The following is an 86264-nucleotide window of genomic DNA, read 5'->3' on the forward strand; positions in this document are numbered from 1 at the left end:
TTTCAGGGCGGCTATGCAATGTCCGCGCACGATTCCGGCATGCTGATCACGCCGCTGCTGCTCGGCACGACCGTCGGCAGCGTGGTGAACAATCGTATCGTCACGCGGATCCGTCGCGCGAACGGCATTATGTATGTCGGTTTCGCGCTCTCCGCGTTGGCATGTCTGGGCGTGATCGTACTCAGAGGTACCGAGCCGCACCTGGTGTGGATGTCGTGCATGGGCATCAGCGGTCTCGGGCTCGGTCTCGTGGCGACCAGTCTGACCGTCTGTTCGCAGCAGATCGTCGCGCGTGATCAGATCGGCGCGGCAACGGCGTTGCTGCAATCGCTGCGTACTTTTGGGGGGATGCTGGGCACGGTCATGACCGGTGCGTTGCTCGGCCATCTCTATACCCAGGGGGTGCATCGCTCGCTTGCCTCGTATCAGGCGACGCAGTGGTTCAAATCGTTTGCGAGTCCCGAACTGCTGGTGGACCGCGCGGAGCAGGCGGCGTTGATCAATCGTCTGGTGAGCGCCGGGCATGCAGGCGATGCGATGATGAATTCTGCGCGGGATGCGCTCGTGCAGTCGATTCATATCGGCATTCTGGTGGCGGGTGCGGCGGCGTTGATCGGGTTGTGCCTGGCGTGGTTTGTGCCGCCGGTGAAGATCAGTTATTCGGAGGCGGAGTTGGTGGTGGGTGGGCCGGCGCAAGCGGATGCGATTCCGCCGCGGGGGAATGCGCTTTAGGTGGTTGTGGGGTTGGGCTCCTGGTCTGGTTTCGCCAGCTTGTCAGCACTCTCCCGACACCCTGATAGTGGTGCGCGCAACAAATGGCCTGACGCTACCGAGCCACCCAGCTTCCAACAGTCCTCTGCTTTTTCTGTCTGCTTCTTGAGGTTTGGAGGCACTAACTTGTGCCGTTTGACATGCATCATGTCGATGCGCTCTTGCGAGCAAAAGCGCCCTTATTGAAGACCCGGAAAGTTACTTCCTGAAGTCCTTCCGCGATCGAAATAGCCCTTAAATAAAGGACAATTCGACGCCCTGCTCGCACGAACGGTCATCAGAAAGCTTGACCGCACGATTGTGATTTCTTACCATAGGCGGCGCCGCTTGCGTACTTTAGACCAACTTGTTTTCAACCAGGCGCGCGCATAGAACAAGGCCAAAACTAAACAACGAGGTCTTCCGGGGTTCTTGCATGACAATGGATGAAGACATCGCGCACGTGGCGCGTGTGATGGCGCCGTCTTTGCGCGCCTTTCGTGGTGAACCTGTGCTGCCACCAGCATATTGGCGAAAGCGACTACAGCGCATACAGGATGAATTCCCCCTGACCGAATTGCAAACGTTTCAGATCGAGCGTTTGCTTGGGGAGTTGGATCGGTTTGAGGCGGAAGCTCAAAGCCGCTCACTTACCTGAGCGCACAAAGAAACCACTAACCTCCTCCATGCTCTTCGCGGCTTGCGTGTTACGCGCAACGGGACGTAACGGAGCCCACGTGTTACGAGTTACGTCGCTGGAATACCACCGGAGAAAATGAGATGTCGCTGCCCACAGGCTCAGGTCGAGCCCGCGGGTAGCAGGCTGCACATCTGGCATAAATCTCGCTTGATCGCAGCGCGTCGTCACACAAGAGCGTGAGTCATAGGCGCGTCAAGAGAAAACAGATGCTGCAAGGTATACCAGCAGCCACACACGCTACGGGATCGTATGACAATCGGGTTGAATCTCATCCCCAAACTTTGTGTTTTGGGCGTCTTTTTCTACTTATATGTAAGCGTGAACACCGCCGCATGGGCTACAAGACGCCACGAGGGGAAGCTGCTGTTCCTGGAATGGCAACCGACGCGCGCACGTGGATCGCAGGAGCTGAAGCGGCTGAACCTGCTTAGGCGACTGCGTCTTTTTGCTTTCCTGACTGCAATCGTTGCAGTCGTTGCGCAAGCATTCATCTTTTTCCGCTAACAAGAACAGCACATGAAAATCGGATATACAAAGGGTAACTACCCCGAACAGCGCTGCGTTCTGGGAAAAGTGCCTGACAGCACATATCAAAAGACCGGCAATCCGATTTTCATCCGACTCCTCGCGAAGATCGAACGAAAGCTCAGCAGAAAACAATTGTCGTTCTTCGATTTTTTCCACGTCGAGAAAGGAACACCTGACGTTGACTGCTTCCATTTTTTCAATGACGTTTCGAACACCCGTAAACCTTGGGTGTCGACGTTCGAGTCGATTATTCCGCGCGAGAACTTCTATCTCGATGCCAAGCAATCTCACAACGCAGACGGCTCGCTTAGACATAGTCGGCTGGTCCGGTACAAACTTGGCCTGATCGCTCGAGACAATTGCAAAAAAATCATTGCACTTTCTCAGTGCAATATGCGAATGCAACTTCGCATGCTGGAGTCTTATCCGAAACTTAGGGACGCCATCGCGCGAAAAATGGTGGTTATTCCACCGCCTCAGGCGTTGATAAGTGGTTTCGCCGAAAAACCGGATGATGGCATTGTCCGTTTCACGTTCGTTGGCCGACAGTTTTTTCAGAAGGGAGGCTACGAGATCCTCGAAGCGTTTGCACGTCTTGAATCGGAGGGAACCACGGGGTTCGAACTGACGCTGGTAGGCGATCTTTCCGAGACCTGGAATCACGCGCACCGCGGAGCTCAGGATAAAAAGGAAACAGCGTCGCGCGCACACGCGTTAATTTCCAGTAGTCAGCGCATCACGCACAAAACGAATTTGCCGTACGCCGAAGTCATCGAACTATTGAGGCGCACGCACGTTGGCCTGTTACCGACATGGGCCGACACTTATGGGTACTCGGTCCTGGAGTTCCAGGCGGCGGGTTGCCCGGTCATTACGACAAATGTTCGCGCGCTGCCAGAGATCAACAACGGTTCGGTGGGATGGCTTGTGGATCTGCCACTCAACGAATCAGGCGAGCTCGACGTGAGTAACGAAACCGTCAAACGGCAGCTTCGTGATGGGATCATCGACGGCATCTACAAAGCAGCCCGCGATGCGATCGAGCATCCTGAAGCATTGCGCGAGCGGGGACAACGATGCATTGAACGCGTGGCCTCCGAGCACAGCCCGGCTACCTATGCGGATCAACTGAATCGGCTCTATGCCGCGTGATTCCCGGTGCCGATGAAAACCACCACCTTCAATTGATCCGCTAGCGCCGCATTTCAGCCTCGGATACGACAATCCGCGCGTTCACCGCATCAAGTGCGGTCATGACTTCTTCTGATCATATCAACGTGCCAGTTGCGGCCCCCGCATCACCTCTACGTGGTAAATACCATTCTGACCTCCGCTCCATCTCGATGGCTCGCAGCGCTTGCGAAGGAACGTTTGCCTGAAACCAAGGTCAGTGATCGTCAGCGAACATACGTATGATTCGTCAGCCTGTACACTCTGGAAACGTCGACAAAAGCCTGTCTGGTAAAACGGCGAGCATTTCAAATACATGGAGTTCGCATGCCCGTACGCTGGATTATCAATATCATGCTAATGCCACTTATACTAATTGCAGTGGTATGCGCTGCTTTAGTTGCAATATCCATAGCCAGCTATGACGAACTGCTCGAACGCACGCGCCGTTTCAGGCAGTCCTAGTGTTCTCGACTGGCAAAGACAGACTTCCGAATACCGAAAAACAACGCTCCGCCGGGTCCGCCACTATCAACAGCCGTGCGTGGATCCCGCCTAAATAATGCCTATCGGCCCAAATCAGAAAAACTCTGACTGCCCGTTATGCCACTCCCCGGCGTACTTCCGCCGAGATCAGATTGTAGTAACTCATCCGACGCGTCCGTATTCTCCGCACTGCCCATACCGCCCATACTGCTGGACACTTTGTTTCGCATAACCCTCATCGCAGTGCCACTTCCCATTCCGACGCCGGCCACTGCCGCCACACTGGTCCCCCTGGCCATGCTCAGACCGCCGGTCGCGCCGATACCGATTCGTGCACTGGCGCCGGCGCCCACGCCCATCCCCCCACTAGCACCCATACCCCGACTCATGCCGGCCATTAAACTGGAAGAGCCTGGTCTTTGCCCCAACCCTCGCTTCTGCCCGATGCCGCCTGCCAACATACCCGAAACTTGCTGGGTCTTTACGTTCGAAACCGCGGAAGGGTCTAGCGTATTCTCTACGAGTGCGCCTTGCTCACTATAGGACGGTGCCTGATATTCGGATTCTTCCTTTTCGGCCGCAATCCGGTTTTTTCGTCCCGCGTATCTAATACGATAGTGCCCCTTCAGGGCATCGGCCTCTGCTTTGCGTGCCGAAAAACTCGATACCGTAAAGGTACCTTCTCCGTAGCCGGCTTGATCGAAAGGCGCCACGGAAAGTGCATCACCTTCAACCTGAGCACACGCGCAGTTAGCCAAAAATAAGTAAGTTATCAAAGAAGCGATTTTTATTTTCATACACCAACCCCGGCAGTCGAAAAACTTCAAGATACTTCACAGTCTGGACGCAGCCGTCCCCAGTCGATCACATCTCATCGCCCTCGGGCATCGCGCCTTCTGCTCTGCCTGCCTGCACGGCGTATTTCGGATACCGCCTGGCGTATTTCTCCAGCAACCTCTCATACTCCGTGAGAATCTTGTTCCATTGAAATTCTTCTTCAAACCGCCTTAAGCTCGCCGAACTTAAACGATCGACAAGCTCGTCGTCGTCCAACAGTTCGGAGATACAGGCGTTGCATTCTTCGACCGTCGAGAAAAATCTGGCGCTATCTCCAGTCACCCAGCGGTTGAACCGATTGTTATGTGCGATCACCGCGCACCCGGCACCCAACGCTTCCACAAGAGATGGATTCGTGCCGCCCACCTGATGCCCGTGAAGGTAGAAGCGCGCATTTGCGCGAAGCGCGCTAACAGCGGCATGGTCATAGATTGCACCTGGAAAAATTACTTCCTCGCTTGCGGCGTCCAGGACCCTCTGGTGATACGCATTCTGCTGTCCGTTATAACTTCCCAACACCATCAGTTTGGCCTGCCGCCGGCGTTGTGAGAATGCGGTGACGATCTCCAGGATCGAGTTCTCGGCTTCCGGTCTCGCTATGAGGATGCCGTACGGCAAGCCTGCAAGATCATATTTGCTTAACACGGAATGCTGGCGATCGCGCGTTGCCCGGTCAGCGCCGTAGACAATCGTTGTGATCTTTTTTCTGGACACCCGTGTTGCCAGGTGATCGGCAATCGACGGATGGTCGGCTATCAGGTGGTTGCCAACGAGGCAACCAATCCGCTCGTTCAGCCATAGCCAAACTTTCGCCGGTGCGCTCCACTTTATTCGCTGCCACTCAAGTCCGTCCATGTTGAAAATATTGTTTATCCCAGACAGACGAAGCCAGCTTGAGAAAACCGCTGTGTTGTAACCGAGCGTCAACACCACATCGGGCCTCGCCTCGATTACATGACGCACAGCCTTAAAGTCGAACGCCATCGTGCCCCACGCGCCAAGCGCATTCGTGGAAATCGTAACGCGCCGCACGCCTTTCCATTCATCTATCTCGCAAAGGTTCTCGGCACTGTCCGCCTGGCAGTAAACGGTCACTCGCCACCCCTGCTTAACCAGATAAAGTGCCAAACGCTCCGCAAAAGTCTCAAAGCCACCATGCCGCGCGGGAATCCCGCGCGTCCCCAGAATAGCAAGGTCTTTTTTCATTATTTGATTAAGCCATTTAATTTTTAAAAAATCTAACGGAATCAATTTCCCCGAGCCCGCCCAAAAAGGCCTCGCAAATCAATTCTGCCCAATACCTAGATGTCTCGAAAAATTCTCCTGTATCCATTCAAAACCCCGCACATGGACAAAACTATTGAACGAAACAAGGAGAATCGCCCCATCAAATAGTTGAAGCCATCTTCGATAGGCTTATTACGGTCTTTAAAATTCTGGCTCATCAGCAAAGTCCTTTCAGCTTCGATGCTGCTGGCGGGATGCTGCGCCGGATGCGAGAGCACATCGCAAAAAAGCACTTCGCCTTTCGAGCATTTCAAGAGAGAGGCCCAATCGTCCGCCTTGTGCAACAGAGCGGATTGCCTAGCAAGCAAGTCAGCAGCCATGCCTCTAGACAATACATAACAGGCCGTTCGCCACATTTGCCGATAGGAATGCCCGTTGACCGTGAACACACCAGGTTCACTCGAATTTCGCTGCTTGCCGAAAAGCCACCTGCGTGAGCGCAGTCCATCCTGCGCGCCGCAGCAAAGCAAGAAGTCGTTATCCAGTTGCTCCGCAACGCGCCCAATTCGGCTGATGTCTTCGTCGCACCCCTCGACATCATCCTCAAGGATTAAAGCCATCTTTTCGCCGGTATTTAAAAACTGTCGATACGCGTCGAGATGGCTCAGCGCACAACCCACCTCCGCCGGACTCAGCAATTCACCTTTCGAACGATAAAGTGGAGCCGCAAGCTGAAAATACTCTCGCGCGCTCATCGAACGCCCGTCGACCGCGCTTACAATTTCAAATGCTTCTGACGCACGCGGAAATCTGCCTTTTAGCAGATTCCTCCGGGCTTCATCCTGTGGCAGTGAAATCAAAAATGTTTTCATCGTAGGTACTATTCGCACTCAATTCGCACGGCACGGGGATCTATTTGTTTTTTAAAGCACTAGTAATTGTGTTCATTCTGACGGTTCTCCCATTCGAGGCCATGCGTAAAGTCGCTTGCTGGGGATTCCAGACAGGATTTTCCTTAAATGCGTGGAAGGCCCAGCCAAACGAAAGCTGATCCATGACATCAAGCAGGTCGGCGAGATAACGATCGCCGTCATCACCCGATATGACGCTTGCACTAAACTCCCCAATGAAAATCGGAACATGATTTGCGTCACCGTATTGCCTCGCGACCACTAGGGTAGTCTGGATCTTCTTCGCGTCCCACTGCTCTCCCGAGATTTTCCCAGGGTAGTGAACCGCTGCAGAGAACTGCGGCAGTACGCCTTCATGTGTCAATTCCATTGGCGTGTACATATGAGGACTTACAACCATCCGATCCGTACGCGGAAGCTTGAGACGGCTCAATGCGGAAAAAAAACTGTCGTAGCCCCCCAGCGCGTTAAGCTGCCTCGCCGGCTCGATAACGATGTATGCCGTTTTATTGCTGACTCGGATTACCTTGACTAACGATTCGACAAACTTGTTCCAATCAAAATAGTTATTATCGGCTGAGGGTACCGCTGTTACAGGTTCGTTCAACAGGTCAAATCCCAACACTGCCTGGTCGTCGCTTCGATAGCGCTGCGCAATCTCAACCCAAAGCGACTTCAATCTGTTCTGAAGCAAATCGGATGACCAGAAAAGGTCATGCGGCGACGTCGTGTATCGATTCTTGAACCCCGGTAGCGCATGGGGATCAATAACAACGACTAGATGATTCTTCTTCGCAACCTCGATTATGTGGTCAAGTTTCTTAAAAGTCGCCTCATTGCTCTCATACGCGCCGGTCAGACTTAACAGCGGCGAGTCACCGAATGAAACGCGAATCACGCTACAGCCAACGCTCGCGATATATTCAAGATCCGCGTCGGACACATTTGGCGTCACATTAAAACCTCGAGCTGTTGCCCAATCGAATGCGACAGCCGGCATCGAGGTGAACGCCAGCAAGCAAAAGAAAATACCCGAAATTGATTTTTTCGAAATCATTTCACCAGCACTCCTCTCACACCGCAAAAAGCCGTCTTACATGAATTTATGACCTTTCTCCCAATGACAATTCTGGCGAAATCGACGACGAATTTCCTGACACTTACCGCACGAAGCAAAAGTGCGGCGATCAATATTCCAGCCGCCTTGACGCGCTCAGGAAACGGACCATTCGCCAATTCCGGAGCGATTATGATTGCCATGAATCCAAAAATCGCACCTTTCGACAAATGATTCCCATACCGCCTAATCCACTCTTTCGAACCGTCATTATCTACGAGCGAAGAAACACGATTCGTTTTAGTATCCTGATACCAGATCGTCTCAGCACTTTCAATAAACACAAATTCAGCGCCAATCAACTGCAACCGAATCGCCAGATCCCAATCCTGATGCTTTAGCAGTCTCGAGTCGAATAGACAGCTTTCGAAAAGCTCTTTCGACATGAATAGCGAGCTTGTCTGAATGTGCCCCGAATTTTTGAACAGGTAGTCGCCGACCTGTTCTCCACGCCCAATTCCACGGGCTGGTTCCATAAATTCTTTGCCGTTTCGCCTCACCAGCAGCCTTGTATAACAAACAACAGCCTTTGGATTCCCGCGTTCCAAAACGGCTTCCATTTGAGTTGCCAATTTCCCTGCCAACCACTCGTCATCTGAATCAAGAAATGCTATGTATTCGCCACGCGCCAACCTACCGCCTTTATTCCGCGAGGCGCCTCCCCTGAGATTCCTGTCATTTCTTAAGTATCGGACGCGAGGATCGTTTATCGCTCCGACGACTTCCTGCGTGCCGTCAGTTGAGCCGTCGTCTATTACTATTACTTCAATATCCGTCCAGGTTTGCTTAAGCGCACTTTCCACTGCGCGAGCGATAGTAGCCTCCCGGTTGTAGGTAGGAATGACGACACTGATAAGCGTATTGCTGTTCATCATTCCGCCTAGGCACGTTTCTCGGCAAATGTAGAAACTGTCTTTTTTATCCACCCAAAACCCATCAGCCCATAAACTGCCGCCCCTACGGCAGATACCAATATCGCGAGCGGCAACGCGCTCATTCCGATATCGATTAATTTCATCCGCAACATAGTCATGCAAACCATCATCATGGCGCAAATTGCGAGCGGCTTCGAAATTCTCGCAAGCAAATACGAGATGCCTGAATCCAGATGTTTCATGGTTGCGGTCATAGCCACGAAGAAATTAATCACATTTGCAATGGCATACATTGCAGCGACATGATTAACGTCCCTGAAGGAGCCAATAATGAACCCACCAACCTGAAGAACCGTCGCAATCAACCCGAGCTTCATCAATAATTTCGTGTTCCCGGTTGCCATAAAAACAGTGCCGGTGGTACTAACTACTGACTGTATAAATCCAACCGGCGCAAGCCAGGCAAGAACGGGAACTACCGCACTCCACTTCGCGCCGAATACGATGTGCACGAACTCGGACCTCAGGATCCAGATTCCGCACATCAGTGGGCCCGTGATCGTTACGACCATCATGACGGTCTTCAGGTACAGGTTCCGCAGGACAAGTGGCTCATTCTGATGCCGGCTTAATAACGGGAAGAGCGCCCGGGTGGCTACGAACGTCATGTTTTGCAAGGGAAATAACATGACACGATAGGCCTGGGAATAAACACCCAATTGCACCGCACCAAGCAGCTTGCCGACTACGATGCTATCGGCATTTCTGGCGAAATAATTGATCAGATTGAACGCCGTTAAATTTCCGCTATATGAAAATAAGGATTTGAAGGAATCGACGTTGAATTTCCTTACTGGGCACCACCGGCTCAATATCCAGAGTTGAGTCGATGACAGCGCAGCCGCAGAGAGTATCTGCGCCGGCAGGCAAAACACCCCAAACCCAAAATGGGCCAGGAGAATGGCCACAGAGAGGCCTGTTCCCGAAGATAGAATTTCAACCCTTGCAAGCAACTTGAACTGCGATTGACGCTCAAGCAAAGCTTGATGGACAGCGGAGCTCGCGGTGATAGGGAAGCCGAGGGCGAGCAGCCACAACACCTTCGGAAGATTCGGCGACACAAAAATGTATCCGATCAGTGTAGCCAAACCCGCGACCAGTGCTGAAAGTGTCAGCCCGACTCCGAAATTCAGCCAGAAGACCGTGGCTTTTGCATTCTCATCCAACTCATCTCTCTGAACAACAGCAGCCGACGTTCCCAGGTCTCGCAGAAGATTCGCGAGATTGACGACTATCATCGCCATCGCCATTACGCCGTAATCCGCGGGCCCAAGAAGCCTCGCCAGAAATAGCATGCCTAATAGCTGCAATCCCACGCGAGAAAATTGGGAAACGGCAACCCATTTTGTGTTGTTAATAAGTGTCATGGGCCGCCCATAAATCCATATTCTTTAATCATCGCCGCAATCTGCACGTCGTTCTCGTCGCTTCCGAGATTTGACTTCCACAGTGCGACCTCCTGGGAGCCGAGCCAGAATTTGACGGTTCCGCTTGATGGGACCTTTCTGACCAGAATGCCTCTGGCTCTCGCCATCCAGTAAAACCAGACGTCGTCAGCTTGCGGGCACAGGCTTTTCATCCTGTCCACGTTTGTTGCTTCGCCGTCGAAGACGTTAGGTGGATAAAGAACGCCGCCAACTCCAGTAGCAAAATTCAGTGGGTTCTTCTGCAAAGACTCCGAGCACCAATGCCAACTTCTGTATGTATCGGGCAGGCCGTCCGAGTTGGTTTTTACGACATGCATCCGGTGACAAAGGATTTCCGGCGAGCTCTCGTTGTATTGCACAAGCAAGTCAGTCAGCCATGTCCGCCAATAGACAACGTCGTCATCGGCCGTAACCACTGCCATGCCTTTATAGGCGGACAGAGCTGGCACCAGTTTCTTATATGACCTCAAGTTTTCGCAGAAATGAATCTCCAGCCCCCAGCTCTGTAGCGCCAGTACGTTGGCTGGCAAATTCTCCGAATCCTCCTCAGCTATCCAGAGGACCACCGCGGCCGGTCGCACGCTTTGTAAGAGAATCGTCTTGAGCGTTAGATGCAGGGTCCGGAACCTCGGCGGATACGAGGTAAGGCTGACGATAACTCGCCGGTCGAGTTGCCCAGTTCGGCGCATTGCACGGCAAAGAATCCATGTTATTTCTGTCGTTAAATGATCGACCAAGGCTCTCACGACGGAGAAAACCAACTTGACGTCTTGCTTTGCGGTTCGCAATCTGTCTTTCATGACATTACCGAGCGATACAGTGCAGACAACTTCTCGTAATGCGCGGGTCTGCTAAATTTCCTTTCCACATTCTTCCTGCCCGCACGCCCCATTTTTTCCAGATCGAGTTTTCCATATGCCATTTCTTCGACTGCCGTAATGAGCTCGTCGACGTTGCCGGCTTCGACAAGCGTCGAGTCATCTCCGGCACTCAATACTTCAGGTAGTCCGCCGATATCGGCAGCAATCACGGGTTTCCCGTACGCCAGCGACTCAGCAGCCGACAATCCAAAGGTTTCGTACCAAACAGATGGAACAATGCTTGCCGTCGCCCCTCTGACTAAACCGCCCATTTGGTCTCGAGTGGCAAATCCGAAGAATGTCACATTCGGCATAGCGTTCTTCCGGCAATATTCCTTTGCATCCTCATAGGCGCTGCCGACACCCACAATCAGCAGATTGATGTTTTTAATTTTTTTAAAGGCCGCCAGGAGCACCCAGATTCCCTTCTCTTTCTCCACGCGTCCGAAATATATGAAATAGCGGCCCACGCGGTAATCAGGAACTATTTCACCGATATCCACAAAATTATGTATGGTGGAGACCTTGTGCTCCGGAACACCCATACTGATGACCTTGTTTCGTTGAAAATCGCTAACGGCTATAAATCTGTCTATTTTCTCAACCGCCCCGAACATATAACTAACGTAACTTTCGACCATAGACGCGGCCGATCGCATTACGGACCCTCTGTTGCATCGATGTGTGAGAACATTGTGGAACTTAAAATTCGCACACTTTTCGCAAACAGAACCATTAGAGCTGAGTTGATACGTTGGACATACAACTTTGTATTCGTGAATTGTCTGCACCAGCGGTATGGCGTGACTTTTCACTTCAGCCAAAATAGAAGACGAAAGCTTTCCATAGTAAATGTGGCAATGAAATACATCAGGACTAAATTCCTGGATGAACCTCCGAACGGCTTTCTTCGCATCGAAGTTGTAGACGTATCGGAAAACATCGTTCAACCGCGGGGACGAGATTGATACTTCCTTTTTCGGGAAAAATTCCAGCCATTCGCTTGCCTGGTTATCCTTATCCGCACCACAAAACGGTGCAACTTCATGGCCGTAGGCACGAAGCATTTTCTCTGTTTCTATAAGAACCTTGTCAGATCCACCTCGTACGAAGTAGTTCTGGCCAGCCATGGCGATTTTCATGATGCTCCCAGGTAAACCGGTGCATTTGTTTTAGTTAGCGATCGCCGAACAACCTCCCCATTCATCGCCGCAGATATTTCAAACAAATATAGAAATACAATGAAATGGGAATTGAAGCTGACCATTCTCGACTCAAATGTATTTTCAAGAATGAAAATAAACATGTACCCAAAAAACAGGGTGAATGTCTTGTTATTTTTTAGATTCTTAACAAATACAGTGATCAACAGGAAAACAATCACCTCTCCGCACAACCCCAAAGAGTAAAGCGTCTCGATGAATCCGTTATGCGCCGAGGCCACCAGAAACCCGACCTGCGACGTAAAATCCGAACCATCAAGGCTATTCGCCACGCTCAACTGATCAAGTCCGTAGCCCCAGATCGGAGACGCGGCAACTTTCGCGAAGATATAAAGCCAGATTACATTCCGGTTTGAAAATGTTGCGTATTTTTCATCGGGAGAATCCATCCCCAGAGCGATGGCGGCATAGACCGCGAAAGCACTGAGCAACAACAAACCCAGCAGGATCAAAAGACGATAACGATAAATGAATTTTCTTATAAATTTGAAGGTGCATGCCGAATTGAATAGAAACAGCACGGCCACAATGCCGATTGCGGTCGTCGATTGACTTCCAATAGTCAATATAGCGGCAAGAATTGCACTCAAGGCAGCAAACTTGTTCTTCGAGATCAACCAGTACCAGAATGAAATCGAGAATGCGAGCGCCGAGAACGATCCGAGAGAATTTTTATGAGTAAAAATACCTTGCCACTTTCCCAGGTGCTCGCCAACCGCCACTCCATAGTGAGGAATCAGGAATATGTATATAAAACTCGACAACTCGAATATAAGAAATCCATTTATGGCAGCGCGGATCGTCCCGTCCCAGCCGGCCAATTTAATCTGTGTCGCAGCCAACAGATATGCTGCAATCAACAGCAAAGCCGCACCCAAAGATGCCTTGGGCACCTCTGCCCACAATGCGGAGCAGATCGATAGCGCGCCGAGACCCAGCAAGGCCCAATGCGGTCTGATTTTTAACCTACAGAAAATCCACACAAAAAATACAACGGCCAGTGTCACGCCTCCCCAAACAATGGGCAACGCATTCAGAGGGCCGTTATAGGGGATAGCATTGTCCAGGCCCTGATCGCGCGCCCCGCCATCTTTGATCAAACCGATGTATGCGCCGAACGACAGTATCGTCATTGCAAATGCCAAGAATCCAACTATTTTCTTAAGCATGTTTTATCTCAAGGGCCACGCTACCGTTTGCCGGCAGCATTCGATCTGACTTCGAAAGTCCACGCATTCGTGGCCTTCGCCATTTACACTCGTCCCGCTCGCCGCCACTATTTTTTGATGCGGCCGTATTGGTACGTGTAGTAACCGCCGTAATATCTGCCGTAGCCAATAACCCTGCGCGGAATGCCGTTGAAAATGGCCCCCTTCAGCACAGCGCCCCCTTGCCGCAGCCGTCTTACCGCTTCGGCAATTTCAGGCAACGGGTGCTGTCCGTGACGTAGCGCCATGAGCGTCGTGCCCGCCAGTTTCGCCACAATCGCCGCGTCCGTCACCGCAAGCACGGGTGGCGTGTCGACGAGGACAATGTCATACGAAGCAGCCAGTTGATGAAGCAGCTTGGCAAAACGGTCAGCAAGAAGCAATTCGGCTGGATTCGGCGGAACAGTTCCCGTTGTTATCAAGTCGAGGTTTTCCAGTACCTGCCGCCGGGTCGCCTGTTCCACCGTATGGGTACCCAGGATCAACTCCGACAATCCATTCTCCCGGGGCGTGCCGAAGAATTGGTGCAAGTGACCTCGCCGCATGTCCGCGTCGATCAACAGAACGCGCTTTCCTGTTGTAGCCAATACTGCCGCCAGGTTAGAGCCAATGAATGACTTTCCCACGCCCGGGCTTGGGCCGGTGACAACCACAATATTGTTCGTGCTATTGAGCATGGCGAATTGCAACGATGTCCGAAGGCTGCGGACGCTCTCTATTGTTGGATCGTCCGGCCGAACATTGGCAAGAGCAAATATCCCCTCTTCGCCTCTTCGCATTGCGTCTTCCAACGCTGACTGCTGTTCGCTTTGCGGAATTGCTGCGAAGATGCTCACGCCCGTTGCACGCTCAATGACGTCGCCGTCCTCTACACCGCGGACAATCGCCCGGTTGATAAAGGCCGCAACGGTACCAAGAATCAGACCCAGGACGACGCCAAGCACGACAACCAAAGGCCTCTTCGGCTTGACAGGTTTCTCCGGTTGGACGGCGCGGTCCACGATCCGAACGTTGCCGACTTTTCCTGCCTTAAGAACCTTGAGTTGCTGCGCGCTATTCAGTAAGCCGGTGTACAAGTCGGTATTGACAGTAACATCCCGCATGAGTCGCAAGGCGGATTGTTCAAGATCTGGCAGTGCCGTGATGCGGTGCGAGAGCACTCCGACTTGATCTTGCGCTGCGCTAATCTGGCTGTCGATAGTCGCGACGTTATGACTGGCGGGATTGAATCGCTGCAGGAGTTCCATGCGTTTCTGCTTCAACTCAAGCAGCGTAGCATTGGCATCCACCGATTGTTGCAGAACTAGCTTAGCCTCTTCGCTCAAACTAACCGTCCCGCTGCGGTTTCTAAAATTGTTATATCGCTCCTCTGACGACTCCAACTCCTTCTTCAGCGCAGGAAGTTGCTGGTCCAGAAAGACCAGTGTTTTCTCAGTCTCAGCGGTATTCAGTTGAACGTTTTGATACACGTACTCGTCGGCAATCGCGTTTAACGTGTCGGTGGTCTCTTCAGCATCGGTCCCGTCCAGGGTGGTCTCAAGAATGCCAGACTGCTTACCCTGCTCTGCGACAACCAGCTTGTCCTGGAGATCTTCAATGCGTTCCGATTCCGAATAGCGCAGGAGGTTAAATTTCGTGTTCTGGCGGGCATTGAGTGCGCTCACTAGAAACGTAACGGGACCATCATCCACTCGGCCATGAGCCTCATGGCCAACCACGCCATTGAGCACAACGTCGTTATCGTTGTCCAGCAGATGATATTTGTCTCCCCCGTCTGAAACCAACGTGAATTTGCTTTCCACATAGGTTTTCGGAACGTCGAAGCGTTCGACCTTTATTTTCTCGCCACCCCACGCGAAGCTTTCAAGATCAAGGAAGGGTTTGCCTAGAGAACCCACCGGCAAATTTGCCAGATCGTGATCTTCAGCGCGGCGTGCAAGCCAGCGACCGATGACTGGAAAGTATTTCGGCTTTGCATCGATGTACAACTTCAGCTTTGAGACAGTCTGCCCAAGTACCAGCCGCGACTTGAGGATCTCAATTTCCGCCGTCGTTTCAGACTTGGCACCAAGCAGAGGCGCCAAGTCTCCTAATAGCGCCGCGGAGGTATTCGAGTCCTCAACCTGAACAACCATGTTTGCACGGTAAACAGGCTTCGCAATGATCGCGTACGCCACGCTCAGGACCGTTACAACAAGTGTGACAATTAATATCAGTTTCCTGTTGTTCTGAAGCACAGCGATATACTCGCCGATGCTCAGATCATCGTCTGTTTTTTCCTCGATGAGCCGAATGTCTTTTAAATTTGTCATTTTCACATTACCGTTGCGTTCATTTCGCGCAGCGCCACATACCAGTCGTCGAGCGCAGTGTCGATCGTAGACAAGACGTGTTCGAAAACTGAACGGTCTTTACGATGCGGGTCGATCACGTCAATCCCGCGATGATGTCCAAGCCGAAAAACCCGTCCAGTAGAGAAGGGGTAACGAGACTCAAAGAATCGCTTCTGGACTTCGGTCATTACAAATATCACCGTTGCATCCGTGACCATGCTTAGGGTTACCTGACGAGCAATATGTCCATCAATGTCTATGCCTCGTTCCATTAGAAGCTCTCGCGCAAAAGGGTCGGCGCGGTGGCCCACTACCGCGCCAATGCCTGCTGACCTGACACTCAACCCAGGCAGATGATGTAAAAGGATTCCAGCGGCCATGGGGCTACGGCATAGGTTTCCATCGCAAAGGACAAGTACTGATGTGCTCATTTTTGCCTGAGGCATTTCGTTAGGTTTCGTAAACGTCCCATTGGCGCGACTATTTAGTCGCGATCGCAGCCGTCAGCCCCGCATTGATGGCCGGAATGAGCAAGCTCAGAACACGGCTAAATCTCACCAATCCATTGCCATCGACGTAGACAACGTCATTGATTTGCAGATTGAATTGATTAGCGAGAAGCATGGAAACCGGCGATTTTGCGTCAAGATGAAACACCTTAAAGTTTTTGTCGGCGGATCCCCGGATGACGTACACCTGCGACGGGTCGGAACTCGATGTGTTCAAACTACCCGCTTGCGCCAGGGCGTCGCTTAATGTTAGTTTTCCGTCGCGCAAGGGCACAGCAACAGTAGGCTTATTAACCTCACCCATTACGAAAACGCCGCTATCCTCGCGCGAGAGAACTCGCAGGAGGTCTCCTTGACGAAGGACGAGCTTGGCCGGGTTGTATCCTTCCTGAAGGATCCTCGGCAAGTTAATACGGAAGGACTCGCCGTTTCGAATGAGCATCAATCGGCTCTGGTCTGCGGTAGGGCTAAATCCGCCTGCGCGGTTAATCGCTTCGTACAAGTTCATTGGTACGTCATTCAGAACCTGAACACCGGGCGCCCGGACCTCGCCGTCTATGTACACCTGTTTCGAGCGGTACGACGACACACGCACCGTCACCTGCGGATCGTTGAAGGTCTTAGCCAATTCCGCAGTCAGCTTTGACTGAATCTCCTGCGGCGGTAACCCCTCAACGTGCAGACGACCCGCAAACGGAAATTGCAGATTGCCCGACTGATCCACTACGAAGCCGGCCCCGGGATCCGCCGCCTTTTGCGTCGTAGCTGGCGGCTGCGCGCCCTGCGCAAGAGCTAGCTCGGGGTGGTCCCATACAGTGATTTGAAGCACGTCCCCACGGCCGACTGTATAGAGATCGGCCGCGCCACTCGAGTTTTCCAACCGCAAGAACGCCGGGTTCTCTTCTGCTTCGCGCGCCGCCAGGATCGTCGAAAGATCGATGTCAGTGATCGGAATCTTGAGATCGGTAGTGGGTGTTTGAGCGTCACTGCCGTCTTTGAGTGCGACCACGGCCGGGGTGGACATCTTCATCCCCGGGGCAACACTACACGCGGACAACATAGCGAAGGCCGGCAGTACTATCAGGCCGAGACGCACGAATAGTCGTTGGAATCCTCTTTGGCTTTGCGTAAAGCATATGGAACGCATGGACATACGATGTTTCCCCGTGTATCCCGCACTCGCGGGACAATTTATTTTTCGAATGAGGCTTAAACTGTGCTCCATGGCTGCGATCGGGACAAACGGGTCCCACAGGTCAACCAGCCGTCACCTCAATGAACTGCCGTTTCCGAACTAGTCGGCTCACTCGGAAAGCGCCGTCTATCAATTCTGTTGTGCCCACAACAACTACCGATCACGATATAACCTGTTGAGTCATCTCTCGCGGAAGACGACCTGCCGGCGCCGTTACGGTGCTGAAGCTTCGCGTACAGTTCATCGTCACATTGCGCTGAGGCCGCATTTCGCCGCCCCTGCGACACTTCACGATGACTGACTTTATTGAGCATTAACCGTGCCAAAAAATTCATCCGCTTTCCCCATCGCTTCCGAGAACGTTTACGTGGGTAAGTGCTGCTATAAGCGGGTCCCCTTCCTATACCGTGTCCAATTTGATTTGACAGGAAGGAGGACCCCGACCGGCGTTACGTAACGTCTTACCGTAACGTGTGGATACGATCGAATGCCTTGCATCTCAACCACTGACGCGCTGCGCTCATTTGGTCGTAGTGCCCGTACCGCCAGTGCCGCCCGTGCCCCCAGTTGATCCGTTGCTACCGCTTCCGCTGGAAATCGGTGCTGCTGCACCCGCTGCCGTTGCGGCGCTCGAGAGCGACGCCGCCGGTTGACCATTACTGGTAATCGCCCCAGCCGCCAACAACGTATCGAGATCTGCATCCGCGCCTGGAGCGCCCGGCGTAAACGAAACCGTCAAGAACGATGAGGAAGAAAGCGTGATCCCATAGGTGTTCTTGATCAGCGTCACAACTGCCGCCTGAGCATTCGCAATCACCGTGCTATTCGACAGGGCGCTCTGATACGACGGATTAGAAGTAATCCCCGCGAGCAACCCACTAACCGTCGTGCCCAACTGCCCCGCGAGGTAGTCCAGCAGCAACTCTGTCAACGGCGTCACGTTGTACGTACCCGCGCCGGCCGCAAACGAATGAATCGTGATCGCGCCGCCGGTCGCCGTAATCGCACACGGTCCGTCAAACTTAAAGGTTGCAGAATACGCGCCGCTTGCGTTAGCCGTCGCACTACCCGTGCCGTTCTTGCAAGTCAGGACAATGCTTGCGTTTGCCATTGCTACACCCACCGCGGCCGTACCACTCACCGTCGCGCCCGGCGAGTCGCCGCTGCCACCGCATGCGACCAGCACACTGGTCGCAAGCACTATCGATCCGAACTGCAGCGTGCGCAGCGTGGCGCCGTTTAGAAGCTTCATCGCCTATCTCCAAAGAAAGTCATTCACAATTGACCGGCACCAATGCCCGTCCGTCGCTTACACCCTGCAAACCGTTTCCGCAGACGCCATGTGAAAGCGCAGCGCCCGTCGATACAGCCGGTACACCCGCTTGCGGCTTCGGCTTCGTTTCGCCACTACCGGGGCGCCCATAACGCAGGTACGCATCACGCATCCGGTAAAGCTGGGTCGAGAAGTACTCGCCGCTAAAGCGGCCCTGATTCAGCAGGAACTGCTGCGTGCTATACGGGAAGGTCATGTTCTCGGCCGCATTGGCCGACAGATAATTCGTCGACCCGACTCGCGTGCGGAAGTCGAGCTGGAACTGTTCCGAGCCATAAACCTGACTGATCCCCGGCTTCATCCCCTGACGCAACGTCAGCGGGAAGCTGATTGCGGCGCCCACGAACGTGCCCTGCCCGCTATGTTCGCCGTGCACGCTCACCGAAACGTCGTCGAACCAGCGCGTCAGTGTCGCAACCGGCCCCTTGTCTCCACCCACAAAACGCGCCACGCCCGCTTCGATCCACAGCTTCCAGGACGGCTGCACCCAGCGGTAAGTCAGCTCGGCATTCTTCTCACTCGGCAACGCGTCATGACCCGGCTCATGGTGCAAATAGGCAAGCCGCAAGCGGATCAGGTCGGGGCGGCCCGGCACGAACACCGTTGTTTCGTTTTGCACGCCCACATACGAGTAGTCGAACTTGCCGACCGATGCCACGTTGAACACTTGCGGAATGATCCAGAAGCTTTGTGCCAGCGCGACCGCATTCAGTCCACCGCGCAGACGGTAATTGCTGAACACGCGGCCCTCATCCATGTTCTTCGTGTTGTAGATCGGTGCGATGTAACTCGCGTACAGCTCCGCGCCGCGCCACAACGGCACGAACCCTTCAATGTTGGCGCCGAGCGAAATGTCGAAGTTGCCGTACTCGGTGCCGTACAGGTAACTGACGATCGGTTCGATCTGAATGCGCGTCAGCCCATGCGTGTGCTCGTTGCCATGCCATGCGATCGAATCCGCGTCGTAAGTCGGACGCGCGCGCATCGTCATTGATGCGCTTGCGGCCGTTGGCGCACCGCCCGCAACGAACTGCGCAAACGCATCGCGATCGACAATGACCTCGCCTAACGGCTCATTGGCCTTCTTGATCACCACATGAATCTTGTCCGTCCCGTGCGGCGCATTCACGCTTGCCACACCAAGCACAATGCCGAGCGCGTCCGCTTCGTTCTGGTTGTAGCGATGGTTCTCGTACTCGACCACCAGATCGCGACCGCTCATCCCGACACGCACACGCTCGAGGCCGGCGGCAAAGAGTTGCGCGGCGATTTCGTCGAGCGCGGAGGTGTCCAGCGCTTCCGGAATGGCGGGAGACTGCTCATCCGACGATTTGGCCGTCACATCACTCAGCATCACAGACGCATACGACTGCAGCGGTGGCACATACGTAATCGGTGCCGCAGCCAGCGCATTGTTGTTGGCTGTGGCTGCACGCATGTCCACTGGTTGCAGGCTGGCGAGACGGATCGGACCGTCATCGTCGGCGTCCGCAGTCTGGGCGACCGGCACCTGCGGGCCCTCGCACAAACCGTCTGCACACCGCGCACTGCTAAAGCGTTTGCCCAGCGGAATCTGAATGCCCACCGAGAACGACGTCCGCGGCGACACACCATCCGTCGAGCGGATCGAACGCATGAACGTGCCGATCACGTTCGCATCGGCGAGCCAGCTAATCCGCGGAGACTGATAGCGCACGCCGGCGTAAGGTGTCTTCGAATCGTCTTCCGCGAGCAGCGACAAGCCGGTGTTCCACAGCGAGACCTGCACGCCGCCGAACAGACCATCGAGGCGATCGCCCTGGCCATAGCCAGCGGTCAACGTCACCGGTCCAAATGCCTGCGACACCACGCCGTACTTCGAACGGAAGAAATGCGTCTGGCCACCAATATCAGTTACACCGAATGCGATGCTCGGCTGGTACTTGAAGAACTTCGGTACTTCGACCTTGACATTGGCCATCAAATGGCGGAACAGGAAATGTTCCTCGCCGGAAAATTGGACTGCCTTCACCGTCGGATAATTGGCCAGCCCTCCCGAAACTTCAACGTAAGGCAGCAGTCCGACAGCGCCCCAATAAACTTCAGAACCGGTCGCCTGCTTTCCGTATCGTGGGTCGATATAGTTGTTGTACTGTGCCTCTCCAGTCCCCTCCGGCAAAGCAAATGCATACGGAACAACCAAGCCGCCGGCTTGACCTAGCGCGTTCAACGCTGGCTCCGTCGCTTGCACTGAAACTGAAAACGCCAGAGCAGAAGCGAATGCAGTGGCCGTTGGCGCCGAGGCGAATTGCCGTACCCGTAATTTCATGGCCATGTGTTTTTTATTGTGTGCAGGTGTCAGTACGCGTTGCTATGAACCAGACCCTTCGCTATCGTCGCCGCGACAATCCGCATGTCGAGCCCGAACGACCAATTGCGCAGGTAGTACAGATCGTGTTCGACGCGTCCTTGCATCTTCTCGATCTGGTTTGTCTCCCCTCTGAATCCGTTGATCTGTGCCCATCCTGTGATCCCCGGCTTTATCCGGTACCGATGGATGTAGCCGTTCACCACTTTCTGATAAAGCTCGTCGTGCTCAATCGCATGAGGCCGCGGCCCCACTACCGACATATCGCCGCGCAGTACATTGAAGAACTGCGGCAACTCATCCAGGCTAGTACGTCTGAGAAACGCACCCACTCGTGTAATACGCGGGTCCCCTCGCGTGGCCTGTTTCACCACGCCCGTTTCTACGGCGTGAGGACGCATCGAGCGAAACTTATAGATCTTGAAGATGCGTCCATCCGCACCCTTGCGCTTCTGCGTGAAGAACACGGGTCCACGCGAAGACAGCTTGACGGCAATCGCAATCGCGATCAGCACCGGGGCAAGCGCAACCAGCGCGCAAGCGGCGAACGCGCGATCGAAAATCTCTTTCTTCACCAAGGCGCGAGCCGGCACCGGCGACGCAACCAGGTTGATCGCGGGCATACCGATCAGATCGATCATGCCGCTATCGAACAGCGCAACGCTGCGCATATCAGGTACAAAGCGCACGTTCACGAGGTCGTCGCGAAACTCAGCCACAAAGCGCGACAGCGTGCGTTCCTCGGAAAGCGGTAACGCAAGCCACAACTCCTGCACATCGTTAGATCTCACGTAGGCGGCGAACTTGGTGATGTCGTCGTACACCGGCACACCTGAACCTATCGTTCCCATCACCGGCCGCACATCAAAGGCCGCCACTGCACGAAATCCACTAGTCGTCGAGCCCTCGATATTGCGCACGACCTGGTGGCAATGCGACCCACATCCCACCACCGCAACCCGGCGGAGATTCATCCCTGCGTGCCGGACGCGTGCGAGCACGGCGCGCACAGCCAGACGCGACCCAATCAGCGCACCGCCCGTCATTGCCATCCAATAGGCAAACCAGAGGCGCGAGATGAAATCCGTACGATGCAGCGAGAACATCAGTGCGAGACCACAGCCTTGAACCACGAACCACGCTAGCGATACCTGACCGGCCATGCGCAGCATTGCCCGTCCACGCCATGAGCCGTACACGCCGAATGCGGGGAACAGAACCAACGTAAACGCCGCAGCAAACGCAACGAAGGCGGTATCGATACGGCTTTGCATGAGATCTTCAAATCGCACTTGCGAAGCGGCCACCGCCCCGGCGACGACGAGCATCACGTCGAGCAAGCGCGCGATCAGGCTTTGCAACCCCGGTATCGTTCTTCTTTGCTGCGCAAAATTCGCCGTATCCATTTTTATCCCCCACGCTGGTCTCTCGCGCCAAACGTTCTTGTCGAGCTGCTCAACTTGTGTTCGCTTCAACAGCTCATGTCGCTCGTACTTCCACCACCACGCTCTTCGCAACAACACCACCCCGGCACGCGAAGAAGCGCGCAATGCAAAACAACCTGGATGTCACTCATCCAGCGCGAAACCAAGCGACTGGACGTTCCTGAACAACGATGGGGGATTGACTACCAGCCATTCGCACCCGTCCAACCTGGGTACTCAGGCAAAACGCCGCCACGATGAATCCAAACAAAAAAAGGTCACATCGCTTGTGCGTTGAGGAAACCGACCTGATAACCCCCGACCAGGCCAGTCGTTGATTCGAACTTCACCAACACGTACTGCTTGTCTTGTCAGTCTTGTGCGCCGCACACCCTATAAAGCAGCAAGCATGCCAATCTTTAAATTTCTTTCACAATTGGTCCGGGCACATTGGGCAAGCGCTTGTTAGATATAAGTTTTCGTCCGAGCCCGTCGTTCGGAAAACAAGTGAAAAAAGACGCGGAATCGTGTGCGGTAACGCGCCCGTTACGTAACACCGCCCGTAACGGTCTCGATCGATTGGGGGACGTCAGTGGGAAGTTGCGAAGCGCGGTAAATGTCTGAGGAAAGGAGAGCAGAGAGGGGTTCTTGTGCAGCGCGAGCAGCGCTCCAGATGTAAGTCGAATCGTCTCGACGGTCGATTCATCAGAGCACCACGCGTCGATACGGTCGCGAGCAGTCACCGGTCGTTTTAAACAATTCGCGTCAAGATTTCTACTTTGGGCACATGGTTTGCTCACCCCAAGGCATCGATACTGCCTTTTCGCAAGCTCGCCTAAACCGCGTGCTCCATGGCTGTCGCGACAGGCGGATCCTGTGAACCTAAGCGGAGGTTATTAATATGTTGGGAACCATTCTTCTGATTGTGCTGATCCTTATCCTCATCGGTGCGTTTCCGACGTGGCCGCATAGCCGTTCATGGGGTTACGCACCGACCGGTGGTATTGGCATCGTGTTGATCATTGTGATCGTGTTGCTCGTCGCCGGCGTGATATAGCCGAATTGAAGTAGTCAGGTCAGCAGTAAAACTGAACGGGCACGCCGGATGCTGAGTCACCATCGTATTCAACCGTTGATACGAAAGGAGATCACATCATGCCGTACCTACTTGGCTGGCTTCTCGGCGTTCCGTTGATCGTACTGGTCATCCTGTACCTCATTTTCCACTAATCCTTTGCAACATAAGCAGTTCACCTGAAGATCAATCCGCGCGGCCCTGCCTGTCCCGGCGGCCGCGCGCCTCCCGAGACGTTCGCACCCTGCGTGTCACCCTCCTCCCGTCAGCGCAAAAATCACGCGTCGACATACCTGCCTTTTCACTTGCGCTGTATAAAACGGTGCGTAAAACTAGGCCTGTTAGCCCGCGCAAAATGCCATATCTGCATACGCACGCACACGCTGCGTACGAGCAAGGAGGGACCGATGGCAAACAACGAATACACGCTGTCACACCAGGACGTGGTGAAGGCAGTGATCATTCATCAGAACATTCATGAGGGCTTCTGGACGCTGAACATCAATTTCAACGTCGCTGCCACTCATGGTCCGCTCGTGCCGGACCCCTGCCTCGCCGTAACGATCAAGGGCATCGGTATCATGCGGGCCTCGCCTGCCGATCCACTTGCCGTCGACGCCACCCTCGTCAATCCGACGGCGCCTGAACCTGTTGTGAGCGCTGTGCATATAGCGGCCGCCGTCAATGGCGCACACGAAGGCGGCATGCAGTTCTGTCGCGACGTGTATCGCAATGTCGCCGTACAAAGTGCGACCAGAGCGCCGACCAAGACAAGCTGAAGAGCGGGAGAAGTTGTTGATTTGCCGGCGTTGCGCGTCGCCGCCGCGGCACTCGAAGATCGTTCAAGGAACGCGTACGGACGGTTGGTGTCGGCAAGAATTCAGTTAAGAAAATGCACCATGCCCGGCGAGCGCGTCTTCCGGCGCGGGTAACACCGGAATCCGCCCGCGTGCTGCTTTTCCTGTGAAGGCAGCGAGACACCGGATGGCAGCTTGTGGCCGCGCAAGACCGCGGGCCCGAGGCCGGCGGCCCGGACGGTTGTCCCGGGCATGAATGCACCCTGAAAATATACCCGGACGCAGGCTGGATATGCTTCCTAAAGCGATACGCCCACCCGCCGACTGCAGGACGTTCTTCCGCTAAAATGGCATTTATCTGAACACAATTCCGAGAATGAATCGCGGTAGGAATGTCCATTACTGAACACCCCCCGCACAGATCCCGGCGTGCCCAATTCGGGCACCGGGCTCCTACCTTGGGTGCTTGACGGCAAAGCGCCGGTCCGGCCATGGATGAAGAATGCGAGGTTGAGGAAGCCAGGCATCCGCGATCCTCTCGACCCGCGTCCACGTCATATGGTCCTTCTGGCTGCGGCGCCGGAGCGCGCGCCGCCAGAGATCAACGATGTGATAGCGGAACGCGCCAAGTGCGCGCGAGTTCGTGGGTACTGCGTGGTACGCGAAGTAGCCGCGCACCACCTGCCCAAGCCATTTCCCTTGCACAGGAATCGGTTCGTGCATGCGTCGCCGAAGCTCCTCCTTGATCTGCCTGAGCTTCGCCCGCATGCGATCGCCCCGGGTCTTCCGCTGAAGCTGGAAGGCGCCACGGCGCGATTTGCCGCAGATAAAGATGAAGCCCAGAAAGGTAAAGGTCTCCGGCCGGCCAAGGCCGCGACGCCGGCGGTTGGCCGCCGCATAGCGACCAAACTCCAGCAGCCTCGTCTTATCCGGGTGAAGCGCAAGCGCGAACTCCTCCAACCGCGAACGCATCGCATCCCAGAAACGCCGCGCGTCGGCTTCATGCTCAAAGCCGACCACGACATCATCTGCGTATCGCAGAATGATGACGTTGCCTTTGGCTTCCCGCCGTCGCCACCGATTGGCCCAGAGGTCAAAAACGTAGTGCAGATACACGTTCGCGAACAGCGGTGAAGCCACTGATCCCTGCGGCGTACCTAGCTCACTCACGCTCAACACTCCATCTTCCAGCACGCCCGCCTTGAGCCATTTGTGCACAAGACGAATGATGCGTTGATCGCCGATCCGGTGTTCAATGAAACGGACTAGCCATTCCTGGCTGACCGAGTCGAAGAAGCTCCTGAGATCGGCGTCCAGAATCCAGTTCACCGGGGTACTGGTGATCGCTGTTGCCAATGCGTCCAGCGCATCGTGCTGACTGCGCCCGGGCCGGAACCCGTACGAGAAACCGAGGAAATCCCCCTCGTAGATCGCATTTAGCACGTCAACCACCGCACGCTGGACGATCTTGTCCTCCAGCGCGGCAATCCCCAACGGGCGCTGCTTACCGTCCGGCTTGGGTATGTACTGCCGTCGAACGGGCAATGCCCGATACGCTCCGCTGTGTACCTGCGCGTGCAAACGCTGGAGATGCTCGTCCAGTCCTGCCTCGTAGTACCGCCATGCCATGCCATCCACTCCCGGCGACGCATTGCGTTTGAGCGCAAAGAACGACTCCCGGAGCCGGTCGACAGTGACATGGTGCAGAAGCGCGGTGAACCGCTCCTTCTTCCTCTGCCTTGCAGCTTGCCGTACACGTTCCAGCCCCTGTGACACGCTTGCCCGGTTCTGCGCCCGGCGCGTGCTGGACTGACCCGTGTTCCCCTTGGTCCCCGCCCTTCGCTCCGCCTGCTCCGCATCCGGTCTCCCGGCGTTGTTCGCAGGCTTCCTCGCTAATACGGCGGAGTCTGACTTCTCCCGTCCGTTCATCATCGGCTACGGCTCCTCGCCTTCCCGACGCGGACCAGCCCGTGCTGCGACTGGCCAGACGAGAGATCTCCCGGTTCCCGCACAAGGAGCGTCCGTGCGTGCCAGGGTCTCTGACCACGCCGGGTCGTCGGGGCGCTCGCGCTTGCGCGCCCCTTCATGTTGCCTTCCGCGTTCTGAACCGCGTCGGCACCCGGAATAACACAACTATCGCGGCTCAATGGCTGGCCCGCACGCTCCCCTACCGACGCTTCGCCGACCGCCTCGCGGCGGCCTGCGCACGGCTCGGGGCCGATGTGGCTCGCTATTCCTTCATCGCAGTGGACTTGCACCACTTACTCCTTGCCGGTCTCCCGGCGCACTCAGAACTTGTGACGGATGCCCGTGACGGCAATAAATTGCGTGTGGCTACTCGACGGGCCGGATGCCCCCTCGATCTGCGCAACTGCGTTCGTGGCGCGCTGATACAGCAAATCGATGTAGACGTCAGTCGATTTGGACAGGAAGTATTGAAGCCCTGCCGTCGTCTGCCAGTAGTGCCACGAGTCCACCTTTCCGTTCGTCGATACATTCGTATAGGTTTCGCCGACCGCCGCATGCAAGGTGGGTGTGATGCGGTAGCGCAGGCTCGCTTCAGCGTTCTGGTAGGTCTGGTACTGGCTCGCGGGCGTCAGCTCGAAGCGCGTGTTCGTGTACATCAACCCGACACTTGCATTGCCGATGTCGTACAGTCCGCCCGCGCCGTAAATGCGCTGCTTGCTGATGCCCTTGAGAAACGTGAAGTAGTTATCGGATGGAATCGCGCCGGTTGTGTCGGTGGCCGGACGATCCAGCATCACGTAGGCCGCACCCAGATGCCACGGACCATTCGCGTAGGTCGCGCCAACGCTGTATGAACGGTTCGTAGCGAAATTGCCTGCATTGCCCGACAGCGCATACATCGTGTTGATCTGCAGGCCGTAGAAGGTCGGCGTCACGTATTTGATCGAGTTGTCGGTGCGAAACGTGTTGTTGATATCGTCGACATCGAACGGATGCGTGCCGTACTGCACGGTATCGGCGGCGAGTTGCAGCGGCTCCAGCGAATCCTGCGACGCGTTGTACTGACGGCCGAACGTCAACGTGCCATAGCGATCGCTCGACAAACCGACCCATGCCTGTCGTCCAAAGATGCGTCCATTCGCGCTGGCCGTGCCATTCATCACATTGAAGCCGTTCTCGAGCCGGAATACTGCATGATTACCGCCGCCGAGGTCTTCGCTGCCGAGCAGACCCCAGCGCGAGCCCTGTTCGTTGCCGGACGTCGCCTGATAATTCGACTTGCCGCCCTGATTGCTGGTGTAGGCGAAACCACCGTCGACGATGCCGTACAGCGTGACGCTCGACTGTGCGTGTGCCACGCCGGCCGATAGGCCGATTCCGCCCATGACGAGCAGCGTCGCCGGAAGTGTCTGTTTGCGCATGGTGCTTTTTCCTCTTGGAGTGGGACTTGCTGTTGAAAATCGGCGTGCAACGAACGGAAAGCAGTCGTGCTGTTTCGGGTCGCTTCGGGGCGTTCGCAAAAAATTCGGGCAAAAAGGGGCCTCGGACGTCGCGCTGAACGCGACGCCTCAATGACCGGCAACGGAGTGATGCGGAGGTGCCGCTAGCTTCTTCTAGCTAGCGTTGCGGCTATCCGCCGGAGTTCGGCGGCATTGCTTCGAGCGACGCCGCCGGGACAAGCGGCAGCACGACATGCGACGCCTGACCGGCGCCGAAATGCACATGGTTCACGGCGACGCGTGGCGTGCGCGCCAGCGCGGGCGCCTCGCCGCTATTCGGGTTGACGTCGAAGTGTGGAAAATTGCTGCTTGAAACATCGAGACGGATGCGATGGCCGCGTCTGAACAGATTCGCCGTGGCGAACGGTTCGATTTCGATCGCGTAGACCCGGCCCTTTTCGAGCATGCGCGGCTCGGTCCACGATTCGTGAAAGCGACAACGAAAAATGCCGTCGGTCAGATTCATCGCGTAGCCATGCGGGTAATCTGCATTGGGCGGATAGACGTCGATCAGCTTCGCGGTGAAATCGGTATCGGGCGCGTCGGACGAAATCCAGAGCTTCACGACAATCGGTCCGACCACGGCGACCTCTTCTTCGAGCGCCTCCGTCTGGAACACGAGAACGTCGGAGCGTGCCGAGAGCGGCATGCCCGCGTACCGCGTGCCGAAGAAGCGCGCGTCTTCGCGCTGGTCGAACGCGCCGCCCTCGAAAACCGGCGCGCCCGAGGTCAGCGCGCCGCCGATCGTCGGCACCGGATTCGACGGATCGAACGCATACGCGGTTGCAGCGGGCTCGCTATGCAATGCGTCGTCCGAGGCTAAGAGCGAGCCGTTCGCGCTCAGGTAAAACGGCGTGAAGCGCGTGCCGGGCAGCGGCCATTGCGATGAACTAACCCAGCGTCCGCCGTGCTCCATGCGGCCCTGTGAATTGCGCGCCCCGCTACCGCCACCCATCACGAAGATGCGCGCGACGGCATCGGCGGATTCACGCGACGCCTCGTGCGGTTTCAGCCAGCGGTCGAACCAGTCGGTGCGGAACGCCAGCCAGTCTTTTGCAATCTGGCCTTCGATCACCGCCTCCGGTCCGAATTCAACGTCGCCGCTGTATGACAGATTGCGGTCACCATGCAGCCATGGGCCCATGATCAGATAGACAGGAGCACCCGAGGTGCCGGAGAGCGCGGCGAAGTTATCCAGCGTGCTGCGCACATACGCGTCGTACCAGCTCGACATCAGCACCGTGGGCACACGCGTCATGGTGTCGTAGTAGCCCTCGGCATAGATGCCAGGCTGTTTCCAGTAGTCGTCGAATACGTCACGCGTCCATTGCTCGAACAGATAGCGCTCGTATTCCGGCACTGTCGCGAGCGGCGAGTGACCGGGCCGCCACGGCATCCGTGCAAACCATTGGCGCAGATCGCTTGCGTCCAGCGCCGCCGCGACTAGCGGATTCTCAGCGGCTGCGGCACTGTTTTTCGCGCGATTGAACGCCCACGTTGCCTGCTTCAGTTCGAAGGCGCCACCCTGGCGGATGCCGCAGCGATACCCGTTGGCGAAGCCGCCCGAGTCGAGCACCATGCACGCGAGCCCCGCCGGATTCAGGCAGGCTGCCGCGAGCTGCGTGTGGGCCGCGTACGACAGTCCCATGGTGCCGACCTTGCCGTTCGACCACGGCTGTTGCGTGATCCATTCGATCGTGTCGAAGCCGTCCGGCCCTTCGGCGACATATTTTGTGAACGTGCCCTCGGAGTTGTAGCGCCCGCGGCAGTCCTGCAGCACGACAGCATAGCCGCGCGCGGCGAAATGACGTGCCACGTCGGCGCGATTCGCGGGCGGCTGGCCGTGATGGATTTCCGAACGCGAGATATCGGATTTTCCATACGGTGTGCGTTCGAGTATCGCGGGCAGCGGCGCATCGATGCCGGCGCGGTAACCAGCGGGGAAATACACGTCGGTGGCGAGGCGCACGCCATCACGCATTGGCACCATCGCGTCAGAAAGCGGGTTGGACGTCGAATCAGCGGCAAGCGCTCCGCTACGGGAAAAAGCATCGTTCATGGTTGAGTCTCGATGAAGAGCAGCGAGGTGCGTTCAGATTTGTTCGGATGGAAGATCACGCCCTTGCGTGTCGCCCAGTAGTCCACCGGGAAATAGAGCGGCACGATGCCGTAGTCGCCGAATCCCGCGCGCGCCGCCTTTTGCAGCAACTGGTTGCGGCGCGCCGGATCGAAGCTTGTCGCGGCTTCGCGCAACAGCCGGTCGAGCGTCGGGTTCGAATAGCGCGTGCGGTTGAAGGCGCCCGTGCCGCCCTCGCGTGAATAGCTTTCGAGCACGTTGGTCAGTGCAATCGCGGAATCGCTCGTCGTATTGCCGAAACTGAAGACGAATGCGCTGTAGCTGCGCCGTGCAGCCGCGCCTGCATACACGTTGTAGGGCTGCGTGACGACGTCGTTCACGGCGATGCCGCCGCGCGCCAGCATCTGGCCGAGCGCCTGACCGAGATCGCCGTCGCTCGCGAAGCGGTCGTTCGACGAATGGATCGTCAGCCGGAAACCGTCCGGATAGCCGGCGGCAACAAGCAGGCGTCGCGCGCCAACGGGGTCGTACCGGTCCGGTTGGAGCTGCGGGTCGTAGCCGCCCATGCCCGGCGGCACGATTTGCGCAGCCGGTAGTCCGGCGCCGTTCAGGAGATGCTGGGTAATCGCATCGCGGTCGATCATCTTCGAGATGGCTTCGCGCACGCGCACGTCGCGCAGCGGATTGCGCGCGATCGTCGAGCCGTCGGCGGCCGCGACAAACGGCGAAGCGTCGCGCGACGAATCGAGCGCGAGATAGATGAGGCGTGCGGACGGACCGGAAAACAGCGTCACGTTGGGTTCGCGGCGCAGGCGGCCGATCGTGATAGGCGGTACGTTGTCGATCAGATCAACTGAGCCGGAGAGCAACGCCGACAGCCGTGCGGCGTCGTTCGACACGAAGCGGATGGTGCACGTGTCGAAAATAGGCCGCTTGCCCCAGTAATGCTCGTTGCGCACGAGTTCAAGACGGTCACCCGGAATCCAGCGCGCAAGGCGATACGGACCGGTGCCGACCGCGACGGCGGGCAGACGGAAGTCGTTGCTCGCGTGACCCACCGTCGTATGCTGCGACACGATATAAACGAGCCCGATCTGTTCGACGAAAGCAGGTGACGGCGTCTTCGTCACAATGCGCAGCGTGAGCGGGTCGACGACCTCGATGCGCTCGATGTTCGCGACCGCGCCCGAATACGGCGCGGGGCTGTTCGGCACGGACCGCGCGCGGCGCAACGAATACGCGACGTCGTCGGCACTCATCGGCGAGTTGTCCGAGAAGCGCACGTTCGCGCGCAAATGGAATTCCCACGTCAGCGGATCGACCGCCCGCCACGACACCGCAAGGCCTGGCCGGACCTGCAGGTTGTCGTCCTGTTCGATCAGCCGCTCGAACATGTTTTCGGCGGTCTGCATATTGTTCTGCGTACGCGAGAACAGCGGATCGAGTGATTGCGGCTCGGAGGCGAGCGCCATCGTTAGCGAGCGCGCCTGCGCGCTGGTGGCTGCGCCGGCGAAGCTCAGCCCGCACGCGAGCGCGATTGCCGCCGTGCGTTTGAGGCCGCGTCGGCGCATGGATGAAATCACCGCCGTCATTGCACCTCCACCAGATGACACGCGACCTGATGAGCGGGGCCGCTTGAGCGCAACAGAGGGCGCTCGGTGCGGCAACGCTGCGTTGCGTGGGGGCAGCGTGGATGGAAATGACAGCCGTCAGGAGGCGCGAGCGGCGACGGAATTTCGCCTTGAATCGATTCGAACTGCCGTTTGCGGTTCGACAGGCGCGGCACCTGCGCAAGGAGCGCGATCGTGTAGGGATGCTGCGGATTGGCAAACAGCACGGCGGTCGGCGCGGTTTCGACGATACGGCCCAGATACATGATGGCGACGCGATCGCTGATGTGCTCGACAACACCGAGATCGTGGCTGATGAACAGATAGGTGAGACCGAGATCACGGCGCAGTTGCATGAAGAGATTGATGATCTGCGCCTGGATCGACACGTCGAGTGCCGCGATCGATTCGTCGCAGATCAGAAAATCCGGCTTGACCGCCAGCGCGCGTCCGATGCCGACGCGCTGACGCTGGCCGCCGGAAAACTGATGCGGAAAGCGTGTGCGGAAATCGGGATTCAGGCCAACGCGTTCCATCACGTCGACGACATAAGCATCCAGTTGTTTGCGCTCCACAATTCCGTGCACGAGCGGTGCCTCGCCAATGATGTCGCGCACCCGTTTGCGGGGATTCAGCGACGACAGCGGGTCCTGGAAGATCATCTGGGTGGCGAGCCGGTGGCGCGGTGCACGATGTCCAGCGCGAATGCCGGCATGCTCACTGCCCGGCGCCGATGGCTCGGCGGTCTTCTCAATGGTACGGATCGAGCCGCTCGACGGCGCCACGATCCCGGCCAGCATCCGGCCGAGCGTCGATTTCCCACAGCCGGACTCGCCGACGAGGCCGACCACTTCACCGCGATGAACCGTCAGGCTGACATCGTCCACTGCATGCACGATCTGTTCTTCTGCGCGCGCGCCGAGCCAGCCGGCGATCCGCTCCGCGTAGTTCAGGCGACGAACGAAGCGGCGCGACACGTGATCGACTTCGACCAGCGGCGCCATGACATGGGGTGCGTTCATACGGGCGCTCCGGAACGTGGGTGGAAGCAACGGTACAGATGCGTGCCGTCGCCGGTGACGGGAGGTTCGGCACTCCGGCACAACGAGGTGGCGTACGCGCAGCGTGGTGCGAACGCGCAGCCCACCGGCAGCTTGAGTGCGCTCGGCGCAATACCCGGAATCTGTTTGAGCGGTTCGCCGCGCCGGGCCTTTTCGGGCACGGAGTCGATCAGCCCGATCGTGTAGGGATGGCGCGGTCGTTCGAGAATCTCGTCGACACTGCCCGTTTCGACGACCCGGCCGGCGTACATCACGCAAATGCGGTCCGCCAGCCCCGCCACCACCGCGAGATCGTGGCTGACCCACACCATCGCTGTATGCGAGCGGGCACACAGCTTCTGCATTTCCGCGAGGATCTGCGCCTGGATCGTGACGTCGAGCGCGGTGGTCGGTTCGTCGGCGATGATCAGTTCCGGGTCGTGCAGCAGCGCGATCGCGATCGCCACACGCTGCCGCATGCCGCCCGACAACTGGTGCGGATAGGCGCGCAAGCGTTCGTCCGGTGAAGGAATGCCGACCAACGCGAGGGCATCGCGCGCCCGTTGCCGCGCCGCGTGCTTCGATACGCGCGTGTGGGCCTGGACCGCCTCGATCATCTGTGTGTCGATACGCAGTACCGGGTTCAGCGTCATCATCGGATCCTGGAAGATCATCGCGATGCGGTTGCCACGCAGCCGGCGCAGCGCTTCAGGCGTGAGCGTCGTCAAGTCTTCGCCTTTGAACAGCACGCGCCCGCCGACGATGCGTCCCGGCGCGTCGATCAAGCCGAGCACGGAGAAGCCCGTAATCGATTTGCCGGAACCGGATTCGCCGACGAGGCCGACGATCTCGCCAGGCGCCACGTCGAAGCTCGCGTCGTCGACGGCTTTCGCGACGCCCGCGCCGGTGAAGAAATGCGTGCGCAAATTCTGCACGGACAAGGTAGGGGTGGACATGCGGAATCCTATTTCTGCAGACGCGGGTTCAATGCTTCGCGCAGACTGTCGCCGACGATATTCATGCTGAACACGAGCACGAGCAGCAACAGGCCTGGGAAAACACTGATCCAGTAGAAACCCGCGATCAGTTGCTGATAGCCGTTCGCGATCAGCAGACCCAGCGAGGGCTGCGTAACCGGCAGGCCGATGCCGAGAAAGCTCAAGGTCGCTTCGGCTGAAATGGCGGCGGCGATCTGTACGAGGGCAATCACGATGACGGGCGGAAGGCAGTTCGGCAGCAACTGGCTGAACAACGCGCGCCGGTGGCTCAAGCCGAGGCACAGCGCGGCCTCCATATACTCCTTGCGGCGTTCGACGGCGGCGACTGCTCGCACGGTGCGGGCAAAATAGGCCCACTGCACGACCACCAGCGCGAGGATCACCTTGTCGACACCCTGGCCGAGAATCGCGAGCATCATCAGCGCGACGAGAATCGTCGGAAAGCCGAGCATCAGATCGACGGCACGCATGACGAGCGTATCGACGTGACGGCCGAAGTACGCGGCGACGAGGCCGAGCGTCGTGCCGAGCGTCATCGCGAAGACGCCGCTCAGCAGACCCACCCCAAGGCTGATGCGCAGCCCGTACATCATCGCGGCGAACATGTCGCGCCCAAGCGCATCGCTACCGAGCAGGTACAGATGACCATTCACGCCACGCGCGCCGGGTGCCAGGCGGCCATCGACGATATTGAGCGCGGCGAGATCATACGGATTCTGCGGCGCGATCCACGGCGCAAGCAGCGCGATCGCGACGAGCGCCAGACATACGCAGGTCGCGGCAGCGACGGCCGGCTTGCCGAACAGGCTGCGCAGTACGATGCCCAACGTCGTATTGCGATCAACCTGCCACGAAGAAAAGCTTGCGCTGCTTCTCATGCCGCCTCCAGCCGCACGCGCGGATCGAGCAGCGAATAGATGATGTCGACGGCGAGGTTGAGTAGCGTAAACATCGCGACCACGATCAGCAGATAGGCTACGATCACCGGACGGTCGAGCTTCGTGATGCTGTCGATGATCAGCTTGCCGACACCTGGCCACGCGAAGATTGTCTCCGTCACGGTGGCGAATGCGATCAACGAGCCGAATTCCATGCCGACAACCGTGACGATGGGAATCAGGATGTTCTTCAGGACATGCACGAAGATCACGCGCCGCTCCCGCAAGCCTTTGGCTCGGGCGAATTTCACGTAGTCGAGCGGCAGCGTTTCGCGCACACCAGCGCGCGTGAGGCGCGTGACGAGCGACATCTTGAAGAGCGACAGATTGAGTGCCGGCAGCAGCAGGTGCCGCAGGCCATCCCACGTCGCGAGGCTGGTGTGGATGCCGAACAGCATGCCGGGTTGGCCACGGCCGGCCGACGGCAGCCAGCCCAGCGTCACCGAAAAGATCAGCACGAGCATGATGCCTTGCCAGAAGTTCGGCAGGCTGAAGCCGAGGATCGAGCCCGTCATCACCGTGCGGTCGAGCACCGATCCCGCCTTCAGCCCGGCGATCAAGCCGAGCGGCAGACCGACTATCAGCGCAAGCACGAGCGCCACGAGCGCGAGTTCCAGCGTTGCTGGCAGGCGTTCAAGAATCAACTGGATCGACGGCTGGTTGAACACGAAGGAGCGCCCGAGATCGCCGTGCAGTGCTCGCCCGATGAAATGCAGATACTGTTGCCAGAGCGGCTGGTCGAGTCCGAGCGATTGCACGGCCTGTGCGATTTCGGCCGGGCTCGCGTCGGCCGGAACGAGGATCGCGATCGGGTCGCCGATGGCGAACACGCCGCAGAAGACGAGCACTGAAGTGAGCAGCAACACGCCGATGCTCTGGATGAGCCGCCGGATGATGAAGGCGATCATTGCGTGTGAAACCTCAAATGATGAAAATGCGGGGGGTCCGGAGGCGCAAACGGCACCGGGCTCATGGAACGCCCCGATCATTCGACGGCAAAAAACTGTCCGCAACCTTATGTCGAATCAACATAACCCTATGCAGAACCTGAAATGAACCTTAAGCAACTCGAAGCTTTTGTGGCGATTTCAACGCTGCATACGACGACGGCAGCCGCACAGCGGCTGGGATGCTCGCAGTCGGCGGTGAGTCGTCTGCTGAGCCAGTTGGAGGAGGATCTCGGCCTGAGCCTGTTTGTGCGCGAACAAGGCCGCCTGACGCCAACGCGTGAGGGCGACGCGCTGGTGCAGGAAGTGGAGACGATCGTCGAAGCGGCGCGGTGCCTCGAACGGCATGCCCAGCAACTGCGACTGGCCGGCACGCAGCGCAAGCTCGTGCGCATCATGGTTCCGAATACCTTTGCCCAGTTCCTGCTGCCCGCTGTGATGCAGCATTTCTACGAAACGCATCGCGACGCGGTATTGGAGGTGTTTTCGGGCACCTACGACGCTTCAGAACGCGCATTGCTGAGCCGGGAGGTTGATCTGGCGTTCGTTCGACTACCGACGCGCCTGTCCGGCTTTTCAGTCAAATGGCGGTTCAACAGTGAATCGGTGTGCGTGATACCACGCGCGCATCCGCTCACCCGGAACGCGACCGTCTCCCCGCGCGATCTGGACGGCGTACCGCTCGTGCTGCTATGGCGCCAGAGCGCGCTTCGTCACGAAGTGGACGCGGCGTTCCGCAGCGCGCGCGTGACGCCTAATGTGGTGGCTGAGGTGCATTCGGTGAGCGTCGCGTGCGCGATGGCGGCACGTGGGGTCGGCGCGGCGATCGTCAACCGGTTGATCGCGCAATGCTGCGACACCGAACAGTTCGTGATGAGGCCATTCGTGCCAACGATCAGCTTCGAGACCGGGATAGCATCCCTCGAATCCGATCCGATCAGCGGAACTTGCCATGCATTTGCCGCGTGCCTCGCCGAAGCGTTGGACAATCTCCATGCCCTGCGCGAGGCTGATTAGTGTTACTACGCGTCGCGATCACCTAAGGCTCCAATCCCTTGGTGAGACCCGGTTTTTCCATTGCCTCACGCGCATCGCACCCACACGGCATGTTCGACACAGTCGTAGAACTGGCCGGACGCAGGATGATCTTCCTTTAGAATGGCATTTATCTGAATAAACTTCCGAGAATGCCGTGACCACCCGAAATCGCCCACTGGACAACCAGGATCGGAAGATCATGCGCGAGTTGCAGAAGAACGCGCGCCTGAGCAACGCCGAACTCGCCGAACTGGTCGGCATGTCGACCACGGCGTGCTGGAATCGCACGCGTCAGTTGGAGACGGAGGGGTACATCCGCGGCTACGTCGCGTTGCTCGATCAGCAGAAGCTCGGCTTCGCCGACGTGGTGCTGCTCGAAGTCACGCTCGACCGTCACGACGACGACGCCCTTGCCCGCTTCGGCGCCGAACTGGCGACGTTGACTGAGGTGCTGGAGGCGTATCTGGTGTCAGGCGATTACGACTACCTGGTCAAAGTGGCAGTCGACGGGACGGCCGGCTACGAGCGGTTTCTGCGCGAGAAGCTCTATAAAATCGCGGGCATTCGCCATAGCCGCTCGATGTTTGCCCTCCGCTGCATGAAGAGCATTCCGTCGATTGCGATCTAGTTCGGTTTGCGGAAGAAACAGCATAGAAGCGCCGCGCAGTCCGATGTGGACCGCCACGCGATCGCTGCCTCCACAGCATTCGCGCGGCCCGGCGCTTCCAGACATCACGTTGCGCCATTCAGTGCTTATGGTGCAGCCAGTCCTTGATCGGATGCGTGTGCAGCCAGCGGGCGACCGGTCGGTCGTTGTGTTCCCGCCTGTAACGTATCGCGGTAAATATCACGATGCATAGCACCACCGCGATTCCCACTACAAAACTGGTCATCGACTCGGTCATGGCAACCTCCTTTGAGGTCAGAACCATGCCTGTATTTTAGGTGACCAGAGAAATAGCGACTGCCGTTCTCATTCGTCTGCGGAGACCGCGACTCGTCGCAGCACGGTCATCGGACCGAGCCTGTTGATGACTTCCATCTGTGCTGTGTCTCGCACGAAGAGCGATCCCGCGAACCCCAGCGCATTCACTGAAATTCCCTCGACACATTCCGAAGACCTTGGCACGAGCAGCATCCATCGAGGGGCGACAAGCAGGTTGTACGGTGCCGACTGATGAAGTTCTCCGTTCGCCTCAACCGCTTGCAGGCCAACCGCTTCGAGCAACGCGTGGTAGCAATCGAACGCGGCGTGTGCGGCGTGCCTTGAGGCGGCAGGCGCCTGCTCCAGATGGGCGACCGCGTGCCTGAAATCCAGACCGGGTACCTTGCCAATCGGACCGTCCATGCACGCGGATGCAAGAACGGACTCGATAGGGAGCGGCGGGCCTGATTCTCCAAGCGGCAGCGGCACGATCTGCAGATGCTTGTGGAGTTGACTCGCGCCGGCCTCCACGCCGCCGTTATAGAAACCCAGACCATCGAACTCAGCCATGCACTCGACCAATGCAGCAAAGTCCGTCAGATCGAGCAGCGTGTCCTGCGACTTGAAGCTGCGGGTGACGATCAGGAGATGATGGTCGATGACGTTGAACTTGTTGAGCAAGGCGACGTGAGTGTCCGAGATATCGGCCACAAAGAGGTCCGGGTCATAAGGCAGGAACGGATTGAACGCACTGCGCGCCCCGGCGTTGGGCTTAGGCGCTTGTCGGGCTTCCTCCTTGCGAGTGAGGCTTGAGACCTCGCGGACCAGGAAGCGTACGCCACCTTCTTTGATCAGCGTCTGGGTTGTCTCGATCGGTCGCAGCGCACCACGACGCAGCGCATGCTCAGTCTGGCGCAGGATGGCCGGCCACAGGGTGCCGGGCTGGAGATGTAGGTGCTCCATGGATCACATCAACCGGCGTGCATCTCGCGAACGCGCACGTCGCAAACGCGCACGCCGCGGAATAAGCGTAACCACACCTACGCTTTGTAACCAATCGCGCGTAACAGGTCCTTGCGCCATTGAACGTCCTCCTCGTTTTCCACGCCGAGCGGCGGGAACCCGTCGACCACACCCAGGATACCGCGCCCCTGATCTGTCTCGGCAACCAGAATCTGCGTGGGATTCGCCGTCGCACAGAAGATCCGGCATACCTCCGGCACAGCCTTTATCGTGTTCAGCACATTGACCGGGAAAAAGCCATCGCCCAAAAAGATCAGGAAGCTATGGCCTGCTGCGATGGTCATGGCATTCCGGCACGCCATCTCGATCAGTTTGGCGTCGGTGCCGGACCGGCGCACGAGGCGCTTGCCCGATGCTTCACAAAAGGCCAAACCAAACTTGATGCCCGGAACGGTACCCACCAGCGCCTCGTGCAGATCCTCGACAGACTTGATGAAGTGGCTTTGCCCCAGGATGAAGTTCGTCGCTTCGGGTTTGTCGATTGTTACCGTAAGCATTTGCATATCGGACCTCGTTGTGTGGCGCCAGGAACACCGGGGGAAGGTTGCCTTCGTCAGCGAATGTCAACTCGTCCAATTTCGCCAGACAGCGGATGCCTTCCACAATCAAGCCTAGTACGAACCAGCCGCCAGCGGAAGCGCGGGTCGCGCCGTAGTACCAGCGCGCACTGGCTGCGATGAGGCGTATGTCTGCGCATTTGCTGCACTAGAATTAATTTTCAGACTACCGGAAAGCGTCGGCGAGCTGTAGCTGGCCAGCGCAGGTGGGATTCGAGTTGGAGAAGCGCAATGCCGACGTACCAATATCGTTGCGAGAAATGTGGCGAGTTGTTCGAACACGCTGAACATCTCGCGGAACATGAGATCGCCCGTCCGGTTTGCCCGAAATGCGGAAGCGAGGCGTGTCAGCACGTACCGACACCATTTGTCGCCAAGACGTCGAGAAAGAGCTGAGATCTGCTCCTTGAGCCCCCGCCAACGCTGGATGATTTTCGTCGCAAGCACAGGCGGCGCGCTCGAGGTATTCGATTTCGCCGTCTATGGTTTTTTCGCACAAAGCATTGGCCGCGAATTCTTCCCGGCACGAATGGGCGTGCCCGCAGAGACACTGTCGTTCGCGGTCCTGGCGGCCGGTTCCATGTCGAGGCTCGTGGGCGGCATCTTTCTCGGCCGGCTGGGCGACAGGTACGGCCGGCGCATTGTTTTCGCCTCGTCGGCGATGGTCGCTGCTGTGTCGACCTTGCTCATCGCAATACTTCCTTCATACGAATCACTGGGCGTTGCCGCGCCAATGCTCCTGGTTCTGCTACGAATCACACAGGGTCTGTGCCTGGGCGGTGAATTGCCGGGAGCAGTTATCTATGCCGTTGAAACAGCGCACGCGAAACCCGGGATCTTATGCGGCATGGTGTTTCTCGCTGTCAATATTGCGCTCATGCTTGCCATCAGCATCAATCTCGGCGTGCAGATGATTTTCACTTCGGATCAGGTCAGCGCTTTCGGATGGCGGATCGGCTTTCTGGTTGGCGGTCTTCTAGGTCTGCTGAGTTTCGTTGTGCGGCGCACGTTGGCGGAAACCGATGAATATGCGCGGAGAGTGAGCGCCCGGCACCGGGAGCCGCTTGCTGTTCTGTTCCGCAAGCATGCCGCGTCCGTGCTGACGGGCGTCGCTGCGGCATCACTGGTGGGGGCGTCCAGTGGTCTCTTCGTGGCGCACATGCCAGCCTATCTTCAGACGCTGCACTATGACCCGCGGAAGATTGCGAGCGCCCAGACCCTGTATGTAACCGCCATCTCGGGCTGCATCCTAGTCACAGCGTACTTAGGCGATCTGCTGTCGCGACGTTACGTCTTCATGTCGGGGGCCGTACTGTCAGCGCTGTTCGCCCCTTTCTTTTACGTTGCGGTGACGCGTCATCAGGCCAGCTTGCCCCTGCTGTTTCTGATGGCCGGTGTCGTCGCCTCGTTTGCAAATGGAACCTACGCGTGTGCGATTGCGGAGATGTTTCCCGTCGACGTGCGATTCAGCGGCCTCGCCACCACCATGAATGTCGGTCTGGCCGCGCCGATGGCAATAGCGCCGCTCGCCGCAAGCATTCTTGCATCCACAACGAACTGGGCATTCTCACCCGCGCTTGTCATGGTGCTTTGCGCGACATTCGCATTCGTTGCGTCGTTCCGAATGAAGCGTCACCGCCAGGAGGCCATAGGCGTCAAAATGGGCAATGAGTCGCTGTTGCAGGAGCGCAAATGAATCCTCAGGAGTTCGTCAGGATTGGCGACACCGAACTCGATATCCAGCGCTACGAATTGCGTCGGGCTGGACAGCAGATCCCTCTCGAGCGCCTGCCGATGGAGTTGCTGATCCTGATGGCGTCCCGCGACGGACAACTCGTGACGCGCGCAGACATCGTCAGGGCGCTATGGGGAGGTAACGCTTTTCGCGAAACGGACAACAGCATTAATACAGCAATTAGAAAAATCCGGATTGCGCTAGACGAAAATCCCGATCACCCATTGCATCTGACAACAGTCAAGGGGAAGGGGTATCGCCTGAACGGCACGCGGACGTTCTCCGAAGAGCCTTTGCATAGTCCCGCGGAAGCGGTCCGCGTGCTGGTGCTGCCCTTCGAAAACAAGACCGGCGATTCAAGCGAAGACAGTCTCTGCGACGCGCTCGCGGACGAGACCTCCGCCAACATCGGGGTGCTCAATCCCGAGCAGATTCTCGTCATTGCCAGGACAACGGCCGCCCGCTACCGGCGGGTAAATAAGAGCATCGCGGAAATCGCGCACGAGCTGTCAGTCGACTATGTGCTCGAAGGTTCGCTGACACGGGACGGAGGAAGGGTTCGCATCCTGGCGCACCTGATCCGCTGCGTCGATCAGGTGCAGATCTGGAGCCGTGCGCATGAACCAATGACACGGGGCGCACTGGATATCCAGAAAGAGGTCGGCACCGCCCTCGCTCAGGAAGTCTCGCCGGCGCTCGCGCAACAGCAGCAACACATGCTCGCAAGGCGTCTGCCGGTCGATCCGGTGGCGCACGACGCCTACCTGCGTGGCCGATATTACTGGACCCGGCGCGTTCATTTCGATGCGGGGTTCGCCGCACATCATGCGTTAAACGACGAGGACTTCATTCGCGCGCGGAACTACTTCGAAAGTGCTGTCGATCGGGACCCGACCTACGCGCTCGGCTACGTCGGCTTGTCGAATATCTTCGGCTCGACCGCCACGCATGGGTTCTACGCGCCGTCGCAGGGTTACCCCAAAGCGCGCGAATCGGCACTTCGCGCTCTGGAACTCGACGCAAATCTTCCGGAGGCTCACCAGGCGCTTGCCGGTGTGCACTACTTCTACGACTGGGACTGGCTCCGTGCGGAAGCCGAGTTTCTGAAGGCATTGCGGCTCAACCCGAGCCATGCGGAAACCAGCCGCCTGTACGGACGGCTTCTACTGGTGCTCGGGCGAGAAGCGGAGGGAAGAGCGCAGTTCGAGCTCGCCGAAAGTGTGGACCCACTGGGGTTCGAAGGTTCGCGCGTGTTCGGTCTTATACAGTCGGGCAGATACGAGGAGGTCATCCGCGAATATCTCGACACCGGGCACGGGAATAGATCGCCGTTGATCTACCAGTTGCTGGCTACTGCATTCGAAGTCCAGGGGCGGCACGAAGAGGCGATCGAAGCGACCGTCGATGCGTTGACACGGTGCAGCGAGTTCGCCCGGGCGGCGTCCATTCGGGCGATCTGGGACTCTGGTGGCTATCAGAAGGTTCTGCAGTGGTATCTGCAGGATTTACAGGCAAGGAGCCGAAAGCGCTATACATCGCCGCTCCTGTTTGCGGAATTGTACGCACGCCTCGCACAACCGGACGAGATGTTTCACTGGCTCGAGGCCGCGGTTGCCGAACGCTCGCCGCGATTGTGTGAACTGCGCACTAACCCATGGTTCCAGCACTATCGGTCGACGGGACGATTCCGGAAAGTCGAAAAGCATGTTGGTTACTGATCGGGCGGTCGTGGCAAAGCCCGGAAGAAGCCTATGCATGCGGCTTGTCGACTTGGTACCGTTGGGCCTCCACTTGCACCGTCATACGTTGCGCGTATTACGCCCTTCGACGTGAAGGCCGGCGGGCGGCGCACGGCGCCGGTTCTTCATTGGCCGTGGTAGAGGTCGCCCCACAGGCGGCTTTGTTCTCCGCTTTGCCGTGAACGAATAAGGTCCTGGTAAACCTGTTGTCGCGTGAGCTTCGCTGCGGATCCTGATTCGCCTGCCGACGAGCTGGTTGTGCCGCCGACGTCCTGAGCGGCAGGTGGTGTTGCAGACTGCACCGGGTTGTCTTGCGCCCACGCTTGTCCAAAAAAGAGGGCGACGGCGCACGTCGCCACGAGTCGAAGTGTTTTCATGTTGACTGACTCCAGCAAGGTAATGCGGACACGGTCAACAGACGAACAAACGGTTGGCCGCAATGGCGTTTCGAACGACTTCGCACGCGGCGTCTCGTTCGTAGCGCTTGTCTCATGTTGCGGTCGGACTACCGAAATCACTATCGAGGCAATCTGAAGAAATCGTTAACTTGCACGGGCCCGCGCACACCCGAGGCGGTAGGAGCGAAGCGTACGGGCGAAGCGCAGTCGTAAGCATGTGCTGACGACATAGTAAACTGCGTCAATCAGGAAGTGATCCTTGTCCGGCACGGCTGGCCGCGCCGGATATCGCATGTGAACGCAACAGCACAAGGACCTCATGAGTCGTCTCGTCGTCGTTTCAAATCGCACTGCCGACCCTCGCAAGCCTGCAGCCGGCGGACTCGCCGTAGCAGTACGAGAAAGCCTGCAACAAACTGGCGGGCTCTGGTTCGGCTGGAGCGGCAAGATCCGGGAAGCCGCGGATGGCGCGCAATCCAGCCACGGGGAAGTTCATGTCCAAACGGCCGGCAACGTCACGCTTGCGACGCTTGATCTGAGCCGCGAGGATCACGACACGTATTACCTGGGCTACTCCAACGATGTCCTGTGGCCGGTATTCCACTACCGGCTGGACCTGGCAAATTTCGACACGCGATTCGCAGCGGGCTATCGCAGGGTCAACCAGTTATTCGCGCAAAAACTGCTGCCGCTCCTGAAACCGGACGATCTCATCTGGGTTCACGATTACCAGTTGATCCCGCTCGCAGCCGAATTGCGCGCCATGGGATGCACCAACCGCATTGGCTTCTTCCTGCATATTCCGATGCCGCCGCCGCTGATCATGGCAGCGATTCCGGAACACGAATGGCTGATGCGCTCGCTCTTTGCATACGATCTGGTGGGCTTCCAGAGCGAAGCCGACCTGACGCATTTTTCTCACTACGTCGAATCGGAAGCGCACGCGCAACGCTTGAGTCCGGATCGCCTTCGGGCATTCAATCGAACGCTGCGGGTCGGCGCCTATCCCATCGGCATCGACGTCGACGATTTCAAGCGTCTTGCCGACTCGAAGGAAGGCCGCGACATGTTCGTCCGGATGCGTGACGAGTATTCGCGGCGGCGTTTGCTGGTAGGCGTCGACCGGCTGGACTACTCGAAGGGGCTGCCGCAACGCGTCCATGCTTTCCGCGAGCTGCTGACCTACTACCCGGAAAACCGCGATAGCGCGACGCTGATCCAGATCGCTTCCCCGAGCCGCGAGGACGTCGGTGCCTACGACGATCTGCGGCGTCAGATGGATAGCCTGTGCGGCGCGATCAACGGCGACTTTGGTGAACTGGACTGGATGCCGGTACGCTACATTCATCGGAACGTGGCCCGTAAGCGCCTGCCGGGTCTTTTTCGCGCGAGTCGCGTGGCGCTCGTCACGCCCTTGCGGGACGGCATGAATCTGGTCGCAAAGGAATTCGTCGCGGCGCAGGACGCTGCCGACCCGGGCATGCTGGTGCTTTCGCGTTTTGCCGGGGCCGCCGAGCAATTGAAGGAAGCGCTGCTGGTCAATCCCTACGATACGCAAGGCACGGCGCAGGCCATTCAGCGGGCGCTAACCATGTCGCTTGACGAGCGGATCAACCGGCATGAAGCACTTCTTAACCGCATCCGCAAGTTCGATGTGCACTGGTGGAGTTCGACGTTTCTGCAAGCTTTGGAAGACTGCGAGCCGAATGAAGTGGCGGCGAACGGCATAGGCCGGACATCCGGCTGAACACCGGCGACTACCAGACGCCAGATGTCGCGCCTGGCGGCCGCCTTCAACGCCTGTCGGGCAGCAGGATCCGCTCGTCCACCTGACGGATATCCGTGTGCCCGCAAAAGGCCATGGTGATGTCCAGCTCCTTCTGGATGATCTGCAGGCACCGGGTAACACCCTCCTCTCCCATTGCACCCAGCCCGTAGAGAAAGCTGCGGCCGATCAGCGTGCCTTTCGCGCCGAGCGCAACGGCTTTCAGCACGTCCTGTCCGCTGCGGATGCCGCCATCCATCCACACTTCGATACGCGAGCCGACCTCGCGTGCGATCTCGGGGAGCACCGAGATCGAAGAAGGCGCGCCGTCGAGTTGACGGCCGCCGTGGTTGGAGACGATCAACGCATCAGCGCCGCTATCGGCGGCAAGGCGCGCATCTTCGACATCCATGATGCCTTTCAGAATGAGTTTGCCGCCCCACATCTTCTTGACCCACTCGACATCTGCCCAGCTCAGCGCCGGATCGAACTGCTCGGCGGTCCACGAACTCAGGGACGACAGATCGCCCACGCCCTTCGCATGACCGACGATGTTGCCGAAGGTGCGCCGCCGGGTGCCGAGCATGCCGAGGCACCAGCGCGGTTTGGTCGCGAGGTTGATGAGGTTCGCAGGGGTCAATTTGGGCGGCGCCGACAACCCGTTCTTGATGTCCTTGTGGCGTTGGCCGAGGATCTGCAGGTCCAGTGTCAGCATCAAGGCGCTGCACCGTGCCGCGCGAGCACGCTCGATCAGCCGCATGATGAAATCGCGGTCGCGCATCATGTAAAGCTGGAACCAGAACGGTTGGGTGGTCTGGGCGGCCACGTCCTCGATCGAGCAGATGCTCATCGTGGACAAGGTGAACGGCACGCCGAACTTCTCCGCCGCGCGCGCAGCGAGGATTTCACCGTCGGCATGCTGCATGCCGGTCAACCCCGTCGGCGCGAGCGCCACGGGCATGGCGGCCGCCTGACCGATCATTTCCGTACGCGTGCTGCGGCCCGCCATGTTGACCGCCACGCGCTGGCGCAACTTCAGGCGTTGGAAGTCGCTTTCATTGGCGCGGTAGGTACTTTCGGTCCACGAGCCACTGTCGGCGTAGTCGTAGAACATGCGCGGCACACGCCGCTCGGCAAGCACGCGTAAATCTTCGATGCAGGTGATGACAGGCACGGTTTCTCTCAGCGCAGGGAACAAGCGATGAGTGTACGTGCTTAAGACACTCGCCTGGAACTCCGGGAATACCTGGGGATCGTTCAGTCAGGCTCCGCGTAACGGCTTCTGGCAAGCCGCCAGCACCGCGCCGGCCGCGAGCAGCAACGCGGAATAGACCAGCCCACGTGCGAGACCCGCGCCATCCGAGACCCAGCCGATCACCATCGGCCCGACGATCTGTCCGAACGCGAACACGATCGTGAATGCGCTTATGCCCTTGCCCCAGTGGCTCGCCGGCAGATTGTGGCGCACGAAAGCCGTGGTCGACGCCACGGCCGAGAGGAACGTCGCGCCGAACAGCACGCCGGAGACAAACGCCACCCACGGTTGCGTGAACAACGCGGGCAACAGCGTCGCCACCGCGAGCAACGCGTTGAGTATGGCGAGCGCGTGGCCGCCGCGCATGCGGTCGAGCAGACTGGACCACAAGCGTGCCGAAACGACCGTCGCCACGCCTAGCAACAGGTAGAAGCCTGTCACCACCACCGCGCTCATGCCCGCATTGCGCAGCAGCGCGACGATGAACGTCATGTAGCCGATATAGCCGACGCCGAACAGTCCATAGCCCGCCAGTGCGGGGCTGAAACGCGGCCAGCGTGGCGCCGCGGCGGTATCCGCAGCATGCGCGGTCGAGGAACCCATCGCGTGCACGCTTTCGATTTTTCTAGCGGCGCCGATGGCGATCGCGGAGAACACCGCGCACGCAACGGCCAGCGCGAACCACGCAAACTGCCAGCCATGCACGGCGTTGAAAATCGTCAACGGCACGAGTACCGACGAAGCGACGATGCCCCAACCGGTCCCGCCGTAATACAAGCCGAGGACAAGCCCCGCATCGTGCGGTCTCGCCGACGCAAGCCTCGCCGCCAGCACGCCGCCGCTGACGAAAACCGCCGCACTGCTCACGCCGGTGATCATGCGCAGCGCGAGTAGCGAATGCGTGTCGTCCAGCAAACCGCTGATGGCCATCAGAAGCGCAGTGGCCACGCAGCCCGCGCCGAACAATGCACCGGCCGACCAGCGGCGTGCGAGCCGCGGAAAAGCCAGCGCGCCCAGTAAATAGCCCAGCGCATTGGCGGTATTCATCGCGCCGGCTTGAGCAAAGCTCCAGCCGAGGTCGAATTTCATCGACGGCAACAGCAACGCGTAAGCGAAGCGCGCGAGGCCCAATGCGATCGCGCTGCCTAAGGACAGGCCGGCGGCCAGCATCAAGGTGGGGAGACGCTGCGCCGCTTCGGTGGGCGTGGCGGTCGATGCGGCGTCGAGAGATTTTGTCGGCATTGGCTAGCGTGGGTAGACAAGGATGCGGCAGGCTTGCTGCGGCATCTCGCCATCATATCTGGGGGCGCCCCGTTCGGCTGACGGTTAGTTGCGGATCAAACGCCCGACGCTTGGCTGCAAGGCCTTCTGGCCGCGCGCAGCCAGTACCAAGCCGCAGTTCAACGCTCTGTCAAATTCATTTTCTAAATGCGAATGATTTGCATTTACTAGAAAATTAGCTCATCATGGCACCCATGACACCCGCCGATTCCGAAATCATGATCACGCTAGATATCAGCCGCCCAGAAACCGAAAGCCAACGCACAGCCGCCACCGCGACGCCTGACACCGCCGCCGGATCCAAGACGACGGCCGCACTTGAAGTGCTGCTGTCGCGCCAGTCCCAATGGCCGCTCACCGAACCGGGCCCGGCCGACGCCGAGCTCGATCTGATCTTCGATGCCGCCTTGCGCGCGCCCGATCACGGCAATCTGCGGCCGTGGCGCTTCGTCACGATCCGCGGCGACGCACGCGGCCAGCTCGGCGACGTGCTGGTCGACCTCGCCTGCGCCCGTTCGCCGGGCGAGCCGCGCTCCGCGCATGCGCATCGGCGGCAGAAGGCTTACGCGGCGCCACTTGTGATCGCGCTCGGCGCGGCGCTGTCGGCCCATCCGAAGATACCCGAGGTCGAGCAATTGCTGGCGGTCGGCGCAGCCACGATGAACATGCTGAATGCGATCCACGCGCTCGGCTACGGCGGCTTCTGGTCCACGGGACCGGACAGCTATGAAGCGCAATTGCACGACGCGTTGGGCTTCGCACCGAATGAGCGGCTGCTCGGCTTCCTGTTTGTCGGCACGCCGAAAGACCCCGGGCAAGAAACGGCACGTCCGGCACGCAGCGAACATGTGCGCGAATGGGTGCCGCCGCAGCCGGCTAAAAATTGAAGCAAGCATCTGACGCAAGCACTGCGTCACCGCCTATCCGTCGCGAGCGACAAGCGCTGGCCTGCGACGTGGCCTCCTCCGATCAGGCCGGCGCGACTCATTGGACCGTGTCCATTCAGGAGCCTCGATGAACTTCCGCTCTCAATACAGCAGCCGTCCTGAACTGGTCGACGATCACGTCACGGATTCCACCGACGCGCCCGATCGCACGGTCCTCAGCGCCGTGCGCACCTGGCTGCGGCCGGCATGTGAAACCGTGCACGGCGGGGTGCACTGGCGCGACATCCTGATCGGCGTGGGCTTGCGGCAGGACGGCATCGAACATTTCGATCTGCTGATGCGCTCGCTGATGCACGTGTCCTATCGCCCACTCGACATGCGATGCCGCTGCGCCAGCGATCTCGGCAAGGACGAAGCCGTGATCCTGCAAACCATCGCGCTGCTGCAAAAGACGCATAGCGGCGCTGCATTGCGTATGCTGAGCGAATGGCTGCCGGCGCCGGCCGTCAGTGGCGTGTTGAAGCTGATCCGCTGGTTCGCTATCGATCTGCTCGACGCCGGTGTCGAACTCGACGTGCAAGCGCGCCGCGTCACCTATATGCATTGAGGACCCGAGCGTATGCCGTCGGAACTCGCTTATCTCGCGCCGTCGCGTGTGCGTGACAGCATCGACTCGCAGGCGACGAATAGCGCTAACGCCTTGCAGGCCGATCAACCTGCTCGACCGGTTCAACCTGCTCGGACCGCACACGCGATCGTCAGCGCGACCGCGCCGCAATTCGTGTCCCATCCGCTAACGCGCCACTATCCGCACAGCGTTGCCGCGCCACGCGCGGGTGAGTTGCATCTGTGGCGGTTCCGCTGCGAATGGTTGCCGGTGCCGGTGCAGGAAGGCGAGACGTGGCTGTCGAAGGGAGAGCGCGAACGCGCACGGCTTCACCCGAACGCGGCGTTACGCAAACGCTTTATCAGCGCACGCGTGGTGACTCGCTGGATAGTCGCGAATCTGTTCGACTGCGAGCCGCATGCGGTCGATCTGCAGGACGACGGCAACGAGAAGCTGCGCGCGCGACATCTGCACGACGGCCGCGGCATCACGATTGATATCGCGTACGCCGGCATCTGGATCGTGATCGGCATTGCGTCGACGACGCTTGGTCTGAGCGTCGCCGTACCCTCGCCGGGCGCCGCGCTTGACGACACGCGGGAAACCTCACGCCAACGCGTGCGTTATGGCAGCTTGTGCAATGCGTTGCGCTATGCGCCGGTCGGTATCGATCTGGATCTGCTCTCGAGCGATGCCGCATCCTGTGCGTTCGATCTTGCCGAACATGGCCGCTGGCATGTGCTCGATCTGCCGATGTCGGGCAAGATTCGTGCGGCGGTTGCACTCGCCCAGCCCGTCACGCAAGTGCATGCGGTTGGATGGCCGAAGGCGTTGGTGTTTGGCGAACGAAACGTTTAGCGGGTGAACGTTTTCGTCGACCACGCCACACATGCCGCATAGGCTTCAGGCGCCGCGATCCAGCGCGCGGCAATCGCGCGCATGTCCTCCGGAATCACATTGCGTAGCGTCACCTCGGCGCTGTCACGCGGCAGCACCGTCAGATGCTGCAAGCCGCGCGCGATGCCCACGCCCGTCGTTTTGACGAGCGCTTCTTTGGCGACCCATGCGTCGTAAAACGCGGCGCACTGCTCTTCAACATCGAGGTGGTCGATCCATGCCGCCTCGCTTGCGTCGAGCGTCAATGTCGCGATGGAATGCCAATCGAAGCTGTCGCTGCGATGTTCGATATCGACGCCGACACGCCGCTTAGGCGACATCGTGATGAGCCCATGCGAGCCTGCATGCGATACGTTGAAGTCGAGCGCGTTGGAATCGGCTAGATGCGGGCGATGGTTTTCGTCGAGTTCGAAGCGGACGGTGTGTGCCGCGATGCCGAGACACTGCGCGAGTTGCTCGCGCAGCGCCACGCGCACGGACGCGAAACGCAGCGCGTCTTCGTGGCGGAGAAATTTGCCGGCTCGCGCGCGTTCGTCGTCGCTGAGCGCGGCGAAGGCGGCATCCTCCAACGACGCGTCGAAAGCGAAATCGACTCGCCACAATGAAACGTCGGGCGGGCCGTCATGCGGCAAGGGAACAGGTTCGACGGAATGCATTGCAGGTTCGGGCCTCACTCGTAAGAGTCGCAAGGAATATGCGCGACTCTACCCGATATGACGTCCGAACCTCTTCGATCTTTAGATTCGCTTCGCTTCCTTCGGCACGCCAATCAGCAACGCCACGCCGCTGACGAACAATAGCGCGGTCAGTACATACAACGCATTGTCCATGCTGCCCGTGTGCGTCTTGATCAGACCGATCACCCACGGGCTGACAATCCCGCTCGTAATGCCGATGCTGCTGATCAACGCAATGCCGGCCGCCGCTGCAGTGCCGGACAGATAGCCCGATGGCACGGTCCAGAAAATCGGCAACGCGGCGAAGATCAGCACGGCCGCCAGCGAGAGAATCGCGAGCATCGCCGGGAAGCTGCTCAAATGCAGCGTTAGCAGAGACAACGCGATGCCGCCACCGATCGTGCACATCGCAAAGTGCCGGCGTCGTTCGCCATGACGATCCGAGTGCCGCGCAATCAGAATCAGCCCCATTGCGCCGACCGCATTCGGAATCACGGTGTACAGGCTGATCGCCAGCACATCGTGAACACCGAAGTCGCGAATCATCAACGGCATCTAGAAGTTCAGCGTCAGCGACGCGCAGGTCAGCGAAAAATAGATGAACGCGAAGAGATAAACCCGCGGATTGCGCAGCGCTTGCATGACGGCGCGCGATGAATGCGCGTCCGATGAAACGCGGCGGTCTTCATCGCGCTGCACGATCAGTTTCGCCTTCTCAGCGTCGTTGAGCCACGTTGCATGCTGCGGACCGTCAACCAGATAAAACGCGGCAAGCAGGCCGAGTACGATGGCCGGCGCACCTTCGATCACGAACATCCACTGCCAGCCGAACAGCCCCATCACGCCGCCCATATCGCGCATTATCCAGCCGGACACCAGGCCGCCGAGCACACCCGCCACTGCGACGCCCGCGAAGAAAATAGACAGCACGGCTGCGCGCCGCCGCGCCGGATACCAGTAGGTCAGATACAGCACGATGCCGGGGAAGAACCCCGCTTCGAACACGCCGAGCATAAAACGCAGCACGTAGAAGTGCGTGGGCTTCGACACCAGCATCATGCCGACCGATGCGATGCCCCACAGCAGCATGATCCGCGTGAAGGTGCGGCGCGCGCCGAAGCGCGCGAGCAGCATATTGCTTGGCACTTCACACAACACGTAACCGATATAGAAGACCGCTGCGCCCAAACCATACATGGCGTCACTGAAACCGAGGTCATGCTTCATCTGCAATTGCGCGAAGCCGATATTAATGCGGTCGAGAAACGACACCACGTAACACAGGAACAGAAACGGAATGATCCGCATCGAGACCTTGCGATATAACAGGTCGTCGTGCACAGCAGCGGATGCGCCCGGCGCGAGCGTGGGGGCGAGGGATTGGCTCATGGGTCATCTCCAAACGTGAGGGTCCAACGGACCCGCTGGGTCCGGCGTCTTGATGCGCCGCGTTTCGGTTTTCTACTGGAACGGCATGCGGCGGTATCGATACGCCGCGCGCCGTGGTGGATTGCGCGTGGCTCGAACGGCCACGCGCGTGCAGCGTTTTATCGTTACCGCTTGTCGTGATTCGTGTTCAGGCAGCCAGCGAATGCGTCTGCGCACCTCGCCCCGAAGCATCAGTCACGCCTTCACGTGCGTGACGCATCGCTTCGAGCAGCGTCGTGTGATCGCCGATATGGTTGGCGAGCAACAGGATCAGTTGCGCGTTGGCTGACTGACTCTGTGCCTCGTCCAGATCGCGGTGCATGTCGATCAGCGCCTCGTAGAAATCGTCGGGGCGGGCGAGATTGGGTTGCGTGTTCAATGCCATGACTGTCTCCTGCTATTTTCTTTTGCCGATGTGCTGCGTTTGCCCTGCCTTCAGGCCGTACCCTCAACGCACAACGCTCGCTTCAACGCACCTTCCACAAAGCTCGCGTCGAGTTGCCGACGACGCGCACACACATGCTGGTCCGGCCGGATCAAATAGAACGTGCCGGGTTTGCCGTCGTAACGAGCGGCTGCAAGACCGTCCACGTCGTGCACCACCTTCGCATCCGAAGCCGCAGCGACCTGCGCATCGCCACTTGCGACCACAACGAGCTTCAGCGGAATCGGCCCGCTTCGCAATGCATCCAACGCAGCTTGCGTCGCCTGATCGATACCTTCCGAGCCGCAGAACAACACGCCCGTGAACTGCTGACCGAGTTGCTGTAACAGCCATGCCGGTTGCCCGACGGCATGAACCGGCGCATCGACGCACGATGCCCCAGGCACCATCAGACCTTCAAAGCTGTCACTGTCCGCTGTGTTCAGCGGGGAATCACGCAACACCGCCGGCACCGACAGGCGGCCGCTGTTCGTCAACTGCCGCGCAAATGGGTGATGCCGCGCGAGCTTCAGCACAGCATCGCGAAACACGCGGCTAACCGGGCTCTTCGGCGTGATGAAATCGGTCGAGCGGGTGGAGTTGCGGATGTTTTCGTCGGCGGCGAATTCGCGCTCGCTTGCATACGTGTCGAGCAACGCGTCGGAGGCCTTGCCTTCGAGCACCATCGCCAGTTTCCATGCGAGGTTTTCCGCGTCCTGTACGCCGCTATTCGCGCCACGTGCGCCGAACGGCGACACGCCATGCGCGGAATCGCCCGCGAACAACACGTTGCCGTGCCGGAAACGATCCATCCGCAAACACGAAAACGTATAGACGCTGACCCATTCCAGCTCAAACTTCGCGTCCGGTCCGAGCAACGCACGCACGCGCGGGATCACGCGTTCCGGCGTTTTTTCCAGCACCGGATCGGCATCCCAGCCCAACTGGAAATCGATCCGCCACACGTTATCCGGCTGACGATGCAACAGCACGGATTGATTCGGATGGAACGGCGGATCGAACCAGAACCAACGCTCAGTCGGAAACTCCGCTTCCATCTTCACGTCCGCGATCAGGAAGCGATCTTTGAACGTGACGCCGTGGCTGTCGAGTCCCATCAGATTGCGCATCGGACTGCGCGAGCCGTCGGCGGCCACCACATAGCGGCCGCGTAACGGGTACTGGCCGTTCGGTGTATCGACGGTCAGCGTCACGCTGGCTTGCGCAGTGCCAGTCTTGCCGTTCTGCTGCACGCCGACCACTTTGCTCTTCCAGCGGATCTCGAGATTCGGCATCTCCTGCGCGCGTTCGAGCAGGAAGCCTTCGACGTAGTACTGCTGCAGGTTGATGAATGCGGGCCGGTTGTGGCCCGCTTCCGGTTGCAGATTGAACGTGTACACCAGTTCATCTTTCAGGAACACCTTGCCGACATTCCAACTGATGCCCTTGTCCACCATGCGCTGCCCGCAGCCGAGCCGGTCGAAAATATCGAGCGAGCGCTTCGAGAAGCAGATCGCTCGCGAACCGGTGGACAACGAACAATCGTCGTCGACCAGCACAACCGGCACGCCCTGTTGCGCGATATCGATCGCGGTAGCGAGGCCCACCGGCCCCGCGCCGACCACGATCACGGGATAGGCCACCTGTTCCGCATCGCCCTGCCCGGCCTGCTCCCGGCACGGCTTATAGTCGAACGACAGCGTCTGGTAGTTGATGCTCATCTTGTGTCTCCGTCCTTCTCCGCTCTGCCCTGCTTGACGCTTTCCGGCGTTTCGATGCTGTTATCAGGCTTGCAGCGCGTCCCACATTTCTTTGTCGCGTTGCGCGGTCCAGATGCGCGGATGCGTGATGCCGCTCGCTTCATCGAAAGCCCGCGAGACGTCGAACGGCAGGCAGTGTTCGTAGATGAACACATGGCCGAACTTCGGGTCCATTGCCTTGCGCGTGTGCGCCATCGCGGCCTTCAGATCGAGCTTCTGTTCGACGGCTTCGCGGCCCTGCTGCAACAGCGTAGTGACGAAGTCCTTCGTGTAGTCGAGGCCTTTGTTGACGTCTTCCGGCGTGGTCAATGCAGGACCGCGACCCGGCACCAGCTTTTCCGCCTTCAGCGCGCGCAGCGCTTCGAGCGTGGCCGGCCATTGTTCGAGTTGAGCATCGCCGCAATAGCAGGCTGCGTCGTATTCGACCAGGTCGCCGGAGAACAGCACCTTCTGCGACGGCAACCACACCACCGTATCGCCCTTCGTGTGGCCCGCGCCCAGATGCGCGATGCGCACTTCGAGCTTGCCGAGGAACAGCGTCATTTCTTTTTCGAACACGAGCGTCGGCCACGTCAGGCCCGGCACCGTTTCGACACCGGCGAAGAGACGCGGGAAGCGCTCGATTTCCGACTTCATGTCCTGCTCGCCGCGCTCGACGATCATCTCGTACGTGCCGCGGCTCGCGATCACCTGTTGGGCGCCTTCTTCGAAATACGCCGACGCGCCGAGCACGCGCACCGCGTGGTAGTGCGACAGCACGACGTATTTGATCGGCTTGTCGGTGACGCTGCGAATCTTCGCGATGAGGTCTTGCGCCATGGCCGGCGTGGCGGTGGTGTCGACGATCAGCACGCCGTCGTCGCCGATGATCACACCCGAGTTCGGATCGCCTTCAGCGGTGTACGCGTAGGCGTTCTCGGATAGCTTGGTCCACGTGACTTTCTTGACTTCCAGGTCGGCCTGGGATGCGAATGCCTTTGCCATGCTTGTCTCCCTCAAAAGTTGGACGTGAGGCGAGACGGCCGGCTGCGCGTTCAGATTTCAGAGGCGCGGGCTGACGGTATTGGAGGATTGTCTCGCCCCGTTTTGACTCTGTGACTGCACCGGTATGTCGGGGTGAATGCATCTTATGGCCGGGCCGGTTTATTTGTCAATAGCGAAATGTATCGCTATACGCAAATCTCAGGGCGCCTAAGATAAGGACAGGAAGGCGCGGTTTTCGCGCAGGGCTTCGGCTAACATGGACCCTTTTTACGGACGAGCGCGGGTGTGAGCAAAGCAGCGAAATCGGCCACCGGCAAAGGTGCGGGCGGCAGCGAGACGGCGGATGGCGGCAAGACCCAGCGCGGGATTCAAAGCGTCGAGGTGGGCGGCCGCGTGTTGCTGGCGCTCGCTCAGGCGCGCAGCCCGCTGGCTTTGTCCGATCTCGCCACCGCCGCGCAGATCGCGCCGGGGCAAGCGCACGCTTATCTGGTGAGCTTGAGCCGCTTAGGTCTGATCAAACGTGACGAATTGTCCGGCCGTTATGAACCGGGTCCGCTGTCGTTGCGGCTGGGTTTGATGCATCTGGAGAACCAGCCGGCGTTTCGCGCCGCCGTGCCGCGCGTCGCGGCTTTGGCCGAAGCGATCGGGTTCAGCGTCGCAATCTGTATTGCCGGGCCGCAAGGGCCGACTATCGTCCGCTATGAGCATGCCGGATTTCCGTTGCATGTGAATCTGCATGTGGGCACGGTGATGTCGCTGCCGGCGACGTCGACGGGTCGCGTGTTTTGCGCTTATCTGCCACGGGAGGCGTTGGCGGGGATGTGGGCGAATCAGTCGGGTGCTGCGAGTAGCGCGATGACGCCGCCTGATGAACGTGCCACGTTCGAAGCGGCTTTAGATGCTATCCGCGCACGCAGATTGGAATGCAGCGTCGATGCGCCGAGTCCGGGCATCAGCAGTTTGAGCACGCCGGTGCTCGATGCGGACGGCCGCTTGTGCCTCGCGCTGACCGTGATCGGCTCGACGGGCGCGATCGACGTCGCCGCCGATGGCCCGACGGCTCGCGCGCTGCTTGCCGCGGCTCATGACATTAGCGCTGAACTTGCGGCAGCGCCCTCCTTGTTAGCTTCTTCCGCATCGTGACCGACTCTCTCGACCCCTCTTACGCTGCCTCCGGCGCTTCCGCCGCTTCTGCCGCTTCTGCCGATGCGAAACCGCAGCGGGGCATCCAGTCGCTCGATAGCACCGGCGAATTGCTCGGCGCGCTGGTTGCGGCTGCGCGGCCGTTGAGCTTGCGCGATCTTGCGGCCGCTGCGGGCATGCCGCCGGCCAAAGCGTTTCCGCATCTGGTGAGTCTGCTCAAGATCGGTTTGCTGAACCGCGATGCTGCGGGTTGTTTCGAAGCCGGGCCTTTAGCGCTTGAGCTTGGGCTGATCGGCTTGCAGCGCTTGTCACCGACGCGGGAAGCCGAGCCGGAAGTGGTCGAACTGGCTGTATCGACGGGAATGAGTGTCGCGATGGCGGTGCTTGGGCCGCTCGGGCCGACCGTCGTGCGTCTGGAAGAGTCCGCGCGGCCGCTGCATGTGAGCTTGCGGGTCGGCACGGTGATGTCGCTGGTGAATACGGCGATCGGGCGGGTGTTTGCTGCTTATGTCGCGGATGATGTGCGCAATGGGCTGCTGGCGCAGGATCATTTGCGGTTGGCGGGGGCTGAGGCGGGGGAGACAAAGGCCTATGCGCAGCGGCTCGCGCAAATCCGCGCGGATGGCATCGATACCGCGTTAAGCCGGCCTGTGCCGGGTATCAACACCTTGGCTGCGCCGGTGTTGGACCATACCGGCAGCATCTGTCTGGTGCTCGCGCTGATGGGGCCGAGCGGCAGCTTCGATAGCGAGCTCACAGGCGGCCCCGCGCAGACTTTGCGCGCGGCGACCCTGAGGTTGTCCCGGCGGTTTGGGTGGATGGCGATGGCGGACGAGACCTGAAAAAGCGGCCTCAACAAGGGATAAGTAATCGTTTTTCCAGAAAACTGGCACTTTGTAATCGTTTTACCCGCCCAGTAATCGAAATACCGCGCAGACGCCGTATAATCGTTTTTCCAGAAAACACGCGTTTTGTAATCGTTTTGCGAGCCGAGTAATCGAAACTACGCAAAACTCAGCGAAACAACGTGTCCTCGCGCGCGTCCCCGCCACCCCGGATCGAAAAATCATGCCGCAGATCGGTTATCAATGGCTATCCAACACGTACGGCGTCGTACCGGTCCACCCGTTCGCCATTCAAAGTGAAATCGGCCGGATTCGCTCAACGTCCACCGACGGTGACATCCGCCGCGAGGTTTACCCCGAACGCTATCGTCCGGCCGCCAGCCTGACCGACAACCTGACTTTCGCCTTCCGGCACGAAGGCATTCACCTGGAATTCCTCGCGCGACTCTATGCGCTGCAACCGGTGCGCCACGAACTGGAGGCATGGATCGCCCGCGAACCCACAGGCGCGTATGCCCGCCGCGCCTGCTTCTTTTATGAGTGGTTGATGCCGGAGCCGTTAAACGCACTGGGCGTCTCCCGGGGAAACTACGTCGATGCACTGAATCCCGAGGACTTCATCGTAGGTACCCCGGTCAACAACGCGCGTTGGCGTGTGCGCGACAACCTGCCGGGCAATCGGGACTTCTGCCCGGTGATTCGACGTGTCGAAGCGGTTCAGTGCGCCGAAGCTTATAACCTTGCCGCACCGCTTGCCGAACTGGAAGCGGACTATGGCATCGATCTGATCATGCGCAGCGCCGTCTGGCTGACGGTCAAAGAGAGCCGTGCGAGCTTTCTGATCGAACACGAGCAGGACAAAGAGGATCGAATCCGCCGCTTTGCCGCAGTCATGGAAAGCGAATGCGGACAGCATGCGAATCCGTTCGACGCTGAAACGCTCGACGTCTTGCAACGCGGCATCCTGGGGCAGTCGGCCCTGCGTTACGGCATCCGCCGCTCCCCGGTGTACGTGGGACACATCGCACGTTATCAACCGGTGGTCGACTACATCGCGCCGCATTGGGAACACATCGAAGCGATGCTGGCAGGATTCAGCCGCTTTCTGGAACGGACCGAAGGGGGCGCGTCTATCGTGCGTGCTGCCGCGGCATCGTTCGGCTTCGTCTATGTGCACCCTATGGCCGACGGTAACGGCCGCATTTCACGCTTCCTGATCAACGACATTCTGCGTCGCGACGGCGCGGTGCCTGCGCCAATTATCTTGCCGGTATCCGCCACGATCACCCACAGCACGCGCGATCGCGCCGCTTACGACAAAGTGCTCGAACGCTTTTCGCGCCCGTTGATGAATCACTATGCCGACCAGTACACGTTCGGCAAGACCGAGATCGCGGACGACGGTGTCGAATACAACCTGCACTTCCGCGCCTATGACGACGCACTGCCCGCGTGGCGCTATCCGGATCTGACCGCGCACGTCACCTATCTTGCTGACGTGATCGACATGACGCTAACGCATGAAATGCGCACCGAAGCGCGCTTTCTGCACGCCAACGACTCAGCACGGCGCGCCATCAAGGAATTTCTCGAAGCGCCAGACAACGATCTGGACGGCATCATTCGAAGCGTCCGGCAGAACGGCAACAGCGTGTCGAACACCCTGCGCAAGCGCTATCCGCTGTTTGACGAGCGGCCAGAGTTGAGTGCGCAAATCGTGCAGGCGATTGCCGAAGCATTTTCAGACGAGAACAACCGTTAGCCGACGCCGAAGCAAGATCACTTGCCATCGGCGTCAGTCCGCTGCGCCTTCGCCGAACCTCAGCGTCGCGTAGCCTGTGCCGTTCGCCGGACCAACACTAAGAATCCGTTCAGAATCTGGCTGATTTGAGAAAGGCACAGTTTCAAGTAGCGAGAGATCGAGGCGTGCCAACAAGCTGGAGAATTCTGCTTCGAATCGCGGCTTCATTAGTTCGACGTGCGAATTGCATATCTCTTTATTCGACCTTTTCAAATCTTCACATTGTCCTCTTTCCGGTCACCCTCATATCTTCAATAATTAAGCGCGGGCTCAGGGAGTCTGATATTTCCCGCAGCGAGGCGCTGTTCCCGATCCTACAGTCGGGCGAGATATCAAGAGACAAGGTGTAAGCGTTCAGAAAAAACGGCCGGCCGATAATTCGCCCGGGAGAGAAAACAGTATGACGCGACGCCTATGCGCGTCTGTTCTAAACCCATCCGTCATGTTCAACCCCGTCCAGTCCCACACGCTGGCAGTGTCCGGCGCAGCGCTTCCCACTTATGGCTTTGACTGTCTTCCAGTCCTCACTCCTGTTCGTCTGAGCGGCACCGAGACGCTTGGCGAACTGTTCGAATACACGCTGGAACTCACGACACCTGACTCGCTGGCGTTTTCTCCCAGCGAAGCCGCAAATATCGAACTCGACAGGTTGCCTGGCACCGGAAATCGCACAGAAAATGGCGAGATTTGAAACCGGCTACAGGAGCCAGCTCCATGAAGAAGATGCCTACGCTTGCGCGGAAGTGGTTCAAGCATACTGGCAGAACCCTGATGATCCTCTGGTGCGCAATCCCGGTACATGCACAGCCGATTATGAAGCAGCCCTCCGGACAATCGGTACAAGGAGCTGACATGAGGCCGGCGATTACCGACGAGCAGCGCGCAATGGCGCTCAGGATGCTAACGACAGCGATGGCAATCCTGCGGGACGACCAGCCGTTCGATCCCGCCCAACTTGCCTTTGGCGGTAACTTTGCCACAGAGCCTATCAAGGGTTCCGTGGGTAAGGAATATTCCTTCGAGAATTCAGTTCTTCCTCGTACGCAAATCGTGTTGATGACGGAAGGCGATCCAGCCGACTACACGGCCAACCGCATGATGGTCAAGCCAGTTCCCACAATCATCACAATCCGGTTCAGTCCACTCATGGAGGGAATCAACCGATCAAGCCTAGAAGACATGCTTCATCTCGGTATCGGATACTGGATCGATGGAAATGGTAACCGGCGGCCCGGCAACGATATGGGAACAACGCCGCCGCCGATCTATCTGCACCACTATCGCTATCGCGCGCTGGACCGGCCAACGAGCCGATTCCCGGTAGACGTGGAACTGACTTTCGGCGATCCCGGTGCAAACCCAATGGAGGACGGCGGATCAACAACGCCAGTCCTGATGGATGTCATATTAAGCCGGGCCTATCCTGCACTGACTCGGGAGAAACGCGAGCAGCGTCGTCTCGACCAGCAAGCTGAGAAGCGTCAGAAATATGGAATGATGAACCTCTGCACCGGCATGCTCTGCCCGGAGACGGGGCTATGGGAAGGCTGGTCGGAAAACGGCGCGACGGACAAGTTATTCATACGAGCGGGCGCCAGATTTGACGAGGTGCGTCTGCATGCGTGGGAACCGGGCGTGTGCGAGCAATGGGTCAACGGGAAGTGGTTTTGGTTGGGCCCTTAAGCCCAGCCCTTTCAAGGTCTTTGCGCGGCAAACCTGGTAACCTGGCGACCTGTTCAAGGACGACGGGTACGAAGGGATGTTTGACGAGGTGATGAAGCGTTTCGAGCAGCAGGCACCGGTATGCGTGATGGCACGCCTGGCACTGCAGAGAGCCATCGCGCCGCAATGGGTCGACGAGGTGTTTGCCGGGCACCGGCAACGGCAATATGCACGTGAATTACTGTTCTCGACGGTGGTGGAACTGATGACGCTGGTGTCGCTGGGACTGAGTCCGTCGCTGCACGCTGCGGCGACGCAGACGAAGCATCTGCCAGTGTCGCTGGCCGCGCTGTACGAGAAGGTCAACCGCACCGAACCCGCGATCCTGCGTGCCCTGGTACAGGGTAGCGCACAGCGTCTGGAGCCGGTGCTGGCAGCATGGCCATGCCAGGCCAGCCTGCCTGGCTGGCGTGTGCGTGTGCTTGATGGCAATCACCTGCCGGCCAGTGAGAAACGGCTGGCGGCGCTGCGTGAACAGCGGGGCGCCGCCTTGCCCGGGCAGGCCCTGGTCGTCTACGAGCCGGATCTGGGACTGGTTACTGATCTGATCGCCGTTGAGGACGCGCACGCGCAGGAGCGTTCCGCGGTGGCCCCGCTGCTCGAATGTGCCGGCCCGGGAGAGCTGTGACTGGCCGACCGGAATTTCTGCACCAGCACGATCCTGCTGGGCTGGCATCAGGCGCAGGCCAGCTTCATCGTGCGCGAACATGGCCGCAGCAGCCCGCCGCTTGCCAGTAGCGGGCCATGGGTGGACGCTGCGCGCATCGAGACCGGACAGGTACGTGAGCAACGCATTGACCTGAAGTCCGGGCTGCAGGGCTGGCGGCGCATCGAACTGCAGTTGGACCAGCCCACCGAGGCGGGCGACACGGTGATCCGGCTGTGGAGCAATCTGCCTGCCGCGGTGGGCGCACACGAGATCGCCCGACTATATCGCAAGCGCTGGCGTATCGAAGGCATGTTCCAGCGACTCGAGTCGGTGCTGCAAAGCGAGATCCGCACCCTGGGTCATCCGCGGGCCGCGCTGCTGGGTTTTACCGTCGCGGTGCTGGCGTACAACGTGCTGGCCACGCTCAGGCGCAGTATTGAAACTGCCCATGCTGCAGCCGATGAAACCGGTGCAGCGCCACCCGAGGTCTCGACGTATTACCTTGCCTTGCAGATTCGCAGCCAGTATGAGGGCATGCTCATCGCGCTGCCGCCGAACGAATGGTCGCACTGGAGCGATGCTACGCCCGATGTGATTGCCGGCAAACTGCTCGAGCTGGCCCACTGCGTCGATCCGGCCCAGGTACGCACGCGCAGGCGTGGCCCCAAGACCCGCAAACCCGCACCCTATGTCGAAGGCGCGGTAGCCCGAGCCCATCACAGTACCGCCCGCCTGCTTAAACGCGCCAAAGGCGGGACATCTTGATCAAGACCTTGAAAGGGCTGGCCCTTAAGCCGCTGATTGCTGAGCTCCACTGCTACTTCTCGACTCCTGGTCGTCCTTGGCCTTCCAGGACTGCAAGAAACCTGTTGACTCGGCCCCAAGGGCCAACTCCATGATGCGAGTGGTCAGCAAACGAAGAGGTGACTCATGCGTTGTTCCACTCCATTTTTAAGTGCTTCCGAAGCGGCGAGACAGCTTGGCGTCTCGACCAAGGCCCTGCGACTCTACGAACAGCGAGGCTTGGTGACGCCGGCACGCACGGTCGCCGGATATCGCACCTACGGTCCCAACGAGATGAATCGTGCTGCGGAGATCGTGGCCCTGCGTGCGCTTGGCCTCAGCCTCGCTCAAGTGGCACAGGTGTTGAAAGGCGACCCTCAGAGTCTGGAACCCGCGTTGGCTGCCCACGAGGCGACGCTTGAAGCGGAAATTCGCCAGCTCGTGGACACGATAGCCAAAGTCCGAGGGCTTCGCTCCGATCTTGCCCGAGGTCAGGCACCTGCCGATGGAGAGCTGGCACGCCTGCTCAATCCTTCCTCGGAATTCACCACAGCTTTTGATCTCCCGTGGCCGTGGGGTGGCGAACGGTTCAAACTTCGCGACATCCGACCGCTGAACTACATCATCGGTCCGTTGGGAAGCGGCAAGACGCGGCTGGCGAAATGCCTGGCTGAGAACATACCGAATGCCGCTTTCCTGGGCCTCGAGCGGCTAAACGATGGAAATGCCGCGACCGTAGCCCGCCTTGAAGCGGATGCAGCGCTCAAATCGCGAGTGGATCAGACTCTGGCGTGGCTTATCGGAGAAGGCGCGGGAGAATCGGAAGCGTTAATCGCTCTACTCGTCGAACTGGAATCCGAAGGTCCGGCTGCCCTCGTCGTCGACATGGTGGAGCAAGGGTTAGATCAGGCGACGCAGGAAGCATTAATCATCCATCTTCGCCAACGCACCAAAGTGGGTGGACGTCCGTTGTTTCTGATGACGCGCTCTTCAGCGATTCTGGATCTGGATGCAATCGGCCCTGACGAGTCAATCATTCTGTGCCCGGCGAATCACAGCCCGCCTACTGTCGTCGCCCCCTATCCAGGAACACCGGGCTACGAGGCCGTTGCGACCTGTTTAGCCTCGCCGGAGGTTCGTGCGCGGACGGCGGGCATGATCGCCTGGCGTCCTCAAGCAGCGTGACTGTTCACGCGTTCGTCGCAGGGCTCTTGAAGCGGACGCTCTTTCCCGCTCAATCCCCCGCCGCTTCCGGTTCATGCGACGCCAACCGCGCCTTCGCGTGCCGCATCTTTTCAAGCGTCTTGGGCCGCGCCTTCAACGCGACGCCGATCGCCAGCGCATCCATGATGCAAAGATGCACAAGCCGGGACACGCCTGGCGTATTTGGATCGATCGGACTCGGCACGCGCAGCAGCAGCGGAATATCGACCAACCACGCTAACCGCGAACCGACATTCGTCAGCGCAATCGTAGTAGCACCACGCTCCTTAGCGATCTGAATGCTTTCATTCACTTCGACGCTGCGCCCCGAATGCGAAATCGCAAACGCCACATCACCGGGTTCCATGAGCCCCGCATAAAGCCGCTGCAAATGACCATCAGTAAACGCAGTAGCCGCAATATCCAGCCGCAAAAACCTTAAAGCCGCATCTTGCGCAACGAGCCCCGAACCCGACCCAACGCCAAAGAAGAAAACCCTTCCCGCGCTCGACAACGCCGCAATCGCACTCTCAACCACCGCCGGATCCAACGCACTACACGCATGCGTGATCCCATCGACAGCAGCCTCACCCACCTTGTCCATCAACGTCTGCACGTCATCGTCACGCGCAACCGCCGTCGACGCATACGGCACCCCGCCCGCCACGCTCTGCGCCAATTGCATCTTGAAGTCGCGCAGACCATGCGCGCCGATCGCGCGGCAAAAGCGCGTGACGGAAGGCTCGGACACGTCCGCGCGCTGGGCGAGCTCGGTGATGCTCGCGCGCATCGCAAAGTCGACGTCGCTCAGCACCATCTCGGCGACCTTGCGCTCGGCGGGCCGCAGATTGGCCAGCGCGCCGCGGATGTGGGGAATCAAGTTCGGTGCGGACACCCGGTGTTCCTTAAGGGTTAAATGAATCCGCGTCGCATCGCAGCTTCAATCAGCTTGAATCAGCCTCAAGCGGCAACACGCGGTTCAGACCAGCCTGCGTCCACTCTCCGTATCGAACAGATGAATATGCTCGGCCGGCAGACGCAGCGTGACGCGCTGACCGGGCTCGACTTTCGAGCGCTGGCGAGTCGTCACGCACCACGTGTTGCCGCCTATTTTCCCGTACAAATGGGTCTCGGCGCCAGTCGGCTCGACCACTTCGACTTCCATCGTGGTGTCCGGCTTGTCAGCCATCGTTTCAATGTGTTCGGGACGCACACCAAGCGTGATTTTTGCGCCGACCACCGCCGAGGCCGGCGTGCCTTCCAGCACGATCTCGCCACCGTCCGTGAGTTTTAACGCGAAACCCTGTCCATCCGTGCGATTGACCAACACGCCTTCAGCGAAATTCATCGACGGCGAGCCGAGGAAACTCGCGACGAACAGATTCGCCGGACGGTCATACAGGTCGAGCGGACGGCCGACCTGCTCGATCCGCCCCGCGTTCATCACGACGATGCGGTCGGCCATCGTCATCGCTTCGATCTGATCGTGCGTGACGTAGATCACCGTATTCTTCAGACGCTGATGCAGCGCCTTGATTTCCGTGCGCATCTGCACGCGCAGTTTGGCGTCGAGATTGGACAGCGGTTCGTCGAAGAGGAACAGCGACGGCTCGCGCACCACCGCGCGGCCCATCGCCACCCGCTGACGTTGACCACCTGACAGCGCACGCGGCAAGCGATCCAGATACCCGCCGAGGTTCAACATCTTCGCCGCAGCTTCGATCCGCGGCTTGAAACTCGCCGACGATTCCTTGCGAATCCGCGGCCCGAACGCTATGTTTTCGTAGACCGACAGATGCGGATAAAGCGCGTAGCTCTGAAACACCATCGAAATATTGCGCTGCTGCGGTGCGAGCGTATTCGCGCGCGTGCCGCCAATCATCAGATCGCCGCCGCTGATTTCTTCGAGCCCCGCCACCATGCGCATCAGCGTGCTCTTGCCGCAGCCCGACGGGCCGACCAGCACGACGAACTCGCCGTCGTCGATGTGGAGATCGATGCCGTGCACCACTTGCGTGTCGCCATAGCGTTTGAAGATGCCGCTTAGTTGCACTGCTGCCATGCTGTCCTCATCGTCGTACTGTCATGCGAACGTGCTGCCTTGCTTCATCGAGCAAAAAACACGCCGCGCTATCGGGTCAAAGCAGTTCAAAGCGAATCCAATCCATTCAAAGCGATTCGAGCGTCAACTCTTCCGCCATCAAACGGTTGCCGGCCATCAGTCCACCGTCGACCGGCAACGCGACGCCGGTAATCACACGCGCCATCGGCGATGAGAGGAACAGCACCGCATCGGCGATGTCGTCCGGTGTCGCAAAGTCGCGCAACGGGTACCACTTCTTCAGATCCTCGAAGACCTGCGGATTCTTGTCGACACGCGCCTGCCACGCCTGCGTCTTCACCGTGCCCGGACAGACGATGTTCGCGCGGATGCCATAGCGGCCGAGTTCGATCGCCAGCGCTTTCGTGTAGCTGATGAGACCCGCTTTCGCCGCGCTATACGCCGGATGTCCGAGCGCGGCCATGCCGTTCACCGAGCCAATCAGCACCAGCACGCCCGTCTGCCGTTCGATCATCGACGCGCGCACCGCTTCCACCGAGTGATACGTGCCATTCAGATTCAGATGGATGTCGCGCTGCCAACTGGCGGCATCCGTCGTGGCGAGCGTCAAACCTTTGGCGGCACCCGCGTTGGCGACCAGCACGTCCACCGGACCGCGCGTTTTCACCGCCTCGGCAACCGCTTGCTGCACTGCGGCAGCATCACCCAGATCGACCGTGATCGGCGTGACATGCGCGACGCCGAGTTGTGCAACCAATCCGTGAAGCGCGACCGCGTCGACATCGAGCGCCAGCACCGTGTCGCCCTGCTCCACGAAACGCTTGCACAACACGCTGCCGATCCCACCGCAAGCGCCTGTCACCAACACCACACGATTCATGTCTACCCTCGCCTTTCAACCTCGTTGCAGCGCCGGTTTAGCGTGTAAATTTCCTACAAAACCGACATCGAACAGTTGTCTAGTCATCCCGAAGATTGGGTATCCGTGACTTCGCGTTATGCAGAATACCCCTGCTTTACAGCATCTTATGCACAAAACTGGCTGAGAAAAAATATGGCAGACCCTACGTGACAAGCTATTTTGCGTCATGTAGGATTTTTTCAAACAATTTAACCCAAAGCGGCCGGCGACGGCAGCAGACCACCCCCCACCATCGTTGGATGGGACCGGAGTAAGCGTAAAGCGCTAACTCCGATCGACACAGGAGAGAGAAATGTCGTTGCATGCCCGTGCTTCCCTCGCGCTAGGCAAAGTTGCCGTGGCGCTCGCGTTTGCAGGTATCGCCGTCGCGGCTCACGCCGACACGGTCCGCGTGACGGTCGCGCATTACAGCGATGCGACCGCGCCGTACTTCGAAAAGATGGCCCGTAACTTCGAGAAGGCCAATCCCGGCACCACGATCAAGATCGAAGACGTGAACTGGGACACGCTGCAACAGAAACTGCAAACGGACATCTCCGGCGGCGCCAACGCCGACCTGGCGATCGTCGGTACGCGCTGGCTGCTCGACTTCGTGAAGGACGACGTCGCCGAGCCGCTCGACGGCTACATGGACGCCAGCTTCAAGGGCCGCTTCATCGGCCCGTTCCTCGCACCGGGCGAAATCAACGGCAAGGTGTACGGCCTGCCGATCGCCGCTTCCGCACGCGCGCTCTACTACAACAAGGATCTGCTCGCGAAGGTTGGCTATCCCGACGGCCCGAAAACGTGGAATGACGTGATCGATGCGTCGAAGAAACTGAAGGCACAGGGCGTTGCCGGCTTCGGCCTGCAAGGCAAGGAAATCGAAACCGACGTCTACTATTACTACGCGCTGTGGACCAACGGCGGCGACGTCGTCGGCAAGGACGGCAAGGCCGCGTTCAATTCGCCGGCCGGCATCAAGGCGGCCACGCTGTACAAGACGCTGATCGACGACGGCCTGACGCAGCCTGGCGTGACCGGCTACAGTCGCGAAGATGTGCAGAACCTGTTCAAGCAGGGCCGCGTCGCGATGATGATCTCCGCGCCGTTCCTCGCCAAGCAGATCAAGAAGGAAGCGCCGAACCTGAAGTACGGCATCGATCCGATCCCGATGGGCACGACGCACGCCACGTATGCCGTGACCGACTCGATCGTGATGTTCAAGAACTCGAAGGTGAAGAAGTCGGCCTGGAAGTTCCTGGACTATCTGTTCACGAAGGAACCGCGCGTCGAGTTCACGACGACCGAAGGCTTCCTGCCGACCACCAAGGCTGAGGCGACCGATCCGGCGTTCAACGATCCGGATACCAAAGCTTTCGTCGCGCTGCTGCCGACCGCTCACTTCGCGCCGACCGTGACCGGTTGGGAAGACACCGCGAAGGCTGTGACCGATTCAATGCAATCGATCTACCTGGGCAAGGCGAAGCCGGCGGACGCGTTGACTGCCGCAGCGACGCAAGCGAATAAGTCGCTTGGCAAGTGATCGCGTAGTCTCGTAGTGATTTGCTGAACACGAAACGCGCGCCGCCGGTGCGAAGGCGGCGCGCGTTTCGGTTGTCATGTCCGTAATGCACTATCCGGCCCATCCCGTCGCGTCCGCTTCTTGAATGGGGACGCGTCTTACGATCGAGCACGCATGAGCCGTTCCGCTTCTTCGCGCCTCCAGGCGCCCTGGTTGCTGATTGCGCCGAGTCTGGTGTTGGCGCTCTTCATCATCAGCTATCCAATTTTCAACATCGTGTGGCAATCGCTGCACGAGGTCTCGCGCTTCGGCGCAATCCGCGATTTCACCGGTCTGCAGAACTTCTATACGATATTCACGGACCCCTCGTTCCTCGCTGCTGCTAAGCGGACGATTGTCTGGACCGTGTTCGTGGTGGGCGGCACGGTACTAATTTCGGTGCCGGTTGCACTGGTGCTGAATCAGGATTTCTATGGACGCGGCGTCGCGCGCACGATTGTGATGCTGCCGTGGTCCGTCTCGCTGACGATGACCGCCGTGGTGTGGCGCTGGGCCTTCAACGATGACTACGGCATGGTCAACGTCACGTTGCAGCGGCTTGGTTTGATCAACGGTCCGATACATTGGCTCGCGACGCCGGAGCTCGCGTTTCCGGTGGAGATCGCGGTTGGCATTCTGGTGTCGATTCCATTTACGGTGACGATTCTGCTGGGCGGGTTGTCGTCCGTGCCGGGTGACATTTATGAAGCGGCGCGGATGGATGGCGCCAGTGCGTGGCAACAGTTTCGCAAGCTGACGATGCCGCTCTTGCGGCCGTTTATCAACATGACGATTCTGTTGAACGTGATCTATGTGTTCAATTCTTTTCCGATCATCTGGGTGATGACGCAAGGCGGGCCGGATAACGGCACGCATATTCTCGTCACGTATCTCTATGAGCTTGGGTTCCGGCTGGGACGTCCCGGCGAAGCCGCGGCGGTGTCGCTGATCATGCTCGTCATGCTGTTCGTTTTCTCGATTGCCTATCTGCGCCTGCAGCCCGCGAAAGAAGGAGAGACGTCATGAGTCTCAGCGTCAAGATGAAGCGCTCGCTGTGGTGCTGGTTGGCACTTTCGCCACTGATTGTGGCCGTGCTGTTTCCGTTTGCTGTGATGTTGTTTACTGCGTTGAAACCGGCTACGGAGATTTTTGTTTATCCGGCAAGGTGGTTGCCGGTGCATTGGCAGTGGAGCAATTTTTCGGATATGTGGGTTGCGGCTAACTTTGGCGTGGCGCTGAGGAATAGTTGTGTGATCAGCTTTTTGTCGACTGCGTTGGCGCTGGCGGTGAGCTTGCCGGCGGCTTATGCGTTGGCGAGGTTTCCGTTTCGTGGGAAAGGGTTGTATTCGCAGTTTCTGCTGGTGACGCAGATGTTGTCGCCGATCTTGCTGGTTGTTGGGTTGTTCCGGCTCGCGGCGATGATTCCTTATGGGGATGGGAATCTGGTTGACTCCAAGATTGGCGTCATCGTTTCTTATGCTGCGTTCAATATCGCGTTCGCGGTTTGGATGTTGTCTTCTTACTTTCAGACGGTGCCGAGGGATCTTGAGGAGTCGGCCTGGTTGGAGGGGTGTGGGAGGACTCGGGCCGTTTTTAAGGTGTTTTTGCCGTTGGCTGTGCCGGCGATTGTTGTTACGGCGATCTTTACCTTCATTAATGCTTGGAATGAGTTTGCGGTTGTATATACGTTGATTCGGTCGCCGGAGAATAAGACTTTGACCGTGCAGGTGACGGATATGGTGGCTGGGAAGTATGTTGTGGAATGGCATTTGGTGATGGCCGCTACTCTTTGTGCGACGTTGCCGGTTTCGATTGTGTTTGCTTGGTTGCAGAGGTTCTTGGTTAAGGGGTTGGCGCTGGGGGCGGTGAAGTGAGGATTGGGAGTCAGGGAGGGAAGTTGGCCCGCCGCCGCGCAACCATTCTGAAGAACTAGCTCCGCCTCCCGCCGCCGCTATCTGTGGCACGAATCGTCAAGTCCATTCGAAGTTTGCGGACGGCTGATTCTCGGCCTTATGGAAAGCTTCACATAAGGCCGATGAACCGTCATCGACCGCTAAGTCCGAACATTGGCGAAGCCCAGATACGCCTGCGCACTGAGTGTGAACGTAGAGACGACTAACCGCGCGCCCTCTGCGACCTCTGAAGTCGCAGCTATGCAACCGGCAGTTGAGCCAACTCAACACATTGATCACACTTGCGTCCTCAATGTGTAGGAATCCTGCCATCACGAGCGACGAAAGACGACGTCAACAGACCATGCTTGAATTGCTTGTCGACACAGCAGAGCAATATCAGCGGGAGCTTGAGTGTGACCGTGAGCTATACCAGGTGATCGCGCTCGATGCGAAAGGCATCCCTCAAAGCCGCATCACCGCGAGCCGTGCAGCGCGCCTTCTTGCAGAGGCATCACAAATAGCGACGGCGGAAACACCAGCAGCCACGAAGCCGAGCCCGAGCAAACAAACGTCAGCCAATTCCGCGACAAACGAAGAAGCAGACGCTGCCCAACGGCCGGTTCCCGCGCAGCACTAACCATTGAGAACGTGAGCGACTTCAGTCGTTCAGATTTGTAGGATGCCTGCCCACAGTCACGAGCATGGGCGAGCGCCACAAGCAGATGTGGGCAGGCGTCGAATAAACCTAAACACTTTCAGACGTTCGACATCGGTGCGCACGTCGCCGACAATCGATAGCAGGTCTCGACGCCGTTGGCACGAACTGCGTCCGGGAAAAACCGTCAATCCTTCCCTTACGGCATGGCGCACGAATATCTCGTCATTTTCCAATACCACGAGCCTGAACGGCGTGAGCTATTTGAGCGCGGACTGATCGAAAATTACGAATCGTCATCGGGTGTATTTATCGAGACAAGGTCGGCGGAAGATGCCTTGATCTGGTGCGAGGTAATCGCACAGGAGCTTCTTCGACGCGTCAACGATGACAGACCGTTGGATTGGAAACGCTTGGGATATTCGTGCTGGATTGAATCCACACCAGAAAAATCCCCTTGGGGCCAGTGCTTGGGTTTTTTCAGCACGTTCGCGTCGGCGAGCTGCCGAACATCGACGCGATGAGTACTGCCGCGTACATTCGCTGGCAGGGTGGCGACGGCGCAAGTTAGCTAAAGCGAATGCGTTTGCTCGGCGCCCTCATCCAAACCGAACACAATATACCGGCGGCAAATGCGCTGAAATCAAATGCCAGCTTTCGCCGCCATCGTCGGATGTCCATAGCGCGCCAGTGGTCGACCCCATCGCGAGGCGCGTGCCGAAGTCGTCTACGGCGAGCCCGTGCCGATACACGAGGTCATAGGCCGGTGTAGGCGGCAACCCGTTCGAGAAGCGCTCGAACGTGCGGCCTCCGTCGCGTGTGCGCGTGACGACGAACTGGCCGTCTACCGGGATCCGGTACTGGTCTTTCACGGCGGGCACGAACCACGCGGTGTCCGGCTCGCGCGGGTGCACGGCAACCGCGAAGCCGAAACTCGATGGCTGCGCTTCGATCCGCTGCCAGTGGGCAGCGCCGTCGGTCGAGCGGAAGATCGCGCAGTGATGCTGCGTCCACAGCACATCGGGGTTTGCCGTGCATTGCACGACGCGGTGCGGGTCTTGCACGTTGGCATCGCCGCGCCGCTCTGGCGGCATATAGTCGGCCTCCATGCCCTCGGCACTCAGGCGCCAGGTCGCACCACCATCGGCCGTTTGCCAGACGCCGCCGCACGACACGCCGACCGTCACGTGCCGGCTGTTGCGCGGATCGACCATCACGGAATGGATGCCCGGCGCGTCGTAGCCGCCTCCGAGCCATTCGCGGCGCTCCGGGCGATCCCACAGCGCACGGTTGAGCACCCATGTGTCGCCACCATCGTCAGAACGGAAGAGCCCACCGGGGATCGTGCCGGCCCACAAGACGCCCGGCTCGTCCGGGCCGCCGGTTTCGAGCGACCAGATTTGCTGAAGCGTCCAAGGCGGCGACGGGCTGGGCGCGGCCGCGCTCGCATTGTCCGCGCCGTCACCGGTACGCGTCTCGTCAGCAGGCTGCGGCGGGTAGACGGGAACCGCGCACTCTTCCCAATCCGCCATGCCAGCGCGCCGGCGATGCAGCTTCACGCCGAAGTGGCCGAGATTGAGCGCGACATACAGCGATCCGTCGCGCGGATCAGGCAGCACCATGCTCACCGGCTCGCCGACGAAATACGGCTCACCGAGGGTCCAGCCACCCTCGTCGTCGGCTTGCAGAACGAACAGTCCCTTGCGGGTTGCAACAAGCAATCGATCGCTCATGTCGAGTGTCTCCAGGAGTACGAGTGGAACCTTCTTATCCGCCCGACAGCGCCTGTATGACGTAAACCCGGCTTTCCTCACCGAGCGCATCGGACAGATGTTGTCGGTCGCGCACCGGCCGGCCGTCGACAAACACGGCGAGATGCCTTCGCAGTGAGCCCTGATCGTCAACGATGTAGCCGCGCAGTCGAGGTTGCGCGGCAAAGACGGCCTCGAGTGCTTCGCCGAGCGTGCGCGCATCGATCTCGCGCTCGGGCGTTGCGATATGCCGTTGAATCGAAGCAGCGAAGAAGATGTGCGCCATGGCGAGGTAGCCGAACGGGAATGGCCTTGTTCGTCGATTCTGAAGTTTAGACGATCCGCCGTGTGCTTCGGAGCATCGCCATACACCAGACGAAAGGCTGCGCCCCCGAAGCGGCCGTTGCAGTGTCGCGAGTCCGAAAGGCGGCTCAGGGTCGGGCATCGCGTTCGCTCCAAAGCAGCCGTTCGCGAAGCATATGAAGTAATCCGGCCCGAAGGGCAGCCACACCGGCCGCCTACAACCGTGCAAAACTTCATTGTATCTGCGGTCCTGATGTCCTAGTGTCTTGTGACGCCGTGATTCAAGGCTGCACAAGGGCTTTCGCAGTGCGCGGCGCATCGAAATCCAACAGCACACAAGGAGACATCGATGAGAGACATGCGGATGGCAACCCGGAAAAAGGCAATGCTGCTCAGCGCCGCGATAGTGAGCGCAGTACTCGTCCCTGTTGCACGGGCCGACGATCACGAAGACCGCCGCCCAGGCCCGAATGGCCTGCCGTGGTTCGTCGTGGCGGACAGTCTCAGGACGACCACCTATGACGGCATCAGCGATGACCTGCTAACCGCCGGTCTCGGCAAAACCGGACTCGCAGGCCCAGCGCCCGCTATCGCGAACCCGGCGAGCCCGACGGCAGCCGAGTTGCGGCGGCTCGCGATCTGGGCAAATTACCGCGCGCTCGTCGACATGACGGCGAATGGCGGCTACGGTCGTTTCTGGGGATCCAATGTCGATCTGTATGGCAACGACACCCTTGGCGAAGGAAAAGTCCCCGGCACCGAATACCTCGCGTATGCCGACGACGGCAGGGGCCGGCAGAACGTCAGCCTTCTCGTCCAGGTGCCGGCGAGCTTCGATCCAGCGAACCCGTGCATCGTCACGGCCACGTCATCGGGCTCGCGCGGGGTTTACGGCGCAATTTCGGCGGCTGGCGAGTGGGGGCTCAAGCGCGGTTGCGCGGTAGCCTATACGGACAAAGACACCGGCAACGGGGCACACGAGCTGATGACCGGTGTCGTCACACTGATCGACGGCCGCCTCGCGGACGCCGCCACCGCCGGGCGCAACAGTCTTTTCACCGCCAACGTGCCTGGCAGCACGCTGTCGACCTACAACCAGAAGTTCCCGAACCGCTATGCGTTCAAGCACGCACATTCCCAGCAGAACCCTGAAGAGGACTGGGGCAAGGACACGCTCGAGGCTGTGCAGTTTGCATATTGGGCCTTGAACCGGCAGTTCGCATTGCCCGCCGGCTCATCGAAACACGGAGTGCGCTACAGCCCTGGTGGTATCACGACGATCGCGGCGTCCGTGAGCAACGGCGGCGGTGCGTCGCTCGCGGCCGCCGAGCAGGATACGAAGGGGTGGATTACGGCGGTGGTGGTTGGCGAACCGCAGGTCAACGTCCGCATGCCAGATAGTGCGCGAGTGATCGAGGGTGGCCAGCGCATCACGGCGGCCGGCAAACCGCTGGCGGATTACACAACGCTTGCCAACCTGCTCCAGCCGTGCGCTGCCCTCGCGGAGGCGGCCGCCGGCGCGCCGTATCTCACCGCGCTGCCCGTCGCGACGACGACGGCGATCCGCCAGGCTCGCTGCACGTCGCTCGCCGCGGCCGGATACGTGCACGGTAGCGACACGCAAACGCAGGCGAACGACGCGCTCGCGCAGCTGCACGAGGCTGGCTATGAAGCCGATTCCGACCTCCTGCACGCACCGATGTGGGACTCGCAGGCCGTGCCGGCCGTCGCGGTGACGTACGCCAACGCGTATACAAAGTCGAGCGTAATCGACAACCTGTGCGGTTTCAGTTTCGGCACGACGAATCCGGCAACGGGCGCTGCTGGTTTTACACCTGCCGTCTCGCCGATGGGGACCGTGTTCGGGCTGGGCAATGGTGTGCCGCCGACCAACGGTGTCAGCCTCGTCTATAACGTCACGCCACAAGGGGGAGCCGATCATCGGCTCGCGACACCCGATGCAAGCTTCGTGGGTGCGGCATGCGTGCGCGCGTTGTGGACGGATAGAGACCCGCGCATGCGAGCGAGTGTCGAGGCAATCCGTGTGAATGCGAACCTGCATGGAAAGCCCGCAATCATCGTTCAGGGCCGCAGCGATGCACTCGTACCAATCAATCATGCTTCACGCGCTTATCTTGCGGCAAACAGCGTGAGAGAAGGCTCGCGCAGCCAGTTGTCGTTCTACGAGGTGACGAACGGACAGCATTTCGACGCGTTCCTCGGCGTGCCGGGCTTCGACACCCGCTTCGTGCCGGTCCACTACTACAACATCCAGGCGCTCAACCTGATGTGGAGCCATCTGAAGAACGGCACACCGCTACCGCCGTCGCAGGTGATTCGCACGGTGCCGCGCGGCGGCAGCCCGGGCGCTGCACCGGCGTTAAGCGTGGCAAACCTCCCGGCCTTTGTGGCGAACCCCGGTAGCAATGCGATCGGGGTGAGCCATGGGGTGGTGAACGTGCCGCACTGAAGGCGCATGGTTTGATTCGGTCGGAGCTCGCTGCGCTCCACCGCTCTGAAGGAGCGCTCCGGCCGAACGCTGCCTGTGGAAAGAAACAAGGTCAATAAGTCGACATGACGTGAGGTGCTCGCCGGGGCGTAGCCGCGACGAGCACTGTCGATCAGTGTGTCCAGCGATAGATGATGACGCTGGCCCCGTTGTAGTTGTCCTTCGTGATCACGTACTCCCCGGTCGACCGACGGTACGATCGAAGGCCGTACATCGAATCCACGTCATTGCCGACGTACACGGTGTTGGGGTTGCTGTTGATCAACGTGGTGTCCAGGCTGCCTGTGGTGAGATTGAAGGCATCGATGTTGGGCACGGTGTGTACGTATCCGACGAAGAGATAGTTGCCGGCCGCCGTGATCGACTTGGGATTGGCGCTGGTGAGGTTGATCACCGGATTGGGAGCGGTCGTGTTGCCTGCGAGCCAGCCGTGATACACCTCGATCCGCGTTCCGATCGACGTCCAGTCTGCGCTCCCGACAACTCCCTGGGCCAGGATCATCGTGTCGCTTTCCGGCAGGTAGATGATCCGCGTCAATGGCGTGATCGTGCCCGGAATGGGCGTTGCAATTCCTGCTCCCCAACTCGGCTTCCCGTTGGCATCGAAGCCGGTCAGCGGATAGTGCCAGATGGCATTCGTCTTGTCCAAACCGGCCCAGACGTCCCCTTTGCTGTCGAGGCAGAATCCGTCCCTGACCGGTGCGGTCGTATTGAACGCCGCACCGGGAAGCGTGGCGTCCGGTATGGCGATGTAGCCATTCGCAGCATTGAAGTGGAAGAAGTAGAAGGTATCGGGATTCTGGCCGGACGCCACGAGGATCCGGTTGGCGCCGACGGTGGCAAGTTGGCCGAAGTGCTCATCCCGTGAGCGATCGTTGATGTTGATGCGTGGATCGGATGGATAGTCGATCGGATCGACCGTGTTCGCTACGAAGGTTCCCCCAGCGGTGCCGGTGTAGATGTTGGTCCCTCCATAGAAGTACGCGCCGTCGGTAGCCGGGTCCGGAGCGGCGACCCCCTCGAAGTTCAGAGACTGAAGCTTCCATTGCAGGTGGCCAGAACTGTCGTAGGAGTGAATGTCGGTGCCGCCGTCGCGGCCGAGGTCCCAGCTTCCGCCCCACGGGTTGTTGAGCACGTACAGGTTGCCGGCGGCGTCTTTGCCGATGCCGGTGACGCGGGTAAAACGCCTGTCGCCAACCTGGCCTTTGATTCCCGTTGTTGTATCGAGATATCCCCCCTGAATGCCAAATGTACTGATCAGAAATGGAATGACCAAAGTGTTATAGATCTTGATGTTCATGTCGGGGCCCGCGTCGCCGATCATGAGAAACCCGGTCGACGAATCGAGATACAGCGAGGACGGTCGAGAGGCGACGGACATCTGGATGGTGTTCACGAGCACGCCGGCCGGATTGAATTCGAGGATCGCGCCCGCGCTCTTCTGCGCCACCCAGATGTTTCCTGCGCTGTCCACCGCCAGCGCGCCAGGGCTTGAGACGGCGATATCCTGCCGCCAGACGCCGTCGGTGGTGTAGACGCGGATGCGATTTCCAGGCGAGTCGCTCGCATAAAGGAGCGAGCCCGACGTCGCGAGTCCCGTGATTACATCAGCCCGCTGCTCAGTCGTTGTCGCACTGACCGGGATGAGAAAGTCGCGAGTTTGAGTGGTTCGGTTGTACCGCCCGACCGTGCCGCTGCCGTAAGTGGCATTAAATTGCAGAGCGGCGAAGATCGAAGTTGCGTTACCCGTAATGGCGCTGCCCTGAAACTCGCCATGACCTCCTATGGATCCCAGGCTCTGGCCGTTCTGGTATATCGAGACGCCACCTTCGTTTTCGTCCCACATGGAAGCCGTGTAGATGACGCCCTCGGGCGCTATCCACATGGAGCGCGCGACGCTACCCACGTGGGTAGCGTTGGTCCCAGATGTGTTCGCCACCCAGTCGGTGGTGTACTGTCCGTAACACTCCGGCGCGAGCGTAGCGATCAGAAGGGCGGTGAGGAACGTGGCATAGATTCGTTTCATGATAGTGAAGCGTGCCCTCCTGAGGCACCTGAATCGGGGGATTGCGGTTTGGCCCATGCTCGCAGCGTTGACAACCTGACGGGCTTCACATGGGGAGCGACTGATGGTTCCTGTGGCTGCCTTCCTTGTCGTGCTGGCATGCGCGCTATGGGCCGGAAGATTCTTCGATCGGGAAGGGTCTTCTTCGAAGCGTGCCAGGCGCCGCTCGCCCGTTCGGCGAACGGCGTTTCGCAGGAAACTGTCCTTGTCCACTGGCCGCTCCAGCAAGCGTCGCGTCTGTCCAACTCGACGCTGCGTTAGAGCGGTATATCGGCGAGGCGCGGAAAAGGTTGAGCTGTTCGCATTCCCAGCACGGGCAAACGCGTTGGAGCCCAGCCCGAGCAGCGCTTTCAGCTGGTCCGCGAGGTGGATGAGCGTTCAGATGCCAACTGGCGGTTCGGGGTGGCAAGCGTGGCCCGCGAGCGGGTGATTTCTCGCGAGGCGAAGGTGCGGTGAGGGCCGACTAGCGAAGTTCGCGGCCGAGGGGCGTCTGACCGGACTCGGCCGGCTTCCGAAGTTCCGGGCTCGGCCAGGAACGGACGGTCATCGGCGAATACTGAATCGTCGACAATTTCGACGCTGCGGGCAGCTAGTAGAATGTGGCGGATTGCCCCGATACCCTTTCCCGCGTTTGCCTAGTTGGAAAAAACAATGGCTCATGTGATCCGCATCGTCCGATGGGAGGAGTTAAGTCCGACCCAGAAAATCGACGTTGAGAATTTGAAAATTTCCGATCAACAGATTGAATATGCCGGGCCGACTCACCGAGCAGTCGACGCTTGCGCATCCGATCTGACTGGCGACATTCAGGGTGCGGCTATCTTCGACGGAGACGTCACTGTAGGCTTCCTCGTTTTGAAGAGGCGAAGCGCCGCACCCAGTTGGGCTTTAACGGGAGCGGCCGTCATTTCGGCCCTACGTATCGACTTGCGCTTCCAAGGTTTGGGACTCGGAACGGCTGCGCTCCGGTATCTGCCGGAATGGCTCTTGATCCACTGGGTCGACACCTCGTCCATTATGCTTTCCGTCGACGAAGAGAATGAGGCTGGCCGCCGTTCGTATGCAAAAGCCGGCTGGTTGGATCTGGGAACTCGGGACAAAGGAAGAATCGGATGGGTTCGCTATATGAAGCGCGACCTCCAGGCAGTGTTTTCTGTTCCTGATTGAGAACGGCAAGGACGTGCTTCGGCCAATTTCGGACGTTGATCCGTCTCCACCAGATCGGCGACAATCCAGACCCCGCACACGCTGGAGGCAAACATTCAACCTGGGAACTCTGCATCGATCGCACTTGTGCGTCGGTTAGGTTTTAAACAGGAAGGTTTATCGCCACGCTATCTCCGCATAAATGGCGAATGGCGAGACCATGAGCGATGGGCGTTGCTTGCCGACATGCCTAGCTAAGCACGAGCCGGAGTCGTTCACGTCTCACATCCGAATCTCAGCGGTTAAATTTCGATATCAACTTCGCGTGATACTCACGTTGGATCGCTTGCCGCTGATAACCCATCGGTAAGGTCCGGCCAATTTGAGCCGCTCGTGGTGACTGCCTGAATCGGCGACAATTTCCAGATCGCTATTGACAGCTACGCTCTAGAACGGCAACCTCCGGTCATGAACTACGACACGCGCAATTTCATGATGTGCACCATGACCGCCACTGGCGAGTCGTGGGAATCGTGACGTTCATACATCGCACATAGATTTCCTCAACGGCCCCGCCAGTCATGACGGGGCCGTATCTTTTCAATCGCTCCGTTTTGTATTGGCACAAATAGGAGTGATTGCATGCACGACAAAGTATGTGTTTCCGATCTTCTGAGTCTTATCGACGCCTGGACCTGGCAGATCGTGCCGAGGAGCGCGGCATGCTGACGATACGGAAAGCTAGCAGTGGCGATGTGCTCGATGCGTGGGATATCCGCAAGGCTTCGGTACTTGCGGCGTGCGCTAAATATTATCCGGAAGCATCCTTGTCAGCGTGGGTTGATGGCTCGCCGACCGACAAATGGGCCAACGTTGTCGAACGCGACTTTTACGTAGCCGTCGATGAAGGATTTGTCGTTGGCACAGGGATGCTTACCGTCGCAAGTGGGCAAGTGGACGCCATCTTCGTCCGGCCGTCTCACATGGGGCGCGGTATTGGACGCAAGATGCTGCAGTCACTCGAAGCGTTGGCTCGCGATCACGGACTTGCCTCGATGCGGCTCGATGCCACGCTGAACGCGGCACCGTTTTATCGTTACTGTGGTTGGTCGGGGGATTCGATTTCGACGTACCGAACGTCGCGCGGACTGGAATTGCCTTGCGTACCGATGACTAAGTGCGTTGCCCTAGTGTAGCTTGATCCCGTGCTGACTGCTGCCGCCCGCAGTCGGCAAAACGCTAGGCTGAATGGCCGCAATCGGGAACCCTGTCAGTCCGCTGTGGGTCGGCTACGGCCGGTTGCACCAAATGGCGGTGCGGTGGCGGTCCCTTTGACAGCCTCCTTCCGATTATTCCGCCGCAGGTTTCGACCCGGCGCCTCCCGTTGCGCGCTCGTCGGCAAGCGGACAGTTCTCAACTTCGAGCGCCGACGGCAGCAGGTGATCGCAGAACTGCTCGCGCAGCTTCAGTTTGTGCAGCTTGCCAACGGCCGTATGCGGCAATTCGTTGACGAAGACAACGTCATCTGGCATCCACCACTTCGCGACCTTGCCCTCGTAGAACGCGAGCAGTTCGTCGCGCGTGATCTCCGCGTCCATGCGTTTGACGACGACGAGCAGCGGCCGCTGCAGCCACTTCGGATGGGCGCAGGCGATGCAGGCCGCCTCTGCGACGGCCGGATGCGCGATCGCGATGTTCTCGATTTCGATCGAACTGATCCACTCGCCTCCCGACTTGATCACATCCTTGCTGCGGTCGGTGATGCGCATGAAACCGTCCCGGTCGATCGTGGCCACGTCGCCGGTCGGAAACCAGCCGTCGACGAGCGGCGAGTCGTCCTGCTGGAAATACCGCTTGATCACCCACGGACCGCGCGTGTGCAGTTCGCCGAACGCGATGCCGTCCCACGGCAGATCGCGCCCATCGTCGCCGACGATCTTCATGTCCACGCCGTAGATCACGTGTCCCTGCTTTTCGCGCAGCCTGCGCTGCTCTTCCGGCGACCGCTGTGATTGTTCCCAGTTGAGTTTTGCGAGCGTGCCGAGCGGTGACATCTCTGTCATGCCCCATCCGTGAATGGCTTCGACGCCGTATTCCTCGAAGGTGCGCAGCATCGCCGGCGGGCACGCGGACCCGCCGATCACCGCGCGTTGCAGTGACGACAACCGCACGCCCGCTTCCTTCATGTAGTTGAGCAGGCCAAGCCAGACGGTTGGCACGCCGGCGGAATACGTAACGCGCTCCGCCTGCATCAGTTCGAACAGGGATTTTCCGTCGAGATCCTTGCCCGGAAGGACGAGTTTCGCGCCCGTGAGCGGCGCGGCATGCGGCATGCCCCATGCATTCGCATGAAACATCGGCACGACGGGCAACACCGAGTCGCGCGCCGATAGACACATCGCATCCGGCAGCGAACCGGCGTACGCGTGCAGCACCGTAGAGCGATGCGAATACAGCGCGCCCTTTGGATTGCCTGTCGTGCCCGAGGTGTAACAGAGGTACGATGCCTGGCGCTCGTCGAGGAGCGGCCAGTCGAATGCGCCGTCGTGCGGTTTGAGCAACGTCTCGTAGCTGATGAGCGGTATGGGCGTCTGCATCGCAGGCAGATGCGCGTCGTCGGCAAGCGCGATCCACCCACGCACCTTCGGGCAGAGGGGCGCAAGGCAATCGATCAGCTGCGCGAACGTCGTATCGAACAGCACGTAGCTGTCATCGGCGTCGTTGATGATCCATGCGATCTGCTCGGGGAAGAGCCGGGGGTTGATGGTATGGCAGACGGCCCCGAAGCCCGTCGTGCCGTAATAGGCTTCCAGATGGCGGTAACCGTTCCATGCCAGCGTGCCGATCCGTTCGCCCGGCTGCACATCCAGCGCGATAAGCGCCTGTGCCAGTTGCTTCGCGCGTTTTTCGCAGTCGCGATACGTGTAGCGATGCACGTCGCCTTCGATGCGCTTTGACACGATCTCGGTCGTGCCGAAGTGACGTGACGCATGGGCCAGCAGTGAGGAAACCGTCAGCGGCACGTCCATCATCTGTCCGAGCAGCGGTGTCGTCATAGCCGAGTCTCCCTGCTATTGTCGCGAACTCGGAATCGCGTAAGAGTGCTAGGAATATCGGACATGGCACCCGCCCGGCAGCCGAGCCTTCAGGCTATTCAACATAGTTGAGGCCTGCGAGTGTTGCAAATAGATAAGATGCATATTGCTCATGTCCCGCGTCTGTAGCACCCGCAATCCGCGCACGGAGACTAGCCACGCGCATGTCAGACCGTAGTCGGCCGATTGCGGACGTTGGCTGAAGGCACCTGGATTTTGCACCGCTTCTCATGTTTACTACGGCGGTACAGTTACTACACTTGGTATGGGTCGCGGAAGTCAGGTGCGCGGCCTTCTCAATTACTTCCACGCACTACACGCTGTCGGAAAGAGCAGTTACACGCTGCACACATTGTTCGTGCGGCATGCTCGTTTCGCTGGTCAAACAGGAGGATGCAATCATGCAAACTGTTATAAGGAGATTTTCCGGAAAGGGTGCAAAGGAGTTGTTCGATCTGCTGGAGAAGCGCACGGCTGACGTCGAAGAACTGATGCGTTCGGTCAAAGGCTTTGTCAGCTACACCCTCGCACGCAGCGGCGATGGCGGATTCTCGGTGACTGTTTGCCAGGACAAGACAGGCACTGACGAAAGCGTGCAGAAGGCGAAGGACTGGATCGCGAAAAACGCCGGAAACACGGGCGTGGGCGCGCCGGAGATATCGGAGGGATCAGTCCTCATTCACCTGAAGTAACTTTGCCTTGCGACTGGCAGCGCGTGAGTTCAGCGGGCGGATTGGGACGTGCGCCGCCGGTCTCACCGTCCACTCCTCACGCTCACGCTATTGCCAGTGGTTGCCGGGCCGATAAGTTGCGGTCCCGTCCAGTCGTACTGCCTTTGAAACGGACTGCTCGAGCAAACGTATTTCCACCGACTGGGTTATCAGTTCAAAACACAAGAGAAACGCCAACGTATAACCGCCCCCGGGAAATCTCTGAATCCATCCCAGTATCGGCACCGCAAAACGCGTTCTGACGGAGTCCCGTGTCATTACGTATGTGATGATAATCCCGATCGCCGCACCCGCGAGTATGTCGGTCGGATAGTGCAAGCCGAGATAAACGCGCGGCATGCATATGAAGATCGCGGTGTACAAAAGCGCAAGCACGCCCACGCGGCGCCAGACGAGAAAAATTCCTGTCGCGACTGACATCCACAGCATCGCGTGGTCGCTCGGAAAGGAACTCCAGGTTCGCACGTCTCGCAGACTGGCGGATGGAAAGTGCAGGTGCAGCTCGGGGTTATAGATTGGCCGCACCCGAAATGGCAAATAATCGGCGAGAAGCCTGCCGATTGCGAGCGCCAGAAGGCCGCCCACAATCGTTGCAATGACCATTTCACGCTCCCATTCGCCACGCTGACTGGGTTTGAACCACATCCACCACAAAATGGGTATGAGCACGAGGCCCTTGAATGTATACAGGTCCGCGATTACCCTTATCGCGTGGTTAATCAGGTCGGAGCTAAAAGCGTTGTGCGTCAGGAAAGCTAGGATTGCTGTATCGAAACTGTTCATTCGGCATGTCCTCTTGGATTCATGACTATAAAAATGCCTGGTTATCGGAAGCTGACGCGCGCTTTTCTCTCAACCGCGAATGAGCCAAGTATGCCACCCGGGACGTAAGGCACAAGACGAATGCAAAATAAGGGGTCCGGGGAGCAACGGCAGTGCCCCGACCTAAGGATCGGTTGAATCGCGCAGTGGGCGCAATTCACCGCGTGCGACGGCCACCGGCGCCGTGAACGAGTAGCGTACGAGCATGTTGACTTCGCGAGCGCGAAGTTAGAATGGCGCATGCAAGACATTGGGGCAAGCATCAATCGTTATCAGAAGTACGCGCGCTACTCGCCCATGATTGCGCTGATACGCCTCGCGGTAGACAGCATGCACCCGTTCGCAAGGGAGGCCGAGGCGCTCATGGCAGGGTACAGTGCAGCGGGTAGCGGATGACACGCTCGTCCCGCGAATGTACTAAAGGACGATGATTTCAAGCGATCCGTGGGTAGCTTCAGAAGCGGGTCAGGTTACCTTGAATCAATGTCCGCTTCGTAGAACGGTGAACGTCGGCTCAGGGTCGACTTGAGCCGGATGCAGCGCGATCAAAACCCGGCCCGCCACTGCGGTTCAGCATCGGACCGCGCTCGGCCAACTTCAGACGTTCGACATCTCCGCCAAGATCGTCGACTATCAACGGGACCGCACGCTACAGCCTATGCACTGTCCCTACTGTTCCGCACCGCTCGTTAATACCACTGGGGGAGAGCTCCGGTGCTCGTTTTCGGGCTCACTATTTAGCACCTCTGTTCGAGAGCAATTAGATACGCTCACGTTGAAAGGCCCTCCTTTGTCCTACAAGTTGGCGCAGTTCAATCTGGGACGGTGGTTTTGCCCTTGCTGCGGCAAGGAAACCGACAACGGAGTTTGCGCCAAATACGGCCTGGTGATCACCAGTCAGTTAGCACGCCAACTGCTGGAATTGAATCCACACGAGCGCAACTGAAATTCTCGCCAAAATGACAATATCGAAGGGCCGCAAGGGGTCGATACAAGGCCGAGCGCGCAGCAAACCGCTACCCATGTGCGTGAATGCATGTAAAGCGGCGGTACGTCGGGATCCTGGAGAGGGTCTTCCGTTAGGTGATTGATACTGGAGCAGCCAATGAACGCAATCAGAACACTCAAGCTCGCTGGTGCTGCATTGATTGTTGTCGCTTCCGTCAATGCGTGGGCACAGGAAAGCGAATCGTCTGCCATATCGGCGACAACGCAAGGGGCGTCGAAATCCGCCGTCAGAAAGGCGAATCGGGCATTAAGCAGAAAAGTGGTTCAGGCGCTTTCGAAGGGCGGTGTCGATACCACGGGCATCAATGTACTCGTAAAAGGTGGTGCAGTAACGCTAGCTGGAAGCGTCACCGATCCGGCACTGATCGACAAGGCGGTCTCGATAGCGAAAGGCGTTTCTGGCGTTACGTCCGTGAAGAATGCTCTGACGATTCGCGAAGGTGGGCCGTAATACCGCCCACGCGTCCATAGCTGCGACTCAGCACACCGGCAACAGACTGATCGTCAGTGTCATTCCTGCTTCGATTTCGGTTGTTGGGGTTGCTGTCGAGGCTCAGATCCGCGTTGTGTCGGCGCCCTCGTACATGCGTCCGGGGGCATTACGTAGGGCACGTCGTCGCAGCAGCACTTATACACCGGAAACCCGTGCGCGTTCGTGCGGATGATGGTCGTTGGCCCGTGCAGCGGGCACACCGCTTTCATGGTGTCTCCTGAGACTCATAAGTCAACTGGTCCTATCGTACACGCAGCTCGCCGGTCCGGTATGGCCCGATGCTGGCGAGCGCTATTGCAACAGTTTTGACCGACCGACAGGGTGCGTTAAGGGTTATTCGATGCCGTGTGCTACAGACCGAAGGCACGCAGTATGTGGTCGAGGCCCGCCACGAAAAGCTGCCCGTTCACGACCGTGGGCGACGTGAGGACGCCGCCCGCGGGCCGCTCCGCGACTGGAAGGTTATCGGTGCTCCAGAGTATCTGTCCGCTTTTTGCGTTCACCGCATACACCTGGCTGGCGATGCCGTCGGCGTAGTACACCACCCCGTTGGCGACGATGGGAGGGATGGACGGATTGTCGGAGATCGTGTTTTTGCCGACCGGTTGCTGCCAGGCCAGGCTGACGGTACACGTGCTATTGAAGGCCAGCGCGAGAAGCCCGTGCTTGTTGAAGCCGGTCGGCGAATCGGAGGGCGACCCGATGTATAGCTGTTTCAGTACCGGATCAAATGCAGGCAGACCGATGTTGGTTCCGGCATCCCTGGGCTGACTGATATCCAGTGTCTGAACGGGGCCGGACGGGATGGTGGCCTGGTTATAGAGGAACAGTTCGCCGGTCTTCTGGAACGCTGCCAGCATCGTTGGGCAACTACGCGGCTGGAACAGCGGTGCCGTCGCACCGAAGTCGGCGTCTTTGGTAGCCGGCGGCATCGGTGCGTTTGACGCAGTCACAGCGAGGCTGCTGGTGAGCTTGACGACGTGTTCTGCAAACGCGGTATTTTGCGGACTGGCGAACGCGTTGCCCGTCAGGGCGTACACCGCTGACCCGCCACGCACGACCGAGACGCCCCCAAACCCCCAGATACCACCGCCATTCGGTCCGGTTGCACCGTCCGGGTACCATTGCTGCAGGATCGCCCCGCTGGTAACCGAGACTTGCACGGCTTTTCCATGGTACGGCGTGAAATCGCAGGCACTGGCCGTCGTGACGTATAGCGACGTGCCGCTAAGCGTCGGGCCGCCGAAGACAAAGGTCCTTGACACATCGGCCTTATCCGGGATCAAGACGTGCAATGCCGGAAGGTCGGCGCCGGTTGCCAGGTCATACGCATGTAGAAACCCGTCCCCGCTCACGATGTACAGCCGGTTCCGGGTACGGTCGATGGCGGGCGTCCCGATGTACCCGATGTTGCCACCTGACATGTTGAAGTCGGCGCAGGTGGTATGCGCGGGCGTGACCTTTTGTTGCCAGATGACGGCACCGGTGGAAGCGTTAAGCGCGAACATGCTCCCCTGGAGGGTCGCGGCATAGACGACATCAGTCAGCGTGCCGTTGATGTTCACGCCCGCCGCCAGCGTCGGCTGGGTCAGGATGGGGCCGCCCAGATCCTTCGTCCAGTGAGTGTGCAAACTCGCCACGGTGGACGTCGTCAACACCGTCTCCACCGGGTTATTTCCGGTCCGCTGCGCGTTCATGCCGAACGTGGGCCAGTCGGTCGCGGTGAAGGATGGGGCGAGGGCGGCGCCAGGTGTCAGTGCGCGTGTCGCGGCACTAACAACCGCAGATGAGAGGTCCGGAGGATCCTCCGCTGGCTCCGACCCGTCTGCAACGTTGTCCGGATCGACGCCACTTAGCGGCTGCTGCTGGCTCACGGGCGAAGCACCGGGGGGCGCAGTCGCTTGCAACGTTTGCGCCTGCGCACTCGAGCCGCCGGCAACAGCGAGCATCACAGCGGCGACCAGTGTAAGGGGTTTGAGGGCGGGGCGGGCGTTCGTCATTACGACACCTCCTGCACGTCGACTAAAAATGAATGGCTGGTAGGGAAACGTAATAGGTCGAAAATGTGACTGTATGGTGATTGTTCATAGCGCAAAGCATAGTACTTCCGGAAGGACTCCATTAAGAATGCATCCGCTGCCGACGCTGTCCACTCTCATCAGGCACCAGCCGGCCACGAAGCCTCATTCGCCCGTCTTGCGGCTCGGGCGCTCACGGCGGTTGTCAACGTACTTGTCGCGTCACTTCATGCGGACTGCTTTAGTTCTTC

71 protein-coding genes and 4 pseudogenes (1 of these 75 cut by a window edge) are annotated in these 86264 nt (G+C 59.1%); 32 read left to right on the forward strand and 43 right to left on the reverse strand.

Features of this window, described 5'->3' with window-relative positions; genetic code table 11:
* The 4 genes from M0D67_RS15340 to M0D67_RS15355 form a co-directional block, all read left to right on the forward strand.
* A protein-coding gene (locus M0D67_RS15340) for an MFS transporter (protein ID WP_266239074.1) crosses the window boundary here: on the forward strand, window positions 1-732 show its 3' portion. Its footprint begins 906 nt before the window's first position; 732 of the gene's 1638 nt are visible here — the last part of the coding sequence; its start codon lies off the left edge, out of view; the stop codon is at window positions 730-732.
* A 454-nt stretch (window positions 733-1186) separates the two neighbouring features.
* A complete protein-coding gene (locus M0D67_RS15345) occupies window positions 1187-1408 on the forward strand; it encodes a hypothetical protein (RefSeq protein ID WP_266239075.1) in 222 nt (73 codons plus the stop codon).
* Window positions 1409-1711: 303 nt separating this feature from the next.
* Window positions 1712-1954 (forward strand): hypothetical protein, encoded by a 243-nt coding sequence (locus tag M0D67_RS15350; protein WP_266239076.1) that lies wholly within the window; start codon window positions 1712-1714, stop codon window positions 1952-1954.
* Between the two features lie 12 nt (window positions 1955-1966).
* A complete protein-coding gene (locus M0D67_RS15355; protein ID WP_266239077.1) occupies window positions 1967-3130 on the forward strand; it encodes a glycosyltransferase family 4 protein in 1164 nt (387 codons plus the stop codon).
* Window positions 3131-3714: 584 nt separating this feature from the next.
* On the opposite strand, the gene M0D67_RS15360 is transcribed toward M0D67_RS15355, so the two are convergent.
* The 15 genes from M0D67_RS15360 to M0D67_RS15430 all read right to left on the reverse strand — a co-directional run bounded on the left by M0D67_RS15360 (window position 3715) and on the right by M0D67_RS15430 (window position 22466).
* Window positions 3715-4431 (reverse strand): hypothetical protein, encoded by a 717-nt coding sequence (locus tag M0D67_RS15360; RefSeq protein ID WP_266239079.1) that lies wholly within the window; start codon window positions 4429-4431, stop codon window positions 3715-3717.
* Between the two features lie 67 nt (window positions 4432-4498).
* Complete coding sequence (locus tag M0D67_RS15365; protein ID WP_266239080.1) at window positions 4499-5677, reverse strand: DUF1972 domain-containing protein; 1179 nt, start codon at window positions 5675-5677, stop codon at window positions 4499-4501.
* A 95-nt stretch (window positions 5678-5772) separates the two neighbouring features.
* Window positions 5773-6570, reverse strand: a complete 798-nt coding sequence (locus tag M0D67_RS15370; protein WP_266239082.1) for a glycosyltransferase family 25 protein — start codon at window positions 6568-6570, stop codon at window positions 5773-5775.
* 40 nt (window positions 6571-6610) lie between these two features.
* Window positions 6611-7666 carry a glycoside hydrolase family 5 protein gene (locus M0D67_RS15375; RefSeq protein WP_266239083.1) on the reverse strand — a complete coding sequence of 352 codons (1056 nt, stop codon included), beginning with the start codon at window positions 7664-7666 and terminating at the stop codon, window positions 6611-6613.
* Window positions 7663-8598 (reverse strand): glycosyltransferase family 2 protein, encoded by a 936-nt coding sequence (locus M0D67_RS15380; RefSeq protein WP_266239084.1) that lies wholly within the window; start codon window positions 8596-8598, stop codon window positions 7663-7665. Before M0D67_RS15380 ends, M0D67_RS15375 begins: the two co-directional genes overlap by 4 nt.
* A gap of 8 nt (window positions 8599-8606) precedes the next feature.
* On the reverse strand, window positions 8607-10028 hold the full coding sequence (locus M0D67_RS15385; protein ID WP_266239085.1) for a lipopolysaccharide biosynthesis protein: 1422 nt from the start codon (window positions 10026-10028) through the stop codon (window positions 8607-8609).
* Window positions 10025-10888, reverse strand: coding sequence for a hypothetical protein (locus tag M0D67_RS15390; protein WP_266239086.1), 864 nt, complete (start codon window positions 10886-10888; stop codon window positions 10025-10027). Before M0D67_RS15390 ends, M0D67_RS15385 begins: the two co-directional genes overlap by 4 nt.
* Complete coding sequence (locus tag M0D67_RS15395; protein WP_266239087.1) at window positions 10885-12090, reverse strand: glycosyltransferase family 4 protein; 1206 nt, start codon at window positions 12088-12090, stop codon at window positions 10885-10887. The genes M0D67_RS15390 and M0D67_RS15395 overlap by 4 nt, the downstream gene beginning before the upstream one ends.
* Complete coding sequence (locus M0D67_RS15400; protein WP_266239088.1) at window positions 12087-13340, reverse strand: O-antigen ligase; 1254 nt, start codon at window positions 13338-13340, stop codon at window positions 12087-12089. The genes M0D67_RS15395 and M0D67_RS15400 overlap by 4 nt, the downstream gene beginning before the upstream one ends.
* Window positions 13341-13447: 107 nt before the next feature.
* Entirely contained in the window at window positions 13448-15691 is a 2244-nt protein-coding gene (locus tag M0D67_RS15405; RefSeq protein ID WP_266239143.1) for a polysaccharide biosynthesis tyrosine autokinase, read from the reverse strand.
* Between the two features lie 2 nt (window positions 15692-15693).
* Window positions 15694-16158 (reverse strand): low molecular weight protein-tyrosine-phosphatase, encoded by a 465-nt coding sequence (locus tag M0D67_RS15410; protein WP_308112578.1) that lies wholly within the window; start codon window positions 16156-16158, stop codon window positions 15694-15696.
* Between the two features lie 34 nt (window positions 16159-16192).
* On the reverse strand, window positions 16193-17245 hold the full coding sequence (locus M0D67_RS15415; RefSeq protein ID WP_308112579.1) for a polysaccharide biosynthesis/export family protein: 1053 nt from the start codon (window positions 17243-17245) through the stop codon (window positions 16193-16195).
* Between the two features lie 691 nt (window positions 17246-17936).
* Entirely contained in the window at window positions 17937-18668 is a 732-nt protein-coding gene (locus M0D67_RS15420; protein ID WP_266239090.1) for a carboxypeptidase regulatory-like domain-containing protein, read from the reverse strand.
* 19 nt (window positions 18669-18687) lie between these two features.
* Window positions 18688-21063 (reverse strand): YjbH domain-containing protein, encoded by a 2376-nt coding sequence (locus M0D67_RS15425; RefSeq protein ID WP_266239091.1) that lies wholly within the window; start codon window positions 21061-21063, stop codon window positions 18688-18690.
* A gap of 23 nt (window positions 21064-21086) precedes the next feature.
* Window positions 21087-22466 (reverse strand): undecaprenyl-phosphate glucose phosphotransferase, encoded by a 1380-nt coding sequence (locus tag M0D67_RS15430; RefSeq protein WP_266239145.1) that lies wholly within the window; start codon window positions 22464-22466, stop codon window positions 21087-21089.
* Between the two features lie 955 nt (window positions 22467-23421).
* Here M0D67_RS15430 and M0D67_RS15435 point away from each other — a divergent pair.
* Both M0D67_RS15435 and M0D67_RS15440 read left to right on the forward strand, forming a co-directional pair.
* Window positions 23422-23577, forward strand: a complete 156-nt coding sequence (locus M0D67_RS15435; RefSeq protein WP_154562399.1) for a DUF3309 family protein — start codon at window positions 23422-23424, stop codon at window positions 23575-23577.
* A 425-nt stretch (window positions 23578-24002) separates the two neighbouring features.
* Complete coding sequence (locus M0D67_RS15440; protein ID WP_154562397.1) at window positions 24003-24374, forward strand: hypothetical protein; 372 nt, start codon at window positions 24003-24005, stop codon at window positions 24372-24374.
* Between the two features lie 471 nt (window positions 24375-24845).
* On the opposite strand, the gene ltrA is transcribed toward M0D67_RS15440, so the two are convergent.
* From ltrA to M0D67_RS15480, 8 genes are all read right to left on the reverse strand, one after another.
* A complete protein-coding gene (gene ltrA, locus M0D67_RS15445) occupies window positions 24846-26321 on the reverse strand; it encodes a group II intron reverse transcriptase/maturase (RefSeq protein ID WP_367892348.1) in 1476 nt (491 codons plus the stop codon).
* Window positions 26322-26680: 359 nt separating this feature from the next.
* On the reverse strand, window positions 26681-27781 hold the full coding sequence (locus M0D67_RS15450; RefSeq protein ID WP_266239093.1) for a porin: 1101 nt from the start codon (window positions 27779-27781) through the stop codon (window positions 26681-26683).
* A 208-nt stretch (window positions 27782-27989) separates the two neighbouring features.
* Entirely contained in the window at window positions 27990-29918 is a 1929-nt protein-coding gene (locus tag M0D67_RS15455) for a CocE/NonD family hydrolase (RefSeq protein ID WP_266239094.1), read from the reverse strand.
* On the reverse strand, window positions 29915-31528 hold the full coding sequence (locus tag M0D67_RS15460; RefSeq protein ID WP_266239095.1) for an ABC transporter substrate-binding protein: 1614 nt from the start codon (window positions 31526-31528) through the stop codon (window positions 29915-29917). Before M0D67_RS15460 ends, M0D67_RS15455 begins: the two co-directional genes overlap by 4 nt.
* Entirely contained in the window at window positions 31525-32568 is a 1044-nt protein-coding gene (locus M0D67_RS15465) for an ABC transporter ATP-binding protein (RefSeq protein ID WP_266239096.1), read from the reverse strand. Before M0D67_RS15465 ends, M0D67_RS15460 begins: the two co-directional genes overlap by 4 nt.
* Complete coding sequence (locus M0D67_RS15470) at window positions 32565-33542, reverse strand: ABC transporter ATP-binding protein (RefSeq protein WP_266239097.1); 978 nt, start codon at window positions 33540-33542, stop codon at window positions 32565-32567. The genes M0D67_RS15465 and M0D67_RS15470 overlap by 4 nt, the downstream gene beginning before the upstream one ends.
* A gap of 8 nt (window positions 33543-33550) precedes the next feature.
* A complete protein-coding gene (locus M0D67_RS15475; protein WP_266239098.1) occupies window positions 33551-34462 on the reverse strand; it encodes an ABC transporter permease in 912 nt (303 codons plus the stop codon).
* Window positions 34459-35430, reverse strand: coding sequence for an ABC transporter permease (locus tag M0D67_RS15480; RefSeq protein WP_266239099.1), 972 nt, complete (start codon window positions 35428-35430; stop codon window positions 34459-34461). The genes M0D67_RS15475 and M0D67_RS15480 overlap by 4 nt, the downstream gene beginning before the upstream one ends.
* 144 nt (window positions 35431-35574) lie before the next feature.
* On the opposite strand from M0D67_RS15480, the gene M0D67_RS15485 reads away from it, so the two are divergent.
* Window positions 35575-36486 (forward strand): LysR family transcriptional regulator, encoded by a 912-nt coding sequence (locus M0D67_RS15485; RefSeq protein ID WP_266239100.1) that lies wholly within the window; start codon window positions 35575-35577, stop codon window positions 36484-36486.
* 175 nt (window positions 36487-36661) lie between these two features.
* A complete protein-coding gene (locus M0D67_RS15490) occupies window positions 36662-37135 on the forward strand; it encodes an Lrp/AsnC family transcriptional regulator (RefSeq protein ID WP_154562395.1) in 474 nt (157 codons plus the stop codon).
* A 118-nt stretch (window positions 37136-37253) separates the two neighbouring features.
* Here the strand turns inward: M0D67_RS15490 and M0D67_RS15495 are convergent, their stop codons facing one another.
* The 3 genes from M0D67_RS15495 to M0D67_RS15505 all read right to left on the reverse strand — a co-directional run bounded on the left by M0D67_RS15495 (window position 37254) and on the right by M0D67_RS15505 (window position 38958).
* The gene (locus tag M0D67_RS15495) at window positions 37254-37412 is read right to left on the reverse strand and encodes a hypothetical protein (protein ID WP_166618229.1); all 159 of its coding nucleotides are present in this window, start codon (window positions 37410-37412) and stop codon (window positions 37254-37256) included.
* Window positions 37413-37480: 68 nt separating this feature from the next.
* Entirely contained in the window at window positions 37481-38395 is a 915-nt protein-coding gene (locus M0D67_RS15500; RefSeq protein ID WP_266239101.1) for a phosphorylase, read from the reverse strand.
* A 77-nt stretch (window positions 38396-38472) separates the two neighbouring features.
* On the reverse strand, window positions 38473-38958 hold the full coding sequence (locus M0D67_RS15505) for an adenosine-specific kinase (RefSeq protein WP_266239102.1): 486 nt from the start codon (window positions 38956-38958) through the stop codon (window positions 38473-38475).
* A 285-nt stretch (window positions 38959-39243) separates the two neighbouring features.
* On the opposite strand from M0D67_RS15505, the gene M0D67_RS15510 reads away from it, so the two are divergent.
* The 3 genes from M0D67_RS15510 to M0D67_RS15520 are packed head-to-tail and all read left to right on the forward strand — an operon-like array spanning window position 39244 to window position 42465.
* Window positions 39244-39408, forward strand: coding sequence for a zinc ribbon domain-containing protein (locus M0D67_RS15510; protein WP_266239103.1), 165 nt, complete (start codon window positions 39244-39246; stop codon window positions 39406-39408).
* Between the two features lie 10 nt (window positions 39409-39418).
* On the forward strand, window positions 39419-40708 hold the full coding sequence (locus M0D67_RS15515; protein ID WP_266239104.1) for an MFS transporter: 1290 nt from the start codon (window positions 39419-39421) through the stop codon (window positions 40706-40708).
* Window positions 40705-42465, forward strand: coding sequence for a winged helix-turn-helix domain-containing protein (locus M0D67_RS15520; protein WP_266239105.1), 1761 nt, complete (start codon window positions 40705-40707; stop codon window positions 42463-42465). The genes M0D67_RS15515 and M0D67_RS15520 overlap by 4 nt, the downstream gene beginning before the upstream one ends.
* A gap of 146 nt (window positions 42466-42611) precedes the next feature.
* On the opposite strand, the gene M0D67_RS15525 is transcribed toward M0D67_RS15520, so the two are convergent.
* A complete protein-coding gene (locus M0D67_RS15525) occupies window positions 42612-42863 on the reverse strand; it encodes a hypothetical protein (protein ID WP_266239106.1) in 252 nt (83 codons plus the stop codon).
* Between the two features lie 340 nt (window positions 42864-43203).
* Here M0D67_RS15525 and otsA point away from each other — a divergent pair, with 340 nt between their 5' ends.
* Window positions 43204-44631, forward strand: a complete 1428-nt coding sequence (otsA, locus tag M0D67_RS15530) for an alpha,alpha-trehalose-phosphate synthase (UDP-forming) (RefSeq protein ID WP_266239107.1) — start codon at window positions 43204-43206, stop codon at window positions 44629-44631.
* A gap of 46 nt (window positions 44632-44677) precedes the next feature.
* Here otsA and M0D67_RS15535 read toward each other — a convergent pair whose 3' ends face one another.
* Window positions 44678-45823: an alpha-hydroxy acid oxidase gene (locus M0D67_RS15535; protein WP_266239108.1), complete on the reverse strand. Its 1146-nt coding sequence runs from the start codon at window positions 45821-45823 to the stop codon at window positions 44678-44680.
* An 87-nt stretch (window positions 45824-45910) separates the two neighbouring features.
* Window positions 45911-47146, reverse strand: coding sequence for a YbfB/YjiJ family MFS transporter (locus M0D67_RS15540; protein WP_266239109.1), 1236 nt, complete (start codon window positions 47144-47146; stop codon window positions 45911-45913).
* 224 nt (window positions 47147-47370) lie between these two features.
* On the opposite strand from M0D67_RS15540, the gene M0D67_RS15545 reads away from it, so the two are divergent.
* From M0D67_RS15545 to M0D67_RS15555, 3 genes are all read left to right on the forward strand, one after another.
* Entirely contained in the window at window positions 47371-48072 is a 702-nt protein-coding gene (locus M0D67_RS15545; protein WP_266239110.1) for a nitroreductase, read from the forward strand.
* 127 nt (window positions 48073-48199) lie between these two features.
* Window positions 48200-48679: a hypothetical protein gene (locus M0D67_RS15550; protein WP_266239111.1), complete on the forward strand. Its 480-nt coding sequence runs from the start codon at window positions 48200-48202 to the stop codon at window positions 48677-48679.
* A gap of 12 nt (window positions 48680-48691) precedes the next feature.
* Entirely contained in the window at window positions 48692-49537 is an 846-nt protein-coding gene (locus M0D67_RS15555; RefSeq protein ID WP_266239112.1) for a hypothetical protein, read from the forward strand.
* Here the strand turns inward: M0D67_RS15555 and M0D67_RS15560 are convergent.
* The 5 genes and pseudogenes from M0D67_RS15560 to M0D67_RS15580 form a co-directional block, all read right to left on the reverse strand.
* Window positions 49534-50232: a 4'-phosphopantetheinyl transferase superfamily protein gene (locus M0D67_RS15560; RefSeq protein ID WP_266239113.1), complete on the reverse strand. Its 699-nt coding sequence runs from the start codon at window positions 50230-50232 to the stop codon at window positions 49534-49536. The two genes, M0D67_RS15555 and M0D67_RS15560, sit on opposite strands and share 4 nt — an antisense overlap.
* An 81-nt stretch (window positions 50233-50313) precedes the next feature.
* A pseudogene (locus M0D67_RS15565) lies at window positions 50314-51642 on the reverse strand (MFS transporter).
* 187 nt (window positions 51643-51829) lie between these two features.
* Window positions 51830-52066, reverse strand: a complete 237-nt coding sequence (locus M0D67_RS15570) for a DUF2783 domain-containing protein (protein WP_266239114.1) — start codon at window positions 52064-52066, stop codon at window positions 51830-51832.
* A 50-nt stretch (window positions 52067-52116) separates the two neighbouring features.
* Window positions 52117-53826 carry an FAD-dependent oxidoreductase gene (locus tag M0D67_RS15575; protein WP_266239115.1) on the reverse strand — a complete coding sequence of 570 codons (1710 nt, stop codon included), beginning with the start codon at window positions 53824-53826 and terminating at the stop codon, window positions 52117-52119.
* A 63-nt stretch (window positions 53827-53889) separates the two neighbouring features.
* Window positions 53890-54849 carry an MBL fold metallo-hydrolase gene (locus tag M0D67_RS15580; protein WP_054035596.1) on the reverse strand — a complete coding sequence of 320 codons (960 nt, stop codon included), beginning with the start codon at window positions 54847-54849 and terminating at the stop codon, window positions 53890-53892.
* Between the two features lie 285 nt (window positions 54850-55134).
* Here M0D67_RS15580 and M0D67_RS15585 point away from each other — a divergent pair, with 285 nt between their 5' ends.
* The 7 genes and pseudogenes from M0D67_RS15585 (at window position 55135) to M0D67_RS15615 (ending at window position 62977) form a co-directional block, all read left to right on the forward strand.
* Window positions 55135-55992: an IclR family transcriptional regulator gene (locus M0D67_RS15585; protein WP_266239116.1), complete on the forward strand. Its 858-nt coding sequence runs from the start codon at window positions 55135-55137 to the stop codon at window positions 55990-55992.
* The gene (locus M0D67_RS15590) at window positions 55989-56834 is read left to right on the forward strand and encodes an IclR family transcriptional regulator (protein WP_266239117.1); all 846 of its coding nucleotides are present in this window, start codon (window positions 55989-55991) and stop codon (window positions 56832-56834) included. The genes M0D67_RS15585 and M0D67_RS15590 overlap by 4 nt, the downstream gene beginning before the upstream one ends.
* A gap of 226 nt (window positions 56835-57060) precedes the next feature.
* Window positions 57061-58599: a Fic family protein gene (locus M0D67_RS15595; RefSeq protein WP_266239118.1), complete on the forward strand. Its 1539-nt coding sequence runs from the start codon at window positions 57061-57063 to the stop codon at window positions 58597-58599.
* Window positions 58600-59080: 481 nt separating this feature from the next.
* Window positions 59081-59329, forward strand: a complete 249-nt coding sequence (locus M0D67_RS15600; RefSeq protein ID WP_266239119.1) for a hypothetical protein — start codon at window positions 59081-59083, stop codon at window positions 59327-59329.
* Between the two features lie 23 nt (window positions 59330-59352).
* A complete protein-coding gene (locus M0D67_RS15605) occupies window positions 59353-60321 on the forward strand; it encodes a hypothetical protein (protein WP_266239120.1) in 969 nt (322 codons plus the stop codon).
* 127 nt (window positions 60322-60448) lie between these two features.
* A pseudogene (locus tag M0D67_RS15610) lies at window positions 60449-61774 on the forward strand (IS4 family transposase).
* Between the two features lie 165 nt (window positions 61775-61939).
* Window positions 61940-62977, forward strand: coding sequence for a MerR family transcriptional regulator (locus M0D67_RS15615; RefSeq protein WP_266239121.1), 1038 nt, complete (start codon window positions 61940-61942; stop codon window positions 62975-62977).
* A gap of 49 nt (window positions 62978-63026) precedes the next feature.
* Here M0D67_RS15615 and M0D67_RS15620 read toward each other — a convergent pair whose 3' ends face one another.
* From M0D67_RS15620 to M0D67_RS15630, 3 genes are all read right to left on the reverse strand, one after another.
* Window positions 63027-63890: a MurR/RpiR family transcriptional regulator gene (locus tag M0D67_RS15620; protein ID WP_266239122.1), complete on the reverse strand. Its 864-nt coding sequence runs from the start codon at window positions 63888-63890 to the stop codon at window positions 63027-63029.
* Between the two features lie 84 nt (window positions 63891-63974).
* Window positions 63975-65057, reverse strand: a complete 1083-nt coding sequence (locus M0D67_RS15625; protein ID WP_266239123.1) for an ABC transporter ATP-binding protein — start codon at window positions 65055-65057, stop codon at window positions 63975-63977.
* Between the two features lie 106 nt (window positions 65058-65163).
* Entirely contained in the window at window positions 65164-65937 is a 774-nt protein-coding gene (locus M0D67_RS15630) for an SDR family oxidoreductase (protein ID WP_266239124.1), read from the reverse strand.
* A gap of 334 nt (window positions 65938-66271) precedes the next feature.
* Here M0D67_RS15630 and M0D67_RS15635 point away from each other — a divergent pair, with 334 nt between their 5' ends.
* The 4 genes and pseudogenes from M0D67_RS15635 to M0D67_RS15650 form a co-directional block, all read left to right on the forward strand.
* Complete coding sequence (locus M0D67_RS15635; protein ID WP_266239125.1) at window positions 66272-67504, forward strand: sugar ABC transporter substrate-binding protein; 1233 nt, start codon at window positions 66272-66274, stop codon at window positions 67502-67504.
* A gap of 153 nt (window positions 67505-67657) precedes the next feature.
* Window positions 67658-68548, forward strand: a complete 891-nt coding sequence (locus M0D67_RS15640; RefSeq protein WP_266239126.1) for a carbohydrate ABC transporter permease — start codon at window positions 67658-67660, stop codon at window positions 68546-68548.
* A complete protein-coding gene (locus M0D67_RS15645) occupies window positions 68545-69396 on the forward strand; it encodes a carbohydrate ABC transporter permease (RefSeq protein WP_097395558.1) in 852 nt (283 codons plus the stop codon). Before M0D67_RS15640 ends, M0D67_RS15645 begins: the two co-directional genes overlap by 4 nt.
* A 277-nt stretch (window positions 69397-69673) precedes the next feature.
* Window positions 69674-70054: pseudogene (locus M0D67_RS15650) on the forward strand (hypothetical protein); the annotation flags it as partial.
* 617 nt (window positions 70055-70671) lie between these two features.
* Here M0D67_RS15650 and M0D67_RS15655 read toward each other — a convergent pair.
* Together M0D67_RS15655 and M0D67_RS15660 are read right to left on the reverse strand one after the other, a co-directional pair.
* The gene (locus M0D67_RS15655) at window positions 70672-71805 is read right to left on the reverse strand and encodes an exo-alpha-sialidase (protein ID WP_266239127.1); all 1134 of its coding nucleotides are present in this window, start codon (window positions 71803-71805) and stop codon (window positions 70672-70674) included.
* Between the two features lie 34 nt (window positions 71806-71839).
* The gene (locus M0D67_RS15660) at window positions 71840-72109 is read right to left on the reverse strand and encodes a MoaD/ThiS family protein (RefSeq protein WP_154562331.1); all 270 of its coding nucleotides are present in this window, start codon (window positions 72107-72109) and stop codon (window positions 71840-71842) included.
* 366 nt (window positions 72110-72475) lie between these two features.
* Here M0D67_RS15660 and M0D67_RS15665 point away from each other — a divergent pair, with 366 nt between their 5' ends.
* A complete protein-coding gene (locus tag M0D67_RS15665; protein ID WP_266239128.1) occupies window positions 72476-74596 on the forward strand; it encodes a D-(-)-3-hydroxybutyrate oligomer hydrolase in 2121 nt (706 codons plus the stop codon).
* A gap of 151 nt (window positions 74597-74747) precedes the next feature.
* Here the strand turns inward: M0D67_RS15665 and M0D67_RS15670 are convergent, their stop codons facing one another.
* The gene (locus tag M0D67_RS15670) at window positions 74748-76661 is read right to left on the reverse strand and encodes an SMP-30/gluconolactonase/LRE family protein (RefSeq protein WP_266239129.1); all 1914 of its coding nucleotides are present in this window, start codon (window positions 76659-76661) and stop codon (window positions 74748-74750) included.
* A 690-nt stretch (window positions 76662-77351) separates the two neighbouring features.
* Between M0D67_RS15670 and M0D67_RS15675 the strand changes: the two genes are divergently transcribed.
* The 3 genes and pseudogenes from M0D67_RS15675 to M0D67_RS15685 all read left to right on the forward strand — a co-directional run bounded on the left by M0D67_RS15675 (window position 77352) and on the right by M0D67_RS15685 (window position 79042).
* Window positions 77352-77867, forward strand: coding sequence for an N-acetyltransferase (locus M0D67_RS15675; RefSeq protein WP_266239130.1), 516 nt, complete (start codon window positions 77352-77354; stop codon window positions 77865-77867).
* A 75-nt stretch (window positions 77868-77942) separates the two neighbouring features.
* Window positions 77943-78104, forward strand: a pseudogene (locus tag M0D67_RS15680) (GNAT family N-acetyltransferase); the annotation flags it as partial.
* A gap of 464 nt (window positions 78105-78568) precedes the next feature.
* Window positions 78569-79042, forward strand: a complete 474-nt coding sequence (locus M0D67_RS15685) for a GNAT family N-acetyltransferase (protein ID WP_266239131.1) — start codon at window positions 78569-78571, stop codon at window positions 79040-79042.
* Between the two features lie 153 nt (window positions 79043-79195).
* On the opposite strand, the gene M0D67_RS15690 is transcribed toward M0D67_RS15685, so the two are convergent.
* A complete protein-coding gene (locus M0D67_RS15690) occupies window positions 79196-80902 on the reverse strand; it encodes a 3-(methylthio)propionyl-CoA ligase (RefSeq protein WP_266239132.1) in 1707 nt (568 codons plus the stop codon).
* Window positions 80903-81342: 440 nt separating this feature from the next.
* Between M0D67_RS15690 and M0D67_RS15695 the strand changes: the two genes are divergently transcribed.
* On the forward strand, window positions 81343-81633 hold the full coding sequence (locus M0D67_RS15695) for a hypothetical protein (RefSeq protein ID WP_154562303.1): 291 nt from the start codon (window positions 81343-81345) through the stop codon (window positions 81631-81633).
* A gap of 87 nt (window positions 81634-81720) precedes the next feature.
* On the opposite strand, the gene M0D67_RS15700 is transcribed toward M0D67_RS15695, so the two are convergent.
* On the reverse strand, window positions 81721-82455 hold the full coding sequence (locus M0D67_RS15700; protein WP_266239133.1) for a phosphatase PAP2 family protein: 735 nt from the start codon (window positions 82453-82455) through the stop codon (window positions 81721-81723).
* Between the two features lie 1144 nt (window positions 82456-83599).
* Here M0D67_RS15700 and M0D67_RS15705 point away from each other — a divergent pair.
* Entirely contained in the window at window positions 83600-83953 is a 354-nt protein-coding gene (locus M0D67_RS15705) for a BON domain-containing protein (protein ID WP_266239134.1), read from the forward strand.
* Window positions 83954-84345: 392 nt separating this feature from the next.
* Here M0D67_RS15705 and M0D67_RS15710 read toward each other — a convergent pair whose 3' ends face one another.
* The gene (locus tag M0D67_RS15710) at window positions 84346-85869 is read right to left on the reverse strand and encodes a PQQ-binding-like beta-propeller repeat protein (protein WP_266239135.1); all 1524 of its coding nucleotides are present in this window, start codon (window positions 85867-85869) and stop codon (window positions 84346-84348) included.
* Between the last annotated feature and the right edge of the window lie 395 nt (window positions 85870-86264).

Origin of the sequence: Paraburkholderia sp. SECH4, assembly GCF_030511745.1 — a bacterium.
Lineage (GTDB): Bacteria > Pseudomonadota > Gammaproteobacteria > Burkholderiales > Burkholderiaceae > Paraburkholderia > Paraburkholderia madseniana.

Coding starts and splice junctions, on each gene's coding strand:
- otsA (WP_266239107.1), top strand. CDS start 43,204: ATGAGTCGTCTCGTCGTCGTTTCAAATCGCACTGCCGACCCTCGCAAG.
- M0D67_RS15420 (WP_266239090.1), bottom strand. CDS start 18,668: ATGAAGCTTCTAAACGGCGCCACGCTGCGCACGCTGCAGTTCGGATCG.
- M0D67_RS15520 (WP_266239105.1), top strand. CDS start 40,705: ATGAATCCTCAGGAGTTCGTCAGGATTGGCGACACCGAACTCGATATC.
- M0D67_RS15570 (WP_266239114.1), bottom strand. CDS start 52,066: ATGGCATTGAACACGCAACCCAATCTCGCCCGCCCCGACGATTTCTAC.
- M0D67_RS15655 (WP_266239127.1), bottom strand. CDS start 71,805: ATGAGCGATCGATTGCTTGTTGCAACCCGCAAGGGACTGTTCGTTCTG.
- M0D67_RS15645 (WP_097395558.1), top strand. CDS start 68,545: ATGAGTCTCAGCGTCAAGATGAAGCGCTCGCTGTGGTGCTGGTTGGCA.
- M0D67_RS15545 (WP_266239110.1), top strand. CDS start 47,371: ATGGCACCCATGACACCCGCCGATTCCGAAATCATGATCACGCTAGAT.
- M0D67_RS15555 (WP_266239112.1), top strand. CDS start 48,692: ATGCCGTCGGAACTCGCTTATCTCGCGCCGTCGCGTGTGCGTGACAGC.
- M0D67_RS15550 (WP_266239111.1), top strand. CDS start 48,200: ATGAACTTCCGCTCTCAATACAGCAGCCGTCCTGAACTGGTCGACGAT.
- M0D67_RS15465 (WP_266239096.1), bottom strand. CDS start 32,568: ATGAACGCACCCCATGTCATGGCGCCGCTGGTCGAAGTCGATCACGTG.
- M0D67_RS15435 (WP_154562399.1), top strand. CDS start 23,422: ATGTTGGGAACCATTCTTCTGATTGTGCTGATCCTTATCCTCATCGGT.
- M0D67_RS15360 (WP_266239079.1), bottom strand. CDS start 4,431: ATGAAAATAAAAATCGCTTCTTTGATAACTTACTTATTTTTGGCTAAC.
- M0D67_RS15575 (WP_266239115.1), bottom strand. CDS start 53,826: ATGAGCATCAACTACCAGACGCTGTCGTTCGACTATAAGCCGTGCCGG.
- M0D67_RS15670 (WP_266239129.1), bottom strand. CDS start 76,661: ATGAAACGAATCTATGCCACGTTCCTCACCGCCCTTCTGATCGCTACG.
- M0D67_RS15675 (WP_266239130.1), top strand. CDS start 77,352: ATGGCTCATGTGATCCGCATCGTCCGATGGGAGGAGTTAAGTCCGACC.
- M0D67_RS15495 (WP_166618229.1), bottom strand. CDS start 37,412: ATGACCGAGTCGATGACCAGTTTTGTAGTGGGAATCGCGGTGGTGCTA.
- M0D67_RS15665 (WP_266239128.1), top strand. CDS start 72,476: ATGAGAGACATGCGGATGGCAACCCGGAAAAAGGCAATGCTGCTCAGC.
- M0D67_RS15525 (WP_266239106.1), bottom strand. CDS start 42,863: ATGAAAACACTTCGACTCGTGGCGACGTGCGCCGTCGCCCTCTTTTTT.
- M0D67_RS15510 (WP_266239103.1), top strand. CDS start 39,244: ATGCCGACGTACCAATATCGTTGCGAGAAATGTGGCGAGTTGTTCGAA.
- M0D67_RS15480 (WP_266239099.1), bottom strand. CDS start 35,430: ATGATCGCCTTCATCATCCGGCGGCTCATCCAGAGCATCGGCGTGTTG.
- M0D67_RS15625 (WP_266239123.1), bottom strand. CDS start 65,057: ATGGCAGCAGTGCAACTAAGCGGCATCTTCAAACGCTATGGCGACACG.
- M0D67_RS15440 (WP_154562397.1), top strand. CDS start 24,003: ATGGCAAACAACGAATACACGCTGTCACACCAGGACGTGGTGAAGGCA.
- M0D67_RS15640 (WP_266239126.1), top strand. CDS start 67,658: ATGAGCCGTTCCGCTTCTTCGCGCCTCCAGGCGCCCTGGTTGCTGATT.
- M0D67_RS15390 (WP_266239086.1), bottom strand. CDS start 10,888: ATGAAAGACAGATTGCGAACCGCAAAGCAAGACGTCAAGTTGGTTTTC.
- M0D67_RS15635 (WP_266239125.1), top strand. CDS start 66,272: ATGTCGTTGCATGCCCGTGCTTCCCTCGCGCTAGGCAAAGTTGCCGTG.
- M0D67_RS15700 (WP_266239133.1), bottom strand. CDS start 82,455: ATGAACAGTTTCGATACAGCAATCCTAGCTTTCCTGACGCACAACGCT.
- M0D67_RS15695 (WP_154562303.1), top strand. CDS start 81,343: ATGCAAACTGTTATAAGGAGATTTTCCGGAAAGGGTGCAAAGGAGTTG.
- M0D67_RS15425 (WP_266239091.1), bottom strand. CDS start 21,063: ATGGCCATGAAATTACGGGTACGGCAATTCGCCTCGGCGCCAACGGCC.
- M0D67_RS15580 (WP_054035596.1), bottom strand. CDS start 54,849: ATGGCAAAGGCATTCGCATCCCAGGCCGACCTGGAAGTCAAGAAAGTC.
- M0D67_RS15630 (WP_266239124.1), bottom strand. CDS start 65,937: ATGAATCGTGTGGTGTTGGTGACAGGCGCTTGCGGTGGGATCGGCAGC.
- M0D67_RS15450 (WP_266239093.1), bottom strand. CDS start 27,781: ATGCGCAAACAGACACTTCCGGCGACGCTGCTCGTCATGGGCGGAATC.
- M0D67_RS15405 (WP_266239143.1), bottom strand. CDS start 15,691: ATGACAAATTTAAAAGACATTCGGCTCATCGAGGAAAAAACAGACGAT.
- M0D67_RS15500 (WP_266239101.1), bottom strand. CDS start 38,395: ATGGAGCACCTACATCTCCAGCCCGGCACCCTGTGGCCGGCCATCCTG.
- M0D67_RS15345 (WP_266239075.1), top strand. CDS start 1,187: ATGACAATGGATGAAGACATCGCGCACGTGGCGCGTGTGATGGCGCCG.
- M0D67_RS15370 (WP_266239082.1), bottom strand. CDS start 6,570: ATGAAAACATTTTTGATTTCACTGCCACAGGATGAAGCCCGGAGGAAT.
- M0D67_RS15685 (WP_266239131.1), top strand. CDS start 78,569: ATGCTGACGATACGGAAAGCTAGCAGTGGCGATGTGCTCGATGCGTGG.
- M0D67_RS15375 (WP_266239083.1), bottom strand. CDS start 7,666: ATGATTTCGAAAAAATCAATTTCGGGTATTTTCTTTTGCTTGCTGGCG.
- M0D67_RS15660 (WP_154562331.1), bottom strand. CDS start 72,109: ATGGCGCACATCTTCTTCGCTGCTTCGATTCAACGGCATATCGCAACG.
- M0D67_RS15560 (WP_266239113.1), bottom strand. CDS start 50,232: ATGCATTCCGTCGAACCTGTTCCCTTGCCGCATGACGGCCCGCCCGAC.
- M0D67_RS15600 (WP_266239119.1), top strand. CDS start 59,081: ATGTTCAACCCCGTCCAGTCCCACACGCTGGCAGTGTCCGGCGCAGCG.
- M0D67_RS15380 (WP_266239084.1), bottom strand. CDS start 8,598: ATGAACAGCAATACGCTTATCAGTGTCGTCATTCCTACCTACAACCGG.
- M0D67_RS15455 (WP_266239094.1), bottom strand. CDS start 29,918: ATGAACGATGCTTTTTCCCGTAGCGGAGCGCTTGCCGCTGATTCGACG.
- M0D67_RS15355 (WP_266239077.1), top strand. CDS start 1,967: ATGAAAATCGGATATACAAAGGGTAACTACCCCGAACAGCGCTGCGTT.
- M0D67_RS15470 (WP_266239097.1), bottom strand. CDS start 33,542: ATGTCCACCCCTACCTTGTCCGTGCAGAATTTGCGCACGCATTTCTTC.
- M0D67_RS15365 (WP_266239080.1), bottom strand. CDS start 5,677: ATGAAAAAAGACCTTGCTATTCTGGGGACGCGCGGGATTCCCGCGCGG.
- M0D67_RS15415 (WP_308112579.1), bottom strand. CDS start 17,245: ATGTCCACCCCGGCCGTGGTCGCACTCAAAGACGGCAGTGACGCTCAA.
- M0D67_RS15400 (WP_266239088.1), bottom strand. CDS start 13,340: ATGCTTAAGAAAATAGTTGGATTCTTGGCATTTGCAATGACGATACTG.
- M0D67_RS15385 (WP_266239085.1), bottom strand. CDS start 10,028: ATGACACTTATTAACAACACAAAATGGGTTGCCGTTTCCCAATTTTCT.
- M0D67_RS15505 (WP_266239102.1), bottom strand. CDS start 38,958: ATGCAAATGCTTACGGTAACAATCGACAAACCCGAAGCGACGAACTTC.
- M0D67_RS15460 (WP_266239095.1), bottom strand. CDS start 31,528: ATGACGGCGGTGATTTCATCCATGCGCCGACGCGGCCTCAAACGCACG.
- M0D67_RS15475 (WP_266239098.1), bottom strand. CDS start 34,462: ATGAGAAGCAGCGCAAGCTTTTCTTCGTGGCAGGTTGATCGCAATACG.
- M0D67_RS15410 (WP_308112578.1), bottom strand. CDS start 16,158: ATGCCTCAGGCAAAAATGAGCACATCAGTACTTGTCCTTTGCGATGGA.
- M0D67_RS15705 (WP_266239134.1), top strand. CDS start 83,600: ATGAACGCAATCAGAACACTCAAGCTCGCTGGTGCTGCATTGATTGTT.
- M0D67_RS15690 (WP_266239132.1), bottom strand. CDS start 80,902: ATGACGACACCGCTGCTCGGACAGATGATGGACGTGCCGCTGACGGTT.
- M0D67_RS15395 (WP_266239087.1), bottom strand. CDS start 12,090: ATGAAAATCGCCATGGCTGGCCAGAACTACTTCGTACGAGGTGGATCT.
- M0D67_RS15595 (WP_266239118.1), top strand. CDS start 57,061: ATGCCGCAGATCGGTTATCAATGGCTATCCAACACGTACGGCGTCGTA.
- M0D67_RS15485 (WP_266239100.1), top strand. CDS start 35,575: ATGAACCTTAAGCAACTCGAAGCTTTTGTGGCGATTTCAACGCTGCAT.
- ltrA (WP_367892348.1), bottom strand. CDS start 26,321: ATGAACGGACGGGAGAAGTCAGACTCCGCCGTATTAGCGAGGAAGCCT.
- M0D67_RS15605 (WP_266239120.1), top strand. CDS start 59,353: ATGAAGAAGATGCCTACGCTTGCGCGGAAGTGGTTCAAGCATACTGGC.
- M0D67_RS15540 (WP_266239109.1), bottom strand. CDS start 47,146: ATGCCGACAAAATCTCTCGACGCCGCATCGACCGCCACGCCCACCGAA.
- M0D67_RS15615 (WP_266239121.1), top strand. CDS start 61,940: ATGCGTTGTTCCACTCCATTTTTAAGTGCTTCCGAAGCGGCGAGACAG.